96 protein-coding genes, 5 pseudogenes and 1 riboswitch (1 of these 102 running past the window's edge) are annotated in these 115,343 nt (G+C 71.3%); of the genes and pseudogenes, 70 read left to right on the forward strand and 31 right to left on the reverse strand.

Annotation, left to right across the window (positions count from 1 at the left end; translation table 11 throughout):
- Positions 1-109: 109 nt before the first annotated feature.
- A complete protein-coding gene (gene bldD, locus ACFYO2_RS22520; RefSeq protein WP_217239608.1) occupies positions 110-613 on the reverse strand; it encodes a transcriptional regulator BldD in 504 nt (167 codons plus the stop codon).
- Positions 614-866: 253 nt separating this feature from the next.
- Here bldD and pyrR point away from each other — a divergent pair, with 253 nt between their 5' ends.
- The 14 genes from pyrR to ACFYO2_RS22590 all read left to right on the forward strand — a co-directional run bounded on the left by pyrR (position 867) and on the right by ACFYO2_RS22590 (position 17,791).
- On the forward strand, positions 867-1,436 hold the full coding sequence (gene pyrR / locus ACFYO2_RS22525) for a bifunctional pyr operon transcriptional regulator/uracil phosphoribosyltransferase PyrR (RefSeq protein ID WP_388351750.1): 570 nt from the start codon (positions 867-869) through the stop codon (positions 1,434-1,436).
- Between the two features lie 87 nt (positions 1,437-1,523).
- Positions 1,524-2,501 (forward strand): aspartate carbamoyltransferase catalytic subunit, encoded by a 978-nt coding sequence (locus ACFYO2_RS22530; RefSeq protein WP_388351753.1) that lies wholly within the window; start codon positions 1,524-1,526, stop codon positions 2,499-2,501.
- A 6-nt stretch (positions 2,502-2,507) separates the two neighbouring features.
- A complete protein-coding gene (locus ACFYO2_RS22535; RefSeq protein ID WP_388351756.1) occupies positions 2,508-3,794 on the forward strand; it encodes a dihydroorotase in 1,287 nt (428 codons plus the stop codon).
- Positions 3,791-4,357 carry a hypothetical protein gene (locus ACFYO2_RS22540; protein ID WP_388351759.1) on the forward strand — a complete coding sequence of 189 codons (567 nt, stop codon included), beginning with the start codon at positions 3,791-3,793 and terminating at the stop codon, positions 4,355-4,357. Before ACFYO2_RS22535 ends, ACFYO2_RS22540 begins: the two co-directional genes overlap by 4 nt.
- Positions 4,354-5,511: a glutamine-hydrolyzing carbamoyl-phosphate synthase small subunit gene (carA, locus tag ACFYO2_RS22545; protein ID WP_388351762.1), complete on the forward strand. Its 1,158-nt coding sequence runs from the start codon at positions 4,354-4,356 to the stop codon at positions 5,509-5,511. Before ACFYO2_RS22540 ends, carA begins: the two co-directional genes overlap by 4 nt.
- A complete protein-coding gene (carB, locus tag ACFYO2_RS22550) occupies positions 5,504-8,812 on the forward strand; it encodes a carbamoyl-phosphate synthase large subunit (RefSeq protein ID WP_388351765.1) in 3,309 nt (1,102 codons plus the stop codon). Before carA ends, carB begins: the two co-directional genes overlap by 8 nt.
- 63 nt (positions 8,813-8,875) lie before the next feature.
- A complete protein-coding gene (locus ACFYO2_RS22555; protein WP_388351769.1) occupies positions 8,876-9,982 on the forward strand; it encodes a quinone-dependent dihydroorotate dehydrogenase in 1,107 nt (368 codons plus the stop codon).
- Positions 9,979-10,821 carry an orotidine-5'-phosphate decarboxylase gene (gene pyrF, locus ACFYO2_RS22560; RefSeq protein WP_388351771.1) on the forward strand — a complete coding sequence of 281 codons (843 nt, stop codon included), beginning with the start codon at positions 9,979-9,981 and terminating at the stop codon, positions 10,819-10,821. The genes ACFYO2_RS22555 and pyrF overlap by 4 nt, the downstream gene beginning before the upstream one ends.
- Positions 10,822-11,098: 277 nt before the next feature.
- Positions 11,099-11,422: an integration host factor gene (locus tag ACFYO2_RS22565; RefSeq protein ID WP_003977346.1), complete on the forward strand. Its 324-nt coding sequence runs from the start codon at positions 11,099-11,101 to the stop codon at positions 11,420-11,422.
- A gap of 59 nt (positions 11,423-11,481) precedes the next feature.
- Positions 11,482-12,075 carry a guanylate kinase gene (gene gmk / locus ACFYO2_RS22570; RefSeq protein ID WP_388351775.1) on the forward strand — a complete coding sequence of 198 codons (594 nt, stop codon included), beginning with the start codon at positions 11,482-11,484 and terminating at the stop codon, positions 12,073-12,075.
- A 98-nt stretch (positions 12,076-12,173) separates the two neighbouring features.
- Positions 12,174-12,446 (forward strand): DNA-directed RNA polymerase subunit omega, encoded by a 273-nt coding sequence (rpoZ, locus tag ACFYO2_RS22575; protein ID WP_003988945.1) that lies wholly within the window; start codon positions 12,174-12,176, stop codon positions 12,444-12,446.
- A 122-nt stretch (positions 12,447-12,568) separates the two neighbouring features.
- Positions 12,569-13,771 carry a bifunctional phosphopantothenoylcysteine decarboxylase/phosphopantothenate--cysteine ligase CoaBC gene (coaBC, locus tag ACFYO2_RS22580; RefSeq protein ID WP_388352015.1) on the forward strand — a complete coding sequence of 401 codons (1,203 nt, stop codon included), beginning with the start codon at positions 12,569-12,571 and terminating at the stop codon, positions 13,769-13,771.
- Positions 13,772-14,010: 239 nt separating this feature from the next.
- Positions 14,011-15,219, forward strand: a complete 1,209-nt coding sequence (gene metK / locus ACFYO2_RS22585) for a methionine adenosyltransferase (RefSeq protein ID WP_388351779.1) — start codon at positions 14,011-14,013, stop codon at positions 15,217-15,219.
- 418 nt (positions 15,220-15,637) lie between these two features.
- Entirely contained in the window at positions 15,638-17,791 is a 2,154-nt protein-coding gene (locus ACFYO2_RS22590; protein WP_388351782.1) for a primosomal protein N', read from the forward strand.
- Positions 17,792-17,912: 121 nt separating this feature from the next.
- Here ACFYO2_RS22590 and ACFYO2_RS22595 read toward each other — a convergent pair whose 3' ends face one another.
- Complete coding sequence (locus ACFYO2_RS22595; RefSeq protein ID WP_388351784.1) at positions 17,913-18,458, reverse strand: hypothetical protein; 546 nt, start codon at positions 18,456-18,458, stop codon at positions 17,913-17,915.
- Between the two features lie 323 nt (positions 18,459-18,781).
- Between ACFYO2_RS22595 and fmt the strand changes: the two genes are divergently transcribed.
- Together fmt and ACFYO2_RS22605 are read left to right on the forward strand one after the other, a co-directional pair.
- Positions 18,782-19,714, forward strand: a complete 933-nt coding sequence (gene fmt / locus ACFYO2_RS22600; protein WP_388351787.1) for a methionyl-tRNA formyltransferase — start codon at positions 18,782-18,784, stop codon at positions 19,712-19,714.
- A 62-nt stretch (positions 19,715-19,776) separates the two neighbouring features.
- On the forward strand, positions 19,777-21,195 hold the full coding sequence (locus tag ACFYO2_RS22605) for an RsmB/NOP family class I SAM-dependent RNA methyltransferase (protein WP_388351789.1): 1,419 nt from the start codon (positions 19,777-19,779) through the stop codon (positions 21,193-21,195).
- Positions 21,196-21,257: 62 nt separating this feature from the next.
- Here the strand turns inward: ACFYO2_RS22605 and argG are convergent, their stop codons facing one another.
- Complete coding sequence (gene argG, locus ACFYO2_RS22610; RefSeq protein WP_388351792.1) at positions 21,258-22,703, reverse strand: argininosuccinate synthase; 1,446 nt, start codon at positions 22,701-22,703, stop codon at positions 21,258-21,260.
- A gap of 107 nt (positions 22,704-22,810) precedes the next feature.
- Positions 22,811-24,994, reverse strand: coding sequence for an MMPL family transporter (locus tag ACFYO2_RS22615; RefSeq protein WP_388351795.1), 2,184 nt, complete (start codon positions 24,992-24,994; stop codon positions 22,811-22,813).
- A gap of 134 nt (positions 24,995-25,128) precedes the next feature.
- Between ACFYO2_RS22615 and rpe the strand changes: the two genes are divergently transcribed.
- From rpe to ACFYO2_RS22650, 7 genes are all read left to right on the forward strand, one after another.
- The gene (gene rpe / locus ACFYO2_RS22620; protein ID WP_388351798.1) at positions 25,129-25,815 is read left to right on the forward strand and encodes a ribulose-phosphate 3-epimerase; all 687 of its coding nucleotides are present in this window, start codon (positions 25,129-25,131) and stop codon (positions 25,813-25,815) included.
- 78 nt (positions 25,816-25,893) lie between these two features.
- On the forward strand, positions 25,894-26,937 hold the full coding sequence (locus ACFYO2_RS22625) for a sugar-binding transcriptional regulator (protein ID WP_388351801.1): 1,044 nt from the start codon (positions 25,894-25,896) through the stop codon (positions 26,935-26,937).
- Between the two features lie 24 nt (positions 26,938-26,961).
- Positions 26,962-27,192 (forward strand): hypothetical protein, encoded by a 231-nt coding sequence (locus ACFYO2_RS22630; protein WP_388351804.1) that lies wholly within the window; start codon positions 26,962-26,964, stop codon positions 27,190-27,192.
- Between the two features lie 107 nt (positions 27,193-27,299).
- Positions 27,300-28,742, forward strand: a complete 1,443-nt coding sequence (locus ACFYO2_RS22635; protein WP_388351807.1) for a GuaB1 family IMP dehydrogenase-related protein — start codon at positions 27,300-27,302, stop codon at positions 28,740-28,742.
- A gap of 89 nt (positions 28,743-28,831) precedes the next feature.
- Positions 28,832-29,329, forward strand: coding sequence for a GNAT family N-acetyltransferase (locus tag ACFYO2_RS22640; protein WP_388351810.1), 498 nt, complete (start codon positions 28,832-28,834; stop codon positions 29,327-29,329).
- A gap of 236 nt (positions 29,330-29,565) precedes the next feature.
- Positions 29,566-31,035 (forward strand): amino acid permease, encoded by a 1,470-nt coding sequence (locus tag ACFYO2_RS22645; protein ID WP_388351813.1) that lies wholly within the window; start codon positions 29,566-29,568, stop codon positions 31,033-31,035.
- Between the two features lie 10 nt (positions 31,036-31,045).
- Entirely contained in the window at positions 31,046-31,498 is a 453-nt protein-coding gene (locus ACFYO2_RS22650) for an Lrp/AsnC family transcriptional regulator (RefSeq protein ID WP_048581051.1), read from the forward strand.
- Between the two features lies 1 nt (position 31,499).
- Here ACFYO2_RS22650 and ACFYO2_RS22655 read toward each other — a convergent pair whose 3' ends face one another.
- Positions 31,500-31,940, reverse strand: a complete 441-nt coding sequence (locus ACFYO2_RS22655) for a hypothetical protein (RefSeq protein WP_388351817.1) — start codon at positions 31,938-31,940, stop codon at positions 31,500-31,502.
- A gap of 10 nt (positions 31,941-31,950) precedes the next feature.
- The gene (locus ACFYO2_RS22660) at positions 31,951-32,691 is read right to left on the reverse strand and encodes a GntR family transcriptional regulator (RefSeq protein ID WP_388351820.1); all 741 of its coding nucleotides are present in this window, start codon (positions 32,689-32,691) and stop codon (positions 31,951-31,953) included.
- A gap of 256 nt (positions 32,692-32,947) precedes the next feature.
- Between ACFYO2_RS22660 and ACFYO2_RS22665 the strand changes: the two genes are divergently transcribed.
- From ACFYO2_RS22665 to ACFYO2_RS22700, 8 genes are all read left to right on the forward strand, one after another.
- Positions 32,948-34,105 carry an ABC transporter substrate-binding protein gene (locus ACFYO2_RS22665; protein ID WP_388351823.1) on the forward strand — a complete coding sequence of 386 codons (1,158 nt, stop codon included), beginning with the start codon at positions 32,948-32,950 and terminating at the stop codon, positions 34,103-34,105.
- Positions 34,102-34,998, forward strand: a complete 897-nt coding sequence (locus ACFYO2_RS22670; protein ID WP_388351825.1) for an ABC transporter permease — start codon at positions 34,102-34,104, stop codon at positions 34,996-34,998. The genes ACFYO2_RS22665 and ACFYO2_RS22670 overlap by 4 nt, the downstream gene beginning before the upstream one ends.
- Entirely contained in the window at positions 34,986-35,798 is an 813-nt protein-coding gene (locus ACFYO2_RS22675; RefSeq protein ID WP_388351828.1) for an ABC transporter permease, read from the forward strand. Before ACFYO2_RS22670 ends, ACFYO2_RS22675 begins: the two co-directional genes overlap by 13 nt.
- 3 nt (positions 35,799-35,801) lie before the next feature.
- Positions 35,802-36,878 carry an ABC transporter ATP-binding protein gene (locus ACFYO2_RS22680; protein ID WP_388351831.1) on the forward strand — a complete coding sequence of 359 codons (1,077 nt, stop codon included), beginning with the start codon at positions 35,802-35,804 and terminating at the stop codon, positions 36,876-36,878.
- Positions 36,879-36,906: 28 nt separating this feature from the next.
- Positions 36,907-38,361, forward strand: a complete 1,455-nt coding sequence (locus ACFYO2_RS22685; RefSeq protein ID WP_388351834.1) for an HAD-IA family hydrolase — start codon at positions 36,907-36,909, stop codon at positions 38,359-38,361.
- A 120-nt stretch (positions 38,362-38,481) separates the two neighbouring features.
- Positions 38,482-39,723, forward strand: coding sequence for an MFS transporter (locus tag ACFYO2_RS22690; protein ID WP_388351837.1), 1,242 nt, complete (start codon positions 38,482-38,484; stop codon positions 39,721-39,723).
- A 286-nt stretch (positions 39,724-40,009) separates the two neighbouring features.
- Complete coding sequence (locus ACFYO2_RS22695) at positions 40,010-40,798, forward strand: carbon-nitrogen hydrolase family protein (RefSeq protein WP_388351840.1); 789 nt, start codon at positions 40,010-40,012, stop codon at positions 40,796-40,798.
- A gap of 83 nt (positions 40,799-40,881) precedes the next feature.
- Entirely contained in the window at positions 40,882-42,579 is a 1,698-nt protein-coding gene (locus tag ACFYO2_RS22700) for a flavin monoamine oxidase family protein (protein WP_388351843.1), read from the forward strand.
- Between the two features lies 1 nt (position 42,580).
- On the opposite strand, the gene ACFYO2_RS22705 is transcribed toward ACFYO2_RS22700, so the two are convergent.
- Positions 42,581-43,312 carry a DUF5995 family protein gene (locus ACFYO2_RS22705; protein WP_388351845.1) on the reverse strand — a complete coding sequence of 244 codons (732 nt, stop codon included), beginning with the start codon at positions 43,310-43,312 and terminating at the stop codon, positions 42,581-42,583.
- Between the two features lie 185 nt (positions 43,313-43,497).
- On the opposite strand from ACFYO2_RS22705, the gene ACFYO2_RS22710 reads away from it, so the two are divergent.
- Entirely contained in the window at positions 43,498-44,619 is a 1,122-nt protein-coding gene (locus tag ACFYO2_RS22710) for a glycoside hydrolase family 6 protein (RefSeq protein ID WP_388352018.1), read from the forward strand.
- Between the two features lie 377 nt (positions 44,620-44,996).
- Here ACFYO2_RS22710 and ACFYO2_RS22715 read toward each other — a convergent pair whose 3' ends face one another.
- Positions 44,997-46,208, reverse strand: coding sequence for an MFS transporter (locus ACFYO2_RS22715; RefSeq protein ID WP_388351848.1), 1,212 nt, complete (start codon positions 46,206-46,208; stop codon positions 44,997-44,999).
- A gap of 146 nt (positions 46,209-46,354) precedes the next feature.
- On the opposite strand from ACFYO2_RS22715, the gene ACFYO2_RS22720 reads away from it, so the two are divergent.
- The 10 genes from ACFYO2_RS22720 to ACFYO2_RS22765 all read left to right on the forward strand — a co-directional run bounded on the left by ACFYO2_RS22720 (position 46,355) and on the right by ACFYO2_RS22765 (position 55,811).
- Complete coding sequence (locus tag ACFYO2_RS22720) at positions 46,355-47,611, forward strand: ROK family transcriptional regulator (RefSeq protein WP_388351851.1); 1,257 nt, start codon at positions 46,355-46,357, stop codon at positions 47,609-47,611.
- 560 nt (positions 47,612-48,171) lie between these two features.
- Positions 48,172-48,302: riboswitch (FMN riboswitch) on the forward strand.
- Positions 48,303-48,446: 144 nt separating this feature from the next.
- Complete coding sequence (locus ACFYO2_RS22725; protein ID WP_388351853.1) at positions 48,447-49,049, forward strand: riboflavin synthase; 603 nt, start codon at positions 48,447-48,449, stop codon at positions 49,047-49,049.
- Entirely contained in the window at positions 49,046-49,687 is a 642-nt protein-coding gene (locus ACFYO2_RS22730; protein ID WP_388351856.1) for a nicotinamide riboside transporter PnuC, read from the forward strand. The genes ACFYO2_RS22725 and ACFYO2_RS22730 overlap by 4 nt, the downstream gene beginning before the upstream one ends.
- Positions 49,684-50,973: a bifunctional 3,4-dihydroxy-2-butanone-4-phosphate synthase/GTP cyclohydrolase II gene (locus ACFYO2_RS22735; RefSeq protein WP_388351858.1), complete on the forward strand. Its 1,290-nt coding sequence runs from the start codon at positions 49,684-49,686 to the stop codon at positions 50,971-50,973. The genes ACFYO2_RS22730 and ACFYO2_RS22735 overlap by 4 nt, the downstream gene beginning before the upstream one ends.
- 21 nt (positions 50,974-50,994) lie before the next feature.
- On the forward strand, positions 50,995-51,480 hold the full coding sequence (gene ribH, locus ACFYO2_RS22740) for a 6,7-dimethyl-8-ribityllumazine synthase (protein WP_030038615.1): 486 nt from the start codon (positions 50,995-50,997) through the stop codon (positions 51,478-51,480).
- Between the two features lie 33 nt (positions 51,481-51,513).
- Positions 51,514-51,786, forward strand: coding sequence for a phosphoribosyl-ATP diphosphatase (locus ACFYO2_RS22745; RefSeq protein WP_030946750.1), 273 nt, complete (start codon positions 51,514-51,516; stop codon positions 51,784-51,786).
- A gap of 53 nt (positions 51,787-51,839) precedes the next feature.
- Entirely contained in the window at positions 51,840-52,697 is an 858-nt protein-coding gene (gene hisG / locus ACFYO2_RS22750; protein ID WP_388351863.1) for an ATP phosphoribosyltransferase, read from the forward strand.
- 13 nt (positions 52,698-52,710) lie between these two features.
- Positions 52,711-53,166, forward strand: coding sequence for a PH domain-containing protein (locus ACFYO2_RS22755; protein ID WP_388351866.1), 456 nt, complete (start codon positions 52,711-52,713; stop codon positions 53,164-53,166).
- 234 nt (positions 53,167-53,400) lie between these two features.
- On the forward strand, positions 53,401-54,729 hold the full coding sequence (locus ACFYO2_RS22760; protein WP_388351869.1) for a hemolysin family protein: 1,329 nt from the start codon (positions 53,401-53,403) through the stop codon (positions 54,727-54,729).
- Positions 54,726-55,811 carry a hemolysin family protein gene (locus ACFYO2_RS22765; protein ID WP_388351871.1) on the forward strand — a complete coding sequence of 362 codons (1,086 nt, stop codon included), beginning with the start codon at positions 54,726-54,728 and terminating at the stop codon, positions 55,809-55,811. Before ACFYO2_RS22760 ends, ACFYO2_RS22765 begins: the two co-directional genes overlap by 4 nt.
- A gap of 143 nt (positions 55,812-55,954) precedes the next feature.
- On the opposite strand, the gene ACFYO2_RS22770 is transcribed toward ACFYO2_RS22765, so the two are convergent.
- Positions 55,955-57,817 carry an AAA family ATPase gene (locus ACFYO2_RS22770; RefSeq protein ID WP_388351874.1) on the reverse strand — a complete coding sequence of 621 codons (1,863 nt, stop codon included), beginning with the start codon at positions 57,815-57,817 and terminating at the stop codon, positions 55,955-55,957.
- A 460-nt stretch (positions 57,818-58,277) separates the two neighbouring features.
- Positions 58,278-58,898, reverse strand: coding sequence for a uridine kinase (locus ACFYO2_RS22775; RefSeq protein WP_388352021.1), 621 nt, complete (start codon positions 58,896-58,898; stop codon positions 58,278-58,280).
- Between the two features lie 184 nt (positions 58,899-59,082).
- Between ACFYO2_RS22775 and ACFYO2_RS22780 the strand changes: the two genes are divergently transcribed.
- The 3 genes and pseudogenes from ACFYO2_RS22780 (at position 59,083) to ACFYO2_RS22790 (ending at position 61,498) form a co-directional block, all read left to right on the forward strand.
- Positions 59,083-60,459, forward strand: coding sequence for a peptidase C39 family protein (locus tag ACFYO2_RS22780; RefSeq protein WP_388351877.1), 1,377 nt, complete (start codon positions 59,083-59,085; stop codon positions 60,457-60,459).
- A 148-nt stretch (positions 60,460-60,607) separates the two neighbouring features.
- On the forward strand, positions 60,608-60,748 hold the full coding sequence (locus tag ACFYO2_RS22785) for an SCO1431 family membrane protein (RefSeq protein WP_388351880.1): 141 nt from the start codon (positions 60,608-60,610) through the stop codon (positions 60,746-60,748).
- A gap of 64 nt (positions 60,749-60,812) precedes the next feature.
- Positions 60,813-61,498, forward strand: a pseudogene (locus ACFYO2_RS22790) (TetR/AcrR family transcriptional regulator).
- A 116-nt stretch (positions 61,499-61,614) separates the two neighbouring features.
- On the opposite strand, the gene ACFYO2_RS22795 reads toward ACFYO2_RS22790, so the two are convergent.
- Positions 61,615-62,856 carry a glycoside hydrolase family 18 protein gene (locus tag ACFYO2_RS22795; RefSeq protein WP_388351883.1) on the reverse strand — a complete coding sequence of 414 codons (1,242 nt, stop codon included), beginning with the start codon at positions 62,854-62,856 and terminating at the stop codon, positions 61,615-61,617.
- Positions 62,857-63,192: 336 nt separating this feature from the next.
- Between ACFYO2_RS22795 and ACFYO2_RS22800 the strand changes: the two genes are divergently transcribed.
- A complete protein-coding gene (locus tag ACFYO2_RS22800; protein ID WP_388351884.1) occupies positions 63,193-64,365 on the forward strand; it encodes an acyl-CoA dehydrogenase family protein in 1,173 nt (390 codons plus the stop codon).
- On the opposite strand, the gene ACFYO2_RS22805 is transcribed toward ACFYO2_RS22800, so the two are convergent.
- Complete coding sequence (locus tag ACFYO2_RS22805) at positions 64,328-64,588, reverse strand: hypothetical protein (RefSeq protein ID WP_388351886.1); 261 nt, start codon at positions 64,586-64,588, stop codon at positions 64,328-64,330. The genes ACFYO2_RS22800 and ACFYO2_RS22805 overlap by 38 nt on opposite strands.
- 182 nt (positions 64,589-64,770) lie before the next feature.
- Complete coding sequence (locus tag ACFYO2_RS22810; protein WP_388351889.1) at positions 64,771-65,205, reverse strand: hypothetical protein; 435 nt, start codon at positions 65,203-65,205, stop codon at positions 64,771-64,773.
- A gap of 269 nt (positions 65,206-65,474) precedes the next feature.
- Here ACFYO2_RS22810 and ACFYO2_RS22815 point away from each other — a divergent pair, with 269 nt between their 5' ends.
- The 4 genes from ACFYO2_RS22815 to fxsA all read left to right on the forward strand — a co-directional run bounded on the left by ACFYO2_RS22815 (position 65,475) and on the right by fxsA (position 69,594).
- Positions 65,475-65,915, forward strand: a complete 441-nt coding sequence (locus ACFYO2_RS22815; protein WP_388351892.1) for an Lrp/AsnC family transcriptional regulator — start codon at positions 65,475-65,477, stop codon at positions 65,913-65,915.
- 47 nt (positions 65,916-65,962) lie between these two features.
- Entirely contained in the window at positions 65,963-67,579 is a 1,617-nt protein-coding gene (locus ACFYO2_RS22820) for an amidohydrolase (RefSeq protein ID WP_388351895.1), read from the forward strand.
- A 557-nt stretch (positions 67,580-68,136) separates the two neighbouring features.
- The gene (locus ACFYO2_RS22825) at positions 68,137-68,937 is read left to right on the forward strand and encodes a polyprenol monophosphomannose synthase (protein WP_388351898.1); all 801 of its coding nucleotides are present in this window, start codon (positions 68,137-68,139) and stop codon (positions 68,935-68,937) included.
- 93 nt (positions 68,938-69,030) lie between these two features.
- The gene (gene fxsA / locus ACFYO2_RS22830) at positions 69,031-69,594 is read left to right on the forward strand and encodes an FxsA family membrane protein (RefSeq protein ID WP_388351901.1); all 564 of its coding nucleotides are present in this window, start codon (positions 69,031-69,033) and stop codon (positions 69,592-69,594) included.
- Positions 69,595-69,730: 136 nt separating this feature from the next.
- On the opposite strand, the gene ACFYO2_RS22835 is transcribed toward fxsA, so the two are convergent.
- The 4 genes and pseudogenes from ACFYO2_RS22835 to ACFYO2_RS22850 all read right to left on the reverse strand — a co-directional run bounded on the left by ACFYO2_RS22835 (position 69,731) and on the right by ACFYO2_RS22850 (position 73,214).
- Complete coding sequence (locus ACFYO2_RS22835; RefSeq protein ID WP_030677841.1) at positions 69,731-70,105, reverse strand: RNA polymerase-binding protein RbpA; 375 nt, start codon at positions 70,103-70,105, stop codon at positions 69,731-69,733.
- A gap of 267 nt (positions 70,106-70,372) precedes the next feature.
- Positions 70,373-71,728, reverse strand: a complete 1,356-nt coding sequence (locus tag ACFYO2_RS22840) for an MFS transporter (RefSeq protein WP_388351905.1) — start codon at positions 71,726-71,728, stop codon at positions 70,373-70,375.
- Between the two features lie 61 nt (positions 71,729-71,789).
- A pseudogene (locus ACFYO2_RS22845) lies at positions 71,790-72,558 on the reverse strand (glycerophosphodiester phosphodiesterase).
- On the reverse strand, positions 72,555-73,214 hold the full coding sequence (locus tag ACFYO2_RS22850; RefSeq protein ID WP_388351908.1) for a YitT family protein: 660 nt from the start codon (positions 73,212-73,214) through the stop codon (positions 72,555-72,557). The pseudogene ACFYO2_RS22845 and the gene ACFYO2_RS22850 overlap by 4 nt, the downstream one beginning before the upstream one ends.
- 101 nt (positions 73,215-73,315) lie before the next feature.
- On the opposite strand from ACFYO2_RS22850, the gene ACFYO2_RS22855 reads away from it, so the two are divergent.
- The gene (locus ACFYO2_RS22855) at positions 73,316-74,821 is read left to right on the forward strand and encodes a PLP-dependent aminotransferase family protein (protein WP_388351911.1); all 1,506 of its coding nucleotides are present in this window, start codon (positions 73,316-73,318) and stop codon (positions 74,819-74,821) included.
- A 100-nt stretch (positions 74,822-74,921) separates the two neighbouring features.
- Here ACFYO2_RS22855 and ACFYO2_RS22860 read toward each other — a convergent pair whose 3' ends face one another.
- Entirely contained in the window at positions 74,922-76,532 is a 1,611-nt protein-coding gene (locus ACFYO2_RS22860; protein ID WP_388351913.1) for a hypothetical protein, read from the reverse strand.
- Positions 76,533-76,585: 53 nt separating this feature from the next.
- Positions 76,586-76,780 carry a hypothetical protein gene (locus ACFYO2_RS22865; protein WP_388351916.1) on the reverse strand — a complete coding sequence of 65 codons (195 nt, stop codon included), beginning with the start codon at positions 76,778-76,780 and terminating at the stop codon, positions 76,586-76,588.
- A 260-nt stretch (positions 76,781-77,040) separates the two neighbouring features.
- On the opposite strand from ACFYO2_RS22865, the gene ACFYO2_RS22870 reads away from it, so the two are divergent.
- The 4 genes and pseudogenes from ACFYO2_RS22870 to ACFYO2_RS22885 all read left to right on the forward strand — a co-directional run.
- Complete coding sequence (locus tag ACFYO2_RS22870) at positions 77,041-77,433, forward strand: ankyrin repeat domain-containing protein (protein WP_388351919.1); 393 nt, start codon at positions 77,041-77,043, stop codon at positions 77,431-77,433.
- Between the two features lie 299 nt (positions 77,434-77,732).
- A complete protein-coding gene (locus ACFYO2_RS22875; RefSeq protein ID WP_388351922.1) occupies positions 77,733-79,151 on the forward strand; it encodes a HEAT repeat domain-containing protein in 1,419 nt (472 codons plus the stop codon).
- A gap of 233 nt (positions 79,152-79,384) precedes the next feature.
- A pseudogene (locus ACFYO2_RS22880) lies at positions 79,385-79,596 on the forward strand (glycosyltransferase family 1 protein); the annotation flags it as partial.
- Positions 79,597-79,602: 6 nt separating this feature from the next.
- Positions 79,603-79,938: pseudogene (locus tag ACFYO2_RS22885) on the forward strand (SGNH/GDSL hydrolase family protein); the annotation flags it as partial.
- 4 nt (positions 79,939-79,942) lie between these two features.
- Here the strand turns inward: ACFYO2_RS22885 and ACFYO2_RS22890 are convergent.
- Genes ACFYO2_RS22890 through ACFYO2_RS22910 form a run of 5 tightly spaced genes read right to left on the reverse strand, consistent with a single transcriptional unit; the run spans position 79,943 to position 84,363 of the window.
- Positions 79,943-80,812: a biotin-dependent carboxyltransferase family protein gene (locus tag ACFYO2_RS22890; protein WP_388351924.1), complete on the reverse strand. Its 870-nt coding sequence runs from the start codon at positions 80,810-80,812 to the stop codon at positions 79,943-79,945.
- Positions 80,809-81,444 carry a 5-oxoprolinase subunit PxpB gene (pxpB, locus tag ACFYO2_RS22895; RefSeq protein ID WP_388351926.1) on the reverse strand — a complete coding sequence of 212 codons (636 nt, stop codon included), beginning with the start codon at positions 81,442-81,444 and terminating at the stop codon, positions 80,809-80,811. Before pxpB ends, ACFYO2_RS22890 begins: the two co-directional genes overlap by 4 nt.
- A complete protein-coding gene (locus ACFYO2_RS22900; RefSeq protein ID WP_388351928.1) occupies positions 81,441-82,199 on the reverse strand; it encodes a LamB/YcsF family protein in 759 nt (252 codons plus the stop codon). The genes pxpB and ACFYO2_RS22900 overlap by 4 nt, the downstream gene beginning before the upstream one ends.
- Before the next feature lie 20 nt (positions 82,200-82,219).
- Positions 82,220-83,035 carry a putative hydro-lyase gene (locus tag ACFYO2_RS22905; RefSeq protein ID WP_388352024.1) on the reverse strand — a complete coding sequence of 272 codons (816 nt, stop codon included), beginning with the start codon at positions 83,033-83,035 and terminating at the stop codon, positions 82,220-82,222.
- 26 nt (positions 83,036-83,061) lie between these two features.
- Positions 83,062-84,363 carry an MFS transporter gene (locus ACFYO2_RS22910; RefSeq protein ID WP_388351931.1) on the reverse strand — a complete coding sequence of 434 codons (1,302 nt, stop codon included), beginning with the start codon at positions 84,361-84,363 and terminating at the stop codon, positions 83,062-83,064.
- A 170-nt stretch (positions 84,364-84,533) separates the two neighbouring features.
- On the opposite strand from ACFYO2_RS22910, the gene ACFYO2_RS22915 reads away from it, so the two are divergent.
- From ACFYO2_RS22915 to ACFYO2_RS22940, 6 genes are all read left to right on the forward strand, one after another.
- Positions 84,534-85,235, forward strand: coding sequence for a GntR family transcriptional regulator (locus ACFYO2_RS22915; protein ID WP_388351933.1), 702 nt, complete (start codon positions 84,534-84,536; stop codon positions 85,233-85,235).
- 224 nt (positions 85,236-85,459) lie between these two features.
- Positions 85,460-86,986: a hypothetical protein gene (locus ACFYO2_RS22920; RefSeq protein ID WP_388351936.1), complete on the forward strand. Its 1,527-nt coding sequence runs from the start codon at positions 85,460-85,462 to the stop codon at positions 86,984-86,986.
- A 161-nt stretch (positions 86,987-87,147) separates the two neighbouring features.
- Positions 87,148-88,038: a hypothetical protein gene (locus ACFYO2_RS22925; protein WP_388351939.1), complete on the forward strand. Its 891-nt coding sequence runs from the start codon at positions 87,148-87,150 to the stop codon at positions 88,036-88,038.
- A gap of 47 nt (positions 88,039-88,085) precedes the next feature.
- Positions 88,086-92,714 (forward strand): hypothetical protein, encoded by a 4,629-nt coding sequence (locus ACFYO2_RS22930; protein ID WP_388351942.1) that lies wholly within the window; start codon positions 88,086-88,088, stop codon positions 92,712-92,714.
- A gap of 523 nt (positions 92,715-93,237) precedes the next feature.
- Entirely contained in the window at positions 93,238-93,561 is a 324-nt protein-coding gene (locus tag ACFYO2_RS22935; protein WP_388351944.1) for a bifunctional 3-phenylpropionate/cinnamic acid dioxygenase ferredoxin subunit, read from the forward strand.
- The gene (locus ACFYO2_RS22940) at positions 93,558-94,742 is read left to right on the forward strand and encodes an NAD(P)/FAD-dependent oxidoreductase (protein WP_388351947.1); all 1,185 of its coding nucleotides are present in this window, start codon (positions 93,558-93,560) and stop codon (positions 94,740-94,742) included. The genes ACFYO2_RS22935 and ACFYO2_RS22940 overlap by 4 nt, the downstream gene beginning before the upstream one ends.
- 99 nt (positions 94,743-94,841) lie before the next feature.
- Here ACFYO2_RS22940 and ACFYO2_RS22945 read toward each other — a convergent pair whose 3' ends face one another.
- Positions 94,842-95,414, reverse strand: coding sequence for a hypothetical protein (locus ACFYO2_RS22945; protein WP_388351949.1), 573 nt, complete (start codon positions 95,412-95,414; stop codon positions 94,842-94,844).
- A 418-nt stretch (positions 95,415-95,832) separates the two neighbouring features.
- On the opposite strand from ACFYO2_RS22945, the gene ACFYO2_RS22950 reads away from it, so the two are divergent.
- From ACFYO2_RS22950 to ACFYO2_RS22975, 6 genes are all read left to right on the forward strand, one after another.
- Positions 95,833-98,775, forward strand: a complete 2,943-nt coding sequence (locus ACFYO2_RS22950) for a nitrate- and nitrite sensing domain-containing protein (RefSeq protein ID WP_388351951.1) — start codon at positions 95,833-95,835, stop codon at positions 98,773-98,775.
- Complete coding sequence (locus ACFYO2_RS22955; RefSeq protein ID WP_388351954.1) at positions 98,772-99,209, forward strand: roadblock/LC7 domain-containing protein; 438 nt, start codon at positions 98,772-98,774, stop codon at positions 99,207-99,209. Before ACFYO2_RS22950 ends, ACFYO2_RS22955 begins: the two co-directional genes overlap by 4 nt.
- 9 nt (positions 99,210-99,218) lie before the next feature.
- Positions 99,219-99,614, forward strand: coding sequence for a DUF742 domain-containing protein (locus ACFYO2_RS22960; RefSeq protein WP_388351957.1), 396 nt, complete (start codon positions 99,219-99,221; stop codon positions 99,612-99,614).
- A gap of 27 nt (positions 99,615-99,641) precedes the next feature.
- Positions 99,642-99,848, forward strand: a complete 207-nt coding sequence (locus ACFYO2_RS22965; RefSeq protein WP_388351959.1) for a hypothetical protein — start codon at positions 99,642-99,644, stop codon at positions 99,846-99,848.
- Positions 99,849-100,010: 162 nt separating this feature from the next.
- Positions 100,011-103,682 carry a hydantoinase B/oxoprolinase family protein gene (locus ACFYO2_RS22970; protein WP_388351962.1) on the forward strand — a complete coding sequence of 1,224 codons (3,672 nt, stop codon included), beginning with the start codon at positions 100,011-100,013 and terminating at the stop codon, positions 103,680-103,682.
- Positions 103,663-104,268, forward strand: coding sequence for an ATP/GTP-binding protein (locus ACFYO2_RS22975; RefSeq protein WP_388351965.1), 606 nt, complete (start codon positions 103,663-103,665; stop codon positions 104,266-104,268). The genes ACFYO2_RS22970 and ACFYO2_RS22975 overlap by 20 nt, the downstream gene beginning before the upstream one ends.
- Positions 104,269-104,371: 103 nt before the next feature.
- Here the strand turns inward: ACFYO2_RS22975 and glpK are convergent, their stop codons facing one another.
- From glpK to ACFYO2_RS23000, 5 genes are all read right to left on the reverse strand, one after another.
- The gene (gene glpK, locus ACFYO2_RS22980) at positions 104,372-105,892 is read right to left on the reverse strand and encodes a glycerol kinase GlpK (protein ID WP_388351968.1); all 1,521 of its coding nucleotides are present in this window, start codon (positions 105,890-105,892) and stop codon (positions 104,372-104,374) included.
- A 54-nt stretch (positions 105,893-105,946) separates the two neighbouring features.
- Entirely contained in the window at positions 105,947-106,696 is a 750-nt protein-coding gene (locus ACFYO2_RS22985; protein WP_388351971.1) for an MIP/aquaporin family protein, read from the reverse strand.
- Between the two features lie 848 nt (positions 106,697-107,544).
- Entirely contained in the window at positions 107,545-109,170 is a 1,626-nt protein-coding gene (locus ACFYO2_RS22990) for an EAL domain-containing protein (RefSeq protein WP_388351974.1), read from the reverse strand.
- 173 nt (positions 109,171-109,343) lie between these two features.
- Positions 109,344-110,534, reverse strand: a complete 1,191-nt coding sequence (locus ACFYO2_RS22995; protein WP_388351977.1) for a lipid-transfer protein — start codon at positions 110,532-110,534, stop codon at positions 109,344-109,346.
- A complete protein-coding gene (locus ACFYO2_RS23000; protein ID WP_388352026.1) occupies positions 110,531-110,956 on the reverse strand; it encodes a Zn-ribbon domain-containing OB-fold protein in 426 nt (141 codons plus the stop codon). Before ACFYO2_RS23000 ends, ACFYO2_RS22995 begins: the two co-directional genes overlap by 4 nt.
- Positions 110,957-111,154: 198 nt before the next feature.
- On the opposite strand from ACFYO2_RS23000, the pseudogene ACFYO2_RS23005 reads away from it, so the two are divergent.
- Both ACFYO2_RS23005 and ACFYO2_RS23010 read left to right on the forward strand, forming a co-directional pair.
- Positions 111,155-111,668: pseudogene (locus ACFYO2_RS23005) on the forward strand (M15 family metallopeptidase).
- A gap of 68 nt (positions 111,669-111,736) precedes the next feature.
- Positions 111,737-112,273: an NUDIX domain-containing protein gene (locus tag ACFYO2_RS23010; RefSeq protein WP_388351979.1), complete on the forward strand. Its 537-nt coding sequence runs from the start codon at positions 111,737-111,739 to the stop codon at positions 112,271-112,273.
- A 2-nt stretch (positions 112,274-112,275) separates the two neighbouring features.
- Here ACFYO2_RS23010 and ACFYO2_RS23015 read toward each other — a convergent pair whose 3' ends face one another.
- Positions 112,276-114,642 (reverse strand): glycoside hydrolase family 31 protein, encoded by a 2,367-nt coding sequence (locus ACFYO2_RS23015; protein ID WP_388351982.1) that lies wholly within the window; start codon positions 114,640-114,642, stop codon positions 112,276-112,278.
- 213 nt (positions 114,643-114,855) lie between these two features.
- On the opposite strand from ACFYO2_RS23015, the gene ACFYO2_RS23020 reads away from it, so the two are divergent.
- A protein-coding gene (locus ACFYO2_RS23020) for an acetoacetate--CoA ligase (protein WP_388351985.1) crosses the window boundary here: on the forward strand, positions 114,856-115,343 show its beginning. The gene runs 1,480 nt beyond the window's last position; the window shows 488 of its 1,968 coding nt (coding positions 1-488); it begins with the start codon at positions 114,856-114,858; the stop codon falls past the right edge of the window.

A 115,343-nucleotide genomic window follows, 5' to 3' on the forward strand; every position in this document is an offset into this window, starting at 1 on the left:
CGCCCCCCCCCCCCCCCGCCCGCGCCCCGGGGGGGGGGGCCCCCCCCCGCCCCCCCCCCCCCCCCCCCCCCCCCCCCCCCCCCACGTTTCTGCTCAGGTGAGCAGCGGCTCAGCTGTCCTCGTGGGAGGCGACCGCACGGCGCGCGTCCGCGTCCAGGACGCCCCAGCTGATCAGCTGCTCGGTGAGAACCGAGGGCGACTGGTCGTAGATGACGGCGAGTGTGCGCAGGTCGTCCTGGCGGATCGAGAGCACCTTGCCGTTGTAGTCACCGCGCTGCGACTGGATCGTGGCGGCGTACCGCTGGAGGGGGCCCGCCTTCTCGGCCGGCACGTGGGCCAGGCGCTCCAGGTCGAGGACCAGCTTCGGCGGCGGCTCGGCGGCCCCGCCCGGAGTGGTGCCCGGCAGCAGCTCCTGCACCGGAACGCCGTAGAAATCCGCCAGCTCGGCAAGTCGCTGCACGGTCACGGCGCGGTCGCCACGCTCGTACGAACCGACCACGACGGCCTTCCAGCGCCCCTGGGACTTCTCCTCGACACCGTGGAGGGAAAGGCCCTGCTGGGTGCGGATGGCCCGGAGCTTGGCCCCGAGCTGTTTGGCGTATTCGCTGGACATATAGCTCCCCGGACACTGTGTCGACGCGGCTGGGTCTTTTCCGTGCCGCGCGGCTGGTAACTCACTGTGAGGTTACGCAGCGTTACTCTGCCGCGTCAAGCCGAATGGTCCGCACCGACTCTTCCGTGGTTTCCGTGACCGGTTGGGCCAAGGGGGTGATCAGGGGAGTCGCTGCGGCCTGCTACCGTGGATGGCGCAAATCCGACGTCCTTTAAGGTCCGTCCCGTGAGGCGGAGAAGGAGGTCCGTTTTCTATGGACACTCAAGCGTCCGATGCAAGGCCGGTGCTCGAAGGCCCTGACATCGCGCGGGTACTGACCCGCATCGCCCACGAGATCGTCGAGCGCGCCAAGGGCGCCGACGACGTGGTGCTCCTCGGCATTCCCACCCGGGGCGTCTTCCTCGCCCAGCGGCTCGCCGCCAAGCTCGAGGAGATCACCGAGCGCAAGATCCCGGTCGGCTCCCTCGACATCACCATGTACCGCGACGACCTGCGCATGCACCCGCCGCGTGCGCTGGCCCGCACCGACATCCCCGGTGACGGCATCGACGGCAGGCTGGTCGTCCTCGTCGACGACGTGCTCTTCTCCGGCCGCACCATCCGAGCCGCACTCGACGCCCTGAACGACATCGGGCGCCCCCGCGCGGTCCAGCTCGCGGTCCTCGTCGACAGAGGCCACCGCGAACTGCCCATCCGCGCCGACTACGTCGGCAAGAACCTCCCCACGTCGCTGCGGGAGACGGTCAAGGTCCAGCTCGCCGAGGAGGACGGTCGCGACACCGTGCTGCTCGGTGTGAAGACCTCCCCGACGCGCGAGCAGTAGCGGCACTCGGTCGTACGTCCCCGAGTGCGCCCCCGCACGCCCGCGCGCGAAATCTCCCGACCTGAACTGCCTTACGGAGCCTGACAGATGCAGCGTCATCTCATCTCGGCCGCCGACCTCACCCGCGACGACGCCGTCCTGATCCTCGACACAGCCGAGGAGATGGCCCGGGTCGCGGACCGGCCGATCAAGAAACTGCCGACCCTGCGCGGCCGTACCGTCGTCAACCTCTTCTTCGAGGACTCCACCCGGACCCGGATCTCCTTCGAGGCCGCCGAGAAGCGATTGTCCGCCGACGTCATCAACTTCTCCGCCAAGGGGTCGAGCGTCTCCAAGGGCGAGTCCCTGAAGGACACCGCACAGACCCTGGAAGCCATGGGCGTCGACGCCGTCGTCATCCGGCACGGCGCCTCCGGAGCCCCGTACCGCCTGGCCAACTCCGGCTGGATCGACGCGGCCGTCATCAACGCCGGTGACGGCACCCACCAGCACCCCACCCAGGCCCTGCTGGACGCCTTCACCATGCGCCGCCGGCTCGTCGGCCGCGACGCCGGACTCGGGCAGGACCTCGCCGGCAAGCGGATCACGATCGTCGGCGACATCCTGCACAGCCGGGTCGCCCGCTCCAATGTCGACCTGCTGCACACCCTCGGCGCCGAGGTCACCCTCGTCGCCCCGCCCACCCTGGTACCGGTCGGCGTCGAGACCTGGCCCTGCGAGATCTCGTACGACCTCGACAGCACGCTGCCGAAGTCCGACGCGGTGATGATGCTGCGCGTCCAGCGAGAGCGTATGAACGCGGCGTTCTTCCCGACCGAGCGCGAGTACGCGCGGCGCTACGGCCTCGACGGCGAGCGCATGGCGAGGATGCCCGAGCACGCCATCGTGATGCACCCCGGTCCGATGGTCCGCGGCATGGAGATCACCGCCGAGGTCGCCGACTCCGAGCGCTGCACCGTCGTCGAGCAGGTCACCAACGGAGTCTCCGTCCGGATGGCCGTCCTGTACCTGCTTCTGGGCGGCAACGAGCCCGCCGTCAGCCACACCCGTACCGAGGAGAAGTAAAGACAGATGAGCAAGATCCTGATCCGTGGTGCGAAGGTGCTCGGCGGCGAGCCGCAGGACGTGCTGATCGACGGCGTGACCATCGCCGAGGTGGGCGTCGGTCTGTCGGCCGAGGGCGCCGAGGTCGTCGAGGCCGCCGGCAAGGTGCTGCTGCCGGGTCTCGTGGACCTGCACACCCATCTGCGCGAGCCCGGCCGAGAGGACTCCGAGACCGTGCTGACCGGCACGCGGGCGGCCGCCTCCGGTGGCTACACCACCGTGTTCGCCATGGCCAACACCTTCCCCGTCGCCGACACCGCCGGAGTGGTCGAGCAGGTCTACCGGCTCGGCCAGGAGCACGGCTACTGCGACGTGCAGCCCATCGGTGCCGTCACCGTCGGTTTGGAGGGCAGGAAGCTCGCCGAGCTGGGTGCCATGCACGAGTCGGCCGCCGGCGTCACCGTCTTCTCCGACGACGGCAAGTGCGTCGACGACGCCGTGATCATGCGCCGGGCGCTGGAGTACGTGAAGGCCTTCGGCGGGGTCGTCGCCCAGCACGCGCAGGAGCCGCGGCTGACCGAGGGCGCCCAGATGAACGAGGGCATCGTCTCCGCCGAGCTGGGGCTCGGGGGCTGGCCGGCCGTGGCCGAAGAATCGATCATCGCCCGGGATGTCCTGCTCGCCGAGCACGTCGGTTCCCGCGTCCACATCTGCCACCTGTCGACCGCGGGCTCGGTGGAGATCGTCCGCTGGGCCAAGTCCCGCGGCATCGACGTCACCGCCGAGGTGACCCCGCACCACCTCCTCCTCACCGACGAGCTGGTGCGGACGTACAACCCGGTCTTCAAGGTCAACCCGCCGCTGCGCACCGAGCGCGACGTGCTCGCCCTGCGCGAGGCCCTCGCCGACGGCACGATCGACATCGTCGCCACCGACCACGCCCCGCACCCGCACGAGGACAAGGACTGCGAGTGGGCCGCGGCCGCCATGGGCATGGTCGGCCTGGAGACCGCGTTGTCGGTGGTCCAGGAGACGATGGTCGACACCGGACTGCTCGACTGGGCGGGCGTTGCCGACCGCATGTCGTTCAAGCCCGCGCAGATCGGGCAGGCGAAGGGCCACGGCCGTCCCGTCTCGGCAGGTGAGCCCGCCAACCTCACGCTCGTCGACACGGAATACCGTGGGTCCGTGGACCCCGCGGGCTTCGCCTCGCGCAGCCGCAACACCCCCTACGAGGGTCGCGAGCTGCCGGGCAGTGTCACGCACACGTGGCTCCGGGGCAAGGCCACGCTCGTCGACGGGAAGCTCACGTGACACCTGTAATTCTGCTGGCCGCCGAGAAGGAATCGGCTCAGGTCACCGACTGGGCCGCCCGCATCGGCTGGCTCGTCGGGCTCGCCCTCTTCGTCGCGCTCGTCTACTGGCTGATGCGCGAGGGCTGGAAGTGGCGCGGCACGCTCCAGGGCGACCTGCCCGAGCTGCCCACCGCGCCGTCCGAGCCGGGTGCCGCCAGACTGACGATGAGCGGCCGCTACCACGGCTCCACCACCGCCGGGCAGTGGCTCGACCGCATCGTGGCGCACGGCCTGGGCACCCGCAGCCGGGTCGAGCTCACGCTGACGGACGCGGGACTCGACGTCGTACGCCCGGGAGCGACGGACTTCTTCGTCCCCGTCGAGGCGCTGCGCGAGGCCCGGCTCGACAAAGGCATCGCCGGCAAGGTCCTCACCGAGGGCGGGCTGCTCGTCGTGACCTGGGCGCACGGCGAGAGGCTGCTCGACTCCGGGTTCCGCTCCGAGCGTGCCGCAGAGCACAACGAGTGGGTCGACGCCATCAACTCAATGATCAACAAGACGGAAACGGAAGGCGCACGATGACGACCTCCACGAAGGGGAACGCCTCGCAGAGGAAAGGCGTGTCTCCCGCGGTACTCGTCCTGGAGGACGGCCGGATCTTCCGCGGCCGTGCCTACGGGGCCGTGGGGGTGACCTTCGGCGAGGCGGTGTTCTCCACCGGCATGACCGGCTACCAGGAGACCCTCACCGACCCGTCGTACCACCGACAGGTCGTCGTGATGACTGCCCCGCACGTCGGCAACACCGGCGTCAACGACGAGGACCCCGAGTCGAAGCGGATCTGGGTCGCCGGATACGTGGTGCGCGACCCCGCGCGCGTGCCGTCCAACTGGCGCTCCCGCCGCCCGCTCGACGAGGAGCTCCGCGAGCAGGGTGTCGTCGGCATCTCCGGCATCGACACGCGCGCGTTGACCCGCCATCTGCGTGAGCGCGGCGCCATGCGCGTCGGCATCTTCTCCGGCCAGGCACTGCCCGACGACGGCACCATGCTCGCCGAGGTGCGCCAGGCCCCCGAGATGAAGGGCGCGAACCTCTCCGCGGAGGTCGCCACCAAGGAGACGTACGTCGTCCCGGCGATCGGCGAGAAGAAGTTCACCGTCGCCGCCGTCGATCTCGGCATCAAGGGCATGACCCCGCACCGCATGGCCGAGCGCGGTATCGAGGTGCACGTGCTGCCGGCGACGGCGTCCGTCGAGGAGGTCTACGCGGCCGGCCCGGACGGCGTGTTCTTCTCCAACGGACCCGGCGACCCGGCCACCGCCGACCATCCGGTCGCGCTGATGCAGGCGGTGCTGGAGCGCGGGACCCCGCTCTTCGGCATCTGCTTCGGCAACCAGATCCTGGGCCGCGCGCTGGGCTTCGGCACGTACAAGCTGAAGTACGGCCACCGCGGCATCAACCAGCCGGTGCAGGACCGTTCCACCGGCAAGGTCGAGGTCACCGCGCACAACCACGGCTTCGCGGTCGACGCCCCGCTCGACAAGGTCTCCGACACGCCGTTCGGCCGCGCCGAGGTGTCCCACGTGTGCCTCAATGACAGCGTGGTGGAGGGGCTGCAGCTCCTCGACCGACCGGCCTTCAGCGTCCAGTACCACCCCGAAGCGGCAGCCGGCCCGCACGACGCCGCCTACCTGTTCGACCGCTTCGTATCCCTGATGGAGGGCCAGCGTGCCTAAGCGCACCGATATCCAGTCCGTCCTGGTCATCGGCTCCGGCCCGATCGTCATCGGCCAGGCCGCCGAGTTCGACTACTCCGGCACCCAGGCATGCCGCGTCCTCAAGGCCGAGGGCCTCAGGGTCATCCTGGTCAACTCCAACCCGGCGACGATCATGACCGACCCGGAGATCGCGGACGCCACCTACGTCGAGCCGATCACTCCAGAGTTTGTCGAGAAGATCATCGCCAAGGAGCGCCCCGACGCGCTGCTGCCCACCCTGGGCGGTCAGACCGCCCTCAACACCGCGATCTCCATGCACGAGCAGGGTGTGCTGGAGAAGTACGGTGTCGAGCTCATCGGCGCCAACGTCGAGGCGATCAACAAGGGCGAGGACCGCGACCTCTTCAAGGACGTCGTCGAGGCCGTCCGCGAGAAGATCGGGCACGGCGAGTCCGCCCGGTCCTACATCTGCCACTCGATGGACGACGTCCTGAAGGGGGTCGAGCAGCTCGGAGGCTACCCGGTCGTCGTCCGGCCCTCCTTCACCATGGGCGGCGCCGGCTCCGGCTTCGCCCACGACGAGGAGGAGCTGCGCCGGATCGCCGGCCAGGGCCTCACGCTCTCCCCGACCACCGAGGTGCTCCTGGAGGAGTCCATCCTCGGCTGGAAGGAGTACGAGCTGGAGCTGATGCGCGACAAGAACGACAACGTCGTGGTCGTCTGCTCCATCGAGAACTTCGACCCGATGGGCGTCCACACCGGCGACTCGATCACCGTCGCGCCCGCGATGACACTGACCGACCGCGAGTACCAGCGACTGCGCGACATCGGCATCGCGATCATCCGCGAGGTCGGCGTCGACACCGGCGGCTGCAACATCCAGTTCGCGGTCGACCCGGACGACGGCCGCATCATCGTCATCGAGATGAACCCGCGCGTGTCGCGCTCCTCGGCCCTCGCGTCGAAGGCCACCGGCTTCCCGATCGCCAAGATCGCCGCCAAGCTGGCCGTCGGCTACACCCTCGACGAGATCCCGAACGACATCACGGAGAAGACCCCGGCCTCCTTCGAGCCCACGCTCGACTACGTGGTCGTGAAGGCCCCGCGCTTCGCCTTCGAGAAGTTCCCGAGCGCCGACTCCACGCTGACCACGACCATGAAGTCGGTCGGCGAGGCCATGGCGATCGGCCGCAACTTCACCGAGGCGTTCCAGAAGGCGCTGCGCTCGCTGGAGAAGAAGGGCTCGCAGTTCACCTTCGTCGGCGAGACGGGCGACAAGAAGGAGCTCCTTCAGGCTTCGGCCCGCCCGACCGACGGCCGGATCAACACGGTCATGCAGGCGATCCGCGCCGGTGCCACGCCCGAGGAGGTCTTCGAGTACACGAGGATCGACCCCTGGTTCGTGGACCAGCTGTTCCTGATCAAGGAGATCGCGGACGAACTCGCGGCCGCCGAGCGCCTGGACGCCGAACTGCTCGCCGAGGCCAAGCGGCACGGTTTCTCCGACCAGCAGATCGGCGAGATCCGGGGCCTGCGCGAGGACGTCGTGCGCGAGGTGCGGCACGCCCTGGGCGTGCGCCCGGTGTACAAGACGGTCGACACCTGCGCCGCTGAGTTCGCCGCGAAGACGCCGTACTTCTACTCCTCCTACGACGAGGAGAGCGAGGTCGCGCCCCGCGAGAAGCCGGCCGTCATCATCCTCGGCTCCGGCCCCAACCGCATCGGCCAGGGCATCGAGTTCGACTACTCCTGCGTCCACGCCTCCTTCGCGCTGAGCGACGCCGGGTACGAGACCGTGATGGTCAACTGCAACCCGGAGACCGTCTCCACGGACTACGACACCTCCGACCGCCTGTACTTCGAGCCGCTGACGCTGGAGGACGTGCTGGAGATCGTCCACGCGGAGTCCCTCGCCGGCCCGGTCGCGGGCGTGATCGTGCAGCTCGGCGGCCAGACCCCGCTGGGCCTGGCGCAGGCGCTCAAGGACAACGGCGTGCCCATCGTCGGAACGCCCCCCGAGGCCATCCACGCCGCCGAGGACCGCGGTGCCTTCGGCCGGGTGCTCGCCGAGGCGGGCCTCCCGGCCCCCAAGCACGGCACCGCGACCACCTTCGCCGAGGCCAAGGCCATCGCCGACGAGATCGGCTACCCGGTCCTGGTACGGCCGTCGTACGTCCTCGGCGGGCGCGGGATGGAGATCGTGTACGACGAGACGCGGCTGTCGTCCTACATCGCCGAGTCGACCGAGATCAGCCCCTCCCGGCCGGTCCTGGTCGACCGCTTCCTCGACGACGCGATCGAGATCGACGTCGACGCCCTGTACGACGGCGAGGAGCTCTACCTCGGCGGTGTGATGGAGCACATCGAGGAGGCCGGCATCCACTCCGGCGACTCGGCGTGCGCGCTGCCCCCGATCACGCTGGGCGGCTTCGACATCAAGCGCCTGCGGGCCTCGACGGAGGCCATCGCCAAGGGAGTCGGCGTCCGCGGCCTGATCAACATCCAGTTCGCGATGGCGGGCGACATCCTGTACGTCCTCGAAGCCAACCCGCGTGCCTCCCGCACCGTCCCCTTCACCTCGAAGGCGACCGCGGTGCCGCTGGCGAAGGCCGCCGCCCGGATCTCCCTGGGCGCGACCATCGCCGAACTGCGCACGGAGGGACTGCTTCCGGCGAACGGCGACGGCGGGGAACTCCCGCTCGACGCGCCGATCTCCGTCAAGGAGGCCGTCATGCCGTGGTCGCGCTTCCGCGACATCCACGGGCGGGGCGTCGACACGGTCCTCGGCCCGGAGATGCGCTCCACCGGCGAGGTCATGGGCATCGACTCGGTATTCGGAACGGCGTACGCCAAGTCGCAGGCCGGCGCCTACGGTCCGCTGCCGACCAAGGGCCGCGCCTTCATCTCGGTCGCCAACCGCGACAAGCGGTCGATGATCTTCCCGGCGCGCGAACTGGTCGCGCACGGCTTCGAACTGCTCGCCACCTCCGGCACGGCCGAGGTCCTCAAGCGCAACGGCATCAACGCCACGGTCGTGCGCAAGCAGTCCGAGGGCACCGGCCCGAACGGCGAGAAGACCATCGTCCAGCTCATCCACGACGGCGAGGTGGACCTCATCGTCAACACCCCGTACGGCACCGGAGGCCGCCTCGACGGCTACGAGATCCGTACGGCGGCCGTGGCGCGGTCCGTGCCGTGTCTGACGACCGTCCAGGCGCTCGCGGCGGCCGTCCAGGGCATCGACGCCCTCAACCACGGAGACGTGGGTGTCCGTTCGCTCCAGGAACACGCGGAACACCTGACCGCGGCCCGCGACTAGCAGCCCTGAGGGGGACACCGGAAGGTGTCCCCCTCTTCATGAGGACCCCAGAGGACTCTCGCGATGTACAAGCTCTTCTTCCGTCTGGTTTTCACACGGATGGACCCCGAGAAGGCTCATTACCTGGCCTTCCGTTGGATCCGGCTCGCCGTCGGGATCCCCGTCCTGCGGACGTTCGTCGCCGCAGCCCTCGCGCCCCGCCACAAGGAGCTGCGCACCGAGACCTTCGGGCTGCGGATGCACGGCCCCTTCGGGCTCGCCGCCGGCTTCGACAAGAACGCCGTCGCCATCGACGGCATGTCGATGCTCGGCTTCGACCACGTCGAGATCGGCACGGTCACGGGGGAGGCGCAGCCCGGCAATACCAAGAAGCGGCTGTTCCGGCTCGTCAAGGACCGCGCGCTGATCAACCGCATGGGCTTCAACAACGAGGGCTCCCTGACCGTCGCCGCCCGCCTGGCCTCCCGTACGCCTGTCTTCAGCACCGTCGTCGGCGTCAACATCGGCAAGACCAAGGTCGTCCCGGAGGAGGAGGCCGTCGGCGACTACGTGAAGTCGACCGAGCGGCTGGCACCGTACGCCGACTACCTGGTCGTCAACGTGTCGTCGCCGAACACGCCGGGGCTGCGCAATCTGCAGGCGGTCGAACATCTGCGTCCCCTCTTGAGCGCCGTGCGCGAGGCCGCCGACCGCAGGGTGACCTCGCGCCGTGTCCCGCTCCTGGTGAAGATCGCGCCCGACCTGGCCGACGAGGACGTCGACGCGGTCGCCGACCTGGCCGTCGAGCTCGGCCTGGACGGGATCATCGCCACCAACACGACCATCGCGCGCGACGGCCTCGGCCTGAAGGCGGATCCTGGCCTGGTGAAGGAGACCGGGGGCCTGTCCGGAGCACCCCTGAAGGCACGCTCCCTGGAGGTGCTGCGTCGCCTCTACGCGCGCGTGGGCGACCGCATCACCCTCGTGGGCGTCGGCGGCATCGAGAACGCCGAGGACGCCTGGCAGCGCATCCTGGCCGGCGCCACGCTGGTCCAGGGGTACAGCGCCTTCATCTACGAGGGGCCCTTCTGGGCCCGCGCCATCCACAAGGGACTCGCCGCGCGCCTGCGGACGAGCCCGTACGCCACCCTTGCCGACGCGGTCGGCGCCGACGTAAGGAAGACGGCATGACTCTGGAGCCCTTCGGCGCACGCCTCCGCCGGGCGATGGACGAGCGCGGCCCCCTGTGCGTCGGCATCGACCCGCACGCCTCCCTGCTCACCGAGTGGGGTCTGAACGACAACGTGGCCGGCCTGGAGCGGTTCAGCCGCACGGTCGTCGAGGCGCTGGCCGACCGCGTCGCCGTCCTCAAGCCGCAGAGCGCCTTCTTCGAGCGCTTCGGGTCGCGTGGTGTCGCCGTCCTGGAGAAGTCCGTCGCCGAGGCCCGGGAGGCCGGCGCACTGGTCGTCATGGACGCCAAGCGCGGCGACATCGGCTCGACCATGGCCGCGTACGCCGAGTCCTTCCTCCACAAGGACGCCCCGCTCTTCTCCGACGCGCTGACCGTCTCGCCGTATCTCGGCTACGGATCGCTCGGGCCGGCCGTGGAGCTGGCGCGGGAGACCGGCACCGGTCTGTTCGTGCTGGCGCTGACCTCGAACCCGGAGGGCGGCGAGGTCCAGCACGCCGTCCGTGCGGACGGCCGCAACGTCGGAGCGACCATGCTGGCCCACCTGGCCGCCGAGAACGCGGGAGAGGGGCCCCTGGGCTCCTTCGGGGCGGTCGTGGGCGCCACGCTCGGCGACCTGTCCTCGTACGACCTCGGCATCAGCGGGCCGCTGCTGGCGCCCGGGATCGGTGCGCAGGGGGCCACTCCGGCCGATCTTCCCGGCGTTTTCGGCGCGGCGGTGCGCAACGTCGTGCCGAACGTGAGTCGTGGGGTGTTGCGCCACGGTCCCGACTCGGTCGCTCTGCGTGACGCCGCCGACCGCTTCGCGGACGAGATCAGGGTCGCGGTGGCCGCCGCCTGAGACACTCACCTCCGTCGCTCGGGACACCCGATGAGTGCTTCGAGGCCGACTTGAGTCTGAATACATCCTCAAATCCGGGGCAGTATGTCTGAAATGTACGGCCTGGCGCAGGCTGACCAGGACTTTTCCGCTGTTCTCGCTGACTCTGGCGCACTTGGCCGCTAGTCTCCGACGAGAGTGAACGGGCAAGCGTGTTGCTCGTAGCTCCCCAGGTGTGGGGCGACTAGGTTCCTCACCGGTCCGTATCCGACAGTTCGACATCCGAGGTGACGTAGGCGTGGCTCTTCCGCCCCTTACCCCTGAACAGCGCGCAGCCGCGCTCGAAAAGGCCGCCGCGGCTCGCCGGGAGCGGGCCGAGGTCAAGAATCGACTCAAGCACTCCGGCGCCTCCCTGCATGAGGTCATCAAGCAGGGCCAGGAGAACGACGTCATCGGCAAGATGAAGGTCTCCGCGCTGCTCGAGTCTCTCCCTGGCGTGGGCAAGGTCCGCGCCAAGCAGATCATGGAGCGACTCGGCATCTCCGAGAGCCGCCGAGTGCGCGGCCTTGGTTCCAACCAGATCGCCTCACTGGAGCGTGAGTTCGGCAGCACCGGCTCCTGATCCCGGCTACTCGGGGAAGGGAGTCCCGGGCACTCCGGGATTGCTGGAATAATCGCTGCATGGCTGCAACACTCCGGGGGACGACCCCCGAACCCCCGGACGTACGTCCGCGGCTGACCGTGCTCTCCGGCCCCTCCGGGGTCGGCAAGAGCACGGTCGTCGCCCATATGCGCAAGGAACACCCCGAGGTCTGGCTCTCGGTGTCGGCGACGACCCGCAAGCCCCGCCCCGGCGAGAAGCACGGAGTCCAGTACTTCTTCGTCACCGACGAGGAGATGGACAAGCTGATCGCCAACGGTGAGCTGTTGGAGTGGGCCGAGTTCGCCGGCAATCGCTACGGCACGCCGCGTGCGGCCGTGCTGGAGCGACTGGAGGCGGGCGAGCCCGTGCTCCTGGAGATCGACCTCCAGGGCGCCCGGCAGGTCCGTGAGTCCATGACGGACGCCCAGCTGGTGTTCCTGGCTCCTCCCTCCTGGGAGGAGCTCGTGCGCAGACTCACCGGTCGTGGCACCGAGCCGCCCGAGGTGATCGAGCGCCGCCTGGAGGCGGCGAAGGTCGAACTGGCGGCCGAGCCGGAGTTCGACGAGACCCTGGTCAACACCTCCGTCGAGGATGTGGCTCGTGAGCTGCTATCTTTGATGGATGTTGTGTGATCACGACTGATGTGATCACGACTGATGTGATCGCGAATGGTGCGATCACGACTGATGTGATCACGGCCGATCTTTTCCCATCCATCGGAAGGTAGAGCGTGTCCTCTTCCATCTCCGCGCCCGAGGGCATCATCAACCCGCCGATCGACGAGCTTCTCGAGGCCACGGACTCGAAGTACAGCCTCGTGATCTACGCGGCCAAGCGTGCCCGCCAGATCAACGCGTACTACTCGCAGCTCGGCGAGGGCCTCCTCGAGTACGTCGGTCCGCTCGTCGACACCCACGTCCACGAGAAGCCGCTGTCGATCGCCCTGCGCGAGATCAACGCGGGTCTGCTGACGTCCGAGGCCGTCGAGGGCCCGGCTCAGTAGTATTTTCAGCTTGCGGTGAGTTTTCCCACAGGCCCGGCAGCGCGACTGCCGGGCCTGTGGTGTGTGATGGGGGTGTGCGCCGGGAGCCGCGGCGCACGTTTTCCGAGGTGCGGGGAGTGATGGTGGACAAGCCGAAGGTCGTTCTGGGCGTCAGCGGTGGCATCGCCGCGTACAAGGCCTGTGAGCTGCTGCGCAGACTGACCGAGTCCGGGCACGACGTCCGGGTGGTGCCGACCGCCTCCGCCCTGCACTTCGTCGGCGCCGCCACCTGGTCCGCGCTCTCCGGCAACCCGGTCTCGACCGAGGTCTGGGACGACGTCCACGAGGTACCGCACGTCCGCATCGGCCAGCACGCCGACCTGGTGGTCGTCGCCCCGGCCACCGCGGACATGCTCGCCAAGGCCGCCCACGGCCTCGCCGACGACCTCCTCACCAACACCCTGCTCACCGCGCGCTGCCCGGTCGTCTTCGCGCCCGCCATGCACACCGAGATGTGGGAGCACCCGGCCACCCAGGAGAACGTGGCGACGCTGCGCCGCCGGGGCGCCGTGGTCATCGAGCCGGCCGTCGGCCGCCTCACCGGCGTCGACACCGGCAAGGGTCGGCTGCCCGACCCCGCCGAGATCTTCGAGGTCTGCCGCCGTGTGCTCGCCAGGGGAGTGAGGGAACCGGACCTCGTCGGGCGGCATGTCGTCGTCAGCGCCGGTGGCACCCGCGAACCCCTCGACCCCGTGCGCTTCCTCGGCAACCGCTCCTCCGGCAAGCAGGGCTACGCCCTCGCCCGTACCGCCGCCGCCCGCGGCGCCCGGGTCACCCTGGTCGCGGCGAACACCGGCCTGCCCGACCCGGCGGGCGTGGACGTCGTCCCAGTCGGGACGGCCGTACAACTTCGCGAAGCGGTGCTGAAGGCTGCCGCGGACGCCGACGCGGTCGTCATGGCCGCCGCGGTGGCCGACTTCCGGCCGCAGACGTACGCGGCCGGGAAGATCAAGAAGAAGGACGACCAGGACCCGGACCCCATCGTGCTCGTACGGAATCCGGACATCCTCGCGGAGATATCGGCCGACCGGGCCCGCCCGGGCCAGGTGGTCGTCGGCTTCGCCGCCGAGACGGACGACGTGCTGGCCAACGGCCGTACAAAGCTGCGCCGCAAGGGGTGCGACCTCCTCGTGGTGAACGAGGTGGGGGAGCGCAAGACGTTCGGCTCTGAGGAGAACGAGGCCGTCGTGCTGGGCTCCGACGGCAGCGAGACCCCGGTCCCGTACGGTCCGAAGGAAGCCCTGGCCGAAACCGTGTGGGACTTGGTGGCCGAACGCCTGAGCTGAGTGCTTCCTTCGGCTCAAGGATCGTTGGTGCCCCGAGATTGGGGCGTGGCGCCCCTGGCCAAGCCCACTCGTGATTGGGCAGAATGCCCGTGCCGCAGGTCACAGCACTCCCGAGAGGCGAGACAGGGAGGCGGGTGGCCGAGCGCGACCGATAAACTGTTCACCGGACGACGCCGGGCGCAGCCTCCGTCCCGTCCGCCAATGATCAGCCAGCAGCCGCTGCAACCCCAGGGAGCGTTGTGTCCCGTCGCCTGTTCACCTCGGAGTCCGTCACCGAGGGCCACCCCGACAAGATCGCTGACCAGATCAGCGACACCATCCTCGACGCGCTCCTGAAGGAGGACCCGACGTCCCGGGTCGCCGTCGAGACGCTGATCACGACCGGCCTGGTGCACGTGGCCGGTGAGGTCACCACCAAGACCTACGCCCCCATCGCGCAGCTGGTGCGCGACAAGATCCTCGAGATCGGCTACGACTCCTCGAAGAAGGGCTTCGACGGCGCCTCCTGCGGCGTCTCGGTGTCCATCGGCGCGCAGTCCCCGGACATCGCGCAGGGCGTCGACACGGCCTATGAGTCCCGCGTCGAGGGCGACGAGGACGAGCTGGACCGCCAGGGTGCGGGTGACCAGGGCCTGATGTTCGGTTACGCGTGCGACGAAACACCCACCCTGATGCCGCTGCCGATCTTCCTGGCGCACCGCCTGTCCAAGCGCCTGTCCGAGGTCCGCAAGAACGGCACCATCCCCTACCTGCGCCCGGACGGCAAGACGCAGGTCACCATCGAGTACGACGGGGACAAGGCCGTCCGCCTGGACACGGTCGTGGTCTCCTCGCAGCACGCCAGCGACATCGACCTCGAGTCGCTGCTCGCCCCGGACATCCGCGAGTTCGTCGTCGAGGCGGAGCTGAAGGCGCTGCTGGACGACGGCATCAAGCTGGACACCGAGAACTACCGCCTCCTGGTGAACCCGACCGGCCGCTTCGAGATCGGCGGTCCGATGGGCGACGCCGGCCTGACCGGCCGCAAGATCATCATCGACACCTACGGCGGCATGGCCCGTCACGGCGGTGGCGCGTTCTCCGGCAAGGACCCGTCCAAGGTGGACCGTTCGGCCGCGTACGCGATGCGCTGGGTCGCCAAGAACGTCGTCGCCGCGGGCCTCGCCACCCGCTGCGAGGTCCAGGTCGCGTACGCGATCGGCAAGGCCGAGCCGGTCGGCCTGTTCGTGGAGACCTTCGGCACCGCCAAGGTCGACACCGACAGGATCGAGAAGGCGATCGACGAGGTCTTCGACCTCCGTCCGGCCGCCATCATCCGCGACCTCGACCTGCTCCGCCCGATCTACGCCCAGACCGCGGCGTACGGCCACTTCGGCCGCGAGCTCCCCGAGTTCACCTGGGAGAAGACGGACCGCGTGGACGCCCTGCGCAAGGCTGCGGGTCTGTAGGACCGAAGGGCACCCTGTTTCTGTTCGAGGCCCGGCTACCCTGTGGTAGCCGGGCCTCGGTCGCGTTCCGGCGGGTGAAATTGGCTGGCCGCGTGGGCTTGTGGATTCGTAGGCTGGGGATCCTCCCGGTGCGATGGTCGCGGGTACTTCTGTGGAGTGCGCCCAGGGGCGCGCGGTGAAGCCGAGCTTTGCGTACCGCTGCCGCTTTTGATCTCGGGAGGTTCTGAGGCCGGGGGCGTCCGGTGCGAAGGTGACGGATACTTCGGGGCTCGCGAGCCCCCGCGGGTTCGAATCCCGCCGCCGGCCGGGGCAAGTCCCCGGTGGTGTGGCCGAGTGGTCCAAGGCAGAGTGCGCGCCGTCGCCGTCGGGAGACCTCGGGCGCCGTCGGTTGTCAGTGGGGTTTGGTAAGAATGCAAGGGTGAGCAGCGAGAACGGGTCGGTGGACGGTGGGGCCGAGGGGGCGCCGCCCGAGCAGCTTGCGCTCATTCGGGAGACCGTGCGGCAGGCGAAGGCGCCGCGGGCCAAGCCGCGGACCTGGCGGGGGGCCGCGCTCGCCAAGGAACTGCCTGTCGCTCGGGTGCTGGTCGACAAGGGTGTGCTGCACCTCGACCGGTACTTCGACTACGCCGTGCCCGAGGAACTCGATGCGGACGCGCAGCCCGGGGTGCGGGTGCGGGTGCGTTTCGGGGCCGGGCGGCACCGGGTCCGGGACGGGCGGCGTGAGGGCGGCGGGCTGATCGACGGGTTTCTCGTCGAGCGGCTCGCCGAGTCGGACTACTCAGGGCCGCTTGCCGCGCTGGCCCAGGTGGTGTCGCCAGAGCCGGTGCTCAGTGAGGAGTTGCTGGGGCTGGCTCGTGCTGTCGCCGATCGGTACGCGGGGAGTCTTGCCGATGTGCTGCAGCTCGCCGTGCCGCCGCGCAGCGCGCGGGCCGAGCAGCGGCCGTCGCCCGCGCCGCTGCCGCCGCCGAGTGCACCCGAGGCAGGGTCCTGGGGGCGGTACGAGCAGGGAGCCGCGTTTCTCGAGGCGCTGGCCTCCGGGGGTGCGCCGCGAGCCGTGTGGAACGCGTTGCCCAGGCCGGAGTGGAGCGAGGAGCTGGCGCGGACCGTGGGGGCGACGCTGGCGTCCGGGCGCGGTGCGCTGGTCGTGCTGCCGGACGGGCGGGCGGTCGCACGGGTCGACGCCGCGCTGACGGCGTTGCTGGGGGAGGGGCGGCATGCCGTCCTCACCGCCGATGCCGGGCCCGAGAAGCGGTATCGGGAGTGGCTGGCCGTGCGACGGGGGGCTGTACGGGCCGTTGTCGGAACGCGGGCCGCCATGTTCGCGCCCGTTCAGGATCTCGGGCTGGTCGCCATCTGGGAGGACGGCGACGACAGCCACAGCGAACAGCATGCGCCCCAGCCCCATGCCCGGGAGGTGCTGCTGCTGCGGGCCGCGCAGGACAAGTGCGCTTTCCTTCTGGGGAGTTGGAGTTGCACCGTCGAGGCGGCGCAGCTCGTGGAGAGCGGGTGGGCCCGGCCGATCGTCGCCGGTCGGGAGCAGGTGCGGGCCACCGCTCCGCTCGTCCGGACCGTCGGCGACGGCGATCTCGCGCGGGACGAGGCCGCCCGGGCCGCCCGGCTGCCCACCCTCGCCTGGCAGGTCGTCAGAGAGGGGCTGCGGCACGGGCCGGTGCTCGTGCAGGTTCCCCGGCGGGGTTACGTACCGCGGATGGCGTGCGCCAACTGCCGGGCGCCGGCGCGCTGTCGGCACTGCGCCGGACCCCTGGAGGCGCAGGAGTCCGAGACCGCGCTGCGGTGTGGGTGGTGCGGGCGCGACGGAGGGGGCTGGCACTGTCCGGAGTGCGGTGCGTTCCGGTTGCGGGCGCAGGTCGTGGGGGCGCGGCGGACCGCGGAGGAGCTCGGGCGGGCCTTCCCGGCCGTGCCTGTGCGGACCTCCGGGCGTGAGCAGGTGCTGGACACCGTGGCGTCCGCGCCCGCACTGGTGGTGAGTACACCGGGGGCCGAGCCCGTCGCAGAGGGCGGGTACGCGGCCGCGCTGCTGCTGGACGGCTGGGCCATGCTCGGGCGGCCCGATCTGCGCGCCGGCGAGGACGCGTTGCGGCGGTGGATCGGGGCGGCAGCGCTGGTTCGGCCGCAGAGTGCGGGTGGCACCGTCGTGATCGTCGCCGAGCCCACGTTGCGGCCCGTGCAGGCCCTGGTGCGGTGGGACCCCGTCGGCCATGCGGTGCGCGAGCTCGCGGAGCGGGCCGAGCTGGGATTTCCGCCGGTGTCGCGGATGGCGGCCGTGTCGGCGCCCGCGGAGGCGCTCGCCGAGTTTCTGGGAGCGGTGGAAATGCCGTCGGAGGCCGAGGTGTTGGGGCCCGTGCCGGTGCCGGTCACGACCGCCGGGCGTCCGCGACGGGCCGGGGCGCCGCCTCCCGGGGAGCAGTGGGAGCGGGCGCTGATCCGAGTGCCGCCGGGGACGGGGGCGGCACTGGCGGCCGCGCTGAAGGCGGCGCAGGCGGCACGGATGGCGCGTGGGGGTGGCGAGGCGGCGGTTCGGGTGCGGATCGATCCGCCCGATATCGGCTGAGGTAGCGGCTGATAGCGGCTGACAGGGGTGCTTCGCTTATCGGCCACGGCCCGGGTGTCATGCGGCTGCCCTCCCGGATGTGCCGGGAGGGCAGAGGTGGGGTGCCGTCAGCCGTCAGCCGTCAGCCGTTGCGCGGGGTGGGAAAGGCCGTCGGCCTGGCCTCGTCGCGGAGGGACGGGCTGCCCGCCGTCGGCTGGGTCGGCATCGAGCGGGCGGCGGGGACCGTGGGCACGGTGGAGATGCCGGTGCCCACGTTGACCGTGCGGGAGGCCGCGGGTTCCGTGGTCCGCTGGGGCTCGGCCGTCGCCGCCTGGGCCGTGGCGCGGCGGGCGCCGTAACGGCGGTGCACCGCCTGCTTGGTGACTCCGAGGGCCGAACCCACCGCGTCCCACGAGAAGCCGAGTGAGCGGTCGAAGTCCACGGCGGCCGTGACCAGGGTCTCGACACTGTCCCGTAGTTCCTGGGCGAGACGGACCGTGGGGGCGGGGGCGCGTCCGTACACGACGAAGCCCGTGGAGGGGCCGGAGCGGCGCGGGCGGTAGACGTTGCCCAACTGGGCGGTGAGGGTGCGCAGTGCGTCCACCTGCCGGCGGACCCGCTCGATGTCCCGCACCAGCAAGTGCAGGCTGGCCCGAGCCTGGGCGTCGTGGGTTGCGTGGTCGGCCATGAACAAGCCTCTCGAACCGGCGATGAAAAGGATCGGGCCGCGCTATGTGCGGCCCGTGAGGTCAACTCTGTCTTGACCAACGCGTTTACGCTCCGCTGGTCACGGCCGGGGGGCGTATGGGTCTATGCGTGCGCCGGGGGTGGGGGATTTGCGCCTTGGCCTTCGGCCTCGGCTTGGTCTCCCACCAGCGCACCATCCGTTTCCAGTTGGGTACAAGTGGGCCTCTCCTGTGGGGTGGTTCGCCGTCGGCGGCTGTTCCGTGTGTGGTCATAGACTTGGGCGTTGCCCGTGTCCCACTCCGCCCGAGAGGCCCGATCCCACCCATGAAGCTCGTCTTCGCCGGTACCCCCGAGGTCGCCGTTCCCGCTCTGGACGCTCTGCTCGCCTCCGGGCGGCACGAGGTGGCCGCTGTTGTCACGCGGCCCGACGCGCCGGCCGGTCGTGGGCGGAGGCTGGTCGCGTCTCCCGTCGCCGAACGGGCCGAGGAGGCCGGGATCGAGGTGCTGAAGCCCGTCAGGCCGCGGGATCCGGAGTTTCTCGAGCGGCTGCGCGAGATCGCCCCGGACTGCTGTCCCGTCGTCGCCTACGGCGCGCTGCTGCCCCGTGTCGCCCTCGACATCCCCGTTCGCGGCTGGGTCAACCTGCACTTCTCGCTGCTTCCCGCCTGGCGCGGAGCCGCGCCCGTGCAGCAGGCGATCATGGCGGGCGACGAGATCACCGGCGCCTCGACCTTCCTGATCGAGGAGGGGCTCGACTCCGGGCCCGTGTACGGGACGGTGACCGAGGAGATCCGGCCCACCGACACCAGCGGCGACCTGCTGACCCGGCTCGCCTTCGCGGGCTCCGGGCTGCTCGCCGCCACCATGGACGGTATCGAGGACGGCACGCTGAAGGCCGTACCGCAGCCCACGGAGGGCATCACCCTCGCCCCGAAGATCACCGTCGAGGACGCCCAGGTGGACTGGGCGACCCCGTCGCTGCGGGTGGACCGGGTGGTGCGCGGGTGCACGCCGGCGCCCGGCGCCTGGACCACCTTCCGGGGCGAGCGGCTCAAGCTCATTCAGGCCCGGCCCGTGCCCGAGCGGACCGACCTGACTCCCGGTGCGCTGTCCGTCGGCAAGAACGACGTCCATGTCGGCACCGGGTCGTACGCAGTCGAGCTGCTGTGGGTGCAGGCGCAGGGCAAGAAGCCGATGAAGGCCGCCGACTGGGCGCGCGGGGTGCGCATCGCAGAGGGCGAGACCCTCGGCGCGTGAGGCGGGGGGCCGCGGACTTACGCTTGGTGCGTATCCACCTCTGAACCCGGAGCACCTTTTTCGTGAGTGACCAACCCCGTCGGCCCCGCCCCGCAGGCAAGCCCTACCGTCGGCCCCAGAAGGACCCCGTCCGCATCCTCGCCTTCGAGGCGCTGCGGGCCGTGGACGAGCGGGACGCGTACGCCAACCTCGTGCTGCCGCCGCTCCTGCGGAAGGCGCGGGAGAAGGGCGACTTCGAGGCGCGGGACGCGGCGCTCGCGACCGAGCTGGTGTACGGGACGCTGCGGCGCCAGGGGACGTACGACGCCGTCATCGCCGCCTGTGTCGACCGGCCGCTGCGCGAGGTCGACCCGCCGGTGCTCGACGTGCTCAGCCTCGGTGTGCACCAGTTGCTCGGAACGCGGATCCCGACCCATGCCGCCGTGTCCGCGTCCGTCGAGCTCGCCAGGGTGGTACTCGGCGACGGGCGGGCGAAGTTCGTCAACGCCGTGCTGCGCAAGGTCGCGCAGGACGACCTGGACGGGTGGATCGCCAAGGTGGCCCCGCCCTACGAGGACGATCCTGAGGACCACCTCGCCGTGGTGCACTCGCATCCCCGCTGGGTCGTCTCCGCCCTCTGGGACTCGCTCGGCGGCGGGCGCGCCGGGCTCGAGGAACTGCTGGAGGCCGACAACGAGCGGCCCGAGGTGACCCTCGTCGCCCGGCCGGGCCGGTCCACCACCGACGAGCTGCTCCGGGAGGAGGCCGCGGTGGCGGGGCGCTGGTCGCCGTACGCCGTGCGGCTGGCCGAGGGCGGCGAGCCCGGTGCCATCGAGGCCGTACGGGAAGGCCGGGCGGGCGTGCAGGACGAGGGCAGCCAGCTCGTCGCGCTGGCCCTGGCCCACGCGCCCCTCGAAGGGCGTGACGAGAAGTGGCTCGACGGATGTGCCGGACCCGGCGGCAAGGCGGCCCTGCTCGCCGCCCTCGCCGCCGAACGTGGCGCCTTCCTGCTCGCCTCCGAGAAGCAGCCGCACCGGGCCGGGCTCGTCGCCAAGGCACTCGACGGGAACCCCGGGCCCTATCAGGTCATCGCCGCCGACGGGACCCGGCCGCCGTGGCGGCCCGGCTCCTTCGACCGGGTGCTGATGGACGTGCCGTGCACCGGGCTCGGCGCCCTGCGGCGGCGGCCCGAGGCGCGGTGGCGCAGGCGCCCCGAGGACCTCGAGGGGTTCGCGCCGCTGCAGCGCGGCCTGCTGCACAACGCGCTCGAGTCCGTGCGGGTCGGCGGGATCGTCGGCTACGCCACCTGCTCGCCGCATCTCGCCGAGACCCGGGCCGTCGTCGACGACGTGCTCAAGCGGCACCCCGAGGCCGAGTTCATCGACGCCCGGCCGCTGTTGCCCGGCGTACCGGATCTCGGGGACGGCCCCGACGTACAACTGTGGCCGCATCGGCACGGGACCGACGCCATGTATCTGGCGCTCATCCGCAGGACCGGCTGACGACCGGGTGACGCGAAAGGCCGGCTCGCTGCCGAGCCGGCCTTCTCCGTGGGTGCGGTCGGTCAGTCCGTGCCGGACTCCATCGCGGCGCGGTCCAGCATCGCCTCGTCGTCGGAGACCTCGCCGCGGGAGGCGATGGCCTCGGCGCCGCCCTCCGGCATCGTGCCGATCAGCCCGGTCGCGGCCGCCTGGGCGGCACCGATGGCGGTGTTGGCGGTGCCGATCAGGCCGAGCGAGGCGTACTGCTCCAGCTTGGCGCGGGAGTCGGCGATGTCGAGGTTGCGCATGGTGAGCTGGCCGATCCGGTCCACCGGGCCGAACGCGGAGTCCTCGGTGCGCTCCATGGACAGCTTGTCCGGGTGGTAGCTGAACGCCGGGCCCGTGGTGTCGAGGATCGAGTAGTCCTCACCGCGCCGCAGCCGCAGCGTCACCTCGCCGGTGACGGCCGTGCCGACCCAGCGCTGCAGCGACTCGCGCACCATGAGCGCCTGCGGGTCCAGCCAGCGGCCCTCGTACATCAGCCGGCCCAGGCGACGGCCCTCGTTGTGGTACTGGGCGAGGGTGTCCTCGTTGTGGATCGCGTTGACCAGGCGTTCGTACGCCGCGTGCAGGAGGGCCATGCCGGGCGCCTCGTAGATGCCGCGGCTCTTGGCCTCGATGATCCGGTTCTCGATCTGGTCGGACATGCCCATGCCGTGGCGGCCGCCGATGGCGTTGGCCTCCATCACCAGGTCGACGGGGGTGGCGAACTCCTTGCCGTTGATCGTCACCGGGCGGCCCTGGTCGAAGCCGATCGTCACGTCCTCGGTGACGATCTCGACCTCCGGGTCCCAGAACCGCACGCCCATGATCGGCTGCACGGTCTCCACGCCGGTGTCGAGGTGCTCAAGCGTCTTGGCCTCGTGGGTGGCGCCCCAGATGTTGGCGTCGGTGGAGTACGCCTTCTCCGTGCTGTCGCGGTAGGGCAGCTCGTGGGCGAGCAGCCACTCCGACATCTCCTTGCGGCCGCCGAGCTCGGTCACGAAGTCCGCGTCCAGCCAGGGCTTGTAGATCCGCAGGTGCGGGTTGGCGAGCAGGCCGTAGCGGTAGAACCGCTCGATGTCGTTGCCCTTGAAGGTCGAGCCGTCGCCCCAGATCTGGACGTCGTCCTCGAGCATCGCCCGCACCAGGAGGGTGCCTGTGACGGCACGGCCGAGCGGCGTGGTGTTGAAGTAGGCGCGCCCGCCCGAGCGGATGTGGAACGCCCCGCAGGTGAGCGCGGCCAGGCCCTCCTCGACCAGCGCCGCGCGGCAGTCGACCAGGCGCGCGATCTCGGCACCGTAGGTCTTCGCGCGGCCGGGCACCGAGGCGATGTCGGGCTCGTCGTACTGGCCGATGTCGGCGGTGTAGGTGCACGGGACGGCACCCTTGTCGCGCATCCACGCGACCGCGACCGAGGTGTCGAGCCCGCCCGAGAAGGCGATGCCGACGCGCTCGCCGGCGGGAAGGGAGGTGAGGACCTTAGACATAGGAAGAGTATGCATAATCGCGCATGATCATGCAAAGGGGGGTGCGGGTCTCATGTGATGCGTTCAAACATGGGGTCGGGTCCTGTACGCGGTCGGGTCGGGTCGTCCTATCCCCTCGGGCCGGACTGGCTCACCTTCTCCGTCTCGGTCACCGCTGCCGCGCCGCCGTCCTCCCGTGCCAGGCGGTGCGGCCACCACACCTTCGGGCCGACGTCGAGGAACAGGGACGTCACGAGTACCGACCGCACGATGAACGTGTCGAGCAGCACGCCCAGGGCCACCGCGAAGCCCAGTTCCGCGAAGGCGACCATCGGGAGGGTGGCGAGGGCGGCGAAGGTGCCCGCGAGGACCAGGCCCGCCGAGGTGATGACCGAACCGGTCGCGGCCAGGCCGGTCAGCGCGCCCTTGCGCGTGCCCTGGCGGGCGGCCTCCTCGCGGATGCGGGTGGTCAGGAAGATGTTGTAGTCGATGCCCAGGGCGACCAGGAACACGAAGACGAACAGGGGGAAGTCCGTCGACTCGCCCGCGTAGTCGAAGACGTACCGGAAGGCGAGCGCGCTGATGCCGAGCGCCGCCGCGAACGACAGGATGACCGTCCCGACCAGCAGCAGCGGGGCGATCAGCGCCCGCAGCAGCAGGCACAGGATCAGCATGACGACGACCAGTACCAGCGGGATGATCAGGATGTTGTCGTGCGTGGTCGCCCTGTCCATGTCCAGCAGGGATGCCGTACCGCCGCCCACCTGGGCGTCGGCGTCCGGCACCGTGTGCACGGCGTCCCGGACCCGCTCCACGGTCTGTTTCGCGGCCTCGCTGTCGGCCGGGTCGGTCATGGTGGCCTCGAAGAGGACCTTGCCCTCGAAGGACGGCTTGGTACCCGGTGGCAGGCCGAGCGACTCGGGGACGACTCCCCGGGTGCCGGCGACCGCCTCGCCGACCTGTCGTGCCTGCGCCTGGTTGCTGACGACGACGAGCGGATCGCCGCTGCCCGCCGGGAAGTAGCGCGCCGAGACCTCCTGGCCGACGATCGAGTCCGGCTTCCCGGTGAACGCGTCCGCGTTGCCGATGCCCTCGGCGCGCAGCTGGATCAGGCCGAGCGAGCAGATCACCAGCACCGCCGCGGTGACGCCCCAGACCATGCGTGGGCGGACGGCGATACGGCGGCCCATGCGGGCCCAGACGCCCCGGTCGGCCGGGTTCGGCGTGCCCAGGTGCGGGATCGCCGGCCAGAAGATCCAGCGGCCGAAGATCACCAACAGGGCGGGGAACAGCGTCATCATCGCCAGCAGGGCGACCGCGACCCCGATCGCGGCGACCGGACCGAGGCCGCGCGTGGAGTTCATGTCGGCGGCGAGCAGCACCAGCATGCTCAGGACGACGGTGGCGCCGGAGGCGAGGACCGCCGGGCCCGCGCGGTGCAGCGCCAGGGCCATGGCCTCGTGCCGGTCCTCGTGGCGGCGCAGCTCCTCCCGGTACCGGGCGACGAGCAGGAGGGCATAGTCCGTCCCCGCGCCGAACACCAGCACTGTCAGGATGCCCGCGCTCTGGCCGTTGACCGTCAGGCCCGCGTGTTCCGCCAGGAAGTAGATCAGGGCCTGCGCGGCGAACAGCGCGGCGATCACCGAGAGCAGGGGGACCAGGATGAGGGTGGGGCTGCGGTAGGTGAGCAGCAGCATCACGATGACGACGCTCATCGCCGAGATCAGCAGCGTCGAGTCGATGCCCTCGAAGGCCTCGGAGAAGTCGGCGGACGTACCGCCCGGGCCGGTGATGTGCACGGCGAGCCCGTCGCCGCCCTTGCCCGAGATGTCGCGGATCGAGTCCACCGCGGGCGCGATCCGCTCCCAGCCCTTCTCGTCCATCGTGATCGGTACGAGGATCTGGGCGGCGCGCGGGTCGGTCTGCCGGTCGTAGACCGGGCCCCTTGTCTCGGCGCCGCGGATGCCGTGGTCGGTCAGCCGCTTGAGCTGGGCCGTGTCCTCGGTGATCTGCGCCCGGTCCTGGGCGGTCAGGCCGTCCTCGCGGGCGTACACCACGACCGCGGGAATCTGCTCCGGCCTGAAATCCTCGGAAAGCTGCAGGACTTGGGTGGACTCGGCGGATCCGGGCAGCCAAGAGGCCGCGTCGTTGTCCTGCGCGTCGGTGAGCTTCTGGGCGAAGGGCGCCGTCAGGAACAGCGCCACCAGCCACAGCGCCAGCACCAGCCACTTGGCACGCCGCCCGCACACCAGATGTGCGCTGCCCCGCTGCCCCGACCGCTGTCCCTGCCTGTTCTCCCGGATCTCCGTCATGGCCACCCCCGCAGCCGCATATCGACCGGATCGGCCGCCCAGCATGGCACGCGCGGGCCCCGCACAACATCCGATGAACGGCTTAGCTGTGGACCGACGCGAACATTCGTCCCTGGGCATGGCACGCTTGGGGCATGGCCGCGCAGATCAACCCCAGCATCCTGTCCGCCGACTTCGCCCGTCTCGCGGACGAGGCCAAGGCGGTCGCAGGAGCCGACTGGCTCCACGTCGACGTCATGGACAACCATTTCGTCCCGAACCTCACGCTCGGTGTGCCGGTCGTAGAGTCTTTGGCCCGTGCGACGGACACTCCGCTGGACTGCCATCTGATGATCGAGGCCCCCGATCGGTGGGCGCCCCAGTACGTCGAGGCGGGGGCCGGTTCCGTCACCTTCCACGTCGAGGCGGCCGCCGCCCCCGTCCGGCTGGCCCGGGAAATCCGCGCCAAGGGCGCCCGCGCCTCCATGGCGCTGAAGCCCGCGACGCCCATCGAGCCGTACGAGGACCTGCTCCCCGAGCTCGACATGCTGCTGATCATGACCGTCGAACCGGGCTTCGGGGGACAGGCGTTTCTCGACATCATGCTTCCGAAGATTCGCCGCACCCGCGAGTTGATCAGCAAGCACGGTCTTGAGCTGTGGCTCCAGGTCGACGGCGGCGTCTCGGCCGCCACCATCGAGCGCTGCGCGGACGCGGGAGCCGACGTCTTCGTCGCCGGCTCGGCCGTCTACGGGGCATCGGACCCGGCCGAGGCGGTACGTGCACTGCGCACGCAGGCGGAGGGGGCAACGGCCAAGGCCTCCTGGGCATGCGGCCACTGAACCACGGGAACGTGAACGGCTCTCATCAGGGCTGATCAAGTGCGCCGGATCTGCAAGGATGAACGGCGAATCCAGAATGTGAACAGCAGTGAGGAGATCGCCGTGTCGGGTATGTCGGCGGGCCGGTCAGCCATGCGGATGGGACCCGCTGAGCTGGTGCAGGCGGCGGCCATGGCCCGCCGCTTCTACCTCGAGGGCAAATCCAAGATCCAGATCGCGGAGGAGTTCGGCGTCAGCCGCTTCAAAGTGGCCCGGGTCCTGGAGACCGCTCTCGAACGGGATCTCGTACGCATCGAGATCCGCGTGCCGGCCGAGCTGGACGCGGAGCGCTCGGACGCGCTTCGCGCCCGCTACGGCCTCAGGCACGCAGTGGTGGTCGAGTCCCCGGCCGAGGCCCAGGATTCGCCCGATCCCGAGAACCTGGGGGAAGTGGCCGCCGACCTGCTCGGCGAGCTCGTGAACGAAGGTGATGTGCTGGGACTGGCCTGGGGCCGGTCCACCATTCACATGGCGGCGGCGCTGGACCGGCTGCCGCCGTGCACGGTGGTCCAGTTGACGGGTGTGTACGACGCCGGAACCGCCGAGCGCGGTTCGGTGGAGGCGGTTCGGCGCGCCGCACAGGTGTCGGGCGGCGACGCCCACCCCATCTACGCGCCGATGCTGCTGCCGGACGCGGCGACCGCGGCCGCGCTGCGCAATCAGACCGGGATCGCCCGGGCCTTCGAGTACTTCGACAAGGTCACGGTCGCCTGCGTCTCCATCGGCTCGTGGGAGCCGGGCATCTCGACGGTGCACGACATGCTCAGCGACGAGGAGCGCTCGCACTACGCCTCGCTCGGTGTCGCCGCGGAGATGTCCGCGCACCTCTTCGACGCCGAGGGCCGCCGGGTCGGACGGGACCTGGGCGAGCGGTGCATCACCGTCAAGGCCGACCAGCTCCGCCGTATCCCCGAGGTCGTCGCGATCGCGGGCGGGCAGCGCAAGGCGGCCGCGATCGACGCGGTGCTGCGGTCCGGGCTCGTCACCAGCCTGGTGACGGACACCTCGGCCGCGGACTCGCTGATGACTGCGGGAGCGCCGCCGAAGCCGGCGCTCAACCGGGCCGACCCCGACGGGATCTGACGTCCCGTCCGCAACGAGGCGGTCGTGGTGGTACGCCGCCACGGCCGCCCCGCTTCGTGGTCCACTGCACCGACGATCACCCCGACTCCTCTGCTGATCGTCGTACGGAACTGGGAGCCGTACGCGAAGGCTCTCCCGGAGGAACGGGAGATCGCTCAGGAGGTGTTCTCCGAGGCAGCGGGCCGGACGCGGGCGCTGACCGTGGCGCTCGCCCTTGGAGGTTCCTCCCAAGGACCCTCTGACCTGGCTGGATGATCTGCCCGTGTATCCCGTTCCGGCCGACATGGGACAATGAAGTACGTGCTCTTCCCCCTGGCTGACCTGTCCGGGGGCCACCTCTGATCGACTGGGATGTGCAGCACGTGCGTTTCCTCAATGACATCCAGCCCCCGTACGACCTGACGTACGACGACGTGTTCATGGTCCCGAGCCGCAGCGCGGTCGGCTCGCGACAGGGCGTGGACCTCAGCTCGCCGGACGGCACGGGCACCACCATCCCGCTGGTCGTCGCCAACATGACCGCGATCGCCGGGCGCCGGATGGCCGAGACGATGGCGCGGCGCGGCGGACTGGTGGTCATCCCGCAGGACATCCCGATCGACGTCGTCACCGAGGTCGTGTCCTGGGTGAAGAGCCGCCACCACGTCCTGGACACCCCGATCGTGCTGGCCCCGCACCAGACCGTCGCCGACGCGCTGTCCCTGCTGCCCAAGCGCGCGCACAACGCCGGCGTGGTCGTCGACGAGGAGCAGCGGCCCGTCGGTGTCGTCACCGACCGGGACCTGACCGGCGTGGACCGCTTCACCCAGCTCGAAGTGGTCATGTCCAAGGACCTCCTGCTGCTCGACGCGGACATCGATCCGCGCGAGGCCTTCAACCGGCTGGACCACGCCAACCGCCGCTACGCGCCCGCCGTCGACCAGGACGGCCGCCTCGCCGGCATCCTCACCCGCAAGGGCGCCCTGCGCGCCACGCTCTACACACCGGCCGTGGACGCGCACGGCAGGCTGCGCATCGCCGCCGCCGTCGGCATCAACGGCGACGCCCCGGCCAAGGCCAAGCAGCTGCTGGACGCGGGCGTCGACACGCTCGTCATCGACACGGCGCACGGCCACCAGGAGTCGATGATCAACACGATCAGGCTGGTGCGGGGTCTCGACCCGCAGGTCCCCGTCGTCGCGGGCAACATCGTCGCCGCCGAGGGCGTCAGGGACCTCGTCGAGGCCGGTGCCGACATCGTCAAGGTCGGTGTGGGCCCCGGCGCCATGTGCACCACCCGCATGATGACCGGCGTGGGCCGGCCGCAGTTCTCCGCGGTCATGGAGTGCGCCGCCGAGGCGAAGAAGTACGGCAAGCACGTGTGGGCCGACGGCGGTGTCCGCCACCCGCGCGATGTCGCCATGGCGCTGGCCGCCGGTGCGTCCAACGTGATGATCGGGTCCTGGTTCGCCGGCACCTACGAGTCCCCGGGCGACCTCCAGCAGGACGCGAACGGCCGCCTCTACAAGGAGTCGTTCGGCATGGCGTCCGCGCGTGCCGTGGCCAACCGCACGTCGGAGGAGTCGGCCTACGACCGCGCTCGCAAGGCGCTGTTCGAGGAGGGCATCTCCACCTCCCGCATGTTCCTCGACCCGGACCGCCCGGGCGTCGAGGACCTGATCGACTCGATCATCGCGGGCCTCCGCTCCTCCTGCACCTACGCGGGGGCCGGCTCCTTGGAGGAGTTCGCCGAGAAGGCCGTCGTCGGCATCCAGAGCGCGGCCGGCTACGCCGAGGGCAAGCCGCTGCACGCCAGCTGGATGTGAGCGGCTCCCTTCGGTACGGCCCCCGTTGTCCCCGCTCGCCGGGGAAAAACCGGGGGCCGTCCGGGCGGCCGGCCGCTACCGTCGGGTGAATGGAGATCACCGTCTGCGCGCCCGCCGACGTGGCGCTGCTCGACCAGCACATGGGCTCGCCCGGCGTCACCTCGTTCCATGCCCGGCGCTTCGCGCGGCAGGAGGCGGGGGAGTGCACGTACCTCGTCGCCTGGCTGGACGGGCGGCCCGTGGGGCACACGGAGATGCGCTGGCTCGGCTGCGCGGCGCCCGACGTCACGGTGGACTGCCCCGAGATCGGCGGGCTGGGCGTGTGGCCGGAGGAACTCCGCTCGCGCGGCATCGGCACGGCGCTGATCCGCGCCGCCGAGGACCTGGCCCGGGAGCGGCGTCTGACGACGGTCGGCATCGGCGTCGGAAGGGACAATCCGCGCGCGGCCGCCCTCTACGCCAGGCTCGGCTACCGCTCCCTCGTCGACTACGTCGACCGGTACGCGTACGAGGACCACGACGGCACGACGCGTGAATGCGTCGAGCAGTGCACCTTCCTCGTCAAAGAGCTGCCACAAGGGTGCTGATCAGGGCCCTGTGCAAGGGTCGAAACTCTCCGCGCAACGAACGCCCGCTCATCCGCCGTCAACGCAACGATCTTGCGGAGATGCGCAAGGTTGCCGCATTACGACCGTGATGGCCTGGCTCATAGGGTCATGCCCTGTACGTGGCGTGGCGGGGACCCCGCTCGGTGGGTTCCTGCTCTCGCAGGGGTGCCGCCGGTCCCCGCCGCCCTCAGTGGCAGCGACGAAGGAGTCAGCGCGTGCTCGACCAAGGCGCACCCCCGCAACAGCGCAGTCAGAACGGGCCCTCGTCCCCGGGCCTCGGTGCGAGCCTCATGCGTCGCAAGCCGGTGGAACGCCTGGTCGCGGAGGGCGGCCAGGGCGAGGGAGGCAGTCTGCGCCGCTCCCTGGGACTCTGGCAGCTGACCATGATCAGCATCGGGGCCACCCTCGGCACCGGCATCTTCGTCGTCCTCGGCGAGGCCGTTCCCAAGGCCGGCCCGGCCGTCACCCTCTCCTTCGTGATCGCCGGACTGACCGCGCTCTTCTCGGCCCTGTCCTACGCCGAACTGGCCGGCACCATCCCGGTCGCCGGATCCTCGTACTCCTACGCGTACGCCACCATGGGCGAGCTGGTCGCCTGGATCTGCGGCTGGTGCCTGGTCCTCGAATACGGCGTCTCGGTCGCCGCCGTCGCCGTCGGCTGGGGCGAGTACCTGAACGAGCTGCTCGACGGGACCCTCGGCGTCACCATCCCGGACGCGCTGTCCGCCCCGCCCGGCGACGGCGGCGTCTTCAACCTGCCGGCGCTGATCGTCGTCCTGCTCGCCATGGCGTTCCTGCTCGGCGGCGCCCGCGAGTCCGCCCGCGCCAACACCGTCATGGTCGTCGTGAAGATCGCCGCGCTGGTGCTGTTCTGCGCGATCGGCGTCCAGGGCTTCCGCTCCGGCAACTACGAGAACTTCATGCCGCTCGGCATGGCCGGGGTCAGCGCGGCCGGGGCGACGCTGTTCTTCTCGTACATCGGCTTCGACGCCGCCTCCACCGCCGGCGAGGAGGCGAAGAACGCGCAGCGCGACCTGCCCCGCGCGATCATGCTCTCGCTCGTCATCGTGACCGCGCTGTACGTCCTGGTCGCGGCCGTCGCCGTCGGCGCGAAGCCCTGGCAGCGGTTCACGGACTCCGAGGCCGCGCTCGCCCAGATCATGCGCGAGGTCACCGGCCAGACATTCTGGGGCACCCTGCTGGCGTTCTGCGCGGTCATCGCCATCGCGAGCGTCGTCCTGACCGTCCTGTACGGCCAGACCCGCATCCTCTTCGCGATGTCCCGGGACGGGCTGATGCCCAAGGTGTTCGGCCGCGTCCACCCGAAGACCGGCGCGCCGCGCGCCAACACGGTGATCGTGTCCCTGTTCTGCGGTGTGCTGGCCGCGGCCGTCCCGCTCGGCCAACTGGCCGACGCCACCAGCATCGGCACGCTCTTCGCCTTCGGGCTGGTCAACATCGCCGTCATGGTGCTGCGCCGGACCCACCCCGACATGCCCCGCACCTTCCGGGTGCCGCTGTCACCGGTCCTGCCCGCCCTGGGCCTCGGCTTCTGCGTGTGGATGATGGGCAGCCTCTCGGCGATCACCTGGGTGGTCTTCGGGGTCTGGATGGCCGTCGGGCTCGTGTTCTACTTCGGGTACGGCCATCGCCGCTCCCGTCTTGTCCAACCTGAAGCGAAGTGAACCACCCGCAGTGCTGAACGATCTCGACGAACGCATCGTGCACGCCCTCGCCGAGGACGCCCGTCGCTCCTACGCGGACATCGGGCAACTGGTCGGCCTGTCCGCGCCCGCCGTGAAACGGCGCGTGGACCGGCTGCGCGCCACCGGAGCCATCACCGGCTTCACCGTACGGGTGGACCCCTCGGCCCTCGGCTGGGAGACCGAGGGGTTCGTCGAGATCTACTGCCGGCACAACACCTCGCCGGACACCATCCGGCGGGGCCTGGAGCGCTACCAGGAGGTCGTGGCCGCGTCGACCGTCACAGGTGACGCGGACGCGGTCGTCCAGGTCTTCGCCTCCGACATGCGGCACTTCGAACGGGTGCTGGAGCGGATCGCGGGGGAGCCGTTCGTGGAGCGCACGAAGTCCGTGCTGGTGCTGTCGCCGTTGCTGCGGAGGTTCTCGTCCGGGTCGCCGACCTGACCTACTCCGCCTTGCGACGGATCGCGGACAGCAGGCGTCCGGTGAGTGCGGCGTGCGCGCCCGAGGAGATGACCAGCAACCGGTAGAGACCGCCGCCCGGGCCGGGGAACCTGGCCCGGGTCTCGGCCCGCAGCCGGGTGCGGCCCGGGCCCGCCTCGTCGAGGCGAAAGACCAGGGCGTACGTCGAGAAGTAGTGGCGGCCGATCAGGACCAGTTCCCGGCCCCGGTCCGCGGAGGCCACCCGGAAGCCGGGCACCGTCGAGCCCTCGGCCAGCGGCCGGGGCCCGGAGGCCGTACGGTCCGCGCAGCCCACGAGGCGCGCGTAACCGGGTTCGAGTGAGGAGTGGTCCAGGACGTCGCCGATGCCGCGCCAGACGGCTTCGGCGTCCGCCGCGATGACGGTGGCGTGTTCGTCGACGTACGGCAGGGTGGCGATCTCCATGAGGGCTCCTTCAGTCGGCCGTCTTGCGGGCGAGCGCGTTGTTCCCTATCGAGTTGTGCACGCTGAAGCTGACCGCGTCCGAGCGGTAGCGGTCGTCGGACCACTCCACCGGGCGCCCTTCGCGGGTCGTCGTCACCCGGCGGACGCGCAGCAGTGGACTCGTCCGGCGGATGCCCAGCAGCTCCGCGTCCCGGGCGCCCGCCGCCACCGCGTCGATGACGTGCTCACCGTAGGCGAAGACCAGGCCGGTGTCGTCGAGAAGTCGCTGGGTGACCGAGGGACAGTCCGGCTCGATCGGCTCGACGGCGGGGGCGATCCAGTCGGCGTACACGGTCCGCTCCAGGAGGACCGCCTCGCCGTCCAGGCCGCGCAGCCGCAGGACGTGCAACACCGCGGCGCCCTCGGGCAGTTGGAGACGCACGGCGTCCTCGGCGGTCGCCGGACGGTACTCCTGCGCGACCACCCGGCCACTCGCCTCGCGGCCCATCGCGCGGGCCCACTGGGCGAAGCTGCGCAGTTCGGCGAAGCTCTGGCTGCGCCGGCTGGCCAGGACCACGCGGCGGGCGCCCTGGCGCGAGCCGATGAGCCCGTCGGCGGTGAGCGCCGCGACGGCCTGGCGGACGGTGCCGCGCGAGACGCCGTAGTGGGCCGCGAGCTCCGTCTCGGCGGGCAGCAGGCTGCCGACGGTGTACTCCTCGCGGTCGATCGCCCGGCGCAGTTCGTCGGCGATCTCCTCGTGTCGCGCCGCCATGCTCCCCCTCTGGGTCGGCTTCTGTGCACAGCGTGACCAGCGTAGTCGAGATTCGGTGAAGATCGGGGGCGGCCGCGATTGTGCAGGAATCCAGGGGCCAGGGTTTCGCCAGTGTTTACGAGCGCGACACCGGCGGCGTGCGTACTGAGGCCAACTTGTTCAGACAAGTTCCTCTGTCTGACCGTCGTTCTCTTTTGCCTGACCGTCGTTCCCCTTGTTTGGCCTCCTGCACCCTCGCGCGTCCCCTGGAGAAGCCGTGACCGTGTCCCTGCCGAGAACAGCCGTCCGCGGCGGCGCCCTCGCCGTCGTCGCCGCACTCGCCCTGAGCGCCTGCGGCGCCGCCCCCGAGAACGCGTCCACCACCGCCGACGGCAAGACCGCCGCCACCGCCACTTCCGCCGCCGACTTCGGCGGCCTGGCCGCCCTGGTGAAGGCGGCGAAGAAGGAGGGCACGCTCAACGCCATCGCGCTGCCCCGCGACTGGGCCAACTACGGCGCCCTCATCGACGGTTTCGAGAAGAAGTACGGCATCAAGGTCGAGGTCGAGAACCCGGACGGCTCCAGCCAGGACGAGATCAACGCCGTCACCTCCCGCAAGGGCCAGGACCGCGCGCCGGACGTCCTGGACCTCGGCAGCTCCTTCGCGCTCAGCGCGGCCCAGCAGGGGCTGCTCGCGCCCTACAAGGTGGCGGCCTTCGCCGACATCCCCGCGGCGCAGAAGGACGCGCAGGCGCGCTGGTACAACGACTACGGCGGGTACATCTCCATCGGCTGCGACGCCAAGCGGGTCGCCACCTGCCCCACCACCTTCAAGGACCTGCTCAAGCCCGAGTACAAGGGCAAGGTCGCCCTCAACGGCAACCCCACCAAGTCGGGTTCCGCCTTCGGCGGCGTCTGGGCGGCCGCGCTCTCCGACGGCGGTTCCTTCGACGACATCCAGCCCGGCCTCGACTTCTTCGCGAAGCTCAAGAAGAACGGCAACTACACGCCCGTCGAGTCGACCCCGGCCACCGTCGAGAAGGGCGAGACGCCGATCAGCATCGACTGGGACTACCTCAACGCCGGGTACGCCGACGAGTTCAAGTCCAAGGGCGTCGACTGGACGGTGACGGTGCCGAGCGACGGCCAGTTCTCCCAGTTCTACTCGCAGGCCGTCAACAAGGACGCCCCGCACCCGGCGACCGCGCGCCTGTGGCAGGAGTACCTCTACAGCACCGAGGGCCAGAACCTCTGGCTCAAGGGGTACGCCCGTCCGGCCCTGATGACCGCCATGGAGAAGGCCGGCACCCTCGACAAGACCGCCGCCGCCAAGCTGCCCGAGGTCTCCGGGACGCCCTCCTTCCCGACCGAGGCCCAGCAGGGCAAGGCCAAGACGGTCCTCGGACAGGGCTGGGCGAAGGCCGTCTCCGGATGACGGCCACGCTCACGCGGGTCGACACGGCGACCGCCGCTCCGGTGAAGCGGCGGCGCCGTGCCCTCGGCTGGCTCGCCGTGGTCCCGCTGCTCGCCTTCACCGCGATCGCCTTCGGACTGCCCGCCCTGGCCATGCTCGACGGTGCCTTCACCGCCAAGGACCCGGCCACGGGCGTCAGTTCCTATACCGCCGACAACCTGACCGCCTCGCTGAAAGGGGCGTATCTGACGGCCCTGATCGGGAGCGTGAAGCTGTCGGCCGTGTCCGCGGCCCTGGGGGCGCTGTTCGGGCTGCCGATCGCGCAGGCCGTCGTGACCTCCCGCTTCCGAGCGCTGCGCGAGGCCGTGCTCACCGCGTCCGGGGTGCTCGCCAACTTCGGCGGTGTCCCGCTGGCCTTCGCCTTCGTCGCCACGCTCGGCAACGCCGGTGTGCTGACCCGGTACTTCGACCTGACCGACAAGGGCTGGGACCTGTACAGCTTCTGGGGACTGGTGATCGTCTACCTGTACTTCCTGATTCCGCTGATGGTGCTCACGATCACTCCGGCCCTGGAGGGGCTGCGCGTTCAGTGGCGCGAGGCGGCGCAGAACAACGGCGCCACCGGCGTGCAGTACTGGCGGCACGTCGCCCTGCCCGTGCTGCTGCCCTCCCTGCTCGGCGGGCTGGTGCTGCTCTTCGGCAGCGCCTTCGCCGCCTACGCCACCGCCGCGGCCATGGTGGGCAGTTCGGTGCCGCTGGTCACCCTGCAGATCGCCGACGCCATCTCCGGCAACGTCCTGGTCGGCCAGGAGAACGTGGCGCTCGCCCTGAGCCTCGACATGGTCCTCGTCGCCGGCCTGGTCATGGCGGTGTACCTGCCCCTGCAACGACGGAGCGCCCGATGGCTCGCCTGAACACCTGGCGCTGGGTCGTGTTCGGCCTGGCCGCGCTGTACTTCCTGGTGCCGCTGGCCGCGTCCGTGGTCTTCACGGTCGACGTGCCCGGGCAGGGCGTCACCTTCGACGCCTACACGCAGATCGTCTCCGCCGACGGGTTCGTCGCCAGCCTGCTGCTGTCACTGGAACTGGCCGTCGCGACGATCGTGCTCGTCCTGCTGCTGATGGTGCCCGCCATGGTCGCCCTGCGGCTCGGCACGCCCCGGCTGCGGCCGGTCGTCGAGGTGGTGTGCTCGCTGCCGTTGGTGGTCCCGCCGATCGCCTTCGTCGCGGGCCTCTCGACCGTCCTGAAGTGGGGGCCCGACCACCTGTCACGGACCCCGCTGTTCCAGACGTTCGTGGCCATCCAGAACCCGGACTTCCCGTTCGTGCTCGTCCTCGCGTACGTCGTGATGGCCCTGCCGTTCGTGTACCGGGCACTGGACGCAGGGCTCCGGGCCGTCGACGTGCCCACCCTCGTCGAGGCCGCCCGCAGCTGTGGGGCGTCCTGGCCGCAGGCCCTGGTCCGGGCCGTACTGCCCAATCTGCGCGGGGCACTGATGAACGCCGCCTTCCTCACCCTGGCCCTGGTGCTCGGCGAGTTCACCGTGGCCCAGCTGCTCGGCTTCCGGCCGTTCGCCGTGTGGATCTACAGCGTCGCCGGATCGCAGGCCCAGCTGTCCGTCGCCGTGTCCGTGCTCAGCCTGTTCATCACATGGGCCCTGCTCCTCGCGCTCGCCGGCGTCGGCGGGCGCGGCCGTACCGAGTCCCGGGGATGAATCATGACCGCGACCACGCTTGAGAAGACGGCCACCGACAAGGCCGCCACCGTCGAATTCCTTGGGTTGCGAAGGGAGTTCGGGCCGACCGTCGCCCTCGACGGCCTCGACCTGACCGTCCAGCCGGGTGAACTCCTCGCCCTGCTCGGCCCCTCCGGCTGCGGCAAGACCACCGCGCTGCGCATGCTCGCCGGGTTCGAGCACCCCGACTCCGGCGAGGTGCTCGTCGACGGCGAGGACGTCACCCGCGTCCCCGCCCACCGGCGCGACGCCGGGATGGTCTTCCAGTCGTACAGCCTCTTCCCGCACCTCGACGCGCTCGACAACGTGGCCTTCGGGCTGCGGATGCGCAAGGTGCGCACGGCCGCACGGCGATCGCGGGCCGCCGAGTTGCTGGAGCTGGTCGGCCTCGCAGACAAGGGCGGGCAGTACCCGCACCAGCTCTCCGGCGGCCAGCAGCAGCGCGTCGCCCTGGCCCGCGCCCTCGCCCTGCGCCCCCGCGTCCTGCTCCTGGACGAACCGCTCTCCGCGCTCGACGCCAAGGTGCGCCTCACGCTCCGCGAGGAGATCCGGCGGCTCCAGCAGGAACTCGGCATCACCACCCTGTTCGTGACCCACGACCAGGAGGAGGCCCTGTCCATGGCGGACCGGGTCGCCGTGATGCACGCCGGACGCCTCGAACAGTGCGCCGCCCCCGCCGAGTTGTACGGCCGCCCCGCCACCGCCTTCGTCGCCGAGTTCGTGGGCACGATGAGCCGGATCCCGGGGCACCTGTCCCAGGGCGTCGTCGAGGTGCTGGGACAGCGGCTGCCGGTCGACGGCCAGGCCCCGTCGGTGACCGAGGTGGACGTGCTGGTGCGGCCCGAGGCGATGGGCGTACGGGCCGACGACGACGGGGACGCCCGCGTGGTCGCCACCGCGTTCCTCGGCGCCGCCACCCGGGTCACCGTACGGCTCGTCGACGGCACGGAGGTGAAGGCCGACCTGCCCGCGCACGAGGCCACCGGGCTCGGTGCCGGGGCCGCCGTGAGCGTGTCGCTGCCGGAGCGTCCGGTGCTGGTGGCGGAACGCACCCGCTGAACTCCCCCCCACGTGGAAAGAGAACACTGTGACTCGACTCCCGCTCCAGGCCGTCCTGTTCGACATGGACGGCACGCTCGTCGACACCGAGCGGCTGTGGTGGGAGGCGGTGGAGAGCGTCGCCGGACGGGCCCTGACTCCGGCGGACCAGCCGGAGGTGCTCGGCCGTCCGGTCGAGCACACCGCCGCCTGGCTCGCCGCGGCCACCGGCACCCCGGCCGCGGTCCTCGCCGACGCCCTCCACCGGGAGTTCGCGGACCGGGTGCGCACCGGCATCGTGCCCCGCCCCGGCGCGCTCGACCTGCTCGACGCCCTGGCCCGGGAGGGCGTACCCACCGCCCTGGTGACCGCGTCGCCCCGAGCGGTCGCCGACACCGTGCTGGCGGCGCTCGGCGCGAGCCGCTTCGCCGTCTCCGTCACCGCCGACGACACCGAGCACACCAAGCCCGCCCCCGACCCCTACCTCGCCGCCTGCCACGCCCTCGGCGTCGACCCCGCCGCCTGCGTGGCCGTCGAGGACACCCAGACCGGTGTCGCCTCCGCCGAGGCGGCCGGCTGCGCGGTGCTCGCGGTGCCCTCGCTCGCCCCGATCGAGGCGGCACCCGGCCGGACCGTGCTGGCCAGCCTGGAGGACGTGACACCGGCACGTCTGCGCGCCCTGCTGCCGTACGAACTCCGCGTCATGACCTGGAACCTCTGGTACGGCGGCAGCAAGGTCCGCGACCACCGCGCCAAGCAGCTCAAGGTCATCACGGAGACCGGCGTGGACGTGGTCGGCCTCCAGGAGACGTACGGCACCGCCGCCCAGGAACTCGCCGACGCCCTCGGCTGGTACCACCACCGGGCCGGCGAGAACCTCGGCATCATCAGCCGCCACCCGATCACAGCCCGCTTCGGCGACCCGGACGTCGGTTTCTACGGGGCGGCGGGCGTCCGGATCCGGATCGGGGCGGGCAACCAGGTGGACATCTGGACGACGCACCTCGACTGCGAGCCGTACGGGCCCTACGAGTCCGCCTTCGACGGGCTTGCGGCCGACGAGCTGATCGCACACGAAGACGTGCGGCTCGGACAGCTGCAAGACACCCTGCGCAGGATCGACAGCGCCGTGCCGGTCGTCCTCGTGGGCGACTTCAACAGCCCCTCCCACCTGGACCGGCCGGACGTCGATTGGCCGGTGACCAGGGCGGCCGAGCGGGCGGGCCTGCGCGACTCCTACCGGGAGGCCCACCCGGACCCCGTACGCGACCCCGGCCACACCTGGTCCCCGCTCCATGCCGAGCACGAGGACGGCAGTGGTCGCCCGGAGCCGCAGGACCGCATCGACTTCGTCCTGCACCGGGGCCTCGCGGTGCTCGACTCCCGGACGTACGTCAGCGGCCGTCCCCGGCCCTGGCCGGACGTCGAGGACAACGACTGGCCGTCCGACCACGCGGCCGTGATCACCACATTTTCGCTGGGCAGCGGGACGGAGCCCGTCTAACATCGGTTCCATGACCTGGCGACATTGATCCACCAGCAGTGCCTCACGCAGCCGTGCCGCCCGAGGGCCGCCTCGGACGCCGTACCTCCGGCGTCCGATTCGTCCCTGCGGGAAGGCCTCATGACACTCTCATCTGCGCGCGTGCCCGACACCACCGGTGTGCGGCGGCTCACGGTCACGCTGTACGGCTACGCGTTCCTCGACGACCTCGTCCTGCTCTACCCGGTGTACGCGCTGCTGTTCGCCGACACCGGTCTGTCCCTGTGGCAGATCTCCTCCCTCTTCGCCCTCTGGTCCCTCACCGCCGTGCTCCTTGAGGTTCCCTCCGGCGCCTGGGCCGACGCCGTGTCCCGACGCACGCTGCTGTGGCTCGGCCCGATGCTCACCGGCGTCGGCTTCGCCCTGTGGGTGATCGTCCCGTCGTACGGGGCCTTCGCGCTCGGGTTCGTCCTGTGGGGCGCCGGGGGAGCGCTCGGCTCCGGCGCCCAGGAGGCGCTGGTCTACGACGAACTGGACCGGCTCGGCGCCGCCGACCGGTACGCGCGTGTCATGGGCCGGGCCCGGGCGGCGCGGCTGCTGGCGACGATGGCCTCGGTGGGACTCGCCGGACCGGTCCTCGCGCTGGGCGGCTACCCGGCCGTGGGTGCGGCGAGCGTCCTGGCCTGCCTGCTGACCGCGGCGGCGGCGACGCGGTTCCCGGAGCACCGGGTGCCGTCGGCCTCCGGCGACGGCGGCTGGGCGACGACCCTGCGGGCCGGGCTCGCCGAAGCGCGCGGCGACCGGTCCGTGCGCGGCGCTCTCCTGCTGGTGCCGGCCGTCGCCGCGGTGTGGGGCGCGCTCGACGAGTACACGCCGCTCCTGATCCGGGATCTCGGCGTGGCGGACGAGACGGTGCCCTATCTCGTCCTGCTGATCTGGGCGGGCGTCACCGCCGCGAGCCTGCTGACGGGAGCGGCCGAACGCCTGGGCACGACCGGATTCGCCGCGCTGCTCGCGGGTGCCGCGCTCGCCCTGGCCGCGGGTGCCGTGGCCCGGACGCCGGCCGGCATCGTGCTGGTGGCCGTCGCCTTCGGCGGCTTCCAGCTGGCCGAGGTGCTCGCCGACGTCCGGCTCCAGCACCGGATCGACAGCACCGGCCGGGCCACCCTCACCTCGGTCGCCGGCCTGGGCACCGAACTGGCCACGGTCGCCGTGTTCGGGGTGTACGCGACGCTCGGTACGGTGGCTTCGCACGGCACTGTGTTCTCGATGCTCGCGGTGCCTTATCTGGTGACGGCGGTGGTACTGGCCGGCAGGGCGCGGCCGGCCGTGGCTCAGCCCTGCCGGCGGGCGGGTGCGGGTGGGGTGGTTCGGCACCGGTAGGTTTCTCGCCCCCGCCGCGCTACCCGTCCCATCCCCAGGGGGCTTCGCCCCCTGGACCCCCGGCCTTGCCCGCCCACCACCCGTCTCGGTCGGTGGAAAAGTGGGCGTGTTGTAGCCGGTGCTGGTGGGCGGGGTGCGGCGCGCGCAACGAATCGCCGCCGCACGCCCGGCGCGCGCAACGAACCGCTCACGGACGCGCAACGGCTCCTCCTTGTCCGCCCGAGCCCGCCGCCCGTACCGTCTACATGGCTCCCACAACCACTCTTCCGCCCGGTGAGGAACACGCATGCGCACCGCCCTGCTCCAGAGTTCCGGCCGCCCCGGCTCGAGCGTCGAGAACCTCAAGGTCCTCGACGAGGCGGCGGGCCGGGCCGCCGCCGCGGGCGCCGGGCTGCTCGCCGCCCCGGAGATGTTCCTCACCGGGTACGCGATCGGCGACGACGTCGGCCGCCTCGCCGAGCCCGCCGACGGTGAGGCTGCGCACGCCGTCGCCGAGATCGCCTGCCGGCACGGCCTCGCGATCGCCTACGGCTATCCCGAGCGCGCCGCGGACGTGGTGTACAACTCCGCCCAGCTGATCTCCGCCGACGGCACCCGCCTCGCCAACTACCGCAAGACCCACCTCTTCGGCTGCTTCGAGCGCGACCACTTCACGCCGGGCGACGAGACCGTCGTACAGGCCGAGTTCGACGGTCTGCGGGTCGGCCTGATGATCTGCTACGACGTCGAGTTCCCGGAGAACGTCCGCGCCCACGCCCTCGCCGGCACCGACCTGCTGCTGGTGCCGACCGCGCAGATGCACCCGTTCCAGTTCGTCGCCGAGTCGGTCGTGCCGGTGCGAGCCTTCGAGAACCAGATGTACGTGGCGTACGTCAACCGGGTGGGCCAGGAGGGGGAGTTCGACTTCGTCGGACTCTCCGCCCTCGCCGGGCCCGACGGGGTCGCCCGTACCCGTGCCGGACGCCGTGAGGAGCTTCTCCTCGCCGACGCCGACCCCGCGTTCCTCGCCGCGTCCCGCGAGGCGAACCCGTATCTGTTGGACCGCCGCCCCGGGCTCTACGGGTCCCTGGTCTGAGTCACCACGTCTTTTCCTGCAACGTCTTTTCGTGCAGCGCCTTTTTCTGCAACGCCTTTTTCTGTGCAAGGAGTCCGTACCCCATGACGTCCACCGTGCCCAACGCCGTCGAGCACGCAGACGAGCAGCAGCCGCCGATCACCATGTTCGGCCCGGACTTCCCGTACGCGTACGACGACTTCCTCGCCCACCCGGCGGGGCTCGGCCAGATACCCGCGACCGAGCACGGCACCGAGGTCGCGGTCATCGGCGGCGGCCTGTCCGGCATCGTGGCCGCGTACGAGCTGATGAAGATGGGCCTCAAACCGGTCGTCTACGAGGCCGACCGGATCGGCGGCCGACTGCGCACGGTCGGCTTCGACGGTTGCGACCCGTCCCTCACCGCCGAGATGGGCGCGATGCGTTTCCCGCCCTCCTCCACGGCCCTCCAGCACTACATCGACCTGGTGGGCCTCGAGACCCGGCCCTTCCCCAACCCCCTCGCGGAGACGACCCCTTCGACCGTCGTCGACCTCAAGGGCGAGTCCCACTACGCCGAGACGGTCGACGACCTGCCGCAGGTCTACCGGGACGTCGCCGCCGCCTGGAGCAAGTGCCTCGAAGAGGGCGCCGACTTCTCCGACATGAACCAGGCCATGCGGGAGCGGGACGTGCCGCGCATCCGCGAGATCTGGGCCAAGCTCGTCGAGAAGCTCGACAACCAGACCTTCTACGGCTTCCTCTGCGACTCCGAGGCCTTCAGGTCCTTCCGGCACCGCGAGATCTTCGGCCAGGTCGGATTCGGGACGGGAGGCTGGGACACGGACTTCCCCAACTCCATCCTCGAAATCCTCCGCGTCGTCTACACCGAGGCCGACGACCACCACCGCGGCATCGTCGGCGGCTCCCAGCAGCTACCGCTGCGGCTGTGGGAGCGCGAGCCGGAGAAGATCGTCCACTGGCCCTACGGCACCTCGCTCGCGAGCCTCCACGAGGGCGGCGAGCCCCGCCCGGCCGTGACCCGGCTGCACCGCACCGCGGGCAACGGGATCACCGTGACGGACGCGGGCGGCGACATCCGCACCTTCCAGGCGGCGATCTTCACCGCCCAGTCCTGGATGCTGCTGTCGAAGATCGCCTGCGACGACTCGCTCTTCCCGATCGACCACTGGACGGCGATCGAGCGGACCCACTACATGGAGTCGAGCAAGCTGTTCGTCCCCGTCGACCGGCCGTTCTGGCTGGACAAGGACGAGCAGACCGGCCGGGACGTCATGTCTATGACCCTCACCGACCGCATGACGCGCGGGACCTACCTCCTGGACGACGGTCCGGACAAGCCGGCCGTCATCTGCCTGTCGTACACCTGGTGCGACGACAGCCTGAAGTGGCTGCCGCTGTCCGCGAACGAGCGGATGGAGGTCATGCTCAAGTCGCTCGGTGAGATCTATCCGAAGGTCGACATCCGGAAGCACATCATCGGCACCCCGGTGACGGTCTCCTGGGAGAACGAGCCGTACTTCATGGGCGCGTTCAAGGCCAACCTGCCCGGCCACTACCGCTACCAGCGGCGCCTGTTCACCCACTTCATGCAGGACCGGCTGCCCGAGGACAAGCGGGGCATCTTCCTCGCCGGCGACGACATCTCCTGGACGGCCGGCTGGGCCGAGGGCGCCGTACAGACCGCGCTGAACGCGGTATGGGGCGTCATGCACCACTTCGGCGGGACGACCGACGCGACGAACCCCGGCCCGGGAGACGTGTACGACGAGATCGAGCCCGTGGAACTCCCGGAGGACTAGCTCACCGGTCGGGCAACGGCGTGAGTAGCATGCGTCCGGCCAGGCCCACGGCGGCGTCCAGGCGTTCGGTGAACTCCTCCGCGACATCGGGCAGTCGGCGCAGCACCCACAGGGCCCGCGCCGCGGTCCACGTCGCCTCCCGGGCGCGCTCCAGGCTCCACGAGCCGAGCAGATGGGTGAGCGGGTCGGCGATCTGGAGAAGGTCGGGGCCCGGCATCAGCTCTTCGCGGATGCGCTCCTCCAGCGAGACGAGGAGATCGCCCACGCGGTCGAACTCGTCCTCCACGTCGGCTGGTTCGCAGCCGAGCGTACGACAGGTGTCCACGACGGCGAGCGCCAGGTCGTGCCCGATGTGCGCGTTGATGCCCGCGAGCGCGAACTGCAACGGTCGTACGCCGGGATGACGGCGCATCTGGAACAGGGGCCGCCAGCAGGCCGGCGGGCGCCGCTCGTCGGCCACCGCCGCGACGGCGTCCAGGTAGCGCTCCGCGAACCGCACATCCAGCGTGATCGCGGCCCGAGCGTCCCCGAACCGCCCGCTGTCGATACGCCGGTCGACCGCCTCGGTGACGGCGAGGTAGACGCGGTTGAAGACCGCGAGGCCGTCGCGTGCCGGCAGGGTCGCGTCGAGCGCGCGCATACGGGAGATGACCCCGTCGACGGGAGTGATGACCGGATCGGCGAGAGGAGTGAGTCGTTCGACGGGGGTGGTGACTTGTTCGCATTGCACCATGGGGGCAGAGTCGCACCTTTAGGCTGGCCCGGGTACCGGCGGGCCCGACGCTTCCCCAGAACGGGGGAACGGGCGCCCGTCGTTGGGGGAGAGCAACAGGGGGGAGCTGCACCGTGTCAGGCTCACGTGCGCAGCGCTTGGCCGCGCGCAGGGCCGAGCGCAGGCGGACCGCGCGGCGTGGCGCCATGGTCGCGGTGGCCTCCGTGGTGGTCGCGATAGGCACCGCGACCGGGATGCTGTCCGCCCTCGGCGACCGGCCCGACGCCGACGAGGCGAGGCCCGAGGTGACCAGCTCGCCGTACCTGGCGCCGCTGCCCGCCGTACCGACGCCCTCGGCCTCGGCCTCGCCCAGTGCGAGCCGCTCCGCCTCGCCGTCCCCGAAGAAGAAGGCGAGTCCGTCTCCGTCCCCCACGAAGACCGAGAAGCGGCAGGCTCCCGCCGCCTCCACCCGGCTCTACCGATACCCCGAGTCCCAGGTGCTCGACTGGGTGCGCTCCCACAGCGGCGACCCGCGGCATGCCGTCATAGCGTCCCGCATAGCCGATCAGCCCGCGGCCGTCTGGTTCGCCGACTTCACGCCGTCGAACATCACCTCCCGGGTCCGTGCGGTCACCTCAGGCGGCCGCACACAGGGCCGGGCGCCCGTCGTCGTGCCGTACGCCATCCCCGACCGCGACTGCGGCGGCGCCTCGCAGGGCGGTGCGCCCGACCTCGGGGCCTACGACGGCTGGATCGACGCCTTCGCCGCCGGGCTGGGCTCCGGCGAGGTCATCGTGATCCTGGAGCCCGACTCGGTCGCCCAGAGCGAGTGCCTCTCCTCCGACGAACGCGGCCGCCGCTTCGCCTCGTTGGCGCGCGCGGGCCGCGTCCTCAAGGCCGCCAATCCCAAGGCTCGGGTCTACTACGACGCCGGCCACTCCGGCTGGAACACCCCCGCGACACAGGCGGGCCGGCTGCGACAGGCCGGCGCCGCCTCGGCCGACTCCTCCGACGGCATCTTCAGCAACGTCTCCAACTTCCACCGCACAAACGACGAGATCGCCTACGACCGACAGGTCCTCGACGCCCTGGGCGGCCCGTCGAGCCTCGGCGCCGTCATCGACACCAGCCGCAACGGCAACGGCGCCCCGCCCGGAGGCGAGTGGTGCGACCCGTCCGGCCGCAAGCTCGGCCGTACACCCACGCTGAACACCGGGGAGGCGCGGATCGACGGCTACCTCTGGGTGAAACTGCCGGGGGAGTCGGACGGCTGCAAGGGGGCACCGGGGACGTTCACGCCGTCGTACGCCTACGAGTTGGCGCGCTGAGAGCCCCCGGGCGGGTCAACCGGGCACCGGCCATCCGGACACCCGCGCACACCGGGGCAGCGCGGTCCTCAGCCGGCTGAGCCGGATGTCCAGCCGTCCCGGAGCCTCGGAATCCGGGCGGTCCCGGATGTTCGGGAGTCCGGGCCGTCCCGGAAATTGCGGCGGTCCCGGAAGTTGCGGACCCGCGGCGCCGCCGGCATCACCGGCAGCCCGGCGCGGCACACGAAGAAGCCGGGCACCAGCGCGACGAGTTCGGGCGGGATCGAGGCGGCAGTCTCCGGCGGCGTGCAGTTTTCCGGCGGACGCCAAGATCCATGGCCGGGTGGCGGTGCGGCTGGAAGCGGGGACCCTGCGCCCCGAGCCCGGCGGCGACGGTTTCAGGTCCGAGGGTCGGGAACCGCCGCGGCCCGGCGACTGACCTTCGGCCGGTCGCGGTCGCCCGCGCGCAGCACGCCCGCGAAGACCACGATCCCGCACGCCAGCACCGTCACCAGACCGAACGACACCGTCAGGCTGGTCGCCTGGGCGATGCCGCCGATCGCGCTCGGCGCGACCAGACCCGAGGTGTACGTGATGGTCGCGACTCCGGCGATGGCCAGGCTGGGGTTCGGCCCGCTGCGGCCCGCCGCGGCGAAGCACAGCGGTACGACGACGGCGATGCCGAGGCCCATCAGCGCGAAGCCGCCCATCGCCGCGGCCGGATGGTTCGCGACGACGATGAGCAGCCCGCCGGCGGCGGCGAGGACTCCGCCGACGCGCACCGTGCGCACGGAGCCGTACCGGTCCACGACCTTGTCGCCCACGAACCGGGCGAGCGCCATGGTGAGCGTGAAGCCCGTGGTGCACGCGGCCGCCAGCCCCGCCGAGCTCTGCAGCTGGTCGCGCAGGTACACCGCCGACCAGTCCAGGCTCGCGCCCTCCGCGAACACCGCGCAGAACCCGACCGCGCCGATGAGCAACGCCGAGCGGGGCGGCAGCGCGAACCGTGGTGGCGGCTCCTCGTCCTCGGCGGGCTGGAGGTCCAGCACCCATGCGCACGAGGCGACGCCGACGACGGTCAACACCCCGGCCGCCAACACGTGGTGCAGCCGGGCGTCCGCGCCGAGATGCGCGGCGAGGGTGCCCGCCGCCGAACCGATCAGGGCACCCGCGCTCCACAGGCCGTGCAGGCCGGACATGATCGACCGGCCCAGGCGGTTCTCGACCTCGACGCCGAGCGCGTTCATCGCCACGTCCGCCATGCCGGCCGTCGCGCCGTAGACGAAGAGGGCCAGGCACAGGGTGAGGAGGTTCGGGGCCAGGGACGGCAGGACGAGCGACAGGGTCCACAGGGCGATCAGGCCGCGCAGGGCGTTCCGGGCGCCGAAGCGGTGGCTGACACTGCCCGCGAGCGGCATCGCCACGGACGCACCGAGCGCGGGGAAGGCCAGGGCGAGGCCCAGTTGCCCCGCACTCACCGAGGCATGCTCCTGGATCCACGGCACCCGAGTGGCGAACGAGCCGGTCACGGCCCCGTGCACGGCGAAGACGGCGGCCACGGCGTACCGGGCCCGCCTCACCTCATGTCGGTCGTGGACCACTTCGCCCATTCTCCGGCCCTCCCAGGTTTTTCGGTGCCCGTCGGCGCCGCCGTAAACTATCAGGGACCCTGCCTGATAGATAGCGAATAAGCAGCGGGACAACCGGTCCCCACGGCCCCCGCCGTCCGGTCCGGCCGATCTGGAAGGATCCCGGCATGGCCGCATCCCCGAGCACCGCCCGGGCCATCAACGACCGGCTCGCCCTGCGTCTGCTCCAGCAGGAGGGACCGTTGACGGCAGGGCGGTTGAAGCAGCTCACCGGCCTGTCCCGGCCGACCGTCGCCGACCTCGTCGAACGCCTTACCGCCTCCGGCCTGATCTCGGTGGTCGGGGAGTCGGGCGAGCAGCGACGCGGGCCGAACGCCAAGCTGTACGGAATCGTCGCCGACCGCGCCCATCTGGCCGCGCTGGACATCCGCACCGAGGGCGTGGCGGTCCTCGTCTCCGACCTCCTCGGCCATGTGCTCGCCGAGGCGTCCGTGCCGATCGACGACGACACGGGCACCGGGACCGCGGTGGAGCAGGCGGTCAGCCTCGTCGAGCGAGCGACGAAGGAGGCCGGCGCCGACCGGCTGCACACCCTCGGCATCGGCGCACCCGGCCTGATCGACCCGGCGAGCGGCGACCTCCGCGACTCCTCGGGCCTGCCCGAATGGCACCGGCGACTGGTGGCCGCGCTTCAGGAGCGGTTCCCCCGAACCCGGGTCAGCGTCGAGAACGAGACCAACCTCGCCGCCCTCGCCGAGCAGCGCGACGGCGCCGCCCGCGACCGGGACACCTTCGTGCTCCTCTGGTTCGGCATGGGCATCGGCGCCGCGCTCGTCCTCGACGGGACACTGCGCCGGGGAGCCTCCGGCGGCGCGGGGGAGATCGGCTTCCTGCCGGTGCCGGGGACGACGGGACTGCCGTCGGCGACCGACTGCGGCGGAGGCTTCCACTCCCTCGCGGGGGCCGGCGCGATCGCCGGCCTGGCGGCGGAGTACGGGGTGACGGCCACGGCCGCGGCACCCGAACCGCAGGCGGCGGCGCTGGTCCGCGCGGCGGTGGACCACGCGCACCGCGGGTCCCTCACCGAGGCCCCCGCCCGCTTCCTCGACGCCCTCGCCGACCGCGTCGCGCTCGGTGCCGCCGCCGTCGTCGCCGTACTGGACCCCGGCTGCGTCGTGCTGGCCGGGGAGATCGGCCGCGCGGGCGGCGACACCCTGGCCCTCCGCGTCCAGGACCGGCTCGCCCGGCTGTCCCCCCTGCCCACGGAGGTGCGGCCCAGCACCCTGGGCGGTGGCGCGGTGCTGCGTGGGGCGCTGCTCACGGCGCGGGACCGGGCGCAGGACGAGCTGTTCGCGCCCCGGAGTGCGAGCCGGACCCACCCGGCGGATCATGCCGGGGCCGCCGGATCCGGCCCGCCCGTCTGATCGCCGGACAGTCACCCGTGCGCGACCCGGCGCTGACGGGTGCCGCCTGCGCCCACCCTCCGTCACTCGGCTTCGCTCGAGAGGGGGACGCCCATCGCCCCAGCGTGACGTCGGTGCCAGGCGTGAGGCTGGGCGGGGGTGGGGCGCGCAGCCCGGCGTTGCGGGGTGCCGCTGCGCCCACCCTCCCCCACTCTCGACTCCGCTCGAGCGGGGGGACCCTCATCGCCCCGGCGGCACGACTGCCCGCAGCTGCGCGACTTCGAATGCCCGCGGGTTGCGTGGCGCGACTGTCCCGGGCGGACGGGGGAGACCCGGCGGCGGGCAAGGGCCGTCGTCACCGCCGCCGGGCCCGTCTGTGCGGGTGTCCACGCAAGGCGACCCTAAAAAGGACTAGACCATTGCGTCAAGGGCTGTTGGCCAAGGTAAGGACCGCACCCAGTGCGGGAATTGGGGCGCCCTGGGTCGGCCGAGAAGTCCATCGGTTCGTCTTGTGAGCCACCCCACACAGTTCGCCCGTATGGACGTCGATCAGGCGTGGCACACTGGCTCTGTACCAGAAGCAGCGCACTCCGGGGTCGGTGAAAGTCCGAACCGGCGGTTACAGTCCGCGACCCGGTCGCTTCCAGCGGCCGGTTGACCAGGTGAAATTCCTGGACCGACGGTTAAAGTCCGGATGGGAGGCAGTGCGCGGCGGGCGGGCATTCGTGCGCGCCGCCGAACCGGTTCGTCCATGGGGCGAGCCTTGTCCGGCGTCGACCTCGGTGTTCCCGCTCGTACATCTGTCGTCATCGACAGCCCCGGAGTCCGTGCCCGAAGAGGCAGGAGGACCCGGGAAGTGTTCACCGGAATCGTCGAAGAGCTGGGTGAGGTCACCGCCGTCGAGAACCTCGGCGACGCCTCCCGCTTCCGGCTGCGTGGCCCCATCGTCACCGAGGGTGCGAAGCACGGCGACTCCATCGCCGTCAACGGCGTCTGTCTGACCGTCGTCGAGCACGAGGGCGACGAGTTCACGGCCGACGTGATGGCCGAGACCCTGAACCGCTCCAGCCTGGGCGTCCTCGCCGCCGGCTCCCGCGTCAACCTCGAACGCCCCATGGCCCTCGGCGCCCGCCTCGGCGGCCACATCGTGCAGGGCCACGTCGACGGCACCGGTCGGGTGCTGGAGCGCAAGCCGTCCGAGAACTGGGAGATCGTGAAGATCTCCCTCCCCGCGGACCTCACGCGCTACGTGGTCGAGAAGGGCTCCATCACCGTCGACGGCATCAGCCTCACCGTCGTCGACGCGGGCCCCGACTACTTCACCGTCAGCCTCATCCCCACCACCCTCGACCTGACCACGCTCGGCCACAAACAGCCCGGAGATCCGGTCAACCTCGAGGTCGACGTCATCGCCAAGTACGTCGAGCGGCTGATGGGCAGTCAGGGGGCCACCCGGTGAACTGGCTCAACTCCGAGGCGTTCGTCCTCTTCGACCAGCACATCCTGTGGTCGGACATGGTCGGCAACATCCTCGGCCTGGTCGGACTCGCCCTCGGCTGGCGGCGGTCCATCTGGAGCTGGCCCGTCCAGTTCCTGTCCGGCCTCATCCTCTTCGGCGCCTTCTTCGGCCATCTGACCGGCAGCGCCGGCAAGCAGGCCGTCGTCATGGTCGTCGCCGGGTACGGCTGGTGGCAGTGGAACCGCGACAAGGGCCAGTCCGGCGACGGCCAGATCACCCCGCGGTTCGCCACCTGGCGCGAGCGCGCGGCGATGGTCGGCGCCGCCGCCGTCGGCACAGTCGCGGTGGCCCTCCTCTTCAAGACCTATCCGACACTGTCCTGGGACCCCTGGCCGGACGCGTACATCTTCGTCGGCACGGTCGTCGCCATGTACGCCCAGGCGCGCGGCATGGTCGAGTTCTGGTTCGCCTGGCTGCTGGTCGACCTGGTCGGCGTCCCGCTGAACTTCACCAACGGCTACGCCTTCTCCGGCTTCGTCTACGTCATCTACGGCGCGCTCGTCCTGTGGGGCATGCGCGACTGGTGGCTGCGCTCCCGCAAGGCCTCGCAGCCCGTTCTGGAAGGAGCGCCGGCATGACTGCGGCACCGATCCTGTACAGCACCGACGGTTTCGAGGACTTCGCGCTCGACCCGATCGAGCAGGCCATCGCGGACATCGCGGCCGGCCGCCCGATCGTGGTCGTCGACGACGAGGACCGGGAGAACGAGGGCGACCTCGTCATCGCCGCCGAGAAGGCGACCCCTGAGATCGTCGCCTTCATGATGAGCGAGTGCCGCGGCCTGATCTGCGCCCCCATGGAGGGCGAGGAACTGGAGCGACTCCGGCTCCCGCAGATGGTCGACGACAACACCGAGTCGATGAAAACCGCGTTCACCGTCTCCGTCGACGCCTCCGCCGCCCACGGCGTGAGCACCGGCATCTCGGCCTCCGACCGCGCCACCACGCTCCAGCTGCTCGCGAGCGGTACGGCTCAGCCCACGGACCTCGTCCGCCCCGGCCACGTCTTCCCGCTCCGCGCCAAGCCCGGCGGCGTCCTCGTCCGCAACGGCCACACCGAGGCCGCCGTCGACCTCGCCCGCCTCGCGGGACTGCGCCCGGCCGGCGCGATCGTCGAGATCGCCGGTGAGGACGGCCGCATGCTGCGCCTGCCCGAACTGATCCCGTTCGCCCGCAAGCACGGTCTGACGATCATCTCCATCGAGGACCTGATCGCCTACCGCCGCAGCTCCGAACCCACCGTCCGCCGCGAGGCGGAGACCCGCCTGCCCACCGTCCACGGCACTTTCACCGCGTACGGCTACCGCTCCACCGTCGACGGCGTCGAACACGTCGCCCTGGTGCACGGCGACATCGGCGACGGCGAGGACGTCCTGGTCCGCGTCCACTCCGAGTGCCTCACCGGCGACGTCTTCGGCTCCGCCCGCTGCGACTGCGGCCCCCAGCTGGACGCCTCCCTGGAGCGCATCCAGACCGAGGGCAGGGGAGTGGTGGTCTACCTGCGCGGCCACGAGGGGCGCGGCATCGGCCTGCTGTCCAAGCTGCGCGCCTACGAGCTCCAGGAGCAGGGTCACGACACCCTCGACGCCAACCTGGAGCTCGGCCTGCCCGCCGACGCCCGGGACTACGGCGCCGGCGCGCAGATCCTTCAGGACCTCGGCGTCCACAGCGTGCGCCTGATGACCAACAACCCCGACAAGACCGACGCGCTCGTCCGCCACGGCCTCAAGGTCACCGGCCGCGAGCCGATGCCCGTACAGGCGGGCGAGCACAACCTCCGCTACCTGCGCACCAAGCGGGACCGGATGGGGCACGACCTGCCCTGGCTGGACACGACCCCCGTGTCCACCTGCGGCAACCAGTAAGCAAGAACACCAAGGAGAGACGTGAGCGGCAAGGGTGCACCGGAACTGTCCGTACGCAACGTCGGAGACCTGCGGGTCGCCGTCATCGCGGCACAGTGGCACGAGAAGGTGATGGACGGTCTGGTGGACGGCGCGCTACGCGCCCTGCACGACCTGGGGATCGACGAGCCGACCCTGCTCAGGGTCCCCGGCAGCTGGGAGCTCCCGGTCGTCGCCAAGGTCCTCGCGGGCCGCGGCTACGACGCGATCGTCGCCCTCGGCGTCGTCATCCGCGGCGGCACCCCCCACTTCGAGTACGTGTGCCAGGGCGTCACCCAGGGCCTCACCCAGGTCTCGGTGGACACCGGCGTCCCCGTCGGCTTCGGCGTGCTCACCTGCGACACCGAGGAGCAGGCCCTGGACCGGGCCGGCATCGAGGGCTCCAACGAGGACAAGGGCCACGAGGCGGTGACCGCGGCGGTGGCGACCGCGGCCACCCTCCGCTCAGTATCTGAACCGTGGCGATAGGTCGGCCGGCACACGCGTAAAGTGAACGCCACCATGTCCAATAAGACGTTCGAGGAGCTCTTCACCGAGCTCCAGCACAAGGCCGCACACGGCGACCCCGCCACTTCCCGCACCGCAGAACTGGTCGGCAAGGGCGTCCATGCCATCGGCAAGAAGGTCGTCGAGGAGGCCGCCGAAGTCTGGATGGCCGCCGAGTACGAGGGCAAGGAGGCGGCTGCCGAGGAGATCTCGCAGCTGCTGTACCACGTCCAGGTGATGATGGTCGCCCGCGGGATCTCCCTGGACGACGTCTACGCCCACCTCTGAGCTGCGCCACCCACCCGCACATCACACACGCACGAACAAAGGAAGCCGACCTCATGCTGCGCATCGCCGTCCCCAACAAGGGTTCCCTGTCAGGACCTGCGGCGGAGATGCTGCATGAGGCCGGCTACCAGCAGCGCCGCGAGTCCAAGGAACTGCGGATCGTCGACCCGGAGAACGAGGTCGAGTTCTTCTATCTCCGCCCCCGCGACATCGCGATCTACGTCTCCTCCGGCAGGCTCGACATCGGCGTCACCGGCCGCGATCTGCTGATCGACTCCGGCGCCAACGCGGAGGAGATCCTCCCGCTCGGCTTCGCCCGCTCCACCTTCCGCTACGCCACCAAGCCGGGCACGGCGAACGGCGTCGAGGACCTCAAGGGCATGACGATCGCGACCTCCTACGAGGGCATCGTGGCCAAGCACCTCGCCGACCAAGGCATCGACGCCTCGGTCGTGCACCTCGACGGAGCCGTCGAGACCGCCATAGAACTGGGCGTCGCCGAGGTCATCGCGGACGTCGTCGAGACCGGCACCTCGCTGCGCAACGCGGGCCTGGAGGTCATCGGCAAGCCGATCATGAAGTCCGAGGCCGTCGTGATCCGCCGCACCGGCGCGGAGGCCGACGACACGGTCGAGCCGAAGGTGCAGCAGTTCCTGCGCCGCCTCCAGGGCGTCCTGGTCGCCCGTACGTACGTGATGATGGACTACGACTGCCGTGTCGAGCAGCTCGAGAAGGCCGTCGCGCTGACGCCGGGCCTGGAGTCCCCGACCGTCTCCCCGCTGCACAACGAGGGCTGGGTCGCGGTCCGTGCGATGGTCCCCTCCAAGGAAGCCCAGCGGATCATGGACGACCTGTACGACATCGGCGCGCGGGCCATCCTGACGACGGCCATCCACGCCTGCCGTCTCTGAAGGCGCGGTAAGAATGTCCGAACTGCCCCCTCTGCCCGTCACCTTCCGGCCAGGGCGCACCCGTGCCGTCCTGCTGACCGCCGGCGTCGCGATCTTCGTGGTCATCACGACGGTCGCGATGCTGCTGGAGCAGCTCAGCGCCGGGGAGCGCCTCAGCTTCGTCTTCACCGGGGCGCTCCTGTTCGGCGTGCTGCTCATGTTGTCGCGGCCGAAAGTCGTCGCCGACGAGACCGGCGTCACCGTGGTCAACATCGCCAGCAGACGCCGTCTGGCCTGGGCCGAGATCATCCAGGTAAACCTCCGCCCCGGCGACCCCTGGGTCTTCCTGAACCTCAGCGACGGCACCAGCCTGCCCGCGCTCGGCATCCAGCCGGGCATCGCCAAGCAGCGTGCCATCGCCGACGCGCGCACGCTGCGGGCGCTGGCCGAGGCCCGCTCCACAGCCCGCCCCGAGGAAGATCAGGGCTGACTCGGGGCCGTCCACCCTGCCGCACAGGCCCATGTCTTGATTAATCTGTTGGCGGAGGCGTTTTTCGCTGCGTCTCCGCCCCTGCGCGCCGCCCGGTGCCCAGGGGTTCCTGCTACGCGAGGAGTGACCCTCTCCGGCGATGGACGGATCGTCCTGTAGTACCTGCGCCGCCCCCTGCCGACATACCGCGGACTGTGATCTCACAGACCGCGCGTACGCGGAGGCGGCGGCATCATGACCATCCCCCTGCTGCTCCTCGGAGCGGCGTTCCTGCTGATTCTCGCTAACGGATTCTTCGTGGCGGCCGAGTTCGGCCTGGTGACGGTCGAGGCGACGGAGGCCGAGAAGGCCGCCGCCGAGGGCGACCGACGGGCCCGTACGGTCGTCGAGTCCCTCAAGGAGCTGTCCTTCCAGCTCTCCGGCACTCAACTCGGCATCACCATCACCTCCCTGGTCGTCGGCATGCTCGCCGAACCGGCGCTCGCACAGCTACTGCACGGCCCCATCACCGCGACCGGCATCCCCGAGGGCGCCGTCTCCGGTGTCGCCGTGGTCGTCGGTATGCTGCTGGCCTCGGCCGTGCAGATGGTGATCGGCGAACTGGTGCCCAAGAACTGGGCGGTGTCCAAGCCGATGCAGGTCGCGCGCTTCGTCGCCGGTCCGCAGCACGCCTTCGCCCGCCTGTTCCACCCGGTGATCGCCGGCCTGAACGCGGTCGCCAACCATCTCGTCCGCGCACTGGGCATCGAGCCCACCGAGGAATTGGCCTCCGCCCGCACCCCCGGCGAACTCGTTTCCCTGGCCCGGCACTCCGCACGGGCCGGCGCCCTGGAGCAGGACACCGCGGACCTCTTCGTACGGACACTGTCGCTGGCCGAGCTGACCGCGCAGCACGTCATGACCCCGCGCGTGAAGGTCAGCGCCCTGCAGTCGTCGGCCACCGCCGAGGACGTGGTCAACCTGACCCGCGCCACCGGCCTGTCCCGCTTCCCCGTCTACCACGACAAGATCGACGAGATCGTCGGCATGGTGCACCTCAAGGACGCCCTGGCCGTCCCCGCGTACGACCGCCTGCGCACCCCCGTGGTGCGCATCGCGCGTCCGGCGCTCCTCGTACCCGAGACCCTGCCCGTACAGCCCCTGCTCGCGCAGTTGCGCAACGAACAGCCCATAGCCGTCGTCGTCGACGAGTACGGCGGCACGGCCGGCGTCGTCACGCTGGAGGACATCGTCGAGGAGATCGTCGGCGAGGTCCGCGACGAGCACGACGGGCAGGACCTGCCGGAACTCGCCGCCGCCGCGCCGGAGGACGGCAGGCCCGCCTGGGAGGCCGACGGCAGCTGCCGCGTCGACGTCCTCCAGCGCATCGGCCTCGACGTGCCCGAGGGGCCGTACGAGACCGTCGCCGGCCTGGTCGCCGACGTCCTCGGCCGCATCCCGGCCGTCGGCGACAAGGCCGAACTGCCCGGCTGGCGGCTGTCCGTGCGCCAGGTCGGGCACTACCGCGCCGAGCGGGTCCGCCTGGTGCGGACGGCCCCCGTCGCGGTGGAGGCCGTCCGATGAGCGTGCTCCAACTCCTGTTCGCCGCACTGCTCGTACTCCTGAACGGCTTCTTCGTGGGTGCCGAGTTCGCGCTCGTCTCCGTGCGCCGCAGCCAGATCGAACCGCTCGGCACCGCCCGGGCCCGCCAGGTGCTGTACGGCCTGGAGCGGCTGCCGCAGATGATGGCGGCCGCCCAGTTCGGCATCACCGTCTGCTCGCTGACGCTGGGTGCGGTCGCCGAACCGACGGTCGCGCACCTGCTGGAGCCGGTCTTCGAGTGGATCCACCTGCCGCACGGCGTGATCCACCCGCTCGGCTATGTCATCGCGCTCGCCGCCGTGGTCTTCTTCCACCTCGTCATCGGCGAGATGGTCCCGAAGAACCTCGCGATGGCGGCCCCGGAGAAGGCCGCGCTGTGGCTCAGCCCCGGCCTGGTCGCCTTCGCCCGCCTCTGCAAGCCGATCACCGTGGGCCTCGGTGCCTGCGCCGGGGCCATCCTTCGGCTCTTCGGCGTCGAGCCCAAGGACGAGGTCGAGGCCGTTTTCACCAGCGAGCAGCTCAACCGCCTGGTGGAGGACTCCGGCCAGGCCGGCCTGCTCGACCCCGAGGAGCAGGAACGCCTGGAGGACGCCCTGGAGCTGGGTTCCCGCCCGGTCACGGACGTGCTCCTGACCCGCGAGTCGCTGGTGACGGTCAGCCCCTCGGTCACCCCGGGCCAGATCGTCGAACTCACCGGCCACACCGGCTACTCCCGGTTCCCGGTGGCGGCGGAGAACGGCGCCTTCATGGGCTACCTGCACGTGAAGGACGTACTCGACCTGGAGGAGTCCCAGCGGGCGGTGCCGCAGCAGGTGTGGCGCCCGATGACGACCCTCAGGTCCGAGCTGCCGCTCGACGACGCGCTCACCGTGATGCGCCGGGCCGCGACACACCTCGCCCAGGTGGCGGACGCGTCCGGCAAGGTGCTGGGGCTCGTCGCGCTGGAGGACGTACTGGAGCTCCTGGTCGGCGAGGTACGCGACCCGGCGCACCGGGAGGTGCCGGAGGTACGGGTCGCGCAGCCACGGGCGAGCGGGGAGCCGGAGGAGGCGCTGGCGAGTTAGCAGGTGCCCTGTGCTGGTGCGGGCGGGTGGGTTCACTCGCCCGCACTGGCGGGTGCCGCCGCGCACGCCCTCCCCCACTCTCGACTTCGCTCGAGCGAGGGGACCCCATCGCCCAGCGGCACGACTGCCCGCAGCTACGGTGGCTACATCGCCGACGGATCCTGCGGCCCCCGCCCCGACAGCACCTCGCCATACGCCTGCATCAGGTCCGGCAAGCGAAGCGTCGACAAGTCGTCCCGCGTCAGCATCCCCGGGTACGTCGACAACCGCAGATCCCGGTAAGCGCAGCTCTTCTCGTACAGCGTCCGCAGGAACCGTCCGTTCCCCAGCTCGTCGATCCACCCCTGGTCGACCACATGCCCGGCGATCGACCGCAGCTCGTCCAGCGCCTCCTCGTCCCACGCGTCACCGTTCTCCGTGGCCAGCACCTCGCCGATCGAGGTGAGTTCGAGCGGCCGGTAGGACGGAAAGTCGACGCGGGTCGTGAAGCGGGAGGACAGCCCGGGGTTGGCGGCCAGCAGACGGTCCATGCCCTCGGGATAGCCGGCCAGGATCACCACGAGGTGGTCGCGGTTGTCCTCGGCCCGCTTGAGCAGTACCTGGAGCGCCTCGTCGCCGTACGCGTCGCCCTTGCCGTAGCCGGAGTTGGAGAGCGAGTACGCCTCGTCGACGAAGAGCACACCGCCGAGCGCGGAGTCGATGAGCTCGTTGGCCTTCACGGCGGTCTGGCCGAGGTACTCGCCGACCAGGTCGGCCCGCTGGGCCTCCACGAGATGGTCGCCGCCGAGGAGCCCGAGGGCGTAGAAGACGCGGCCGAGGATGCGGGCCACGGTGGTCTTGCCGGTGCCGGAGGGGCCGGAGAAGACGAAGTGCCGTTTCGGCGGCTGGACCGGCAGCCCCTGCCCGGCCCGCAGCCGGGCCATGTTCAACTGGGCGGACAACGCCTTGACCTGGCGTTTCACCGGCTCCAGGCCCACCATGCGCTCGAGCTCGGCGAGCGCCGCCTCGAGTAATGCGGGATCCGTGGGCCCGGCGGGCAGCGACGGCGAGGGCACGGCTTTCTCGCGGACCGCGGGGTCGGTCGCCGACGGCAGCGGACCAGAGGGCGGCAGGTCGGGCTCCGTGAGCTTCAGGTCGCGCCCTTCGGTGCCGAAGAGCGGGTCGAGCCCGTCGGGACCGTCCAGGACGTCCTGCCCCGCCCCGGTGAGCGTGATTGCGGCGAGGTCGGCGGAGTCGTCGTACCCGTCGCCCTCGGCGATCGCGGCGAGCCGGGCCGAGGTGTCCATGAAGGCGGGGTCGACGCGGTGCACGGCCCGGTACAGGGGGAGGGCGGCGGCGCTGCGGCCGGTGCCCTCGTGGGCGCGCGCCAGCCAGTAGCGCAGCTCCTTGCGCTGCGGCTGCTCGCTGCGGCAGCGCATCAGGGCCGCCGACAGCAGGGGTTCGGCCTGCCCGTACATTTCCAGACGGACCCGGGCCATGCCGCCGAACAGTCCCGCCTCGATACCCAGCATGGGGTCGTTGACCAGCGGGTCGGTGTGCCGGACCAGCTGTTCCCAGTCCTTGACGAGGTAGGCGCGGCAGGCGTGCAGGAAGCGGACCTGGTGGTCGGCGTCCACCGGCGGCAGACCTGCCAGTGCCCGGTCGAGTTCCGGGACGTGCCGGCCGTCCAGCCAGTGCGAGGCGTGGGCGAGGAGCAGGTCGCGCGGGCTCTCCAGCACGGGCTGTACCCACCAGCCCAGCCAGTACCAGGAGTTGAGGCTGCGCCGGTGCCGGGCGCGCTGTTCGCCGAAGCGCTCCCGGTGCCGGAACATCCTGAGCAGCGCGGTCGTCGTGTCCACGCGCAGCGCGTGCAGTCCGAGCCAGCCGTCGGCCATCCCTGGATCGATCCGCACCGCGGTGCGGAACTCCTCCTCCGCCTGCGGATAGGCGCCCATCGTGTAGGCGTCCACGCCTCGCAGCCAGGCGAGGTCGGCCGGGGCCTCGGGGCCCTGCGTGCCGAAGTCCATCACGTCCCCCACAAACCGTGCCCCCGTTTGGTTGGCCGGCGGGCCGGTGCCCGTCGACCGCCTTGGTCCAACCGCTGTGCCGCGGACCGGAGTTGCGACGGTGCGCAGAGCAGCCGTCCGTAGGTCGCACCGAGGGCATCGTACCTGCGGTGGTGTCGCCCGCCGTAGGGTGCCGCACAGGCCGTTTGACGAGGTGGGAGCACAGGGGCGCACTCACGCGTCGTGACCGAGGGTGAGCGAATCATGCCTCGGGGCGCCGAAAAAAGGGGAGAGGACAGAACGAAGCCCCCGATCACGGGGGAACAACCGGGGGCTTCGCGTCTGCGGGGCGGCTACGAATGGCCGCACAATCAGAACGTAAGACCTGTACGGCCCGTCGGTCAAGCCGAGTTGAAGCACTCCGGGAACTTCTTCCGCAAGGCTCTTCACGAGTTCAGCACATTGCGGATGGTCCATCACTCTACGTGACGCTCTGGTCCGATCCAATGTCCCCGGCAGGCCCTGGAAACACCTCATATCCCTCAGGGCGCTGCCGTACCAGGAGGTTGGCGAAGGGCCGGGAGGGATCCTCGGCGAAGTGCCGTTGTTCCGCCCCGACCCACCCGGCCCAGAACTCCCGCTGCTCCTCCCCGTCCCGCGCCCGCCCACGCGCCCACGCCTCCTCGCGCGGCAGCTCCATCCACAACAGGTGTGCCAGGTAAGGGCGCAGCGCCCGGCGGCCCGCACCGACGCCCTCGACGAGGAGCACCGGAGCGAGCGGCAGTGAGCGCGGTGGTCCGAAGCGGCGGGCATGCCAGTCGTACGGCGTGTACCGCGCCCGCTCGCCGCGGCCGAGCGGTTCGATCACCTGGGTCAGCAGCCGTCCGGTCCAGTCGAACAGCGCCTCGTGGCTGGCGATGTCGTCCAGCCGCAGCACCGGCGCGTCGCCCAGTTCCCGGGCCAACTCCCCGGCGAACGTGGACTTCCCGGAGCCGGCGTGCCCGTCGACGCCGATCAGGCGGACCGGTCCGCAGGACGGGGGCAGTCGGCGGAGCCGGGAGGCGAGGTCGCGGATGGCCGTTCCTCGGGGAGCAGGGAGCAGGGGGCAGGGGGCAGGTTTCCTGCGAGAAGTCTAAGTCGGGCAGGTCACGCCAGTGGACGAGACCAATATCGCCGGGCGCGGCACGGCCCGAAGTGCTGGCCGGAGCATGCCGCCTGTTCCATAGTTGGCGCACCACCGTGCAGTGGATCTGCCCCGACTCGGACACCTGGGGGTCACTCCGCCCATGATCAGAGCCGAACAGCCGTCCCGCAGAACCGTCCTGGCCGCCGCGGTCGCCGCCGTCGCCGGCAGCGCGGCCCCGGCGTCCGCCGACACCGCGAGCAGCACCGTGACCGACACAGCCGACCGCGCACCCGACCGCGCCCCGGCCCGCCGGGTCGACAACCGCTTCTGGACCACGTATGCCCACTGGCGCGACGGCACCGCCAAGGGCACCCGGGCCGTCGCCGGGGTCCGCCCGGGCGTGGTGATCGACACGCCCGCGGGCACCGCCGACTACACCGACCCGCACACCGGCACGACGGCCGCCTGGGAGTACGGGACCTGGACGTCGCCCGGCCATGACCTCGCCGTCCCCGCCACGGAGGCGATCGTCTCCTGGAACGCCCGCACCCCGGCCGGGACCTGGCTCCAGGTCGAGCTCAAGGGCACGTACTCCGACGGCACGCACACCCCCTGGTACGTGATGGGCCGCTGGGCGGCCGGCGACCAGGACATCAGGCGGACCTCGGTCGACGGCCAGAGCGACGACAAGAGCAGGATCTGGACGGACACCTTCGCGATCGACGACCCGGCCACGGGCCTGCGCCTGGCGTCGTACCGTCTGCGGCTCACCCTCTACCGCAAGCCCGGCACGAAGGCCACGCCCACCGTCTGGCGGCTCGGCGCGATGGGCTCCGACGTAGCGGACCGCTTCACCGTCCCGGCCTCCGCCCCCGGCCTCGCCCGGGAACTGACCGTCCCGCGCTACTCGCAGGAGATCCACGTCGGCCAGTACCCGCAGTACGACAACGGCGGCGAGGCCTGGTGCAGCCCCACCTCCTCGCAGATGATCATCGAGTACTGGGGCGGCCGGCTCACCTCCGACCAGCTGGCCTGGGTCGACCCCTCGTACCCCGACCCGCAGGTCTGCCACGCGGCCCGGTACACCTACGACTACCAGTACGCGGGCTGCGGCAACTGGCCGTTCAACGCCGCCTACGCGGCCACCTTCAAGGGCCTCCAGGGCGTGGTCACCCGGCTAGGCTCACTCACCGACCTGGAGACGCTGATCGCCGCCGGCATCCCGGCCATGACGTCCCAGTCCTTCCTCAAGGAGGAGCTCACGGGAGCGGGCTACGGCACCTCCGGCCACCTGATGACCGTGATCGGCTTCACGGACACCGGCGACGTGATCGCCAACGACCCGAACTCCCCGACCGACGAGGCCGTGCGGCGCGTGTACAAGCGGCGCGAGTGGGAAAATATCTGGCTCAGGACCAAGCGGTACAACGCCAGTGGCAAGGTCGTCTCCGGCACCGGAGGCGTCTGCTACCTGTACTTCCCGGCACTGCCCACCCCGCGCCAGCGCAAGGCGCTCGCGGACGTGGGCGTGCGCTGAAGCGACGTACGAACGGCCCCCGGCGTGAGGCGACGCCGGGGGCGGTCGGCGTGTGACCAAGCTCTCTGTGGCAAAAGCCGCCCCCAGTGGCAAGGTGGACAGCTCGGTGGGGGGAGTCCACCCATACGTCCGACCTCAGCGAGAAGCCATGACCGCACACTCAGCCGCCGCCGCCCGCGCCCGAACCGGCGGCCCCCGGGAGGACGGCCCGAAGATCGTCGAGCACGTCATGGGCTGGACGCTCGTCGTGGTGATCGCGCTGCTCGTCACCCGGCTCGGCCTGCTGTGACCTGACGCACATGCGACCTGACATACTGCGGGTGTCCCGCCGCCCGTTGAGACCAGGGTCGAAATTGAATATCAGTCAACAGAGCGAGGCCGCCCGTCCGCGGGCGCGCGGCACCGAGCGCTCGGTGGCACGCCGCGCCGAACTCATCGCCATCGGGCGGAAGCTGTTCGCCGACACGTCGTACGACGCCCTCTCGATGGACGACATCGCCCGGCAGGCCCATGTCGCCAAGGGACTGATCTACTACTACTTCCAGTCCAAGCGCGGCTACTACCTGGCGATCATCCAGGACTCCGTCGCCGACCTGGTCACCTACGCGGCGAGCGGCCTCGAACTGGAGCCGGTGGGCCGGGTCCACCGCACCATCGACAGCTATCTGCGCTACGCCGAGCACAATCAGGCCGCCTACCGCACGATCGTCAGCGGCGGCGTCGGCTTCGACGCCGAGGTGCACGCCATCCGGGACGGGGTGCGGGAAGCGATCGTCGCCACCATCGCCGAGGGGGCGTACGGCCGTACCGACATCGCGCCGCTGGCCCGCATGGGTCTGCTCGCCTGGCTGTGCAGCGTGGAGGGGGCCGCCCTCGACTGGATCGACCGCCCCGAACTGTCCCGCGACACGATGCGCGAACTCCTGGTCAAGACGCTCGGCGGTTCGATGCGGGCCATCGAGGAGATGGACCCGGCGTACCCGGCGCCCCGGAGCCGGCCCGCCGCGACGACGACGGACGAATGACGAATGACGAATGATGACTGACGGCTGATGACTGACGGCATGCGGCTCAGGACACGCGGCCGACGACAGGCGACCGACGACTTGGGGCGCAGGCTCGTGGCCCTCCGCCCCAAGTCTCCTCCGGCCTCGGCTAGTTGATCGCGTTGATCAGCTCACCGTCCGCGGTGTCCCCGCTCAGCTCCCAGAAGAACGTGCCGCCCAGGCGCTGTGCGTCCTTGTAGTTCATCTTCCCCTTGATCGTCTTCGGAGTGTCGTAACTCCACCAGTCGCTGCCGCACTTGGCGTAGGCGGTGCCGCCCACGGTCCCGGTCGGCGGGCAGGTGGTCTTGAGCACCTTGTAGTCCTCGAAGCCGGCCTCGTACGTGCCCGCCGCCGGGCCGGTGGCCGTGCCGCCCGGCTCCGTCTGCGTGACGCCGGTCCAGCCGCGCCCGTAGAAGCCGATGCCCAGCAGCAGCTTCGAGGACGGGATGCCCAGGCTCTTGAGCTTGGCGATGGTGGCGGCGGTGTTGTAGCCCTCCTCCGGAATGCCCGGGTAGGACGTCAGGGGGGAGTGCGGCGCCGTCGGGCCGGTGGCGGCCCAGGCGCCGAAGTAGTCGTACGTCATGGGGTTGTACCAGTCGACGTACCGTGCCGCGGCCGCGTAGTCCGCCGCGTCGATCTTGCCGCCGGGTGTGGCGTCGGCGGTGATCGCCGCGGTGATCAACTGCCGCTTGCCGAACTTGGCGCGCAGCGCGGCCATCACGTCTCTGAACGCCTCCCGGTCGCTGGTGTCGCAGGTCAGGCCGCAGGCGCCCGGGTACTCCCAGTCGATGTCGATGCCGTCGAAGACATCCGCCCACTTCGAGTTCTCGACCAGGTCGTAGCAGGACTGGGCGAAGGCCGCCGGGTCCTTGGCCGCCTCGCCGAAGCCGCCCGACCAGCTCCAGCCGCCGAACGACCAGATGATCTTGAGGCCGGGGTGCAGCTTCTTCAGTTTGCGCAGCTGGTTGAAGTTGCCGCTCAGCGGCTGGTCCGCGGTGTCGGCGACACCGTCAACGGACTCCTCGGCGGTGAACGGCTTGTCGGTGTCCGCCCAGGCGTCGCCGAGGGCGCACTTGCCGTCGGTGACATTGCCGAAGGCGTAGTTGACGTGGGTGAGCTTGTCGGCGGAGCCGGAGGTCTCGATGTTCTTGACGAAGTACTGGCGGCCGTAGATGCCCCAGTCGGTGAAGTAGCCGACAACCTTCGAGCCGGCCGTAGTGGCCTCGGCGGGGCCGGGCTCCGTGGCGGTGGCGGTGCCCGCACCGGCGAGCAGGCCGGCGCCGAGGGCGGCGCAGCACGAGGCGGACAGGAGGGCCCGGAACCGGGGGCGGGGGCGGGGCGGGGTGTGCATCGGGTGTCTCCTCGCAGGGGACAGGGAGGGGATCGCACGCCGATTGGCATGAACGCGGGGAAGCGTTGGAGCGAAACAGTAAGAGGACTAGACCAATAGGTCAATGGTTCGTACCAATCCTCGGCGTGTCGGGCGTGTCGGAATTTCTTGAAGTGAGCGCTCGTTAACCGGTGACTGAGTGCCTCCGATCGGGCATACTCACAGCGCACAGCCGCTGGTCAGCAGCTTCCGTGACCCGGGAGTGCGAGCATCGGCCGGCACAGTGAGACCCGGCGGAGCGGCCCCCACCCAAGGCGCACGTCCGCCGTCGCGCCCGACAGGGAGGAGAGCGTCGCCATGCCCGACCGCGCCCCGCAGCCGGTGGACCGGCAACTGCCCACGGACGAGGCCCGGGATCTGATCTCGCTCGTCCGCGACATCGCGCGGCAGGAGATCGCCCCGAAGGCGGCCGATGAGGAGGACGCCGGACGCTTCCCGCGCGAGGTCTTCACCCTGCTCTCCGAGTCCGGACTGCTCGGCCTGCCGTACGACTCCGAGTACGGCGGCGGTGATCAGCCCTACGAGGTCTACCTCCAGGTCCTCGAAGAACTCGCCGCGGCCCGCCTCACCGTCGGCCTCGGCGTCAGCGTGCACACCCTGGCCTCCTACGCGCTCGCCGCCTACGGCACCAAGGAGCAGCAGGTCGAGCACCTGCCCGCGATGCTCGGCGGCTCTCTGCTGGGCGCGTACTGCCTGTCGGAGCCGTCCTCCGGCTCGGACGCGGCCTCGCTGCGTACGAAGGCGGTGCGCGACGGCGAGGACTGGGTGATCACCGGCACCAAGGCCTGGATCACGCACGGCGGAATCGCCGACTTCTACACGGTGATGGCCCGCACGGGCGAGGAAGGCCCGCGCGGGATCACGGCCTTCCTGGTGCCCGGTGACGCGGCGGGCCTGAGCGCCGCGGCGCCGGAGAAGAAGATGGGCATGAAGGGCTCGCCGACCGCCCAGGTCCACTTCGACGGGGTCCGCGTCCCCGACGACCGGCGCATCGGCGACGAGGGCCAGGGTTTCGCCATCGCCCTGGCCGCGCTCGACTCCGGGCGGCTCGGCATCGCGGCCTGCGCCATCGGCCTGGCCCAGGCGGCGCTCGACGAGGCGGTGGCCTACGCGACCGGGCGCCAGCAGTTCGGGCGGCCGATCGCCGACTTCCAGGGCCTGCGTTTCATGCTCGCCGACATGGCGACCCAGATCGAGGCCGGCCGGGCGCTGTACCTGGCGGCGGCGCGACTGCGCGACGCGGGCCGGCCGTTCGCCAAGCAGGCGGCCATGGCCAAGCTGCACTGCACCGACACCGCGATGAAGGTGACCATGGACGCCGTCCAGGTCCTCGGCGGGTACGGCTACACCGCCGACTTCCCGGCCGAGCGGTACATGCGCGAGGCCAAGGTCCTGCAGATCGTCGAGGGCACCAACCAGATCCAGCGGATGGTCATCGCCCGTCACCTCGCGGGTCCCGAGACCCGCTGAACTGGCCCGACGTCACCTGGGGCGCCGCCAGCCGGACCCACTCCGGGTCGTGGCGGCCCGGCAGCGTGCGGCCGCCGTCCGCCCAGGTGCGCATCAGATCACGGTAGATGGGCGGGTCCTGGATCTGCGGCGGCGCGAGCGGAACCGATTCCGCCGAGGCGGGGACCGGTGCGGGAACGAACACACGACGCTGACGCCCGGTCGCCGAGTATGTGGGGGTCATACCGAGACAACGCGAAGCTCGGCGGACAGGTCACCATTCTCGGGAATCGGGAGTGAGTTCGCCGAGGTCCGGTCGGTGTGACTGTCTGACCGACCGCCACTCCCGGTCAGCGCACACCGAACCGCACCACGGCATCCTGCGAGCCGTGGTGCGGATCGGTCACGGGGTGGGAGCCGGGCCGCTCAGGCGGCGTGGCGGCGCATGACAGGCACCCGGATGGGACGGGAGCCCGGGCCGCCGACGTGCGAGAAGGGCTGCGTCCGCCAGTCGAGCCCCTGAGGGAGCGTCAGCAGAAGGGCCGTGTCCTGCTCCTGCGGCTCGGCCGACTCGTCCGCCGACCGGGCGTCGGACGCCTTGCGGCCGGTGCCGGCGCAGACCGTGAGACCGAACGGGTTCCACGGCGAGGCGCACAGCGCGTGCTCCGGCAGGACCTCCTCGTCCGCCAGCAGGGCGATTGGCTGTGCGCAGTCCGGGCAGACGACCCGGTACATCTCGAAGGTGTCGTAGGGGTCGAGTTCCTCGTCGAGGGCGTCGGGTTCGACGCCCTCCGGCTCGGGCTCGACCACCAACTGCGGCCGCTTGGGTGCGGTACGACCAGGGCGCTTAAGACTCTGCATATAGGTTCTCCCCCTCGGGCTGGGCCGTGAAGGCGCTGCGGCCTCGACCACAGCAAGCACTTCCCGCCCCGTCTGGCCGGTAATCACGAGACCATCACGGAGCCTGTTCGGGGGGTGTGGCCTTCGTCACATGCCAACCGCAGGTGCCCGGCGCGGCCCCTCTGTCGCCCGGACGGCTCACAGGCTGCTCTCGGCCACATCACGAACCGGGTATGACCTGCGCCGCTCAGGTATCGGAGGAGATCAGCCGCACTGTAGGTTCTTGCGCCATGGAGGAGCTCGACCGACAAATCGTGCAGCTGCTCGTCAAGGACGGGCGGATGAGCTACACAGACCTGGGCAAGGCGACCGGCCTGTCCACGTCGGCCGTGCACCAGCGGGTGCGTCGGCTGGAACAGCGCGGAGTCATCCGCGGCTACGCGGCGGTGGTCGACCCTGAGGCTGTCGGGCTGCCCCTGACCGCGTTCATCTCGGTGAAGCCGTTCGACCCCAGCGCCCCCGACGACATCGCGGACCGTCTCGCCGACGTCCCCGAGATCGAGGCCTGCCACAGCGTCGCCGGCGACGAGAACTACATCCTCAAGGTGCGGGTCTCCACCCCGCACGACCTGGAGGAGCTGCTGGCCCGGCTCAGGACGCTGGCGGGGGTGTCCACGCGGACGACGGTGGTGCTGTCCACCCCGTACGAGGCACGGCCGCCGCGGATCTGACCGACCTGCGTGCCGGACGGCCCGCGCGAGGCGCGAAACTGTCCCTCATGAGTGAACGCACCGCCGAACCGACCACCGTCCTCCTCCGCCGCGGGGAAGTGCACAGCCCCGCCGACCCGTTCGCGACGGCGATGGTCGTGGAGCGCGGCCACGTCGCCTGGGTCGGCTCCGAGGGCGCGGCCGACGCCTTCGCTGACGGTGTCGACGAAGTGATCGACCTGGACGGCGCCCTGGTCACCCCCGCGTTCACCGACGCGCACGTGCACACCACGTCCACGGGTCTTGCCCTCACCGGCCTCGACCTGTCCGACGCGCCCTCCCTGGACTCGGCCATCGCCCGCGTACGGGACTTCGCCGCCGCCCGCCCGAACGACCGCGTCCTGCTCGGCCACGGCTGGGACGCCGCCCGCTGGCCCGGCGGCCGCCCCCCGACCCGCGCCGAACTCGACGCGGCCACCGGGGGCCGCCCCCTGTACCTGAGCCGGATCGACGTCCACTCGGCGGTCGCCACGACGGCCCTGCTGGACCTGACCCCCGGCCTCGGCGCCCCGGACGCCCCGCTCACCGCCGACGCCCACCACGCCGTACGCGCCGCAGCCCTGGGCGCCGTCACGCCGCAGCAGCGCACCGAGGCCCAGCGCACCGCACTCGCGCACGCCGCCTCTCTCGGCATCGGGACCGTCCACGAGTGCGCGGGCCCGGAGATCTCCTCCGAGGACGACTTCACGGATCTCCTGAAGCTCGCCTCGGAGCAGGCGGGCACCCGTGTCGTCGGCTACTGGGCCGAGCAGGACGTCGAGAAGGCACGCGAGTTGGGCGCCATCGGCGCGGCCGGTGACCTGTTCGTGGACGGCGCCCTCGGCTCTCACACCGCCTGTCTGCACGAGCCGTACACCGACGCCGCCCACACCGACGCCGCCCACACCGGCACCGCCTACCTCGACGCCACTGCGGTCGCCGCGCACGTCACCGCCTGCACCGAGGCCGGTCTCCAGGCGGGCTTCCACGCGATCGGTGACGCCGCCGTGACCTCCGTCGTCGAAGGCATGCGCGCCGCCGCTCAGAAGCTCGGCCTGGCCCGCGTCCGGGCCGCCCGCCACCGCGTCGAACACGCCGAGATGCTCACGCCCGAGACGATCGCCGCCTTCGCCGAGCTCGGCCTGACCGCGTCCGTCCAGCCCGCCTTCGACGCGCTGTGGGGCGGCGAGGACGGCATGTACGCCCAGCGCCTGGGCGCCGAGCGGGCCCGCGCCCTGAACCCCTTCGCGGCCCTGCTGCGGGCCGGTGTCCCGCTTGCCTTCGGCTCCGACAGCCCGGTCACGCCCCTCGGCCCGTGGGGCACGGTCCGCGCGGCCGCCTTCCACCGCACCCCCGAGCACCGCGTCTCCGTACGCGCCGCGTTCACCGCGCATACGCGCGGCGGCTGGCGGGCGATCGGACGGGACGAGGCGGGTGTCCTGGTGCCCGGCGCCCCCGCGGACTACGCCGTGTGGCGCACGGACGAATTGGTCGTCCAGGCCCCGGACGACCGAGTGGCCCGCTGGTCGACCGACCCCCGCTCCGGCACCCCCGGTCTGCCCGACCTGACCCCTGGCCACGACCTGCCCGTCTGCCTGCGCACCGTGGTGGGCGGACAGACCGTGTTCCTACGGCCGGGCGAGTGATCTACCGGGGTGGCGCACCGCCGATCGGTCGTCCCAGCCCCGTCACGCGACCTGCGCATCCTCCGCGCTGACCAGGGCTTTGCTGGAAGAGCCGCAGGTGAAGCGGCTGTTGACAGCCAACGGCGGCGGGCCGGTAGGTTCGAGCAAGTCCACCACCGGACGCCCGACCGGGGAACGCCCGCGCACTCGCCGCCGCGCCGCTGGGTCAGGGACGGTGTGCCGCACCGGGGCACCGCCACTGGGAGCCAGGCTCAGCGCCCGCACCACGGCGAGGGAACGTTCCGGCCGGTCGGGGAGGTGTGACCCGGATGGGGCCGGGCGCTCAGTAGACAACGGCTTTCGGTCGACCCGCAGCCGGCGGGTCCCAGGTCGGCCCGAAGGGCGCCGGGCCCCCATCCGCAGCACGCATGGCCCTCGCTGCCGTACGCACAGTCCCCAAAAAACGCATTCTTACCCCGCTTTTGGGAAAACGACACCACCATACTTACGTCCCGTCACGTCAGCGCAGACCGCGGCGATTATGGTGGACGTCTGCGTACGGACATGAAGGGGCAGCAGTGAACGACGGCGACGGGACCCTCGCGGCACAGGTCCGGGGGAGACAGTTCGGCCCGCTCGGCACGGCGTTGGTCATCATTCCGACGTATAACGAGGCGGAGAACATCAAGGCGATCGTCGGCCGGGTGCGCAAGGCCGTCCCCGAGGCGCACGTGCTGGTGGCCGACGACAACAGCCCGGACGGCACGGGCAAGCTCGCCGACGAACTGACCGTCGACGACGAGCACGTCCAGGTCCTGCACCGCAAGGGCAAGGAGGGCCTCGGCGCCGCCTACCTCGCGGGTTTCCGCTGGGGCCTGGAGAAGGGCTACGGCGTGCTCATCGAGATGGACGCCGACGGCTCGCACCAGCCCGAGGAACTGCCCCGCCTGCTGACCGCACTCAAGGGCGCCGACCTGGTCCTCGGCTCACGCTGGGTGCCCGGCGGCCGGGTCGTGAACTGGCCCAAGTCCCGCGAGGTCATCTCCCGCGGCGGCAGCCTCTACTCCCGCCTCGCCCTGGACCTGCCGCTGCGCGACATCACCGGCGGCTACCGGGCCTTCCGCCGTGAGACGCTCGAAGGCCTCGGCCTGGAAGAGGTCGCCTCCCAGGGCTACTGCTTCCAGGTCGACCTCGCCCGCCGCGCCGTCAAGGCCGGCTATCACGTGGTCGAGGTGCCCATCACCTTCGTCGAGCGCGAGCACGGCGACTCCAAGATGAGCCGCGACATCCTCGTCGAAGCCCTGTGGCGGGTCACGACGTGGGGCGTGGGGGAGCGGGTCGGCAGGATCACGGGCCGGGGCAAGCGCGCACAGCCGTAGCAGTACGTCTCACAGCCGTGGCACTACCACCTCACAGCCACGGTTGATCGTCCCCTTACGCCGTGCTGAGCCGGGCCCAGGCACACTGGATGCATGACGACTGGCGCTCCGACCCCCACGTACCCCGCCCGGCCCCGGCGCTCCCGGCTGCGCACCTTCCTGCCGCTGGGCGTCGCCGCCTGGCTGGTGCTGGAGATCTGGCTGCTGACCGTGGTCGCCGGTGCGACGAGCGGGATCACGGTGTTCCTGCTGCTGCTCGCCGGTTTCGTGCTCGGTTCGGTGGTGATCAAGCGGGCGGGCCGACGCGCCTTCCAGAATCTGAACGAGGCGCTGCAGCGGGGCGGCACTCCCTCCGGCTCGTCGAGCGGCGGTGGCAACGGCCTGATGATGCTGGGCGGCCTGTTCCTGATGATTCCCGGCCTGGTCTCCGACGCGGTGGGGCTGCTCCTGCTGATCCCGCCGGTCCAGAAGGCTCTCGGCCGCTATGCGGAGCGCACCGTCGACCGCAAGCTCCGCGAGGCCGCGCAGGGCACCCTGGGCGACGCCTTCCAGCACGCCCGCATGCACCGCCCCGACGGCAAGGTCGTCCAGGGCGAGGTCGTCAGGGACGAGCCGGGCGACGCACCCGAGGACCCGCGGCCGCCGCTGACGCGCTGAGCGGTTCGGCCGACCGCCGCTCAGAGGGAAGGCGGGGAAGGCGGCAACACGAAAACCGCGGGCGCCGTACGTGAAATCACGTACGGCGCCCGCGGTTGCTTGCGTGTGTTGTTTGTCCGCCCAGACCCCGAAGGGACTACGCCGACTTCCGGCTGTCTCGCGGATGGACCGCGATGTTCATTGCGCCGGAGCGCAGAACAGCCAGGCGCTCCGCGAGGACCTCTTCGAGTTCCTCGCGAGTGCGCCGCTCCATCAGCATGTCCCAATGCGTACGCGCGGGCTTGGCCTTCTTCTCTTCAGGGCCGTCGCCGTCCACGAGGAGTGCCTGGGCCCCGCAGACCTTGCACTCCCACTCCGGCGGGATCTCCGCCTCGACCGAGAAGGGCATCTCAAACCGATGGCCCTTCTCGCATGCGTACTCCACGGCCTGGCGCGGGGCCAGGTCGATGCCGCGGTCCGTCTCGTAGCTGGTCACCACGAGGCGCGTGCCGCGAAGAGCTCGCTCACTCATGAATCGTGCCTCCCGGGCTTGTCGCCCACAGGACAGGTGTCGCTGTCGTCGTCATCCGGTCAACGTCCGGTCGGCGGTAAAGATTCCCGTTCCGGGTCCCGTCCCGGGCAATGCGTCGCCGTCGTAGCCGCCCCTTGTTGTACCCACCAGCGCCCGGTTTGTCACATCTGCTAGCAGATGTCACCCAGCGTTTCATCATCTTTGACGCGCAGTAACGGTACGCCTGGCAGGCCAAACGCGTACACTACAGCGCTTTGGTGTTGAACGCTAAATTCTCTCGGGAATCGGGTTGCCCGCGTCGCCGATCGCTTGCCGCACCGGCACCCGTGCGAGCAGCAGGAACCCGATGACGAAGAAGACCACCAGCGAGATGATCGCGTCCCGGTAACTACCGGTCACCTGGTAAGTGATCCCGAACAACAGCGGGCCGAGCCAGCTCATGCCGCGGTCGCTCATCTCGTACGCCGCGAAGTATTCGGCCTCCTTGCCGGGCGGCACGAGATGGGAGAACAGCGACCGGGACAGCGCCTGGCTGCCGCCGAGGACGAGGCCGATCCCGGAGGCGAGCACGAAGAACCACACGGGCGCGCCGGCGGGCAGGAAGTACCCGGCGCCCAGAGTCACCGTCCAGGCGACCAGCGAGCCCAGGATCGTGCGCTTGGCGCCGTAGATCCGGGCCAGTCGGCCCATGCCCAGCGCTCCCGCCACCGCCAGCACCTGGACCAGCAGCACGGCGCCGATGAGTGTCGACTGCCCGAGTCCGAGCTCCTCGGAGCCGTAGACCGACGCCTGGGAGATCACGGTCTGGATGCCGTCGTTGTAGACGAGGAACGCCAGCAGGAAGGCGAGGGTCAGCGGGTGGCGGCGCATGTCGCGGACGGTCGCGGCGAGCTGTCGGAAGCCGGGAGCCGTCGCCTCTCGGGGGGCCTTCGACTCGGAGCGGCGGTCGCGCAGCCGTCGTAGGGGGATGAGGGCGAAGGCGCCCCACCACAGGCCGGCCGACGCCAGGCAGATGCGGACCGCGGCGCTCTCCGAGAGCCCGAAGGACTCGTGGCCGGTGTACAGGACGAGGTTCGCGACCAGGACCAGCGCGCCCGCCGCGTACCCGAAGGCCCAGCCCCGGGAGGAGACGGCGTCGCGTTCCTCGGGCGGGGCGATCTGCGGCAGGTAGGAGTTGTAGAGCATCATCGCCACGGACTGCGCGGCGTTCGCGACGACCAGCAGGACCCCGCCGAGCAGATAGCGGTCGCCGCCGAGGAAGAACATGCCGGTCGTCGCCGCGGCCCCGGTGTACGCGGCGGCCGCAAGGAGGGGCTTCTTGCGGCCCGTGCGGTCGGCGGCGGCGCCCACCAGGGGCATCACCAGTACGGCCACGACCACCGACAGGGACACCGAGTACGCGAAGAAGGACCCGGCGCGCACCGGGATCCCCAGCGGGTGCACGAAACCGTCCGCGTCCGCCGCCGACTTGGCGACCGACGTCAGATAGGGGCCCAGGAACACGGTGAGCACGCTCGTCGAGTAGACGGAGCAGGCCCAGTCGTAGAAGTACCAGCCCCGCTGCTCGCGCCGCCGTTCGGCGGCCTCGTCCGCAGATCCCGCCCGCACGGTGTCGGTGCCCACCCGTGCCCTCGCTTCCCCGTGGTGCCGCGCGCGGGCGTGTGGCCCGGGGGCGTCCGGGAGGTCAGACCCAGACGCCGCGGTCCTCCATGACCTTGCGCAGTGTGTCGATGTGATCGGTCATGATGCCATCGACTCCCAGGTCCAGGAGCCGGTGCATGCGGTCCGGTTCGTTCACCGTCCACACGTGCACCTGAAGCCCGAGCGCATGGGCCGTGCGCAGGAAGCGGTGGTCGACCACCTGGATGCCCGACTGGACTTCGGGCACCTGCGCGGCGACCGCGGAGCGGCGCACGGCCGCCGGAAGGCCCCAGGAGCGCAGCCGCAGATTGAGGACACCACGGGTGCCGTACGACGTCGCCAGGCGCGGCCCGGCCAGCCGCTGGGCCCGCACCACGCGCGCCTCGGCGAACGAGCCGACGCAGATCCGGTCCCAGGAGCGGGTGCGCTCGATCAGCTCCAGGAGGGGCAGCAGCGCCGGCTCCGCCTTGACGTCTATGTTCCAGCGCACCTCGGGGAAGCTCTCCAGGAGCTCATTCGAAGAGGGGCACCGGTTCCTTGCCCGCCACGCGCGCATGGCGTACGTCCTTCCAGGGCAGGTCCGCGATCCGCCCCGCTCCGTCGGTCACCCGGTCCAGGGTCGCGTCGTGGAAGGCGACGAGCCTGCCGTCCGCGGTGGCATGGACGTCGGTCTCCAGGTAGCGGTAACCCGCCTCGACCGCGCGTCGGAACTGCCGCGTCGTGTTCTCCAGGCCGTCCGCCGCTCCGCCGCGGTGGGCGAAGGCGATCGGGCCCGGATGGTCGAGGTAGGGATGGCGTATCCGCGGGGTCACGGTCGAAGTATCGCCTGCTGGGGTTGCCCGGTGGCAACGACCGAGCTCCCGTCGGATGCCGACGGGACGGCGAGCATGCGCAGGAAGAACTGGGCGAGCGGACCGATCGACACCGCGTACAGCACGGTGCCGATGCCGATGGTGCCGCCCAGGGCGAAGCCCGTCACGACGACCGTCACCTCCACGGCCGTCCGCATCAGGCGGATCGAGCGGCCCGTACGCCGGTGCAGGCCGGTCATCAGCCCGTCCCGGGGGCCCGGCCCGAAGCGCGCGGCGATGTAGAGGCCGGTGGCCACGCCGTTGAGCAGGATCCCGAACAGGAGAAGCGGAACGCGTACGGCGAGGGTGTGTGCTGCGGGGACGGCGGCGAGCGTGCCGTCCATGGCGATGCCGACCACGAAGACGTTGGAGACCGTGCCGAGGCCGGGGCGCTGGCGCAGCGGGATCCACAGGAGCAGTACCGCCGCGCCCACGAAGATCGACACGACGCCGATCGTCAGGCCGGTGAGCTCGGCCAGCCCTTGATGGAGCACGTTCCAGGGCTCGAGGCCCAGGCCCGCCTGGACGAGGAGCGCCGAACTCGCGCCGTACAGCGCGAGACCGACGTACAGCTGGATCAACCGGCGTCCGAGACGGCTCGGACTCTTCGTGGACAAGAGATTCCCCCCATGTGGTCGTTGTGGCCTGATGCATGACACCCTGTGGCTTGGGTGGAAGCATCATCCATGGCCAATTCTGGGAAGGTGGACTGATTTCCATGGCGCAGTGGACCTCGGCGATGGGAGCCGCGCAGCTCGCCCGGCTGCTCAACTCCCAGCAGGACCGCCCGGCCGGCCCGGGGACGCGCCGGCCGCCCGCCTACCGGGCGCTGGCCGACGGCATCCGGCTGCTGGTCCTCGAGGGCCGGGTGCCGGTCGCCGCCCGGCTGCCCGCCGAGCGGGAGCTCGCGTTGTCCCTGTCCGTGAGTCGTACGACGGTCGCGGCGGCGTACGAGGCCCTGCGCGCGGAGGGATTCCTGGAGTCGCGGCGCGGCGCCGGCAGTTGGACGGCCGTGCCGGCCGGCAACCCGCTGCCCGCGCGCGGCCTCGAACCCCTGCCCCCCGAGGCCCTGGGCTCGATGATCGACCTCGGCTGTGCGGCGCTCCCCGCCCCCGAGCCGTGGCTGACCCGTGCCGTACAGGGCGCCCTCGAGGAGCTTCCGCCGTACGCCCACACCCACGGCGACTATCCGGCCGGGCTGCCCGCGCTGCGCGCGATGATCGCCGAGCGGTACACCTCGCGCGGGATTCCGACGATGCCCGAGCAGATCATGGTGACGACCGGCGCGATGGGCGCGATCGACGCGATCTGTCATCTGTTCGCGGGGCGCGGTGAGCGGATCGCCGTGGAATCCCCCTCGTACGCCAACATCCTCCAGCTCATGCGGGAGGCGGGCGCCCGGCTGGTGCCCGTGGCGATGGCCGAGGGGCTCACCGGTTGGGACATGGACCGCTGGCGTCAGGTCCTGCGGGACGCCGCGCCCAGGATCGCGTACGTCGTCGCCGACTTCCACAACCCGACCGGCGCGCTCGCCGACGAGGACCAGCGGCGGCGGCTGGTGGAGGCGGCGCGGTCGGCGGGGACGGTGCTGGTCGCCGACGAGACGATGAGCGAACTGTGGCTGGACACGGACATCGAGGGCGCGATGCCCCGTCCCGTGTGCGCCTTCGACCCGGCCGGGTCGACGGTCGTCACCGTCGGGTCGGCCAGCAAGGCCTTCTGGGCGGGGATGCGCATCGGGTGGGTGCGGGCGGCACCGGACGTGATCCGCAGCCTCGTCGCCGCGCGGGCGTACGCCGATCTGGGCACGCCGGTGCTGGAGCAGCTGGCCGTGAACTGGCTGTTCAGCACGGGGGGCTGGGCGCAGGCCGTGGACATTCGACGCAGTCAGGCGCGCGACAACCGGGACGCGCTGGTGGCCGCCGTGCGGCGGGAGCTGCCGGACTGGGAGTTCGAGGTGCCGATGGGCGGGCTCACGCTGTGGGTGCGGACCGGCGGGTTGTCCGGGTCGCGGCTCGCGGAGATGGGGGAGCGGGTGGGCGTGCGGGTGCCGTCCGGTCCGCGGTTCGGGGTCGACGGGGCGTTCGAGGGGTATGTGCGGTTGCCGTTCACCGTGGGGGGTGCGGTGGCCGAGGAGGCGGCGGCGAGGTTGGCCGCGGCGGCGCGGTTGGTGGAGAGCGGGGGGGCTGGGGGTGGGGAGGCGCCTCGTACGTTTGTGGCGTGAGCGGGGGGCGGTGCGGGCGGGTGGTGTCGCTCGTCGGCGCCCGGCGGGGTGCCGCGCCTCTTCGGGCCGGGAGCCGCCCCAGCGGCACGACGGCCCGCAGCTAGGACGGCGTGCTTTCCGCGACTACTGCCTCCGTCGGTACGGCCTCCGCTGCTACCGCCTCCGCTGCCACGGTCTCCGGCAGGTTCTCGCCGTCCGCCGGTGTCGTCCGCGGCGGCAGCAGTGCCAGTACCGCCTGGCGGTCCGCCTCGCTTGTCGCGTCGTCGTACGGGTCGGGCGTGGACGGAACCTGGAGGCGGTGGACCGGGCCTGTGCCGAGGCGGGCGTAGCCGCGGCCGGGCGGGACCTGGGCGACGGGGGTCGTGTGCGGGGGTGCGCCCAGGACCGCTTCCAGTTGGTCGGCCGTGGCCGGGCCGAGCACGACACGCGCGCGCGTGTGCTGGCGTACGGCGTCGCTCAGGGCCTCGGTGCTGTCGAACTGGTCGGCCACGACCACGGTCACGTTGGCCGCGCGGCCGTGCCGGAGCGGGACCTGGAGCAGGGACTGCGGGTCCTGGCGGCCGTCCGCGGCGGCCACGTGGGCGAAGGCGCTCGGGCGGTCCAGGAGGATCCACAGGGGGCGTTTGGTGTCGTCCGGGGGCGGGTTGCCCGCCTGGCGGGCATGGTTGACCGCGATCAGCCGGCGCTCCGTCTCCGTGGCCGCCCACTCCAGGCTCGCCAGCGCCCCGGCCAGCCCGCACTCGACCGCGAGGACACCGTCCCGGCCGGTGAGGCAGGCGTACTCGCCGGTGCCGCCGCCCTCGACGATCACTAGGTCTCCGTACTGGAGGGCCTGCAGGGCGATGGAGCGCATCAGGGTGGAGACGCCGCTGCCCGGCTGGCCCATGACCAGCAGGTGCGGCTCGGTGGAGCGGATGCCCGTGCGCCAGACGACCGGCGGTACGTCACGCTGTGCCTCACCGTAGGTGAGGGGAAGCGTGCGCTGGACCTGTGTGGGATCGGTGAAGCCGAGAACCGTTTCGCCGGGGGACGTGACGAAACGCTGCGCGGCGATGTCGGTGGGCAGGGGCGCGAGGACCGTCAGCGTGAGCTGGTTGCCCTCCTCCTCCCAGATGAAGCGGTACTCGCGGTCCCGGCCCGACTTGGCGGCCAGCAGCTGCTCGATCCGGGTACGGCACTCGGGTTCGCCGTCGGTGAAGTACGCCGGGTAGCGGATCTGCAGATGCGTGATGCGGCCGGTGCCGTCGAAGTCGAACGAGGGGAAGGCCTTCTCCCACTCGCCGCCGTGGGCGTAGAGCGGGGCCGGGTCCTCGGCGGCCGAGAAGTACGGCACCAGGGCCTCGTACAGGGACTGGAGGCGCTGTGTCTGGGATTCGTCGGGGCCGTCGGGCTCCGGCTGCCCGCGGTCGCGGCCCTGCCAGGCTGCCGCCGCCATCACCGTGATGACGGCGAGCAGTGGGCCGTACGGCGCGAGCGCCACCACCAGCACCACCGACGCCACCAGGAAAAGCAGCGGTCCGCGCTTGTCCTTGGGGGTGTCGGCCCACTTGCGCCGCCCGGCCGAGGCCAGTCGGCGCAGACCGCGGGTGATCGTGATCAGTGGATGGAGGACGTCGGTGGCGCTGGCGGCCGCCGTCCGGGCCAGCTCCCGGCTCCGGGCGATCTGCGCTCTGTCTGTGCTCAGGATGCGGGGGAGGGGGCGCCGGGCCACTGCTGTCTCCTGGTGGTGCGTACGGATGGTGGTGCGTACGGACGTGCGGGGCGTCAGAACTTGATTCCGCCGAGGAGGCTCGCCAGGCTCTCGCCGCCGGCCTTGATACTCGGAGCAATGGCCGTGCTCGCGAGATAGAAGCCGAACAGCACCGAGACCATGGCGTGGGACGCCTTGAGCCCGTCCTTGCGGAAGAAGAGGAAGACGATGATTCCGAGCAGGACCACGCCTGAGATGGACAGGATCATTTGAGTTCTCCTGGTTCGTGGGGACAGTCACCATGAGTACTGCCAGGATCACAGGATGTATCCATACGATAAAAGGTGCAACTGGGTGGATTTACGCTGATTTCCCCCTGGTGGCGGAGTCGTCTTCGGCCGATTGATCCGGGCTCTCGTGTCCGACTGGGACTGCGGTGATCTTTACCTCCGGCGCAACGGGTCATGTGCCGCGGGAGCCAGTACCCTGGCGATTCACCTGAACGGTTGCACTGAGAGGCGGACCGGCGATGACTGAAGCCCCCGACCCCGAGGTCGTGGAGCTGGCGACCAAGATCTTCGACCTGGCCCGGCAGGGGCAGACCGAGGCGCTCGTGGCGTATGTGGACGCGGGTGTTCCGGCCAACCTCACCAACGACCGTGGCGACTCCCTGGTGATGCTCGCCGCCTACCACGGCCATGCCGACACGGTGCGTGCCCTCCTCGCCCGGGGCGCCGAGGGCAACCGGATCAACGACCGGGGCCAGACCCCGCTCGCCGGGGCGGTCTTCAAGGGCGAGGAAGAAGTGATCAAGGCACTTCTGGAGGGTGGTGCCGATCCCGCCGCGGGTACTCCGTCGGCCGTCGACACCGCCCGGATGTTCGGCAAGACGCAGCTGCTCGAACTGTTCGGCGCACTCTGACACGTCCGCCTGACCAGGGCGGACACGAATAACGGGGGAGGCGGTAACGGGCCGCCGAAATTTCGGTCGCGGTGGATGGAACTGCCGAGTCATCATGACGTCGTGATTCACGGACGCGATGGCTGGGCAGTCGATGCCGCACCGCGCGGACCGTGACACGGTCCGCATGGGCCACCTACGAGAGGCAGAGGAAGATGGCTTACAGCAAGCAGGAAACGGCGGGCGCCCCGACGTGTTGTCACGCGGCCAGGTAATGCACGATCCCGGTTGCGTCGACGCTTGATGTGAGGCTGTTTCCCATGTTCGATCCGGTCATAGCGCCCAGCGGCACGCTGCTCGGCCTGCTCCAGCGGGGCCGCGGCGACGGCACACTGCACGCGCTCACCGCACCGCGAGCCGAAGCGCTCGCGGCCCTGAACCACTGTGTGCTGCGCGATCCCCGCCACGACTGGCAGGTGGAGAACCGCTCCCTTTACTACGCCCGTCTCTACCTCGACCTGAACGGCGGGACGAACGAGATCGAGGCGCACCTCTTCGACGTCGAGGACGTCCTCGACACCGAGGAGTCCCGCACCGGGCTCGCCCTCGCCGTCCTCGGCCACCTCGCCTCGTACGGCAGGCGGGACGCGCTCGAACTGCTGCGCAGGTACGCCGCCTCGGGCACCAACTGGGCCTGGGCCCTGGATGAACTGGCGCTGCGCGACGACGACGCCGGACTGCGCGCCCTCGCGGCACCCGTCCTGGCGCGTTTCGGGACCGATGCCGAGGGCGAGGCCGACCTGGCCGTCGCGGTGCGCGACGCGTTCGAGCCACGGCCCTGGCGGCTGTGGGCCGACGATCCGCGCGAATCCATCGCCACGCGCGTGCGTGCCGCTCAGGAGGCCGGCAGTTTCGACCGCTGGCAACGGCAGATGCGACCTACCGGGCCCCGTCCGGGGTGGAGCGTGCAGGCGGTCTTCGACTGGGCCCAGCAGGGTGTCGAGCGCGGCGCCGCGCTCCATGTCCCCGCCGCCCGTTGCCTCGCGGCCGTCGCCGGCCCCGAGGACCGGCCGGAGATCCTCCGGGCCGCCGAGGACGGCAGCGACGGAGCCCGCTGCACTGCCCTGCGCTATCTAGCCGACAGCAATGATCCGAGCGCCCCCGATCTGATCGAGGTCGCCGTGGCCACCGGCTCGGCGGCCGTGGTGGAGGCGGCCGTGGACGCCTTCGAACGGATGCGCAGCGTCGCCGCGATCGAGCGGGCACGCGGCTGGGCCCGCCGGCCCGACTCCCTCGGCGCCGCCGCCGGACGCATGCTCGCCTGCCGGGGCGGCTCCCGGGACAGCGACCTCGTCCTCGCGGCACTCAGGGAGGCCGTACGGGGGGAAGGCCCCGACGCGCCGACCCTGTGGACCCTCGTCGACGGCACCGGCCGGCTGGGTATCGTCTGCGCGGCGCCCGTACTCCGGCACATCTACCGCGAGACCGCCTCGTCCCATCTGCGCGGCCGGGCCGCTCGAGCCCTCGCCGCAACCGACCCCTCCTTCGCCACCGGCTTCGCCGTCGAGTGCCTGTGGGACTGCGAGGAGACCACCCGCGAGATCGCCGCCCGGCACGCCGAGACCGGTGACGCCCGGGTCGTCGAGCGACTGCGCAGGCTCGCGGCCGATCCGGCCGAGGAGGCCGAAGTCCAGACGGCCGTACGCAGCCGGATCGGACCGGACGCGGCCGCCATGTGACCGCCGCACTCCGGACGTGGCCGATCTTCACCGCATCCGGCGCGGGTGCGCCCCCGAAACGAACTCACCGGGCTCCGGCGCACCCCCCGGGTGAACTCGGGGCGACCCACGGGGCAGACGGGCATGGACACGGTCTGACCTGCTCGGGTGCGCAGGGCGACGCTCACAGGACGTTCCTCGTCCGGAAAGATCCACGTTGACGCGGCCACGTCCAGCACGGCGACAACACGGGTATGGGTGTTGTCATCGTGACCGAATCCTTTCCCCCGATGTGAACGGCGTGGCCCACTGCGCGCTCCAGACCTCCCGGCACCTCGTGGATCGCAGCCACTCTCCGCTCGTCGTCGCACCGGCCACCGCGGCCGGTGCCGGGCCCGGGGCCGATGCCCTGGCGCCATGTCCCGTCGTCCGTGTCCCCTCCCTCCCGCTCCCGGGTTACCCCCAGGGACCGGTGCACCCCGGTGAGCGGGGCCACCGGCAACTGGCCCTGCGTTTCCATGCCCCGCTGGCGGAGCGCGGCCTCGCGACGGGGACCGCGCCCTCGCCCGAGCCCGGGTTCCCCGCGCCCACCAAGTCGGTGAGCCTGTGGTGGCTCGCCACCGCCGGTACCGGCTGGGTGGCCCGGCGATGCACCGACCTGCTGCCGCAGCTCCTGACCCTCGCGGCCGACGAACTGCGGCACCGCGCGCGCGGGACGAGCGCCCGGCTCGATCTACGGGCCTAGGCGGCGGTGTCCGCGGCGCTCGCCGGGCTGTCGGTGACGGAGCGACAGCCGGAGGCCGCCTAGAAGATCATCCGCGGCGTACGGCCACGAAGCGCACCGGCGTGCCCGGTACCGCCTGGGCGGCGGCCGGGAGGTCGGCCGAGCGGACGACCGCGATCACCGGGTAGCCCCCGGTGGTCGGGTGGTCGGCGAGGAAGACCACCGGCCGGCCGTCGGGCGGGACCTGGACGGCGCCCAGCACCATGCCCTCACTGGGGAGTTCGCCGGACCGGGCCCGTTCAAGGGCGGGCCCCTCCGTGCGCAGCCCGATGCGGTTGCTGGCGGACGACACCCGGTAGACGCGGGAGGTGAAGGTCCGCACGGCCTCCGCTGTGAACCAGTCGTCGCGCGGGCCGGGCGTCACCCGCAGGACGAGTGCGGCCGGGGGTGCCGGCTGCGGGGCGACGTCCACGCGCGCGTGGAGCACTTCGGGACTCCCCAGGGGCAGCACCGCGCCGTCCGTGAGCGGCGGCGGGCCGAGACCCGACAGGAGGTCAGTGGAACGGCTGCCGAGCACCGGCTCCACTGCCACGCCGCCGGAGACGGCCACATAACTGCGTACCCCGGAGACGGCTGCTCCCACGTCCAGGAGCGCACCCGCAGGCACGGGCACCGGCGCTCCCCAGGCAACCGGGCGCCCGTCCACGGTCATCCGGCAGGGCGCGCCCGTCACCGCCACGGTGATCGTCGAACGGGGCCGCAGCGCACAGCCGTTGAGCGTGGTCTCCAGGACGGCCGCCTCGGGGCGGTTGCCGACCAGCCGGTTGGCGAGGGCGGCCGCAGGGCCGTCCAGCGCACCGGAGCGGGGGACGCCGAGGTGGGCGTGCCCGGGGCGGCCCCGGTCCTGGACGGTGGTGAGCGCTCCGGCGCGTACGACGGAGAGCGCGCGGTCCGTCATGCCGACCCCACCGATCCAGCCGGTCCCACGGGGACGAAGCGCACGCGCGTGCCCGGCGACAGCAGGGCGGCCGGCACGCGCGCGTGGTCCCACAGCACGGCGTCGGTGGTGCCGATCAGCTGCCAGCCGCCGGGCGACGAGCGCGGGTACACGCCCGTGTACGGGCCCGCCAGTCCCACCGAGCCCGCCGGGACCGCCGTACGCGGAGTGGCCCGGCGCGGGACGTCGTAGCGTGCCGGCAGGCCGGCGAGGTAGCCGAAGCCGGGGGCGAACCCGCAGAAGGCGACGCGGAACTCGGTGCTCGCGTGAATGCGGGCCACCTCCGCCGTGCAGACGCCCCACAGGGCGGCGACATCGGCCAGGTCGGGGCCGTCGTAACGCACGGGGAGCTCGACCACGTCACGCGCGCGTGGAGGCGTGGGCGCGATCTCGGTGGCGGTCAGCTCGGACGCCAGGCGGGCCGGGTCGGCGAGGCCGTCGAGGAGGACCGTGCGGGCCGCGGGGACGATCTCGCGGACCGACAGCGAGCCCTCCGCACGGCGGCGCAGCAACTCCGCGTGCAGGGCCTGGGCCTCGTCGCCCGAGGCCACCTCGACGAGCAGGGCGCCGTCACCGACGGGCAGCACCCTCATGCGAAGGCCTCCACCCGGACGCCCGACGTCTCCAGCCGCTCCCGGACCCGGCGCGCCAGGTCCACCGCGCCGGGAGTGTCCCCGTGCAGGCACAGGGAACGCGCGCGTACCTCGATGAGCGCCCCGGAGTGCGAGGTGACCGTGCCGAGACGCGCGAGGTCCACCGAGCGTTCCACGACGGCCTCCGGATCGCTGAGCAGGGCGCCGTCCCGGCCGCGCGGGACGAGCGTGCCCTCCTCGGTGTACGCGCGGTCCGCGAACGCCTCCGTGACGGCCGGCAGACCCGCCTTCGCGGCCAGTTCCAGCAGCCGCGAACCGGGCAGCCCAAGGACGGGCAGCGCGGCGTCCGCGAGGAGCACGCCCTCGACGACCGCGCCTGCCTGCTCCTCGTCGTGCACGACGCGGTTGTAGAGCGCGCCGTGCGGCTTGACGTACGACACGCGCGAGCCCGCCGCGCGCGCGAACACCTCCAGGGCGCCGATCTGGTAGGCCACTTCGGCCGCCAGTTCGGCGGGCGGCACGTCCATCGCGCGCCGCCCGAACCCCGCCAGGTCCCGGTAGGAGACCTGGGCGCCGATCCGTACGCCGCGCGCGGCCGCCAGCTCGCACACCCGCCGCATGGTGGCCGCGTCCCCCGCGTGGAAGCCGCAGGCCACGTTGGCGCTCGTGACGACGGTCAGGAGCTGTTCGTCGTCGGTCAGCCGCCAGCGGCCGAAGCCCTCGCCGAGGTCGGCGTTCAGATCGATGGAGGTCATGGATCCTTCGCTACTCCTTCTCAGGCCACGCGGTACTGCTCGTCGCGGGCGTCGGTGAGGAACATCTGCCCCGGTGCGTGGGTGATGGCGAACGGCGGGCGTGAGGCCATCACCGCGGCCTGCGGGGTCACACCGCAGGCCCAGAACACCGGGATGTCGTCCGGTTCGGCGTCCACCGGTTCGCCGAAGTCGGGGCTCTGCAGGTCGTCGATGCCCAGCACCGACGGGTCGCCGCAGTGTACGGGGCTGCCGTGCACCGCCGGGAGCAGACTGCTCTCCCGGATGGCGGCCGGCAGATGCTCCGGCGGCACCGGGCGCATGGACACCACCAGCGGGCCGTGCAGCCGGCCCGCCGGACGGCACTCGCGGCCGGTCACGTACATCGGCACGTTGCGGCCCTGCTCGACGTGGCGGATCGGGACGCCCGCCTCGGACAGCGCCCACTCGAAGGTGAAGCTGCAGCCGATCAGGAACGACACCAGGTCGCCGCGCCAGTGCGCGCGCACGTCCGTCGGCTCCTCCACCAACTCCCCGTCCCGCCACACCCGGTAGCGCGGCAGATCGGTGCGCAGGTCGGCGCCGTCCGCGAGGACGGTGGACCAGGAGCCGGCGTCCGTGACGTCGAGCACCGGACAGGGCTTGGGGTTGCGCTGGCAGAACAGCAGCATGTCGTACGCCCAGTCGGCGGGCACCGAGATCAGGTTGACCTGGGTGTGGCCCGCCGCGACCCCGGCGGTGGGGCCCGCGAGCCCGGCGCGGATGCGGATCCGGGCGTCCTTCGGGCTCCACGCGTGCGCGTGCTCGTCGACGAGGGTGAGGGGCCGGTCGTCGGTCATGGTCAGGGGGCCGTGTTCCGTGCGGTTCACGCGAGTTCCTTTCCGCGGGTCTCCGGCAGCCCGAGCAGCGCCAGGGCGGCAAGGGCGTAGCCGATCGCGCCGAAGACCAGCGCGCCGCCCACACCCCAGCTGTCGGCCAGGAAGCCGACCGTGGTCGGGAAGACGGCGCCCACCGCTCGACCGGTGTTGTACGTGAAGCCCTGCCCTGTGCCGCGCACCGCCGTCGGGTACAGCTCGCTCAGGAACGACCCGAAGCCGCTGAAGATCGCCGACATGCAGAACCCGAGCGGGAAACCGAGCACCAGGAGCAGGGTGTTGGAACCGCTCGGGATGTTGGCGTACGCCAGGATGCACACGGCCGACAGCAGCGCGAAGAGCCAGATGTTGCGCCGGCGGCCCAGCCGGTCGGTGAGGTAGCCGCCGGTGAGATAGCCGAGGAACGCCCCGGAGATCAGGAACGTCAGGTAGCCGCCGGTGCCGACGACGGAGAGGCCGCGCTCGCTCTTCAGGTACGTCGGCACCCAGGTGGCGAGGGTGTAGTAGCCGCCCTGGACGCCGGTGGAGAGCAGGACGGCGAAGAAGGTGGTGCGCAGCAGGCCGGGCTTGAAGATCGCCGTGAACGAGGCCTTCTCGGTCCTCTGCTCCCGCACGGCGATCGCCTCCGGCGAGTCCTGCACCTTGCGACGCATCCAGATGACCAGGAGTGCGGGCAGCGCGCCGGTCCAGAACATGATCCGCCAGGCCATGTCGTCGCCGACGAACGAGAAGACCAGCGTGTACATGATCGCGGCGAGCGCCCAGCCGACCGCCCAGGAACTCTGGATCGCGCCGAGGGTACGGCCCCGGTGCTTGGCGCTCGCGTACTCGGCGACCAGGATCGCGCCGACCGCCCACTCGCCGCCGAAGCCAAGGCCCTGGAGGGCGCGGAATACCAGCAGCGTCTCGTAGTTGGGCGCGAAACCGCAGGCGACCGTGAAGACCGCGTAGGTGATCACCGTGATCATCAGCGCCTTGACGCGGCCGACCCGGTCGGCCATGACGCCCGCCAGGGCGCCGCCGATCGCGGAGACCACGAGGGTGACGGTGGTGAACAGGCCGGTCTGGCCGCTGTCCAGGCCGAAGTACGCGGCCAGCGCGACCATGCTCAGCGGCAGCGTGAAGTAGTCGTAGGAGTCCAGGGCATAGCCGCCGAACGCGCCCGCGAAGGCGCGGCGGCCGCGCGGTCCGAGAGCCCGCAGCCAGCCCAACGCCCCGTCGTCGGCGGGGCGTTGGGCTGTCGCGGGCTGTGCGTCGGTGGTCAGGGCCTGCGGTGGAGGGGTCGTGCTCATGGGCACCTCGCAGAGGGAGGACGGAGGGTGCGTGAGGGACTGAGCCGTGCCGTGCGGAGCCGTGCTGCGCCGTCGGGGAGCGACGCTGTTCGTAGCAACGTAGAGGATCGTTGAACGATCCTTCAATACCCGTGTTGTTTCGTTCTTGTATCTGCGATTGAATTCCGGGCATGGCAGAGCAGCTGGCGGGACTGGCCGACGACCGCGCCCTCCTGGGCCGCACCAGCACGGCCGAACGGGTTTCGGACATCCTCAGGAGCCGTATCGCCGAGGGGTTCTTCCCGCCCGGGACCCGGCTGTCGGAGGACAGCATCGGCGGCGCGCTCGGCGTCTCCCGCAACACGCTGCGCGAGGCGTTCCGGCTGCTCACGCACGAACGGCTGCTCGTCCACGAGTTGAACCGAGGCGTCTTCGTCCGGGTCCTGACCGTCGAGGACGTCGAGGACATCTACCGCACCCGCGGCCTCGTCGAGTGCGCCGTCGTACGGGGTCTCGGTGAGCCGCCGTACGCTCTGGACGGCCTTGCCGAGGCCGTGGCGGAAGGGCAGCGGGCGGCGCGCGAAGGTGACTGGAAAGTGCTGGGCACGGCCAATATCCACTTCCACCGGGAACTGGTCGCGCTCGCCGGGAGCGACCGCACGAACGAGCTGATGCGCAGCGTCTTCGCCGAACTGCGCCTCGCCTTTCACGTGGTGGACGACCCGCGCCGGCTGCACGAGCCGTACCTCGCGCGCAACCAGCAGATCCTGCAGGCGCTGCAGGCGGGGGACAGGGGCGAGGCCGAGAAACTGCTCGCCGTGTACCTCGGCGACTCGCTGGAGCGAGTGGTCGAGGTGTACCGCCGGCGGGTGGGCGAGGAGGGGGCTTTCTAGGGCGAGGGGCTGTATCGACATGCGGCCCTTCCCCCACTCTCGGCTTCGCTCGAGCGGGGGACCCCCATCGTGGGCGCGACAAGCCCCCACCGACCCGCACCCGGGGAACAACCGGTGGGCGCCCGGCCGACCGCCGGAGGCGATCCGGTAGGCGCCCGGCCGACCGCCGGAGGCGATCCGCGTCGTTTGGGTCGTTGTCAGACCGAGGACCTAGTCTGTGCACCGTGACTTCGCCTGCATCGACGGACAGTGTTCCGCCCCAGCTCAGCGCGGGGCCGCGCCCCGCGCCGGGCCCGGCCGCCGACGAGGGACTGGCGCGGCGGCTGCGCGCGCTCGCCTGCACCGCGCCGCTGCACGACCTCGACGCCCGCAAGGCCAACCTCGCGGGCGAGTACTCGGTCTACGGCATGGCGGAGGTGGCCCTCGCGGCCATCGACCTGGTCACCCTGAACATGGACTTCGACACCGGCGCCGACCACGACCAGATAGTCGCCCGGCTCATCCCGCGCATCGCCGCCCAGGCCCCGCGGCGGCCCGTCGCCGAGCACGAGCGGGTGGCCCGCTGGGTCCTGGAGAACCTGATCAACGTCGGCAGCGTGGACCGCGGCTTCCGGGCCGTATACGGCACGTTCGCGCCGGACGGCACGTATGTGCGCCGTGACTACGACTTCAAGCTGATCGAGGAGGTCCCCGGCCCCGGCGGCTCGGTCTATCTCCGTACGACGGACGAGGCGGTCAACGTCCTCGTCGGCGCCCTCGACACCGATGTCACCAGCGCGCAGATCGCCGCCGAGGTCAAGCTGGAGGTGCTGATCAGCCGGGGCCGCCTCGCCGACGCCCAACTGGCTGCCGAGCAGGCCCGGTACCGCACGGTCCAGTACTCGGAGACGCTGCGCAGGGCGCTGGACGCGACCCGGCGCAACGTCCGGGCGGTGGACTGGCTCAACACCGTCCCCGACATGATCGCCGAGGCCCTCGACCACGTCGCCGACCGGTACCGCCACGAGAACGCGATCCTCACCAACATCCGCAAGGCGCGCGACGAGTCCGAGGACCCGGAGCAGAAGCGGCGTGCCGCCGAGCTGGTGGACATCGTGAAGGACTGCATCCGGCGGCACACCCAGTTGCAGTCCCGGCTGCTGGAGGCCGGACCGCTGTTCCGTGCCGAGCAGGACCGGCAGGCCTTCGCCACGCCCATGACGACCTCGGGGACGGACCTGTACGGGCATCTGCTCGCACCGGTCCTGCCGATGCCCCTGGAGCAGGCGGTCCGGGTCACCGACGCGTTCTTCGCGCACGGGACGGGATTGCGTACGCCGGTGTCGGTGCGGGTGGGCGACCTCGTCGACATACTGCTGACGCCGCCCATGGAGCGGGAGCATCTGGGCGCGGAGATGCCGGAGCCGGATCTCATCGCAACGCCGGACGACAGTCGGTTCAGTGAGGAGCAGTTGGCTGCGGCCATGGAGCTGCTGGATCTGCCGGCGGATGCGCCGCGGCGGCTGTCGGGGTTGCTTGCGGAGGCTCGGCGTCAGGATGCCGATCTGCCTTATCTGGTTGCGTTGTTGGCGGTGCATGCGGCCAGTCCACCGGTTGGTACGGCTTATCGGCAGGGCGAGGAGAAGTTGTTGTTCGCCGTGGACGACGGGGCGGAGTTGGACGATCCCGAGTTCGGCGGGGCCGATCTGATAGTGGGGACGGCTTTGTTGGACACGGTGGGGATGGCAGCCGGCAGGACGGAGGCTGCGTGATGTTGTCTTTCGGCTGCGGGCCGTCTGTGACTGGTCGCGCCCACGATGGGGGTCCCCCCTCGAGCGAAGCCGTGAGTGGGGGAGGAGCCGCACATGTCACAACCCCGCACCCCTAGGTGGGTAATCCGCCCCTCTGTTGTCAAGTCCAGGGAGTTGCAGTCGTGACTGAGCACGTCGAGTGGAGTGAGCCGGAGGCCGGTGCGCCGCCGGTGACCGCCGCCGTCACGCCCGCCGACGCCGCCGACGCGGCGCGGCTCGTCGCCTTCGGGTTGCAGCCCAAGTTGCAGCCCGCGCGTGACCAGGAGTACACGGAACTGCTCCGGCGCTACCGCGAGGATCCGCCCTTCGCGCGGCTCGCCGACGCCGTGGCGGCCGGTCTCGGACTGGTCGTGCTGGAGGTGTCCCCGCGCGCTGGGATGGCCGTGACCGCCGCGGAGGACTCGGTGTTCGCGGTGCGGATGGGCGACTACGCGCGCCGGACGTCCGCCGACGGCGGGGACCGGTTCCTGCACGGGCTGGCGCATCTCGCCGTCGCCGCCATGGCTTTCCCGAGGCCGGAGGACCTCGCCGACGACGGGTACATCGGGCGCGTCTCGGTCAACGGCGTCGACGCGTTCGTACGGCAGGCCTGCCGGCGGCTGGAGGAACGTGCCGAGGAGCAGGGCGAGAACACCGACCCGGCCACGGACGCGCCGGGTCTGGAGGCCGCCTGGCGGATCTGGGTCAGACGCAGTGCGACCGGTGCCACCAAGGACGCGCGCCGGCTCGCCGGTTCGACGACCGGCATCGTCGGCAAGGCCGTCGCCTTCCTCACCGACTCCGGGTTCCTGCAGCGGACCGGGGACGACAACGGCGGTACGTACCGGACCACGGCCCGCTACCAGCTCCAGGTGCGGGACATGGCGGGCAGCGCCGCGATGGCGGAGCTGCTGGAGCTGGGCGTCGTTCCCGTCACCGACGGGACGCCGACCCTGCTGCCCGCCGACGACACCGACGACCTGGAACTGGTGGCCGACGCCGGGCTGCCGTTCCACGCCCCGGCTCAGTCCTGAAACAGTCCTGAACACCCTCACCTGCCGAAGACTTACGAGAGTCCGCCATGTACGAGCTGTCCCGGGTCCGCCTCTATTCCATCGGGCCCGCCGGTGCGCGCTATGCCGACACCGTGCTTGACCTGCGCGGTGTGGGCGAGCCCGTGCCCGACCCCGCGCCCGCCCAGGCGGAGTTCTTCGAGGAGGAGCCCGTCGGCCCGCCGCGCCGGCCCGCCCCCGCCGGTGTGCTCTTCCTGGAGAACGGCGGCGGCAAGTCCGTCCTGCTCAAGCTGATCTTCTCCGTGATGCTGCCGGGCCACCGCAACACCCTCGGTGGCGCGAGCTCCGGCGTGCTGCGCAAGTTCCTGCTCGCGGACGACTGCGGGCACGTGGCGCTGGAGTGGCAGCACGTGCTGACCGGCGAGTGCGTCGTGGTCGGCAAGGTCAGTGAGTGGCGAGGGCGTCAGGTCTCCAACGACCCGCGGAAGTTCGCCGAGGCCTGGTACTCCTTCCGGCCCGGGCCCGGTCTGAGTCTGGACAACCTGCCCGTCGCCGAGTCCACCGCCGTCCGGTCGTCCGTCGAGGGCCAGTCGGGCGCGCAGGGCCGTCGGCGCACGATGAAGGGCTTCCGGGACGCCCTCACCGAGGCGGGCAAGGCGTACCCGCATCTGGAGGTGCACTGGGAGGAGATCCACGACCGGTGGATCGAGCACCTCGGCGACCTCGGCCTCGACCCCGAACTCTTCCGCTACCAGCGGGAGATGAACGCCGACGAGGGCGAGGCCGCCGGCCTCTTCGCGGTCAAGAAGGACTCCGACTTCACCGACCTGCTGCTGCGCGCGGTGACCGACACCCGCGACACCGACGGCCTCGCCGACCTGGTCAGCGGCTTCGGCAACAAGCTCGGGCGGCGCGCCGAGCTGATCGCCGAACGGGAATTCACTGCCGGGTCGGTCGACCTGCTCGGCCGGATCGTCGAGGCCGCCGAGGCCCGCTCTCGCGCGCGCGAGATCCACACCGGGGCCGAGCGTCGTACGAGGACCCTGGCGCGGCGGCTGTCCGCGCGCGGCGCCCAGGAACGCGTACGAGCCGGCGACCTCGCCCAGCGGGTCACCGCCGCCGCGTACGCCGTGACGCACTCCGAGGCGGCCCGGGAGCGCAGCGCGCTGATCGCCGCCGAACTCGCCTACCGGCACGCCTCGTTGGCGCTCGCCGCCGCCGAGAAGTCGGCCGCCGCGCAGAAGCGCGAGCTCGCCGACGCGCGCACCCTGCACTCCGCCTGGCAGGCCGCCGAGGCGGTGCTGCGCCACCGCGCCGCCGCCGACCGGGTCACGCGCGTGGCCGCCGCGATCCAGGAGGCAGAGAGGGACGCGGCGCCCGCGCTGGCCGCCCGGGCCAGGGCCGCCGTCGATGTCGTACGGGCCCTGCACGCGGCCGCGGAGGGCGCCGAAAGCCTCGCCAACGAGGAGGAGGAACGCTCGGCTGCCCTCCAGGGGGTCAGCGACTCGGCGTACCGGGACTCCACCTCCGCCGCCACCGAGGCACAGCGCGCCCGCAGCGAGGCCGGGCATCTGCGGCAGCGGCTGACCGAGGTCGAGCAGGAAACCGCCGAGGCGGTGCGCGCGGGCTGGCTCGACGACAGCACGCCCGACGCCGACCCCGCGCGCGCGGCCCTCGCCGCCAGCGACGCCGAGAAGGCCGCGGTCGCCGCCTGGGACACCGCACGGGAGGCATCGCACCGGGCCACCGAGCACGCGCGTGAAGCCGCCGCGGCCGAGTCCCGCGCGGAGCTGACAGCGGCGCGGGCGGAGGACGCGGCCGCGGCCGCCGAACGCTCCTACGAGGCCGAGCGCCGCCTCGCCGAGGCCCTGGCCGCCGAAGAGCGGCTGGCCGAACTGCTGAGCCTGACCGGCGGTGACGCGCGCTCCTCCGTGGTCCCGCAGCCCCGGCAGGACATGGACGACGACAACCACGGGGCTCTCACTCCCGAGGACCTCGACCGCTTCGCCGACGAGCTGCGCGAACTGCTCGACGACGCCGTCTCCTCCGCAGAGCGGCAGCTCTTCGAGCTGCGTACGGCCGCCGCCGACGACTCCCGCATCCTCGGCGCGCTCGGTGACGGCGGACTGCTCCCGCCCGGCCCGGACGTGCTGGCGACCGTCGAGTACCTCGGGGAGCACGGCATCCCCGCGCTGCCCGGCTGGCGCTACCTCGCACAGGCCGTCGACCCGGCCGACCACGCGCGCGTGCTGGCCGCGCGGCCGGAACTGGTCGACGGCGTGATCATCACCGACCCCGCCACCCACGCGCGTGCCCGCGAGGCACTGAGCGAGGCCGCGCTGCTGCCGCGGTCCGCCGTGGCCGTCGGTACGGCGGCCGCCCTGCTCGCGCCGACGCCGGCGCCCGACTCCGAGAACGGTGACGTCTTCCTCGTACCGCCGAACCCGGCCATGCACGACGAGCACGCCGCCGACGAGGAGCGGCAGGCGCTGCGTGCGCGGGCCACCGAGCGGGACGAGGAGATCCGGGCGCTCGCGGCGCGGCTGGGCAAGGACCGGGAGCTGGCGGCGCGGCTCGCCTCCTGGCGCACCGGCTGCCCGGCCGGGCGGCTCGTCGAGCTGGCCCAGGCCGCCCGGGAGACGCGGGAGTTCGCCGAGGAGTCCGAGGACGAACTCGCCGAGGCGCGGACCGTGCGGGCCGAGGCCGACGAAGCCGCCGCCGAGGCCGCGCAGGTCCGGGACGAGCGGCAGGAGGCGGCCCAGAAGGCCCGCCGTGCCGCCGACGCCCTCGCCGGGCTCGCCTTCCGGCTGCGGGAGCGGGCCGGCTGGCAGGTCAAGCTGCGCGAACTCGCCGACGAGGCCACCGAGTCGGAGGCCCGCGCCCAGTCCTGCCTGGAACGGGCCCGGGCCGCCGACGAGGACCGGCGTGCCGCCCAGCGTGCCGCAGATGACGCCCGCCGCACCGCCCGTGCGTTGCGCGCCGAGCGCTCCGAGATCGCGGGCGCCCCCGATGACGTACCGGAGAGCGACGCTGCGGATCCGACGGCCTCCCTGCCCGCCTTCCGTGAGGCCTATCGGGCCGCCTCCCAGCTGTACGAGAAGGTCGGCGTCGGCGCCGATCTGCGGGCCGAGCAGGCGCGGGCGGAGAGCGACGAGAGTGCCGCGCGGGCTGATCTGGACCGGCTGAGCAACAAGGTCCGCACGCGCGCGCAGCAGCTGCTCCAGTCGCCCGACGGCTCCGACGGCCCGTCCCGGCAGGCCGCCGTCGCCCGGGCCGAGGAGCTGGTGCAGCTCCTGGAGGCCCGGATGTCCCACGCGAGCGAGCAGCTCGGGCGCCTGCGTGGCGAGGCCGAGCGGCACGCGCCCGAGGACGGCGAGGCGCACACCGACCTGCCCGAGGAGCAGCAGCCGCGCGACGCCGAGCACGCACAGGCACTGCTGCGCACGGCCACAGCCGAACTCGCCTCGCGGACCGAGGCGTTGAGCCGGGCCCAGGAGGCGCACGCCGAACTCCTCGCAGCCCACCGCGCCGCCGAGGACGCGGCCGGCGGGTTCGACGAGATCGCGGCGATGCTGCGGGATCTGCTGCGGGAGCACACCTCGGAGGACGAGCAGGAGGAGACCGAGCCGTATCCCGGCAGCCCGGAGGAGGCCCGGCAGTCCGCCGCCGAGGCCCGACGGTCCCTGCGCGGCTGCGCCGCCGACCTGTCGGCCGCCGAGGCCGCCGTGCGCGAGGCGAGCGACATCCTCGTCCGGCACGCCAACTCCACGCGCTACGAGCAGGTCCGCACCCCCGCCCGGCAGCAGATCCGCGAGCTGCCCGCCTCCGCGCTGCCCGAGCACGCCCAGAAGTGGGCCGACGCCTTCGCACCCCGACTCCGCGTCCTCACCGACGAGTTGGAGCAGTTGGAGCGGAACCGGGACTCGATCGTGGACCGGCTGAGAGGGCTCGTGGAGTCGGCGCTCGCCACCCTGCGGTCCGCCCAGCGGCTGTCCCGGCTGCCCGAAGGGCTCGGCGAGTGGTCCGGGCAGGAGTTCCTGCGCATTCGCTTCGAGGAGCCCGACCAGGCCACTCTTACCGAGCGGCTCGGCGAGGTCGTCGACGAGGCGACCCGGGCCGCCGTCAAGAAGAACTCCGACCTGCGGCGCGACGGCATGTCCCTGCTGCTGCGCGGGGTCGGCGCGGCGCTCCAGCCCAAGGGCGTCGCCGTCGAGATCCTCAAGCCGGACGCCGTACTGCGCGCCGAGCGCGTGCCCGTCGGGCAGATGGGCGACGTGTTCTCCGGTGGCCAGCTGCTGACCGCCGCCATCGCCCTGTACTGCACGATGGCCGCGCTTCGGTCCAACGACCGGGGGCGCGACAAGCAACGGCACGCCGGCACGCTGTTCCTGGACAACCCGATCGGACGCGCCAACGCCACCTACCTGCTGGAGCTCCAGCGGGCCGTGTCGGACGCGCTGGGCGTCCAGCTCCTCTACACCACCGGCCTGTTCGACACGACCGCGCTCGCCGAGTTCCCGCTGGTCATCCGGCTGCGCAACGACGCCGACCTCAGGGCGGGCCTGAAGTACATCAGCGTGGAGGAGCACCTCCGGCCGGGGCTGCCGCAGCAGGCCCCGGCCGGAGACGGTGAAGCGGTGCACAGTGAGATCACGGCGACACGGATGTTCAAGCGCCCAGCGCCGCAAGGGGCATGACAACCATCAGATGACCAACGGCATCAGGTGATCACGCGCATCAGGTGATCATGGTCGGCACCGTCCACCGACTGGACGGGGCTGGCCGTTCCTCTGCCGTTCTCCGGGTTCGCGGCCTTCTCCTCAGCTGCGTTCGGGCTGCTTCTGCGTGCGGGTCATGGCTCAACTCTCACTGCCGGTGGACCCGGTTCGGGCCGCATCTGCGGGAAACCCTTGACGCGGCGGTCGTCCGGCCCGGATTCTGTTGCGCATAGCGCTCGCTCATGCGCCATGTGACACATCATGTTACCGAAGCGTCCGGCACTCGGAAGGGGGCCGAGCAGTACGGATCAGCGCGGACCGGTTCGAACCGACGAAGGTTCGACGAAGGTTCGGCAAAGGTCCGGCGCCGAGTGAACTCCTCGCTCGAGCAGAACTCCTTGCTTCCGCACTCCCTGCTGTCGGACCAACGACGGTCCGCACTCCCTGATCAACCTGGACCACACAGGTCCGGACCGAGCGTCCCGGACCGAGAGGGGGGCCCGTGATTCCCGTCTGCCGCTTCGAAAACCTCCCCGAGGGCGAGTCCGTCCGCGTCGAGACGACGCCACCCATCGCCGTGTTCCGTACCGAGGACGGCGAGCTGTACGCCATCGACGACACCTGCACCCACCAGGACGCCTCCCTCTCCGAGGGCTGGCTGGAGGGCTGTCTGGTCGAATGCCCGCTGCACGCGGCTTCATTCGATCTCCGCACCGGACAACCGACCTGCCTCCCGGCCCGGCGGCCCGTCCGCACCCACCGCGTCAGCGTTGACGACGGCGTGATCCATGTCCATGTCGCCGCGGAGGAGGGCAGTGCCGCATGAGGACCGTGACTGTCGTCGGCGCCTCCCTCTCCGGCCTGTACGCGGCCCGGGAACTGCGCTCCCAGGGCTTCGACGGACGCTTGGTGATCGTCGGCGACGAACCACACCGCCCGTACGACCGGCCTCCCCTCTCCAAGGACTTCCTCACCGGCCGCGCGAGCGAGGAACACCTCGCCCTCACGGACGACGAGGAGACCACCGGACTCGACGCCGAGTGGCTGCTCGGCAAACGCGCCCGCGGCCTCGACGCCCGCGGCCGGACCGTGCTGCTCGACGACGGCCGTACGGTGTCCACCGATGGCGTCGTCATCGCCACCGGCGCCTCGGCCCGCCGTCTGCCGGGCTCCCGACTCACCGGGGTCCACACCCTGCGTACCCTCGACGACGCCCACGCCCTGCGCGACGAACTCGCCGGCGGTCCGCGTCAGGTCGTCGTCATCGGCGGTGGCTTCATCGGTGCCGAGACCGCGTCCTCCTGCGCCGGCCTCGGCCACACCGTCACCGTCGTCGAGGCCGCCGCTCTCCCGCTCGTGCCCCAACTCGGCCCCGAGATGGCCGCCGTGTGCGCCGCACTGCACCGGCGGGGCGGGGCGGACCTGGTCACGGGCACCGGAGTGGCTGCACTGCGCGGCACGGTCGCCGTCACCGGCGTCGAACTCTTCGACGGCCGTGTCCTGCCCGCCGACACGGTGATCGTCGGCATCGGCGCCACCCCCAACACCGCCTGGCTGGCGGGCTCGACGCTCGCCCTGCACGACGGTGTGCTGTGCGACGACGGCTGCGTGACGGCCCTGCCGCAGGTGGTCGCCGTCGGCGACGTCGCCCGCGTGGGCGGCACCCGCGCCGAACACTGGACGTCCGCGACGGAGCAACCCCGGGTCGCCGTGGCCAACCTGCTCGCCGGGCGCACGCTGGAGACCGCGGGCTCACTGCCGTACTTCTGGTCGGACCAGTACGGCGCCCGCATCCAGTTCGCCGGCCGTCGGCGGGACGGGGACACTGTCCGCATCGCCGAGGGTGAACTCACCGACGGTGCACCGGCCGAAGGCGGCTTCCTCGCCCTGTACGAGCGGGACGGCCGTACGAACGCGGTGCTCTCCGTGGACCGGCCGCGCCCCTTCATGCGGGCGCGACGCGAACTCGTACGCGGAGGAAGCAGGCCGCAGCCGGCCGCGCTGTGAACGCCACCGGCCCGGAGGCCGCCGGTCTGGAAGCCGTCGGCCCGGACGCCACCAGCCTGGAAGCCGTGAGTCGTTCGCCGGACCGGCCCGATCGGGTCTTCAGGAGTGCGACAGCTGCCCCGCGCCACCCTGCCGACGTATCCGCTCCTGGGTCCGCTCGGCGGCCCGTGCCTGACGTCGTGCCCTGCGCCGCTCGCGCCGCAGGGCACGCGCGGAGCTGCTGGGCGTGGAGACCACGCCGTAGCGCTGGATCCACACCTGGCGGGTCACCCAGACGTCGAGGGCGCCCCAGGTGGCCACCACTGTGCCGGCGACGCTGCTGAGCACCATGGGGAACGCCAGCCAGGACCCGGCCATGGTGCACAGGAAGGCCACCATCGCCTGGATCAACGTCACGGCGATGATCAGCACCGCTCGCACCGCCGACGTCCGCACCGGATCGGGCAACCGGCGCCGCCGCGCAGGTTCCTCGACCCACAACCGCCGGTATTCGGGCGGCTCCTGAGCCACACCGCGCTCCATGCGCTCAACGGGGTCCGCCGCGCTCCTGTACGCCGCCGTCCGGCCCTCGCCCGTCGGAATGTCGTGATCAGGCGCCTCGGGTTGCCGCTGCGCCGTCGAATGCGCCACCCCGCCGTCAGGCAGCGCCTCTTGTCGCTCCGCCGTGCCCATCACCGTGTCACTCCCCACCGCCAGCAGTCCGCTCGACCCGTGTCCGAAGACCCGGCTCCCCAGTGGCTGCCCGGCTTGCGCTGATTTACGCCGCCCGGGTGCGGGTTGCGGCTCCTGTGGCCGATTCCGCCCCCAACTCCCATGAAGAACGACGAACGAATCCCCTCCAAGATTCCCAACGAACGCAAAATTCCGGCCAACTGGGCGCGCGGGTCGATCACGTCCCCAGCAAGGGCCACCGAGGAAAGACAGGAGGTGATCTCCTCCTATGAGCGGACAACTCCCCATGTCTCGCCCTCGGCGCGGAAGTTCAGCTTCCGGACGCGTCTTCGAGTTGCGTGTGCGTCAGTAGTAGGCTCGCGCCGTTTGTTGACGCACATCTGTACCCCTGCCGGTGGGGGTCGAGCTGGGGGAGGCCATGCGCTTTCGCGGGAAATCGATCCGCCGGAAGATCGTGGCGCTGCTCCTCGTGCCGCTGGTGTCCCTGATCGCGATCTGGGGCTTCGCCACGGTACTCACGGGCCGGGAAGTCGCCCAGCTCTTCCAGGTGTCGTCCGTCGTCGAGAAGATCGGCTACCCCACCGAGGACACCGTCCGGGTCCTCCAGCAGGAACGCCGGCAGACCCTCGTCTACCTCGCCGACCCCCGGGCCTCCGACGCGCTGTCCGCGCTGCGCAGCACGCGCAGCGCCACCGACGACGCCATCGTCAAGATCCGTCAGAACGCCAAGGATCCCGACGTCCGCGACGCGCTGGACGCCGACGACGACGAACACCTCACCACCATCCTGGACGCGTTGGACGGCATCGACTCCCTGCGTCGCAGCGTCGAGGAGGGCACGGTCAGCCGGACCCAGGCCCTCGACCTCTACAACCGCCTCGTCGACCCCTGCTACGCCCTGCTGGCCTCCGTCGACGGGGTCGACAGCGTGGAGCTGGACAAGCAGGCCCACGTCCTGGTGAACATCACCCGCGCCCGCGAACTGCTCTCCCGCGAGGACGCCCTGCTGGGCTCAGCGCTGGTGGTCGGAAAACTCTCCCGAGAGGAGATCCGCGACGTCTCCGACCTCGCCGCCCAGCGCACCCTGATGTACGACATCAGCCTGCCGGTGCTGCCCGCGGCGGAGCGCGAACGCTATGAACGCTTCTGGAAGAACGCCACCACCGCCCCGCTGAGGTCGGCGGAACAGGCCGTCATCTCCTCCGACCCCGGCCCGCCCCCCGGTGCGGTGACCGCCAAGAGCTGGGACGCCGCCGCGGGGAGCGCCCTCGACGAGCTCGCCACGCTCAACGACCAGGCCGGCGACCGCTATCAGGACCGCGTGCGCCCGGATGCCATCAGCGTCATCGTGAAGGCCGCCGTCGCCGGTCTCCTGGGCCTGGCCGCCCTGTTCTTCTCGCTCGTCCTGTCCGTGCGCGTCGGCCGCGGCCTCATCCGTGACCTGCGGCAACTGCGCCTGGAGGCCCACGAGGCGTCCGGTGTTCGGCTGCCCAGCGTGATGCGCCGCCTCTCCGTGGGTGAGCAGATCGACGTGGAGACCGAGGTCCCGCGCCTGGAGTACGACAAGAATGAGATCGGCGAGGTCGGCCAGGCCCTCAACACCCTGCAACGCGCCGCCGTCGAGGCCGCCGTCAAGCAGGCCGAACTCCGGGCCGGCGTCTCCGAGGTCTTCGTGAACCTCGCCCGCCGCAGCCAGGTCCTCCTGCACAAGCAGCTCACCCTGCTCGACGCCATGGAGCGGCGGACCGAGGACACCGACGAACTCGCCGACCTCTTCCGCCTCGACCACCTGACCACCCGTATGCGCCGACATGCCGAGGGCCTGGTGATCCTCTCCGGCGCCGCCCCCTCCCGGCAGTGGCGTAAGCCCGTCCAACTCATGGACGTCGTACGCGCCGCCGTCGCCGAGGTCGAGGACTACGAGCGCATCGAGGTCCGCCGGCTGCCCCGGGTCGCCGTCACCGGCCCGGCCGTCGCGGACCTCACGCACCTCGTCGCCGAACTCCTCGAGAACGCCACGGTGTTCTCCCCGCCCCACACCGCCGTCCAGGTCCTCGGCGAGCGCGTCGCCAACGGCTTCACCCTGGAGATCCACGACCGCGGCCTCGGCATGGCCGCCGACGCGCTCCTGGACGCCAACCTCCGGCTCGCCGAGACACCGGAGTTCGAGCTGTCCGACACCGACCGGCTGGGCCTGTTCGTGGTCAGCCGGCTCGCCCAGCGGCAGCACGTCCGGGTCTCCCTCCAGCCGTCCCCCTACGGCGGCACCACGGCCGTCGTCTTCATCCCCGACACCCTGCTGACGGACGACGTCCCGGACACCAACGGCATCGGCTTCCGCCTCGACCGGCCACGGCCCTCCAAGGAGGCCGAGCTGGAGGAGGCCCGTCGTGCCCCGCTCTCCCAGGCGCCGGGGCAGCTGCCGGGCCTGCCGGCCGCCCTCCTGGACGGCCCGGTCGAACTGGAGGCCCCGGTCGACCTGGACGCCCTCAATGACTTCCCGGGCGCCCTGGACGAGGACGACAGCGAACGCGGCGGACTGTTCCGCCCGCGCCGCTCCCTCGCGCCTACGCACGACGAGACGGCCCCCCGGCACGGCGAGCAGCAGCACCAGGCCCGCGGGCCTGGCGGCGCGGACCAGGCCGACGACGACCTCGACGCCCCGGTCCCGCTGCCCAGCCGCCGGGCCCCCAAGCTGGTCAGCTCCCACGGACGCCCGGTCACCGAGCAGCGAGGACGGCGCGAGGAGGCGGACGAGGAGCCCCCGACGGGCCCGAGCCGGTCGCGCCCCCAGCCTGCCGCACCACTGGGACCGGCCCCGCTGCCCACCCGCCGCCGCGGCGCGAACCCACTGCGCCGCGGCACCTACCTGGCCGACCGCCTCGACGACCAGCGCACCGAGTCCCCGGCCGCCTCGGACCGCGAACCCGGCGAACCCCGCCCCGGGGCCGCGACCGGCGCGGGGCGCGAACTCGACGGACAGTGCGCCGACTCCCCGACGGCTGGCAGGCCCGAGGCCCCCATGCTCCCCAGGCGCACCCGGCGTACCGAGATCACGCCGAGCGGGCCGACCGTGCCCGTCGGGCGCCCCGGCACCGCGACGCAGGCAACCGACTCCGGCTCCGGCACGGCTCCGCTGCCCCGCCGCGTACGCCAGGCCAGCCTGGCCCCGCAGCTGAAGCAGAGCCCCGGGCGGCGCACCGACGACACGGCGGAGCCGGTCGAGCGGGACGCCGACGAGGTACGCAGCCGTATGGCCTCGCTCCAGCGTGGCTGGCAGCGCGGCCGCGAGGAGAACGCCGAGGGCGACGACGCCCACAGCGGCACAGCACCACAAGGAACGAAGGGGGACGGTCGATGACCGCACCGAAGGCGACCGACCACACCGCTGGCAACAGGAACGGCGAGCTCAACTGGCTCCTCGACGACCTGGTGGAGCGTGTCGCGAGCATCCGCAAGGCCCTTGTGCTCTCCGGCGACGGCCTGCCCACGGGTGTGTCCGGAGACCTGACCCGCGAGGACAGCGAGCACCTGGCCGCCGTCGCCTCCGGATTCCACAGCCTCGCCAAGGGCGTGGGCCGCCACTTCGAGGCGGGCAACGTCCGCCAGACGGTCGTCGAGCTCGACGACGCCTTCCTGTTCGTCACTGCCGCCGGCGACGGCAGCTGCCTGGCCGTCCTCTCGGACGCGGATTCGGACGTGGGCCTGGTGGCGTATGAGATGACTCTCCTGGTGAAGCGGGTCGGTGTGCATCTGGGTGCCGCTCCGCGCACCGATCTGCCTCAGGGCGGGTAGTGGAATGACATGAGCACAGACGGTCAGGGAAGAAGTCACTGGTTCGACGACGAGGCCGGACCGGTCGTCCGTCCGTACGCCATGACGCGCGGCCGCACCAGCAGTACGGGACAGCACCGCCTCGACCTCATCGCGGTGGTCGTCACGGAGCCTCAGGCGGACGACCCGGAAGGCGACCACACGCTGTCCCCGGAACACGTGGACATCGTCGACCTGTGCCGTGACACCCCGCAGTCGGTGGCCGAGCTCGCCGCCGAACTCAACCTGCCCATCGGCGTGGTCCGCGTGCTCGTGGGCGACCTCGTGGCCGGGGAGTTCGTCCACGTCAACCGGCCTGTGCCCCCTGCCGAACTGCCGGACGAGAGCATTCTGCGGGACGTGATCGACGGCCTCAGGGCGCTGTGATCGACCGTGGCGGATGCGGGACTCGACTTGTGCCCATTCCAGTCGATCCACCCCGGGCGCACGGTCTCGCGGAACAGCGGCAGGGCCGGTTCCGGCAGGCCCGGCCCCGGCGTGCCCGGCAGCCCGGCCGGGCTCACTCGGCACCGTCCCCAGCAGGCGGGCGGCGGCGCGCAGGACCGCTACGGCGCCCCGGTCGCGTTCGGCGACCCGTTCGGCGCGCATCGCGTCATGTGAACAGCGTGAACAGTAAAGCCCGCGAGCTGAGGGCAAGACCGATCGATCCCTGAGGCGCTCCGCAGCCGGGTGCGCACCGGGCACTGCAACAGCCCTCCCGATAGGATCTGATCCATCGTCGACGACCATCTGCGGCAGGTCCGCCACCAGCCTGCAGACACGGTGCCGAGCAGTGCGATCGGGGAGACGGATGTGACGACGGGCTGGCAGTTCTGGGTCGACCGAGGTGGCACCTTCACCGACATCGTCGCGCGTCGCCCGGATGGCCGTCTGCTCACACACAAACTGCTGTCGGACAATCCTGCCCGGTACTCCGACGCGGCGGTCGCCGGTGTCCGCCACCTGCTGGGCGGGTCTCAGGAGCCCGTCGAGGCCGTCCGTATGGGGACGACCGTCGCCACCAACGCCCTCCTTGAACGCAAGGGCGAACGGACCGTCCTGGTCGTCACCCGCGGTTTCCGCGACGCCCTGCGCATCGCCTACCAGAACCGCCCCCACATCTTCGCCCGCCGCATCGACCTTCCCGAGTTGCTGTACGAGCGGGTCGTCGAGGTCGACGAACGGATCGCCGCCGACGGAACCGTCCTGCGGGCCCCCGACCTGGACGCCCTCACCGGCCCTCTCCGGCAGGCCTACGAGGACGGGATCCGGGCCGTCGCCGTGGTATGCATGCACAGCCACCTCCACCCGGCCCACGAACAGGCCGTCGGGGAACTGGCCGCCCACATCGGCTTCGCGCAGATCTCGCTCTCCAGTGAGGTAAGCCCGCTGATGAAGCTCGTGCCGCGCGGAGACACCGCGGTCGTCGACGCCTACCTCTCGCCCGTGCTGCGCCGCTACGTCCAGCACGTCGCCGGTGAGCTCCACGGGGTGCGGCTGATGTTCATGCAGTCCAACGGAGGCCTCGCCGAAGCGGGTCAGTTCCGTGGCAAGGACGCCATCCTGTCCGGTCCGGCGGGCGGCATCGTGGGGATGGCCCGCATGTCGCAACTCGCCGGCTTCGACCGCGTCATCGGCTTCGACATGGGCGGCACCTCCACCGACGTCTCGCACTTCGCCGGCGAGTACGAACGCGTCTTCACCACGCAGATCGCCGGCGTCCGGCTGCGCGCCCCCATGCTGGACATCCACACCGTCGCAGCCGGCGGCGGCTCGGTCCTCCACTTCGACGGCTCCCGCTACCGCGTAGGGCCGGACTCGGCGGGCGCGGAGCCGGGACCCGCCTGCTACGGGGGTGGCGGCCCACTCGCCGTCACTGATGCCAACGTCATGCTCGGCCGCATCCAACCCGCCCACTTTCCCAAGGTGTTCGGCCCCAACGGCGACCAGCCCCTCGACGAGACACTCGTCCGCGACCGCTTCGCCGCCCTCGCGCGCGAGATCCGCCGGCGGACCGGCGACGACCGCACCCCCGAGCAGGTCGCCGAGGGCTACCTGCAGATCGCTGTGGCCAACATCGCCAACGCGGTGAAGCGGATCTCCGTCCAGAAGGGCCACGACGTCACCCGCTACACCCTCACCACCTTCGGTGGTGCGGGCGGACAGCACGCCTGCAAGGTCGCCGACTCGCTCGGCATCCGCACCGTCCTGGTGCCGCCCATGGCCGGTGTCCTCTCCGCCCTCGGCATCGGCCTCGCCGACACCACGGCCATGCGCGAGCAGTCCGTGGAGGCGCCCTTGGAACCCACCTCCATGCCCGGCGTCCACAAGACCGCCGACGACCTGGAGAGCGACGCCCGCGCCGAACTCCTCGCCGAGGACGTCCAGGAGAGCCGCATCCAGGTCATCCGGCGCGCCCAGCTCCGCTACGACGGCACCGACACCCCCCTCACCGTCGAGCTCACCGAGCCCGACACGATGAGGCACGCCTTCGAAGAACGTCATCGCACCACGTACTCCTTCACCCTCGACCGCCCGATCGTCGTCGAAGCCCTCTCCGTCGAAGCCACCGGCATCACCGCACCCCCCGATCTCTCCGCCCTGGCTCCCTACCAGGGCCACACCACCGCGCCCGAAACCGTCCGCCTCCACACGGGCGGCGCCTGGCGCGACGTACCCCTCCACGGCCGCGAGGAACTGCCCCCCGGCGACACCGTCACCGGCCCCGCGATCATCACCGAGGCCGGGTCGACGACCGTCGTCGACGACGGCTGGCGGGCCGCGACGACCCACGACGGGCATCTGGTCATGGAACGGGCGGCGGTTACGCAGAGTTCCGACCTCGACACAAAAGCCGACCCGGTACTGCTTGAGGTGTTCAACAACCTCTTCATGTCCATCGCCGAACAGATGGGCGCCCGCCTGGAGTCCACCGCCCAGTCCGTCAACATCAAGGAACGGCTGGACTTCTCCTGCGCGCTCTTCGACCCGGACGGAAACCTGGTGGCCAACGCCCCACATATCCCGGTCCACTTGGGCTCGATGGGCACGAGCGTCAAGGAGGTCATCCGGCGGCGCGGCTCGGGGATGCGGCCGGGAGACACCTACGCGGTCAACGACCCGTACCACGGCGGCACCCACCTGCCCGACGTCACGGTGATCACCCCGGTCTTCGACACGGACAACTCGGCCGACACGGAGGGTGACAAGCAGGTCCTCTTCTACGTCGCCGCCCGCGGCCACCACGCCGAGATCGGCGGCATCGCCCCCGGCTCCATGCCCGCGAACAGCCGCAGCATCGAAGAGGAAGGAGTCCTCTTCGACAACTGGCTGCTCGCCGAGAACGGCCGCTTCCGCGAGGAGGAGACCCTCCGCCTGCTCACCGAGGCGCCCTACCCCTCCCGCAACCCCAAGACCAACCTCGCCGACCTCCGCGCCCAGATCGCCGCCAATCAGAAGGGCGTCGACGAAGTAGCCCGCATGATCGAGAACTTCGGCCTGGACGTCGTACAGGCCTACATGAAGCACGTCCAGGACAACGCCGAGGAGGCCGTCCGCAGAGTCATCGACGCCCTAGAGGACGGCGAGTACGCCTACGAGACCGACTCCGGCGCGGTCATCCGAGTCAGCGTGCGCGTCGACCGCCGAAGCCGCTCCGCCACCGTCGACTTCACGGGCACGTCACCGCAGCTGAGCACCAACTTCAACGCACCTTTCTCGGTCGTCAACGCGGCCGTCCTGTACGTCTTCCGCACCCTGGTCGCCGACGACATCCCGCTCAACGACGGCTGTCTGCGCCCCCTCGACATCGTCGTCCCGCCGGGCTCCATGCTTGCGCCCGAGCCGCCGGCGGCGGTCGTCGCCGGTAACGTGGAGACGTCCCAGGCCATCACCGGCGCCCTCTACGCGGCGCTGGGCGTACAGGCCGAGGGCTCCGGCACCATGAACAACGTCACCTTCGGCAACGACCGCCACCAGTACTACGAGACCGTCGCCTCCGGATCCGGCGCGGGCGAAGGCTTCCCCGGAGCGCCCGTCGTCCAGACTCACATGACCAATTCGCGGCTCACCGACCCCGAGGTCCTGGAGTGGCGACTGCCCGTGCAGCTCGACGAGTTCGCCGTACGGCGCGGCAGCGGCGGCGCCGGACAGTGGCCCGGCGGGGACGGCGCGGTGCGGCGCATCCGGTTCCACGAGCCGATGACCGTCTCCACGCTGTCGCAGCACCGCAGAGTCCCGCCGTACGGTATGGCGGGCGGCGAACCCGGCGCGCTGGGCGCCAACCGCGTGGAACGCGCGAACGGTACGGTCACCGAACTCGCCGGAAGCGACACGGCGGACATCGGCCCCGGCGACGTCCTCGTCATCGAAACCCCCGGCGGCGGAGGCTACGGCCCTCCGTCGCCCGACCCCCATCAAGCAGGAGAAGAGATCGATGATCTTCGGGCGTTCTGAGCGCGGCAAGCCCCCGGTCGAGCCCGTCACGCTCAAGATCCTGGTGGCCGGCGGATTCGGCGTGGGCAAGACCACCCTCGTCGGCGCGGTCAGCGAGATCAGGCCGCTGCGCACCGAGGAACTGCTCACCGAGGCAGGACGCCCGGTCGACGACACGAGCGGCGTGGAGGGCAAGCACACCACCACGGTGGCCATGGACTTCGGCCGCATCACCCTGCGCGAGGACCTGGTGCTGTACCTCTTCGGTACGCCCGGCCAGGAGCGGTTCTGGTTCATGTGGGACGAGCTCTCCGAGGGTGCCCTCGGCGCCGTCGTCCTTGCCGACACCCGCCGTCTGGAGGACTGCTTCGCCGCCGTCGACTACTTCGAGCGGCGCTCCATACCCTTCGTCGTCGGCATCAACTGTTTCGAGGGAGCGGCCCGTTATCCGGCCCAGGAGGTACGCCAGGCCCTCGACTTGGACGACGGCGTACCGCTCCTCCTGTGCGACGCCCGCGACCGGGAGTCCGTCAAGGAAATCCTCGTCGGCGTGGTCCAGCATGCGATGGCGTACGCGGCGGAGCGCCGCGAGGCCGTCACGACGTGACACGGGCGCGGCCCGTACCCCCGCCGACCGGGGTACGGGCCGCTGTCTTCGGGCGCAACGCACACGAGCGTGGACCTGGTTGTCGTCCACGCGTGCGTGGAGCTCAGTTCTCGCCGTCCTCGATCCAGCCGAAGCTTTTCTCCACGGCCTTGCGCCAGTTGTGGAACTGACGGTCGCGCACCGGCGCGTCCATGGCGGGCGTCCACTCGACGTCCTTCTGCCAGTGCGTCTTGAGCTCGTCCAGGTCGTTCCACACGCCGGTGGCGAGGCCGGCCGCGTAGGCGGCGCCCAGGCACGTCGTCTCTGACACCTTGGGCCGGATCACCGGCACGTCGAGCACGTCCGCCTGGTGCTGCATGAGGAGGTTGTTCTTCGTCATGCCGCCGTCCACCTTCAGGGTGGTGATCTGCACCCCGGAGTCCTGGAACATGGCGTCCACGACCTCCCGCGTCTGCCAGCTCGTCGCCTCCAGCACCGCGCGCGCGAGATGCGCCTTGGTGACGTACCGGGTGAGGCCGGTGACCACACCTCGCGCGTCGGAACGCCAGTACGGGGCGTACAGGCCGGAGAACGCGGGCACGATGTACGCGCCCCCGTTGTCCTCGACGCTCGCCGCCAGCGGCTCGATCTCGTCGGCGGTACGGATGATGCCGAGCTGGTCTCGGAACCACTGAACCAGCGCGCCCGTTATGGCAATAGAGCCCTCCAGGCAGTACACGGGTGCTTCACCGCCGATCTTGTAGCCCATCGTCGTCAGCAGGCCGTTCTTCGACGGCACCGGCCGGTTGCCGGTGTTCAGCAGCAGGAAGCTGCCCGTGCCGTACGTGTTCTTCGCCGTGCCCACGTCGTAGCAGGCCTGCCCGAACACCGCCGCCTGCTGGTCGCCCAGCGCCGATGCGACCGGCACGCCCGCGAGCTGGCCGACCGCCGTGCCGTACACCTCGGCGGACGACCTGATCTCGGGCAGCACCGCCTCGGGCACGTTCATCGCCGACAGGATGGACGCGTCCCACTGGAGGGTCTCCAGGTTCATCAGCATGGTCCGCCCGGCGTTGGTCACGTCGGTGACGTGCCGCCCGCCGTCCGTGCCGCCGGTGAGGTTCCAGATCAGCCAGGAGTCGATGGTGCCGAAGGCGATCTCGCCGCGCTCGGCGCGCGCCCTGAGGCCGGGCACGTTGTCGAGCAGCCAGGCCGCCTTGGGCCCGGAGAAGTAGCTGGCCAGTGGCAGCCCGGTCTGCTCGCGGAAACGGTCCTGCCCGTCCGAGCCGCCCAGCTGGTTGCACAGCGCGGCGGTACGCGTGTCCTGCCACACGATCGCGTTGTGGACGGGCTTGCCGGTCGCGCGGTCCCACAGGACCGTCGTCTCACGCTGGTTGGTGATCCCGAGCGCGCTGAGCTGGTCAGCGCGCAGACCCGCCTTGGCGATCGCCCCGGCGACCACCGCCTGCACCTTCGACCAGATCTCGGTGGCGTCGTGCTCCACCCAGCCCGGCTTGGGGAAGATCTGGCGGTGTTCGCGCTGGTCGACGGCGACGATCGCGCCGTTGTGGTCGAACACGATGCAGCGGCTGGAGGTGGTGCCCTGGTCGATTGCGGCGACGTACTTCGCGGAGTTGTCCGTCATGGCTACCCCTTGGGCTGGGATTCAGAATGCGGCTCAAAGCTGTTCGGAAGCGGCTCAGAAGGCTGCGTTGTAGATGAGACCCGCGAGCGCTCCGCCGATCAGCGGGCCGACGACCGGGATCCAGGCGTAGCTCCAGTCGGAGGTGCCCTTGTTCGGTATCGGCAGAAAGGTGTGCACGATGCGCGGGCCGAGGTCGCGCGCGGGGTTGATGGCATAGCCGGTGGGCCCGCCGAGCGAGAGACCGATGCCGACGACCAGCAGCGAGACGATCAGCACGAGGGTCCCTGACTCACCGAGCCCCGTGGTCAGTCCGAAGGCGAGGATCGGCAGGACGAGCCCGACCGTCGCGATGATCTCCGTGATCAGGTTGGCGACCGGATTACGGATCTCCGGGATGGTGGAGAAGATACCGAGCGTCGGCAGCGGCTCCTCCGCCGTGCCCTCCGTGGTGCCCGTCTCCCGTACGTTGGCCTGGAACTGGGCGAAGTAGGTGAGATAGCACAGGACGGCGCCGAGCATGGCGCCCACCATCTGGCCCAGCAGATAGACCCAAACCTTGTCCCACTCACCGGTGTCGACGGCGATCCCGAGTGTGACGGCCGGGTTGAGGTGCCCGCCGGAGAGGGGAGCGGCGGTGTACGCGCCCGCCAGCACGCCGAATCCCCAGCCGAACGCGATCACGATCCACCCTGAGGCCCGCGCCTTGGAATATCTCAGGGTGACGGCGGCGCAGACGCCGGCGCCGAACAGGATCAGGATCGCGGTCCCGATGACTTCGCCGACGAAAATGTCTCCGTTGCTCATGGCGGCTCCTAGGCCCTGGGCCCGGGGCGATCGGCCCCGGTCCTCCGTGCAGGGTGCGGTTCCGTTGGCGAACAGCCGAGGGCAGGGAGAGTCCCGCGCCCCGCCCGGCGTCCGCGACGAGCGTGCCGTAACAGCCGAACCGCCCGTGGGAGTACGGGCCTCGGCTCAGGAGGGCCCGCGCGGCGCAGTGCCTGAATACGCCGAGAATGTACGGCGATGTCGACTGACACCGGAAGTGTTCACCGGCGTCCAGGGAGCGTCAAGGTCGCCGACAGCAACGGTTGAGGGGCTTGTGGCCCAGCCCGCAAAGTGGCGGTGCGCGCGGGTGCGTCGGGGCCTCGCCGGGCCGCCGGTGCGGCGCCGCACCGCCTCCCGCACCACCGGCGCCGGGGCACGGAAGGGGACGCCGGGAATCCGCCGAGCCGACAGGGCCGGCCGCGCTCGACGCCCTTTCGGGGACCGGCACGGCTCCCCGCGGTGCAGTGCCTGCGCCCGTCTCTGCATCGCGCAGGGCAGAAGACGCCAGAGAACATCATCCCCACCGGACGCTGCCAGTGGCCGGCCCACAACGGCTCCCCGCGCCAGCGGCTGCTCGGCAGCCGCTGCCGAACGTCTGGCCCGGCGTATCCGTCACACCGGCGAGCGTCTGCCGGTCCGGTGCCTGCCTCGCGCCTGTGGCTGTCGGCCCGTACCGGCGAGTTTCTGCCTCGCACCTACGACTGCTGGGCCCGGGTCGGTCAGCAACTGCCTCGCGCTCGTGGCCACCGAGCCCCGCACCGCCGGGTCTGGGACGCGTGCCTACGGTTGCCCGCAGGCGTCGGCCACGGCCCGTCCCGGTTCCAACCCGCCTACCCCGCCCGCACAGTCGTCGCCCGCGACCCCCGGCGGATCTCGTGTCCGGGCAGCCCGGCGTGGCCCAGCACCCAACTCGTCCCGTCCAGCGACTTCGCGGCCTGCTTCAGCGGTGCCAGACAGGCTGCCGCCTCACGGTGGTCGGTCACACTGCCCGGCACGCACAGCACCGTGGCCAGGGACAGCGTGACGGGACGCCCGCCCGCCGACCAGGGGACGTCCAGCATGGACGCGGCCAGCGGTTCCAGCCCCTCCGGATCCGCCAGCACCAGGAAGTCGTCCCCGCCGATGTGCCCCACCCGCGCAATGCCGGACACCGCGTGCAGCAGGGCCCGCCCCACGGACCGGATCAGCTCGTCGCCGGCCGCGAACCCGGCCCCGTCGTTGACCTGCTTGAAGTGATCCACGTCCAGCCAACTCAGCGCGAACGTCCGTCCGTTCGCGATCCGCCGGTCCACCTCACCGGTGATCGCGTCCGAACCGGGCAGCCGGGTCAGCGGATTGAGCCCTGCGGCCTCCTCGACCCGGTTCTCGGCCAGGGCCCGTACGAGGTCCGCGAGCCGTACGACGCCCACGCACCGGCCGTATCGGTCGACGACGGCCACGTCGTCCGAGGTACGGTCCCGGTCGCCGACGGCCACCACGTCCAGGACCTCCCACGCCGTGGCGTCGACGCCCACCGTCCTGGGCGGGTCGCCGAGCTTGGCGGCAGGACGATCGGCGTACAGGGCATGCCCGTAGCGCCCCGACATGGACAGCAGGAAGCGGGACCGGTGCACCGACCGCACGGGCACCCCGTCCCGGTCCACGAGGAGCACCCCGGACACGTCGGGCGACCCCGTCAGCAGGGCACGCACCTGGCTCGCGGACGCGGTGGCGGGCAGTAGGGCAGCGGGCCGTACGAACTCCCGCACCGTCGGCCCCGAGCGCGGCGCCTCGACGACACCGGGGGAGCGGGGCGGAACGTATACATCCGCGGTCGGCAGCCTGGACGGCGGCGCGAACAACTCGCCCTGCGCAAGCTGCGCACCTGCCGACAGCGCCGCGGCGCACTGCAGTTCGGTCTCCACGCCCTCGACACACAGCAGCCCACCGAGCTCGTCGCACAAGGCCCGCATCGCCCGCATCGCCGCCGGCCGTCCAAGCACCGACGCGTCGAGTTTCACGAGGTCGGGCGCGATATCGGTGAGCAGCCGCAGCGGTACGTCCCCGTCGCCGACGCCGTCCGCACTGATCCAGAACCCCTGCTCCCGTAGCCCGGCCAGCGCCTCCAACAGCGCTTGCTGCGGCACGTGGGTGTACGGCGGGCCGACGTCGATCGTGATCTCCCAAGGCAGTCGCCCCGCCTGACGCACGGCGTCGTGCAGCGGCGTGAGGCCGCCGAGGTCGGCGAGAGTGCCGGCGAACACGTTGACGTGCAGCGGCAGCAGAGTCTCCCTGCGAACCGCCGAACGGACCGCCGACACCGCCAGCCGACCGTCGAGTTCGGGGTCACGACGGGCCTCGGCCAGGATGTCCCCGGTCTCCGGGCGCGCGAGTATCTCCAGCCCCGCGACACCGCCGGTCGTCAGATTGACCACCGGCTGGAAGGCGAAGCGGAGAGTATCCGTCCAGGAGTGCACGGGAGCATGATGGCGCTCTCGGCACACGCCCAGGCCCAGTTCATGAGACGTTCACGCAGGATTCCGGGATGGTCACGCAGCGTACGGGAAAGCCCATGCGGCCCTCGATCCGCTTCATGATCCGCCCGGATCCCGGATCCCGGATGGATCCCGGATCCCCGGCCGCTCCTCCCTCACCGCACCGCGATCACCGCCGAGCCGTGCCCGAACAGCCCTTGGTTAGCTGTGATCCCCACGCGCGCGCCCGTGACCTGCCGGTCACCCGCGCCACCTCTCAACTGCCAGGTCACCTCGCAGACCTGGGCGATCGCCTGCGCCGGCACGGCCTCTCCGAAGGAGGCGAGCCCACCGCTCGTGTTGACCGGTATGCGCCCGCCCAGGGTCGTCGCGCCCTCCCGCAGCAGCTTCACCCCCTCGCCCTCCCCGCACAACCCCAGGTCCTCGTACCACTGCAATTCCAGGGCGGTGGACAGGTCGTACACCTCGGCGAGGGACAGATCCTCGGGCCCGATGCCGGCCTCTTCGTAGGCCGCCCGTGCGATGGACGTCCGGAAGGTATCGGCCGGCGGCCTGGCTGTCACCGCGGAGTCCGTCGCGATGTCCGGCAGGTCCAGCACGGTGTTCGGGTAACGCGGCGTCACCGTGGACACGGCCCGGATCCGCACCGGATCCGCCACCCCGTGGCGGCGCGCGAAATCCATGCTGGACAGCACCAGGGCCGCCCCGCCGTCCGAGGTCGCGCAGATGTCGAGCAGCCGCAGCGGATCGGCGACCACGGCGGAGGCGGCGACCTCCTCGGTGCTGACCCGCTTGCGATAGCGGGCGTAGGGATTCAGCGCGCCCAGGGCGGCGTTCTTCACCTTGACCTGCGCGAAGTCCTCTGTCGTGTCGCCGTGTACGGCCATCCGCCGACGCGCGTACAGCCCGAAGTAGGTGGGGTTGGTCGCTCCGAGGACCCGGAAGCGCAGCCAGTCCGGATCGTCGGGCCGGTCTCCGCCCGCGGGCCGGAAGAAGCCCTTCGGCGCGGCGTCGGCGCCGACCACGAGCACCACGTCGGCGAGGCCTGAAAGAATCTGCCCGCGCGCGGTGTCGACGGCCTGTGCCCCCGACGCACACGCCGCGTACACGCTCGTGACCCGCGCCCCTTGCCAGCCCAGCGCTTTCGCGAACGTCGCCCCGGCCACGTACCCGGGATAGCCGCTACGCACGGTGTCCGCGCCGACGATCGAGCCGACCGCTCGCCAGTCCAGCCCGGCGTCCGCAAGCGCCGCGCGTGCCGCCCACACTCCGTACTCGACGAAACCACGCCCCCACTTGCCCCAGGGGTGCATGCCCGCGCCGAGCACCGCCACCTCACCTGTCACGCCATCGCCCCCGTCGGCCGCCACTGCCAAGTAGTCCAGATCGTCTCCGCGTCCTCATGGAGCACGCCGGACACGACCTCCACTTCCATGCCCACCGCCAGATCGGCGACGGTGACACCGGGAACCGCCTGTCCCAGCACCACCATTCGCTCTGCCTCCAACTCCACAGCTATCAACGCGTACGGCTCCCATGGAAGTTCCGGATCGGTCACATAGGGTGACGGGGGCCGGTACCGGCTGTCGGTGTACGACCAGATGCGTCCGCGCCGGGAGAGAGGGACCTCCTCCAGCTCGCCGCCGTGGCACCCGGGATTGCGGCAGTGGGTCTCCTCACGGGGGAAGAAGACCGAGGTGCAGGAGCGGCAGCGGGTTCCGAGCAGCCTGAAGTCGTCCCCGTCGCCGGCGAACCACCCGGCGACCACAGGTGTAGGCATACGCGACAAGGTCCCTCCCCAACGCCTAATCTGACGGAACGTCAGAAGTGTGCCACGGGTGGCGCTGCATGGGCAGGGCGTCGTCGCGGTGCTCGCTTCCAGGCGAACTGCATCCGATCGCTTCCCTGGCGGAAGTCCTGATGGATGCAGGAGACATGACACGACTCACGAGGGCGGTACACAGGCTTGGTCGCCGCGTTCGCCGCGTTCGCCGCGTTCGCCGCGTTCGCCGCCCTGCTGGCCGTGACCGCGGCCTCCGCGCCCGCCCGGGCGAGCACCGACCCCAAGGCGCCGGGGACTTCTTGGCTGGCCCTGAGAACGGTGGACCGACGATCATCCAGGAGATGCGCTACTTCGCCCCGTACAACTTCGTCGGCGAGCGCATCGACGGCTACCGGCTACCGCTCCGCATCCTCACCCGCCCCGCCGCCGAAGCGCTCCATCAGGCACGGCTGAAGCTCCTGCGCCAGGGCTACACCCTCAAGGTGTACGACTGCTACCGGCCGCAGCGTGCCGTGAACCACTTCGTGCGCTGGGCGAACAGCGGGCCAACCGCCTGCTCCTCAAGAGCACCCTGGAGCGTCTCGGCTTCGTGAACCTCGCCGAGGAGTGGTGGCACCACACCTACCAGGCCGAGCCCTACCCGGACACCTACTTCGACTTCCCGGTGTCCGCGAAGTCGCTGACCAACGGTCACTGAACCCTGACCAACGGCAAGGAGGCCACCTCCGGAAGACGCCCTTCCGATGATCGGATACAGTCCGCCGCGTGTCCGAAACTCAGCACTCCATTCCCAACTCCGTGCCCGGCTCCCACTGTTCGGCCTGCGGAGCTCCCTACGGAGAGGGCGTCTCCGGCTGGCCCCGCACCTGTCCGGCCTGCACGACCGTCGCCTACCGCAACCCGCTCCCCGTCGCGGTGGCCCTCCAGCCGGTCTACGACACACAGGGCACCGCCCTGGTGGTCATCACCCGAACCATCGCCCCCGCGCGCGGAGGCGTCGCCTTGCCCGGCGGCTACGTCGACTACCGCGAGGACTGGCGGCACGCCCTCGTCCGTGAGCTCAAGGAGGAGACCGGCATCGACGCGGCGAGCCGCGACGTACGGCTCGTCGACGCGCTGAGCTCCCCGGACGGGCACCTCCTGCTGTTCGGGGTCCTGCCCGAGCGCTCGGCGGACGGGCTCGCGCCCTCCGCAGCCACGGACGAGACGGAGGGCTGGCACCTCCTGCGCAGGCCGGAGGAGCTCGCCTTCCCCCTGCACACGCTGGCCGTGCGGGCATGGTTCGAGGGCCGGTACGTCTGACCTCAGTCCGTTCCGAGCCCTCGTATGCGCACCGGGTGAGGCGGTTCGCTCGCGCCGTCCTCACCCTCCCGCTCGACGACCAGCCGTGAGCCCTCCCAGCGGGTGCCATAGCGCTCGATCTCAGGCTCGTCCCAGCCGTCGCCCGCGTCCGGCACCACCAGCCCGCCCCCGACCCGTCCCCGGGCGGGCGCCCAGACCTCGAGTTCCAGCCCGCCGTCGTCACCGCGCACCGGGATGACGGCGCCCGCCCGCGCGAGCACCGGAATCCGCGACAGCGGAGCGTCCACGAGGACCTGCCCCGGCCCTTCGTACGCCCGCCCCGTCGCCGTGTCGTACCAGCGCCCCCGCGGCAACGGCACCGCACGCCGGTCCGCGCCCGGATCGAGCACCGGCGCCACCAGCAGGCAGTCGCCCAGCAGAAACGCATCCTCGCAGTCACGCAAGGAGCGGTCCTCCGGCGCCGTCCACCACAACGGCCGCACATAGGGCGCCCCCGTACGCCGGGCCAGGTGCGCCAGCGTCACGAAGTACGGCAGCAGCCGTCGGCGTTCGACGAGCGCCACGCGCGCGTGCTCCAGCACGTCGGCACCGAACTCCCACGGCTCCCTGCGCCCGGCCCGCATGGTCGCGTGTGTGCGGAAGAGCGGCAGATACACGCCCAGTTGGAACCACCGCAGATACAGCTCGGGCGACGGACTGCCGTCGTAGCCGCCCACGTCCGGGCCCGAATACGGAACCCCGCACAGCCCCAGCCCCATGACCAGCGACAGCGACGCCCGCAGTCCGGGCCAGCCTGTGGCCACGTCGCCGGACCACGTCCCGCCGTAGCGCTGCATCCCCGCCCAGCCGGAGCGAGAGAAGATGAAAGGGCGCTCCTGGGGGACCAGTTCGCGCAGCCCCTCGTATGCCGCCCGGGCCATGCAGAGGGCGTACACGTTGTGCGCCTCGCGATGGTCCCCGCCCCGCCCCTCCAGAGAGTGCCTCGCCGACCGCGGCAGCGTCGACTCCCCGAAGGCGGCGAACGAGGTGGGCTCGTTCATGTCGTGCCAGAAGCCCGAGAACCCCTGCGCGAGGCGCTCCTCGTAGAGGCGCCCCCACCACTGCCGCACGCGCGCGTGCGTGAAGTCCGGATGGACTGCCTCTCCGGGCCACACGACTCCCCGCACGACCCGGCCGGCCGCGTCCCGTACGAACGCGTCCTCATCCGTCCCGGCGTCGAACACGGCGTTGCCCGGCTCGGCCTTGACCGCGGGATCGACGATCGACACCAGCCGGATCCCGTCCCGCCGCAACTCCTCGGCCAGCACCGGCAACTTGGGGAAGCGATCCTGATCGACGGTGAACACCTGATGCGCGTCGTAGTGATCGATGTCCAGGTGGACCGCGTCGAGGGGCAGACCGCGATGCTGATAGCCCGAAACGATCCGCCGCACCTCCTGCTCACTGCCGAAGCCCCACCGCGCGTGATGGTGACCGAGCGCCCAGGCCGGCGGCAGCGCCGGTGCACCGGTGAGCGAGGCCCAGGCGAGCAGCACGCGCGCGGGGGTGCCCACCATCACCCAGCAGCGCAGCGGCCCGCCGTCCATCCTGAGCTCGCTCGTGCCGGCCCGGTCGTGTCCGGACCCGGCGCCCTCCTCACCCTGTCGAAGGGTGACCGTGCCGTCCCACGAGGTGTCCTGGAACGCCAGATGGGTGGCCGCGTCGGCGACCACCAGCTGTACCGGCATCGTGATGTACAGGGGGTCGTGGCCGGGCGCGAAGGGGCGGCCGGGATCGGTGTTCCACAGCCGGTACGTCCCGTCGCGCAGGCGGGGTCCGCAAGCGCGCCCACCGAGCCCGAAGAACCGCGCGTCCGCGGCCACCTCGGAGCGCTGCATCCACCGCGCCGGGCCGCCGCCGACCGGCTCCCACCACCGGGGCGGCAGATCGCGGCGCAGGGTCACCCCTCCGGGCGTCAGTACCTCGACCGCGCCGTGCCGTGAGACCGCGACCGTCACCCGCTCGGCCACGACCCGCCAGCCGCCGTCCTTGTCCGGCTCCAGCACCGCCCGCGGGTCCGGCTCCGGGCGGCCGCCTGCGAGCGCGTACGACGGCTCGGGACCGGCCCCGTCCCAGCCCCAGAAGACGGCCCCGTTCACTGCGACGGTGACCCGCAGCTCGGAGCGGCTGAACCGGACGACACCGCCCCCGGGCCCGGGCTCCGCGTCCCGCACCGGCCCGGGCACCCGCGCCCGCTCGGCCCCCCGTGGCGGCAGCCCCGAGGCATCGGCACGCCTCCTGCGCCACGCGGCCCGCACGGTACGCACCCCCTGGGCCGCCCTCGTCGAACCGACCGCTTTCACCGAACGCACCAGGTCACGACCGTCCATGCTGCTCAGCCTGCCATTGACTGCCCCGCGATTGCGTGTCGTTCAACTGCCGTTCACCCGTGCTGGGACCACATCTTCACGACACGGACTATGTGGGGTACACCCTGGTCCAGAAATTGATCACATGGCATCGTCCATATCAGCCGCGTCAGGCGCACACCCCAGCCCGTGCGCGGACGACGCACACTACGCGCACAGCCCGGGAGCCGCCCCATGTCGACCGTGAACCCCCAGCCACTCTGGCAGCCCGATCCCGAACGCATCACCCAGGCACAGATCACCAGATTCCAGGCCTGGGCGGCCGAACACCACGGTGCCCCTTCCGAGGGCGGCTACCCCGCACTGCACCGCTGGTCCGTCGACGAACTGGACACGTTCTGGAAAGCCGTCACGGAGTGGTTCGACGTTCGGTTCTCGACCCCCTACGCGCGCGTGCTCGGCGACCGCTCGATGCCCGGCGCCCAGTGGTTCCCCGGAGCGACACTGAACTACGCCGAGCATGCTCTGCGTGCCGACGAGACCCGCGCGGACGAACCGGCCCTCCTCCACGTCGACGAGACCCACGACCCGCGGCCGGTGACCTGGTCCGAGCTGCGCCGCCAGGTCGGCTCCCTCGCCGCCGAGCTGCGCGCCCTCGGTGTACACCCCGGAGACCGCGTCAGCGGCTACCTCCCCAACATCCCGCAGGCCGTCGTCGCCCT

It is taken from the genome of Streptomyces sp. NPDC006602 (genome assembly GCF_042870385.1).
Classification (GTDB): domain Bacteria; phylum Actinomycetota; class Actinomycetes; order Streptomycetales; family Streptomycetaceae; genus Streptomyces.

Excerpts from the sequence above, each read along its gene's own strand:
- ACFYO2_RS22735 (WP_388351858.1), top strand. The coding sequence starts at position 49,684 with ATGACTGCGGCACCGATCCTGTACAGCACCGACGGTTTCGAGGACTTC.
- pxpB (WP_388351926.1), bottom strand. The coding sequence starts at position 81,444 with ATGAGGGTGCTGCCCGTCGGTGACGGCGCCCTGCTCGTCGAGGTGGCC.
- hisG (WP_388351863.1), top strand. The coding sequence starts at position 51,840 with ATGCTGCGCATCGCCGTCCCCAACAAGGGTTCCCTGTCAGGACCTGCG.
- ACFYO2_RS23015 (WP_388351982.1), bottom strand. The coding sequence starts at position 114,642 with ATGGACGGTCGTGACCTGGTGCGTTCGGTGAAAGCGGTCGGTTCGACG.
- ACFYO2_RS22960 (WP_388351957.1), top strand. The coding sequence starts at position 99,219 with ATGAGCACAGACGGTCAGGGAAGAAGTCACTGGTTCGACGACGAGGCC.
- ACFYO2_RS22945 (WP_388351949.1), bottom strand. The coding sequence starts at position 95,414 with ATGGGCACGGCGGAGCGACAAGAGGCGCTGCCTGACGGCGGGGTGGCG.
- pyrF (WP_388351771.1), top strand. The coding sequence starts at position 9,979 with ATGACTCTGGAGCCCTTCGGCGCACGCCTCCGCCGGGCGATGGACGAG.
- carA (WP_388351762.1), top strand. The coding sequence starts at position 4,354 with ATGACGACCTCCACGAAGGGGAACGCCTCGCAGAGGAAAGGCGTGTCT.
- ACFYO2_RS22985 (WP_388351971.1), bottom strand. The coding sequence starts at position 106,696 with ATGAGCAACGGAGACATTTTCGTCGGCGAAGTCATCGGGACCGCGATC.
- ACFYO2_RS22810 (WP_388351889.1), bottom strand. The coding sequence starts at position 65,205 with ATGCAGAGTCTTAAGCGCCCTGGTCGTACCGCACCCAAGCGGCCGCAG.
- ACFYO2_RS22975 (WP_388351965.1), top strand. The coding sequence starts at position 103,663 with ATGATCTTCGGGCGTTCTGAGCGCGGCAAGCCCCCGGTCGAGCCCGTC.
- ACFYO2_RS22780 (WP_388351877.1), top strand. The coding sequence starts at position 59,083 with ATGATCAGAGCCGAACAGCCGTCCCGCAGAACCGTCCTGGCCGCCGCG.
- ACFYO2_RS22690 (WP_388351837.1), top strand. The coding sequence starts at position 38,482 with ATGACACTCTCATCTGCGCGCGTGCCCGACACCACCGGTGTGCGGCGG.
- ACFYO2_RS22615 (WP_388351795.1), bottom strand. The coding sequence starts at position 24,994 with ATGACGGAGATCCGGGAGAACAGGCAGGGACAGCGGTCGGGGCAGCGG.
- ACFYO2_RS22720 (WP_388351851.1), top strand. The coding sequence starts at position 46,355 with ATGGCCGCATCCCCGAGCACCGCCCGGGCCATCAACGACCGGCTCGCC.
- ACFYO2_RS22755 (WP_388351866.1), top strand. The coding sequence starts at position 52,711 with ATGTCCGAACTGCCCCCTCTGCCCGTCACCTTCCGGCCAGGGCGCACC.
- ACFYO2_RS22900 (WP_388351928.1), bottom strand. The coding sequence starts at position 82,199 with ATGACCTCCATCGATCTGAACGCCGACCTCGGCGAGGGCTTCGGCCGC.
- ACFYO2_RS22815 (WP_388351892.1), top strand. The coding sequence starts at position 65,475 with ATGGAGGAGCTCGACCGACAAATCGTGCAGCTGCTCGTCAAGGACGGG.
- ACFYO2_RS22710 (WP_388352018.1), top strand. The coding sequence starts at position 43,498 with ATGGTCGCGGTGGCCTCCGTGGTGGTCGCGATAGGCACCGCGACCGGG.
- ACFYO2_RS22930 (WP_388351942.1), top strand. The coding sequence starts at position 88,086 with ATGTACGAGCTGTCCCGGGTCCGCCTCTATTCCATCGGGCCCGCCGGT.
- ACFYO2_RS22915 (WP_388351933.1), top strand. The coding sequence starts at position 84,534 with ATGGCAGAGCAGCTGGCGGGACTGGCCGACGACCGCGCCCTCCTGGGC.
- ACFYO2_RS22675 (WP_388351828.1), top strand. The coding sequence starts at position 34,986 with ATGGCTCGCCTGAACACCTGGCGCTGGGTCGTGTTCGGCCTGGCCGCG.
- ACFYO2_RS22805 (WP_388351886.1), bottom strand. The coding sequence starts at position 64,588 with ATGACCCCCACATACTCGGCGACCGGGCGTCAGCGTCGTGTGTTCGTT.
- ACFYO2_RS22700 (WP_388351843.1), top strand. The coding sequence starts at position 40,882 with ATGACGTCCACCGTGCCCAACGCCGTCGAGCACGCAGACGAGCAGCAG.
- gmk (WP_388351775.1), top strand. The coding sequence starts at position 11,482 with ATGGCTGCAACACTCCGGGGGACGACCCCCGAACCCCCGGACGTACGT.
- ACFYO2_RS22905 (WP_388352024.1), bottom strand. The coding sequence starts at position 83,035 with ATGACCGACGACCGGCCCCTCACCCTCGTCGACGAGCACGCGCACGCG.
- ACFYO2_RS22760 (WP_388351869.1), top strand. The coding sequence starts at position 53,401 with ATGACCATCCCCCTGCTGCTCCTCGGAGCGGCGTTCCTGCTGATTCTC.
- ACFYO2_RS22890 (WP_388351924.1), bottom strand. The coding sequence starts at position 80,812 with ATGACGGACCGCGCGCTCTCCGTCGTACGCGCCGGAGCGCTCACCACC.
- ACFYO2_RS22865 (WP_388351916.1), bottom strand. The coding sequence starts at position 76,780 with ATGATCCTGTCCATCTCAGGCGTGGTCCTGCTCGGAATCATCGTCTTC.
- ACFYO2_RS22910 (WP_388351931.1), bottom strand. The coding sequence starts at position 84,363 with ATGAGCACGACCCCTCCACCGCAGGCCCTGACCACCGACGCACAGCCC.
- ACFYO2_RS22855 (WP_388351911.1), top strand. The coding sequence starts at position 73,316 with ATGGCGCAGTGGACCTCGGCGATGGGAGCCGCGCAGCTCGCCCGGCTG.
- ACFYO2_RS22705 (WP_388351845.1), bottom strand. The coding sequence starts at position 43,312 with ATGGTGCAATGCGAACAAGTCACCACCCCCGTCGAACGACTCACTCCT.
- ACFYO2_RS22785 (WP_388351880.1), top strand. The coding sequence starts at position 60,608 with ATGACCGCACACTCAGCCGCCGCCGCCCGCGCCCGAACCGGCGGCCCC.
- ACFYO2_RS22680 (WP_388351831.1), top strand. The coding sequence starts at position 35,802 with ATGACCGCGACCACGCTTGAGAAGACGGCCACCGACAAGGCCGCCACC.
- ACFYO2_RS22870 (WP_388351919.1), top strand. The coding sequence starts at position 77,041 with ATGACTGAAGCCCCCGACCCCGAGGTCGTGGAGCTGGCGACCAAGATC.
- ACFYO2_RS22820 (WP_388351895.1), top strand. The coding sequence starts at position 65,963 with ATGAGTGAACGCACCGCCGAACCGACCACCGTCCTCCTCCGCCGCGGG.
- ACFYO2_RS22835 (WP_030677841.1), bottom strand. The coding sequence starts at position 70,105 with ATGAGTGAGCGAGCTCTTCGCGGCACGCGCCTCGTGGTGACCAGCTAC.
- argG (WP_388351792.1), bottom strand. The coding sequence starts at position 22,703 with ATGTCTAAGGTCCTCACCTCCCTTCCCGCCGGCGAGCGCGTCGGCATC.
- ACFYO2_RS22745 (WP_030946750.1), top strand. The coding sequence starts at position 51,514 with ATGTCCAATAAGACGTTCGAGGAGCTCTTCACCGAGCTCCAGCACAAG.
- ACFYO2_RS22595 (WP_388351784.1), bottom strand. The coding sequence starts at position 18,458 with ATGGCCGACCACGCAACCCACGACGCCCAGGCTCGGGCCAGCCTGCAC.
- fmt (WP_388351787.1), top strand. The coding sequence starts at position 18,782 with ATGAAGCTCGTCTTCGCCGGTACCCCCGAGGTCGCCGTTCCCGCTCTG.
- ACFYO2_RS22955 (WP_388351954.1), top strand. The coding sequence starts at position 98,772 with ATGACCGCACCGAAGGCGACCGACCACACCGCTGGCAACAGGAACGGC.
- ACFYO2_RS22670 (WP_388351825.1), top strand. The coding sequence starts at position 34,102 with ATGACGGCCACGCTCACGCGGGTCGACACGGCGACCGCCGCTCCGGTG.
- ACFYO2_RS22770 (WP_388351874.1), bottom strand. The coding sequence starts at position 57,817 with ATGGACTTCGGCACGCAGGGCCCCGAGGCCCCGGCCGACCTCGCCTGG.
- fxsA (WP_388351901.1), top strand. The coding sequence starts at position 69,031 with ATGACGACTGGCGCTCCGACCCCCACGTACCCCGCCCGGCCCCGGCGC.
- ACFYO2_RS22940 (WP_388351947.1), top strand. The coding sequence starts at position 93,558 with ATGAGGACCGTGACTGTCGTCGGCGCCTCCCTCTCCGGCCTGTACGCG.
- ACFYO2_RS22875 (WP_388351922.1), top strand. The coding sequence starts at position 77,733 with ATGTTCGATCCGGTCATAGCGCCCAGCGGCACGCTGCTCGGCCTGCTC.
- ACFYO2_RS22715 (WP_388351848.1), bottom strand. The coding sequence starts at position 46,208 with ATGGGCGAAGTGGTCCACGACCGACATGAGGTGAGGCGGGCCCGGTAC.
- ACFYO2_RS22950 (WP_388351951.1), top strand. The coding sequence starts at position 95,833 with ATGCGCTTTCGCGGGAAATCGATCCGCCGGAAGATCGTGGCGCTGCTC.
- ACFYO2_RS22655 (WP_388351817.1), bottom strand. The coding sequence starts at position 31,940 with ATGGAGATCGCCACCCTGCCGTACGTCGACGAACACGCCACCGTCATC.
- ACFYO2_RS22660 (WP_388351820.1), bottom strand. The coding sequence starts at position 32,691 with ATGGCGGCGCGACACGAGGAGATCGCCGACGAACTGCGCCGGGCGATC.
- ACFYO2_RS22640 (WP_388351810.1), top strand. The coding sequence starts at position 28,832 with ATGGAGATCACCGTCTGCGCGCCCGCCGACGTGGCGCTGCTCGACCAG.
- glpK (WP_388351968.1), bottom strand. The coding sequence starts at position 105,892 with ATGACGGACAACTCCGCGAAGTACGTCGCCGCAATCGACCAGGGCACC.
- ACFYO2_RS22555 (WP_388351769.1), top strand. The coding sequence starts at position 8,876 with ATGTACAAGCTCTTCTTCCGTCTGGTTTTCACACGGATGGACCCCGAG.
- ACFYO2_RS22795 (WP_388351883.1), bottom strand. The coding sequence starts at position 62,856 with ATGCACACCCCGCCCCGCCCCCGCCCCCGGTTCCGGGCCCTCCTGTCC.
- pyrR (WP_388351750.1), top strand. The coding sequence starts at position 867 with ATGGACACTCAAGCGTCCGATGCAAGGCCGGTGCTCGAAGGCCCTGAC.
- rpe (WP_388351798.1), top strand. The coding sequence starts at position 25,129 with ATGGCCGCGCAGATCAACCCCAGCATCCTGTCCGCCGACTTCGCCCGT.
- bldD (WP_217239608.1), bottom strand. The coding sequence starts at position 613 with ATGTCCAGCGAATACGCCAAACAGCTCGGGGCCAAGCTCCGGGCCATC.
- ACFYO2_RS22765 (WP_388351871.1), top strand. The coding sequence starts at position 54,726 with ATGAGCGTGCTCCAACTCCTGTTCGCCGCACTGCTCGTACTCCTGAAC.
- ACFYO2_RS22535 (WP_388351756.1), top strand. The coding sequence starts at position 2,508 with ATGAGCAAGATCCTGATCCGTGGTGCGAAGGTGCTCGGCGGCGAGCCG.
- ACFYO2_RS22800 (WP_388351884.1), top strand. The coding sequence starts at position 63,193 with ATGCCCGACCGCGCCCCGCAGCCGGTGGACCGGCAACTGCCCACGGAC.
- ACFYO2_RS22530 (WP_388351753.1), top strand. The coding sequence starts at position 1,524 with ATGCAGCGTCATCTCATCTCGGCCGCCGACCTCACCCGCGACGACGCC.
- ACFYO2_RS22695 (WP_388351840.1), top strand. The coding sequence starts at position 40,010 with ATGCGCACCGCCCTGCTCCAGAGTTCCGGCCGCCCCGGCTCGAGCGTC.